The organism is Methanosarcina mangrovi (assembly GCF_052057765.1).
GTDB lineage: Archaea > Halobacteriota > Methanosarcinia > Methanosarcinales > Methanosarcinaceae > Methanosarcina.
The window spans coordinates 2,246,720-2,362,062 of sequence record NZ_CP195120.1 but is presented as its reverse complement, the minus strand read 5'-3'; the positions used below and the strand labels follow the sequence as shown (position 1 = coordinate 2,362,062).

87 protein-coding genes, 1 tRNA gene and 2 pseudogenes are annotated in these 115,343 nt (G+C 43.4%); 52 read left to right on the top strand and 38 right to left on the bottom strand.

All coding sequences use genetic code 11. From position 1 onward, the window contains the following. Nucleotides 1-236: 236 nt before the first annotated feature. Nucleotides 237-515 carry a hypothetical protein gene (locus ACSAZL_RS10580; RefSeq protein ID WP_440948626.1) on the bottom strand — a complete coding sequence of 93 codons (279 nt, stop codon included), beginning with the start codon at nt 513-515 and terminating at the stop codon, nt 237-239. 242 nt (nt 516-757) lie between these two features. On the opposite strand from ACSAZL_RS10580, the gene ACSAZL_RS10575 reads away from it, so the two are divergent. After that, nucleotides 758-3,832 carry a PAS domain S-box protein gene (locus tag ACSAZL_RS10575; RefSeq protein ID WP_440948625.1) on the top strand — a complete coding sequence of 1,025 codons (3,075 nt, stop codon included), beginning with the start codon at nt 758-760 and terminating at the stop codon, nt 3,830-3,832. 1,435 nt (nt 3,833-5,267) lie between these two features. Here the strand turns inward: ACSAZL_RS10575 and ACSAZL_RS10570 are convergent. Together ACSAZL_RS10570 and ACSAZL_RS10565 are read right to left on the bottom strand one after the other, a co-directional pair. Further along, nucleotides 5,268-6,074, bottom strand: a complete 807-nt coding sequence (locus ACSAZL_RS10570; protein WP_440948624.1) for a rolling circle replication-associated protein — start codon at nt 6,072-6,074, stop codon at nt 5,268-5,270. Nucleotides 6,075-6,499: 425 nt separating this feature from the next. Further along, entirely contained in the window at nt 6,500-6,934 is a 435-nt protein-coding gene (locus ACSAZL_RS10565) for a DUF6011 domain-containing protein (RefSeq protein ID WP_440948623.1), read from the bottom strand. An 859-nt stretch (nt 6,935-7,793) separates the two neighbouring features. Here ACSAZL_RS10565 and ACSAZL_RS10560 point away from each other — a divergent pair. Continuing rightward, the gene (locus ACSAZL_RS10560) at nt 7,794-8,537 is read left to right on the top strand and encodes a carbonic anhydrase (RefSeq protein WP_440948622.1); all 744 of its coding nucleotides are present in this window, start codon (nt 7,794-7,796) and stop codon (nt 8,535-8,537) included. Between the two features lie 706 nt (nt 8,538-9,243). Further along, nucleotides 9,244-10,977: a TolB family protein gene (locus ACSAZL_RS10555; protein WP_440948621.1), complete on the top strand. Its 1,734-nt coding sequence runs from the start codon at nt 9,244-9,246 to the stop codon at nt 10,975-10,977. Nucleotides 10,978-11,039: 62 nt separating this feature from the next. Here the strand turns inward: ACSAZL_RS10555 and ACSAZL_RS10550 are convergent, their stop codons facing one another. Both ACSAZL_RS10550 and pncB read right to left on the bottom strand, forming a co-directional pair. Beyond that, nucleotides 11,040-11,207, bottom strand: a complete 168-nt coding sequence (locus ACSAZL_RS10550; protein WP_440948620.1) for a hypothetical protein — start codon at nt 11,205-11,207, stop codon at nt 11,040-11,042. Further along, nucleotides 11,182-12,387, bottom strand: coding sequence for a nicotinate phosphoribosyltransferase (gene pncB, locus ACSAZL_RS10545; RefSeq protein ID WP_440948619.1), 1,206 nt, complete (start codon nt 12,385-12,387; stop codon nt 11,182-11,184). The genes ACSAZL_RS10550 and pncB overlap by 26 nt, the downstream gene beginning before the upstream one ends. A 255-nt stretch (nt 12,388-12,642) precedes the next feature. Here pncB and ACSAZL_RS10540 point away from each other — a divergent pair, with 255 nt between their 5' ends. From ACSAZL_RS10540 to ACSAZL_RS10530, 3 genes are all read left to right on the top strand, one after another. Further along, on the top strand, nt 12,643-13,827 hold the full coding sequence (locus tag ACSAZL_RS10540) for a trans-sulfuration enzyme family protein (RefSeq protein ID WP_440948618.1): 1,185 nt from the start codon (nt 12,643-12,645) through the stop codon (nt 13,825-13,827). A 230-nt stretch (nt 13,828-14,057) separates the two neighbouring features. Further along, the gene (locus ACSAZL_RS10535; protein ID WP_440948617.1) at nt 14,058-14,558 is read left to right on the top strand and encodes a type 1 glutamine amidotransferase domain-containing protein; all 501 of its coding nucleotides are present in this window, start codon (nt 14,058-14,060) and stop codon (nt 14,556-14,558) included. 393 nt (nt 14,559-14,951) lie between these two features. Then, entirely contained in the window at nt 14,952-16,139 is a 1,188-nt protein-coding gene (locus ACSAZL_RS10530) for a CotH kinase family protein (protein ID WP_440948616.1), read from the top strand. A gap of 460 nt (nt 16,140-16,599) precedes the next feature. Here ACSAZL_RS10530 and ACSAZL_RS10525 read toward each other — a convergent pair. Beyond that, nucleotides 16,600-17,147 (bottom strand): annotated as a pseudogene (locus ACSAZL_RS10525) (transposase); the annotation flags it as partial. A 686-nt stretch (nt 17,148-17,833) separates the two neighbouring features. Here ACSAZL_RS10525 and ACSAZL_RS10520 point away from each other — a divergent pair. Beyond that, nucleotides 17,834-18,232 carry a transcriptional regulator protein gene (locus tag ACSAZL_RS10520; protein WP_440948832.1) on the top strand — a complete coding sequence of 133 codons (399 nt, stop codon included), beginning with the start codon at nt 17,834-17,836 and terminating at the stop codon, nt 18,230-18,232. A 230-nt stretch (nt 18,233-18,462) separates the two neighbouring features. Here ACSAZL_RS10520 and ACSAZL_RS10515 read toward each other — a convergent pair whose 3' ends face one another. Beyond that, nucleotides 18,463-18,687, bottom strand: coding sequence for a hypothetical protein (locus ACSAZL_RS10515; protein WP_440948615.1), 225 nt, complete (start codon nt 18,685-18,687; stop codon nt 18,463-18,465). Between the two features lie 839 nt (nt 18,688-19,526). On the opposite strand from ACSAZL_RS10515, the gene ACSAZL_RS10510 reads away from it, so the two are divergent. Then, nucleotides 19,527-20,138, top strand: coding sequence for an orotate phosphoribosyltransferase-like protein (locus ACSAZL_RS10510; RefSeq protein WP_440948614.1), 612 nt, complete (start codon nt 19,527-19,529; stop codon nt 20,136-20,138). 395 nt (nt 20,139-20,533) lie between these two features. On the opposite strand, the gene ACSAZL_RS10505 is transcribed toward ACSAZL_RS10510, so the two are convergent. Together ACSAZL_RS10505 and ACSAZL_RS10500 are read right to left on the bottom strand one after the other, a co-directional pair. Continuing rightward, nucleotides 20,534-21,340, bottom strand: coding sequence for an IS5 family transposase (locus ACSAZL_RS10505; RefSeq protein ID WP_440945022.1), 807 nt, complete (start codon nt 21,338-21,340; stop codon nt 20,534-20,536). Between the two features lie 315 nt (nt 21,341-21,655). Further along, complete coding sequence (locus ACSAZL_RS10500) at nt 21,656-22,849, bottom strand: hypothetical protein (protein ID WP_440948613.1); 1,194 nt, start codon at nt 22,847-22,849, stop codon at nt 21,656-21,658. Nucleotides 22,850-23,314: 465 nt separating this feature from the next. Between ACSAZL_RS10500 and ACSAZL_RS10495 the strand changes: the two genes are divergently transcribed. Next, nucleotides 23,315-24,406 (top strand): serine/threonine-protein kinase RIO2, encoded by a 1,092-nt coding sequence (locus ACSAZL_RS10495; RefSeq protein ID WP_440948612.1) that lies wholly within the window; start codon nt 23,315-23,317, stop codon nt 24,404-24,406. 278 nt (nt 24,407-24,684) lie between these two features. Here ACSAZL_RS10495 and ACSAZL_RS10490 read toward each other — a convergent pair whose 3' ends face one another. Then, nucleotides 24,685-24,807 carry a hypothetical protein gene (locus ACSAZL_RS10490; RefSeq protein WP_440948611.1) on the bottom strand — a complete coding sequence of 41 codons (123 nt, stop codon included), beginning with the start codon at nt 24,805-24,807 and terminating at the stop codon, nt 24,685-24,687. A 228-nt stretch (nt 24,808-25,035) separates the two neighbouring features. Between ACSAZL_RS10490 and ACSAZL_RS10485 the strand changes: the two genes are divergently transcribed. After that, nucleotides 25,036-27,027 carry a DUF460 domain-containing protein gene (locus ACSAZL_RS10485; protein ID WP_440948610.1) on the top strand — a complete coding sequence of 664 codons (1,992 nt, stop codon included), beginning with the start codon at nt 25,036-25,038 and terminating at the stop codon, nt 27,025-27,027. A 93-nt stretch (nt 27,028-27,120) separates the two neighbouring features. Here ACSAZL_RS10485 and ACSAZL_RS10480 read toward each other — a convergent pair whose 3' ends face one another. The 4 genes from ACSAZL_RS10480 to ACSAZL_RS10465 form a co-directional block, all read right to left on the bottom strand. Continuing rightward, a complete protein-coding gene (locus ACSAZL_RS10480) occupies nt 27,121-27,354 on the bottom strand; it encodes a tautomerase family protein (protein WP_440948609.1) in 234 nt (77 codons plus the stop codon). Between the two features lie 370 nt (nt 27,355-27,724). After that, nucleotides 27,725-28,270, bottom strand: a complete 546-nt coding sequence (locus ACSAZL_RS10475; protein ID WP_440948608.1) for a ferredoxin domain-containing protein — start codon at nt 28,268-28,270, stop codon at nt 27,725-27,727. A 180-nt stretch (nt 28,271-28,450) separates the two neighbouring features. Beyond that, nucleotides 28,451-28,828, bottom strand: coding sequence for a hypothetical protein (locus ACSAZL_RS10470; protein ID WP_440948831.1), 378 nt, complete (start codon nt 28,826-28,828; stop codon nt 28,451-28,453). 139 nt (nt 28,829-28,967) lie between these two features. Then, complete coding sequence (locus tag ACSAZL_RS10465; RefSeq protein WP_440948607.1) at nt 28,968-29,396, bottom strand: hypothetical protein; 429 nt, start codon at nt 29,394-29,396, stop codon at nt 28,968-28,970. Between the two features lie 241 nt (nt 29,397-29,637). On the opposite strand from ACSAZL_RS10465, the gene ACSAZL_RS10460 reads away from it, so the two are divergent. After that, nucleotides 29,638-31,032 (top strand): lipocalin-like domain-containing protein, encoded by a 1,395-nt coding sequence (locus ACSAZL_RS10460; RefSeq protein ID WP_440948606.1) that lies wholly within the window; start codon nt 29,638-29,640, stop codon nt 31,030-31,032. Nucleotides 31,033-31,474: 442 nt separating this feature from the next. On the opposite strand, the gene ACSAZL_RS10455 is transcribed toward ACSAZL_RS10460, so the two are convergent. Continuing rightward, nucleotides 31,475-32,725, bottom strand: a complete 1,251-nt coding sequence (locus tag ACSAZL_RS10455; RefSeq protein WP_440948605.1) for an MBL fold metallo-hydrolase — start codon at nt 32,723-32,725, stop codon at nt 31,475-31,477. A gap of 478 nt (nt 32,726-33,203) precedes the next feature. Next, nucleotides 33,204-33,650, bottom strand: a complete 447-nt coding sequence (locus tag ACSAZL_RS10450) for a universal stress protein (protein WP_440948604.1) — start codon at nt 33,648-33,650, stop codon at nt 33,204-33,206. 1,247 nt (nt 33,651-34,897) lie between these two features. Here ACSAZL_RS10450 and ACSAZL_RS10445 point away from each other — a divergent pair. Next, entirely contained in the window at nt 34,898-35,941 is a 1,044-nt protein-coding gene (locus ACSAZL_RS10445; protein WP_440948603.1) for an erythromycin esterase family protein, read from the top strand. Between the two features lie 494 nt (nt 35,942-36,435). On the opposite strand, the gene ACSAZL_RS10440 is transcribed toward ACSAZL_RS10445, so the two are convergent. Together ACSAZL_RS10440 and ACSAZL_RS10435 are read right to left on the bottom strand one after the other, a co-directional pair. Continuing rightward, a complete protein-coding gene (locus ACSAZL_RS10440; protein ID WP_440948602.1) occupies nt 36,436-37,857 on the bottom strand; it encodes a hypothetical protein in 1,422 nt (473 codons plus the stop codon). 907 nt (nt 37,858-38,764) lie between these two features. Continuing rightward, a complete protein-coding gene (locus ACSAZL_RS10435) occupies nt 38,765-41,023 on the bottom strand; it encodes a DNA topoisomerase I (RefSeq protein ID WP_440948601.1) in 2,259 nt (752 codons plus the stop codon). A 735-nt stretch (nt 41,024-41,758) separates the two neighbouring features. On the opposite strand from ACSAZL_RS10435, the gene ACSAZL_RS10430 reads away from it, so the two are divergent. Continuing rightward, nucleotides 41,759-42,031: a hypothetical protein gene (locus ACSAZL_RS10430; RefSeq protein WP_440948600.1), complete on the top strand. Its 273-nt coding sequence runs from the start codon at nt 41,759-41,761 to the stop codon at nt 42,029-42,031. Here ACSAZL_RS10430 and ACSAZL_RS10425 read toward each other — a convergent pair. From ACSAZL_RS10425 to ACSAZL_RS10410, 4 genes are all read right to left on the bottom strand, one after another. Continuing rightward, nucleotides 42,028-42,945 carry a UbiA family prenyltransferase gene (locus tag ACSAZL_RS10425; RefSeq protein WP_440948599.1) on the bottom strand — a complete coding sequence of 306 codons (918 nt, stop codon included), beginning with the start codon at nt 42,943-42,945 and terminating at the stop codon, nt 42,028-42,030. The two genes, ACSAZL_RS10430 and ACSAZL_RS10425, sit on opposite strands and share 4 nt — an antisense overlap. A gap of 200 nt (nt 42,946-43,145) precedes the next feature. Beyond that, nucleotides 43,146-43,622 carry a TIGR00725 family protein gene (locus ACSAZL_RS10420; protein WP_440948598.1) on the bottom strand — a complete coding sequence of 159 codons (477 nt, stop codon included), beginning with the start codon at nt 43,620-43,622 and terminating at the stop codon, nt 43,146-43,148. Nucleotides 43,623-43,676: 54 nt separating this feature from the next. After that, nucleotides 43,677-44,198, bottom strand: a complete 522-nt coding sequence (locus tag ACSAZL_RS10415) for a DUF367 family protein (protein ID WP_440948597.1) — start codon at nt 44,196-44,198, stop codon at nt 43,677-43,679. Between the two features lie 823 nt (nt 44,199-45,021). Next, nucleotides 45,022-45,213 carry a hypothetical protein gene (locus tag ACSAZL_RS10410; RefSeq protein ID WP_440948596.1) on the bottom strand — a complete coding sequence of 64 codons (192 nt, stop codon included), beginning with the start codon at nt 45,211-45,213 and terminating at the stop codon, nt 45,022-45,024. 212 nt (nt 45,214-45,425) lie between these two features. Here ACSAZL_RS10410 and ACSAZL_RS10405 point away from each other — a divergent pair, with 212 nt between their 5' ends. From ACSAZL_RS10405 to ACSAZL_RS10370, 8 genes are all read left to right on the top strand, one after another. Continuing rightward, complete coding sequence (locus ACSAZL_RS10405; protein WP_440948595.1) at nt 45,426-45,986, top strand: HdeD family acid-resistance protein; 561 nt, start codon at nt 45,426-45,428, stop codon at nt 45,984-45,986. A gap of 82 nt (nt 45,987-46,068) precedes the next feature. Beyond that, nucleotides 46,069-46,449, top strand: coding sequence for a hypothetical protein (locus ACSAZL_RS10400; RefSeq protein WP_440948594.1), 381 nt, complete (start codon nt 46,069-46,071; stop codon nt 46,447-46,449). A gap of 205 nt (nt 46,450-46,654) precedes the next feature. Further along, a complete protein-coding gene (locus tag ACSAZL_RS10395; RefSeq protein WP_440948593.1) occupies nt 46,655-47,035 on the top strand; it encodes a hypothetical protein in 381 nt (126 codons plus the stop codon). Nucleotides 47,036-47,168: 133 nt separating this feature from the next. Continuing rightward, nucleotides 47,169-48,827, top strand: coding sequence for an MFS transporter (locus ACSAZL_RS10390; RefSeq protein WP_440948592.1), 1,659 nt, complete (start codon nt 47,169-47,171; stop codon nt 48,825-48,827). 81 nt (nt 48,828-48,908) lie between these two features. Beyond that, a complete protein-coding gene (locus ACSAZL_RS10385; protein ID WP_440948591.1) occupies nt 48,909-49,940 on the top strand; it encodes a polyphosphate kinase 2 family protein in 1,032 nt (343 codons plus the stop codon). A 72-nt stretch (nt 49,941-50,012) separates the two neighbouring features. Beyond that, nucleotides 50,013-52,883 carry a cation-translocating P-type ATPase gene (locus tag ACSAZL_RS10380; RefSeq protein ID WP_440948590.1) on the top strand — a complete coding sequence of 957 codons (2,871 nt, stop codon included), beginning with the start codon at nt 50,013-50,015 and terminating at the stop codon, nt 52,881-52,883. A gap of 89 nt (nt 52,884-52,972) precedes the next feature. Next, complete coding sequence (locus ACSAZL_RS10375) at nt 52,973-53,482, top strand: rhodanese-like domain-containing protein (protein WP_440948589.1); 510 nt, start codon at nt 52,973-52,975, stop codon at nt 53,480-53,482. A gap of 369 nt (nt 53,483-53,851) precedes the next feature. Further along, entirely contained in the window at nt 53,852-54,736 is an 885-nt protein-coding gene (locus ACSAZL_RS10370) for a helix-turn-helix transcriptional regulator (protein ID WP_440948588.1), read from the top strand. A 494-nt stretch (nt 54,737-55,230) separates the two neighbouring features. On the opposite strand, the gene ACSAZL_RS10365 is transcribed toward ACSAZL_RS10370, so the two are convergent. From ACSAZL_RS10365 to ACSAZL_RS10340, 6 genes are all read right to left on the bottom strand, one after another. Next, nucleotides 55,231-55,809, bottom strand: a complete 579-nt coding sequence (locus tag ACSAZL_RS10365) for a FumA C-terminus/TtdB family hydratase beta subunit (RefSeq protein WP_440948587.1) — start codon at nt 55,807-55,809, stop codon at nt 55,231-55,233. Then, entirely contained in the window at nt 55,809-56,651 is an 843-nt protein-coding gene (locus tag ACSAZL_RS10360; protein WP_440948586.1) for a fumarate hydratase, read from the bottom strand. Before ACSAZL_RS10360 ends, ACSAZL_RS10365 begins: the two co-directional genes overlap by 1 nt. A 204-nt stretch (nt 56,652-56,855) precedes the next feature. Beyond that, the gene (locus tag ACSAZL_RS10355; RefSeq protein ID WP_440948585.1) at nt 56,856-57,647 is read right to left on the bottom strand and encodes a DUF169 domain-containing protein; all 792 of its coding nucleotides are present in this window, start codon (nt 57,645-57,647) and stop codon (nt 56,856-56,858) included. 66 nt (nt 57,648-57,713) lie between these two features. Beyond that, on the bottom strand, nt 57,714-58,391 hold the full coding sequence (locus tag ACSAZL_RS10350) for a flavodoxin family protein (protein ID WP_440948584.1): 678 nt from the start codon (nt 58,389-58,391) through the stop codon (nt 57,714-57,716). 202 nt (nt 58,392-58,593) lie between these two features. Beyond that, a complete protein-coding gene (locus ACSAZL_RS10345; protein WP_440948583.1) occupies nt 58,594-59,358 on the bottom strand; it encodes a TrmB family transcriptional regulator in 765 nt (254 codons plus the stop codon). A 641-nt stretch (nt 59,359-59,999) separates the two neighbouring features. Then, nucleotides 60,000-60,671 carry a flavodoxin family protein gene (locus ACSAZL_RS10340; RefSeq protein WP_440948582.1) on the bottom strand — a complete coding sequence of 224 codons (672 nt, stop codon included), beginning with the start codon at nt 60,669-60,671 and terminating at the stop codon, nt 60,000-60,002. Nucleotides 60,672-60,877: 206 nt separating this feature from the next. Between ACSAZL_RS10340 and ACSAZL_RS10335 the strand changes: the two genes are divergently transcribed. The 23 genes and pseudogenes from ACSAZL_RS10335 to ACSAZL_RS10225 all read left to right on the top strand — a co-directional run bounded on the left by ACSAZL_RS10335 (nt 60,878) and on the right by ACSAZL_RS10225 (nt 89,566). Next, a complete protein-coding gene (locus tag ACSAZL_RS10335; RefSeq protein ID WP_440948581.1) occupies nt 60,878-61,399 on the top strand; it encodes an IS1096 element passenger TnpR family protein in 522 nt (173 codons plus the stop codon). A 238-nt stretch (nt 61,400-61,637) separates the two neighbouring features. Beyond that, nucleotides 61,638-62,531: a class I SAM-dependent methyltransferase gene (locus tag ACSAZL_RS10330; RefSeq protein WP_440948580.1), complete on the top strand. Its 894-nt coding sequence runs from the start codon at nt 61,638-61,640 to the stop codon at nt 62,529-62,531. Nucleotides 62,532-62,657: 126 nt separating this feature from the next. After that, nucleotides 62,658-63,356, top strand: a complete 699-nt coding sequence (locus tag ACSAZL_RS10325) for a methyltransferase family protein (RefSeq protein WP_440948579.1) — start codon at nt 62,658-62,660, stop codon at nt 63,354-63,356. 877 nt (nt 63,357-64,233) lie between these two features. After that, nucleotides 64,234-64,818, top strand: coding sequence for a hypothetical protein (locus ACSAZL_RS10320; RefSeq protein WP_440948578.1), 585 nt, complete (start codon nt 64,234-64,236; stop codon nt 64,816-64,818). A 1,391-nt stretch (nt 64,819-66,209) separates the two neighbouring features. Continuing rightward, on the top strand, nt 66,210-68,375 hold the full coding sequence (locus tag ACSAZL_RS10315) for an AAA family ATPase (protein WP_440948577.1): 2,166 nt from the start codon (nt 66,210-66,212) through the stop codon (nt 68,373-68,375). After that, nucleotides 68,372-69,217 (top strand): Pvc16 family protein, encoded by an 846-nt coding sequence (locus tag ACSAZL_RS10310; RefSeq protein ID WP_440948576.1) that lies wholly within the window; start codon nt 68,372-68,374, stop codon nt 69,215-69,217. Before ACSAZL_RS10315 ends, ACSAZL_RS10310 begins: the two co-directional genes overlap by 4 nt. Nucleotides 69,218-69,455: 238 nt before the next feature. Further along, nucleotides 69,456-70,697 carry a phage tail sheath family protein gene (locus ACSAZL_RS10305; RefSeq protein ID WP_440948575.1) on the top strand — a complete coding sequence of 414 codons (1,242 nt, stop codon included), beginning with the start codon at nt 69,456-69,458 and terminating at the stop codon, nt 70,695-70,697. Between the two features lie 37 nt (nt 70,698-70,734). Then, entirely contained in the window at nt 70,735-71,163 is a 429-nt protein-coding gene (locus ACSAZL_RS10300) for a phage tail protein (RefSeq protein ID WP_440948574.1), read from the top strand. A gap of 8 nt (nt 71,164-71,171) precedes the next feature. Beyond that, nucleotides 71,172-71,537, top strand: a complete 366-nt coding sequence (locus tag ACSAZL_RS10295; RefSeq protein ID WP_440948573.1) for a phage tail assembly protein — start codon at nt 71,172-71,174, stop codon at nt 71,535-71,537. Next, the gene (locus tag ACSAZL_RS10290) at nt 71,480-71,719 is read left to right on the top strand and encodes a DUF6760 family protein (RefSeq protein ID WP_440948572.1); all 240 of its coding nucleotides are present in this window, start codon (nt 71,480-71,482) and stop codon (nt 71,717-71,719) included. The genes ACSAZL_RS10295 and ACSAZL_RS10290 overlap by 58 nt, the downstream gene beginning before the upstream one ends. A gap of 186 nt (nt 71,720-71,905) precedes the next feature. Then, entirely contained in the window at nt 71,906-73,108 is a 1,203-nt protein-coding gene (locus tag ACSAZL_RS10285) for an eCIS core domain-containing protein (RefSeq protein WP_440948571.1), read from the top strand. A 4-nt stretch (nt 73,109-73,112) separates the two neighbouring features. Then, nucleotides 73,113-73,733 (top strand): CIS tube protein, encoded by a 621-nt coding sequence (locus ACSAZL_RS10280; protein WP_440948570.1) that lies wholly within the window; start codon nt 73,113-73,115, stop codon nt 73,731-73,733. A 15-nt stretch (nt 73,734-73,748) separates the two neighbouring features. Beyond that, nucleotides 73,749-75,383, top strand: coding sequence for a phage baseplate assembly protein V (locus ACSAZL_RS10275; RefSeq protein WP_440948569.1), 1,635 nt, complete (start codon nt 73,749-73,751; stop codon nt 75,381-75,383). Between the two features lie 334 nt (nt 75,384-75,717). After that, entirely contained in the window at nt 75,718-76,113 is a 396-nt protein-coding gene (locus ACSAZL_RS10270) for a hypothetical protein (protein ID WP_440948568.1), read from the top strand. A gap of 1 nt (nt 76,114) precedes the next feature. Further along, nucleotides 76,115-76,501 carry a GPW/gp25 family protein gene (locus ACSAZL_RS10265; RefSeq protein WP_440948830.1) on the top strand — a complete coding sequence of 129 codons (387 nt, stop codon included), beginning with the start codon at nt 76,115-76,117 and terminating at the stop codon, nt 76,499-76,501. Between the two features lie 310 nt (nt 76,502-76,811). Next, nucleotides 76,812-79,094 carry a baseplate J/gp47 family protein gene (locus ACSAZL_RS10260; protein ID WP_440948567.1) on the top strand — a complete coding sequence of 761 codons (2,283 nt, stop codon included), beginning with the start codon at nt 76,812-76,814 and terminating at the stop codon, nt 79,092-79,094. Continuing rightward, a complete protein-coding gene (locus ACSAZL_RS10255; RefSeq protein WP_440948566.1) occupies nt 79,091-81,577 on the top strand; it encodes a phage tail protein in 2,487 nt (828 codons plus the stop codon). The genes ACSAZL_RS10260 and ACSAZL_RS10255 overlap by 4 nt, the downstream gene beginning before the upstream one ends. Nucleotides 81,578-81,596: 19 nt before the next feature. Beyond that, entirely contained in the window at nt 81,597-84,659 is a 3,063-nt protein-coding gene (locus tag ACSAZL_RS10250; protein ID WP_440948565.1) for a hypothetical protein, read from the top strand. 36 nt (nt 84,660-84,695) lie between these two features. Further along, nucleotides 84,696-84,950 (top strand): hypothetical protein, encoded by a 255-nt coding sequence (locus ACSAZL_RS10245; protein ID WP_440948564.1) that lies wholly within the window; start codon nt 84,696-84,698, stop codon nt 84,948-84,950. Between the two features lie 608 nt (nt 84,951-85,558). Continuing rightward, nucleotides 85,559-86,290 (top strand): hypothetical protein, encoded by a 732-nt coding sequence (locus ACSAZL_RS10240; protein ID WP_440948563.1) that lies wholly within the window; start codon nt 85,559-85,561, stop codon nt 86,288-86,290. Nucleotides 86,291-86,370: 80 nt separating this feature from the next. Beyond that, a complete protein-coding gene (locus tag ACSAZL_RS10235; RefSeq protein ID WP_440948562.1) occupies nt 86,371-87,618 on the top strand; it encodes an eCIS core domain-containing protein in 1,248 nt (415 codons plus the stop codon). A gap of 207 nt (nt 87,619-87,825) precedes the next feature. After that, nucleotides 87,826-88,064 (top strand): annotated as a pseudogene (locus ACSAZL_RS10230) (IS1634 family transposase); the annotation flags it as partial. 341 nt (nt 88,065-88,405) lie between these two features. Continuing rightward, nucleotides 88,406-89,566, top strand: coding sequence for a right-handed parallel beta-helix repeat-containing protein (locus tag ACSAZL_RS10225; RefSeq protein WP_440948561.1), 1,161 nt, complete (start codon nt 88,406-88,408; stop codon nt 89,564-89,566). Between the two features lie 421 nt (nt 89,567-89,987). On the opposite strand, the gene ACSAZL_RS10220 is transcribed toward ACSAZL_RS10225, so the two are convergent. Both ACSAZL_RS10220 and ACSAZL_RS10215 read right to left on the bottom strand, forming a co-directional pair. Next, entirely contained in the window at nt 89,988-91,091 is a 1,104-nt protein-coding gene (locus ACSAZL_RS10220; protein ID WP_440948560.1) for a right-handed parallel beta-helix repeat-containing protein, read from the bottom strand. A gap of 546 nt (nt 91,092-91,637) precedes the next feature. After that, nucleotides 91,638-91,853: a hypothetical protein gene (locus tag ACSAZL_RS10215; RefSeq protein WP_440948559.1), complete on the bottom strand. Its 216-nt coding sequence runs from the start codon at nt 91,851-91,853 to the stop codon at nt 91,638-91,640. Nucleotides 91,854-92,087: 234 nt separating this feature from the next. On the opposite strand from ACSAZL_RS10215, the gene ACSAZL_RS10210 reads away from it, so the two are divergent. From ACSAZL_RS10210 to ACSAZL_RS10200, 3 genes are all read left to right on the top strand, one after another. Then, nucleotides 92,088-94,832 carry a phosphoenolpyruvate synthase gene (locus ACSAZL_RS10210; protein ID WP_440948558.1) on the top strand — a complete coding sequence of 915 codons (2,745 nt, stop codon included), beginning with the start codon at nt 92,088-92,090 and terminating at the stop codon, nt 94,830-94,832. Nucleotides 94,833-95,071: 239 nt separating this feature from the next. Further along, nucleotides 95,072-96,571, top strand: coding sequence for a NosD domain-containing protein (locus tag ACSAZL_RS10205; protein ID WP_440948557.1), 1,500 nt, complete (start codon nt 95,072-95,074; stop codon nt 96,569-96,571). A 448-nt stretch (nt 96,572-97,019) separates the two neighbouring features. After that, complete coding sequence (locus ACSAZL_RS10200; protein ID WP_440948556.1) at nt 97,020-97,280, top strand: hypothetical protein; 261 nt, start codon at nt 97,020-97,022, stop codon at nt 97,278-97,280. A gap of 787 nt (nt 97,281-98,067) precedes the next feature. Here ACSAZL_RS10200 and acsC read toward each other — a convergent pair. The 6 genes from acsC to cdhA all read right to left on the bottom strand — a co-directional run bounded on the left by acsC (nt 98,068) and on the right by cdhA (nt 106,226). Continuing rightward, nucleotides 98,068-99,474, bottom strand: coding sequence for an acetyl-CoA decarbonylase/synthase complex subunit gamma (gene acsC / locus ACSAZL_RS10195; protein ID WP_440947198.1), 1,407 nt, complete (start codon nt 99,472-99,474; stop codon nt 98,068-98,070). Between the two features lie 3 nt (nt 99,475-99,477). Continuing rightward, the gene (gene cdhD, locus ACSAZL_RS10190; protein WP_440947199.1) at nt 99,478-100,791 is read right to left on the bottom strand and encodes a CO dehydrogenase/acetyl-CoA synthase subunit delta; all 1,314 of its coding nucleotides are present in this window, start codon (nt 100,789-100,791) and stop codon (nt 99,478-99,480) included. 248 nt (nt 100,792-101,039) lie between these two features. Further along, nucleotides 101,040-101,801 (bottom strand): carbon monoxide dehydrogenase accessory protein CooC, encoded by a 762-nt coding sequence (locus ACSAZL_RS10185; RefSeq protein WP_440947200.1) that lies wholly within the window; start codon nt 101,799-101,801, stop codon nt 101,040-101,042. Nucleotides 101,802-101,856: 55 nt separating this feature from the next. After that, nucleotides 101,857-103,269 (bottom strand): CO dehydrogenase/CO-methylating acetyl-CoA synthase complex subunit beta, encoded by a 1,413-nt coding sequence (gene cdhC / locus ACSAZL_RS10180; RefSeq protein ID WP_440947201.1) that lies wholly within the window; start codon nt 103,267-103,269, stop codon nt 101,857-101,859. A gap of 24 nt (nt 103,270-103,293) precedes the next feature. Then, the gene (gene cdhB, locus ACSAZL_RS10175; RefSeq protein WP_440947202.1) at nt 103,294-103,806 is read right to left on the bottom strand and encodes a CO dehydrogenase/acetyl-CoA synthase complex subunit epsilon; all 513 of its coding nucleotides are present in this window, start codon (nt 103,804-103,806) and stop codon (nt 103,294-103,296) included. Between the two features lie 2 nt (nt 103,807-103,808). Continuing rightward, nucleotides 103,809-106,226 carry a CO dehydrogenase/acetyl-CoA synthase complex subunit alpha gene (gene cdhA / locus ACSAZL_RS10170; RefSeq protein ID WP_440948555.1) on the bottom strand — a complete coding sequence of 806 codons (2,418 nt, stop codon included), beginning with the start codon at nt 106,224-106,226 and terminating at the stop codon, nt 103,809-103,811. Nucleotides 106,227-108,745: 2,519 nt separating this feature from the next. Between cdhA and ACSAZL_RS10165 the strand changes: the two genes are divergently transcribed. After that, entirely contained in the window at nt 108,746-109,279 is a 534-nt protein-coding gene (locus tag ACSAZL_RS10165; RefSeq protein WP_440948554.1) for a DUF134 domain-containing protein, read from the top strand. 222 nt (nt 109,280-109,501) lie between these two features. Here ACSAZL_RS10165 and ACSAZL_RS10160 read toward each other — a convergent pair. Continuing rightward, nucleotides 109,502-109,584, bottom strand: a tRNA-Leu gene (locus ACSAZL_RS10160). Between the two features lie 172 nt (nt 109,585-109,756). Then, the gene (gene cutA, locus ACSAZL_RS10155; RefSeq protein WP_440948553.1) at nt 109,757-110,062 is read right to left on the bottom strand and encodes a divalent-cation tolerance protein CutA; all 306 of its coding nucleotides are present in this window, start codon (nt 110,060-110,062) and stop codon (nt 109,757-109,759) included. A gap of 131 nt (nt 110,063-110,193) precedes the next feature. Here cutA and ACSAZL_RS10150 point away from each other — a divergent pair, with 131 nt between their 5' ends. The 4 genes from ACSAZL_RS10150 to ACSAZL_RS10135 all read left to right on the top strand — a co-directional run bounded on the left by ACSAZL_RS10150 (nt 110,194) and on the right by ACSAZL_RS10135 (nt 115,248). Next, nucleotides 110,194-110,322 (top strand): hypothetical protein, encoded by a 129-nt coding sequence (locus ACSAZL_RS10150; RefSeq protein ID WP_440948552.1) that lies wholly within the window; start codon nt 110,194-110,196, stop codon nt 110,320-110,322. A 549-nt stretch (nt 110,323-110,871) separates the two neighbouring features. Continuing rightward, nucleotides 110,872-112,695: a site-2 protease family protein gene (locus ACSAZL_RS10145; protein WP_440948551.1), complete on the top strand. Its 1,824-nt coding sequence runs from the start codon at nt 110,872-110,874 to the stop codon at nt 112,693-112,695. Nucleotides 112,696-113,530: 835 nt separating this feature from the next. Beyond that, the gene (locus tag ACSAZL_RS10140; RefSeq protein ID WP_440948550.1) at nt 113,531-114,520 is read left to right on the top strand and encodes a potassium channel family protein; all 990 of its coding nucleotides are present in this window, start codon (nt 113,531-113,533) and stop codon (nt 114,518-114,520) included. Nucleotides 114,521-114,570: 50 nt separating this feature from the next. Further along, nucleotides 114,571-115,248 (top strand): potassium channel family protein, encoded by a 678-nt coding sequence (locus ACSAZL_RS10135; protein WP_440948549.1) that lies wholly within the window; start codon nt 114,571-114,573, stop codon nt 115,246-115,248. Nucleotides 115,249-115,343 lie beyond the last annotated feature (95 nt).

Sequence of the window (115,343 nt, the reverse complement as noted above, 5' to 3'; positions counted from 1 at the left end):
TATATATCTCTTCTTATGATATAAATTATTTCTCAATGTATTCCCCCATATATATATGAGATTTTAAAATGTGGGGGATGGGCTATTCAAATTTACAGGCTTTCAAGGCAGGTTTAAGGGCTACTCAGAAAAAATAAGTATAAAGGACTGTAACAAAAGAATCGAAGGGCTGTAACAAAAGAATCAAAGGGATGAAGAAAAGAATCAAAGGGATTTAAGAAAAGAATCCGAAAAGCTCAATAAAGGGAACCTGTAAACGAAGGAAAGTAATAGTAAGCTCCAAGCAGGACAGATAAACTAACTGCAGGCACTGTGATATTGTCATCCATATTTTCGATTCTTTCCACAAAGGAGCATGCAATTCCTGCAAGAATTCCTGCAACTCCCATTTTTGCGTCCATAATTATGCAAAGCACGAACATACCGGCAGTGCCTTCCCAGGCCTTTGTCCTCTTATTATACTTCAGGTTCCTTATTATTCCGCTAATCACGTCCCCATATGCCATAAAAAGCACCGGGATCACTCCGAGCCAGAAAGTCCTGTCAATATATCAGGTAAAAAATAATATTAGTAATACCAGCAAAATAATTTATAATGGATCAATTGTATATTATTATATACTGAATTAATATAATAGTATTATTATGTAAAATTTTAACTAACAGAAAACTGGCACAAAATATCTAAAGGTCAGGTTCTAGAATTCAAGTAAACCAACAATAGTTGGCTATGAAAAATGGCAAAAACTAGGATATAATGAAAGAGAATCCTAGGTCTTCCAAATGCATTCTGGATGATAAAATGGTAGACTATGCGCAACTATTCAATAACGATCATGCTGTTATGTTGCTTATTGATCCTGAGAGCCTGTATATCATTAACGCTAACAATGCTGCTTCTAATTATTATGGTTGGTCATGTGAAGAACTTAGACAAAAGAAAATAAGTCAAATAGATATATTGTCTGGAAAAAAAATGAAAGCAGAGCTCTCTAAAGCTAAAAAAGGGATTAAAAATCACTTTACTTTTAAACATCAACTGCGGAACCATGAGATCCACGATGTTGAAATTTGTGCTATTCCGATCAACACCGAAGAAAAAACACTGCTTTGCTTCATAGTCCGTGACATAACTGAAACAAAAAAAGTGGAAGAGGAATCCCTTCTTATATATGAATCTACTGAAAAAGATTTAGTATGTAGAGAGAAAAAATATCATGGCCTCTTTGAAAACGCAATCAGTGGGATAGCTGTCCACAGAATGATTCTTGACGAGGTTGGCAATCCGATAGACTATGTCTTTCTAGAAGCAAATGAGGCGTTTGAGAAAAATACTGGACTGAAAGTAACCGATGTCATTGGAAAACGTATTACTGAAATTCTTCCGGGTATTGAAGAAACATGCTTAATAGAAACATATGGAAATGTTGTGCTAACTGGCGTCCCTGTTAATTTTGAAACATTCGTCAAACAATTAAATAAATATTATAGTGTCAGTTCGTATAAGATAGACAACGATTGTTTTGTTGCTATATTTCAAGACATAACTGAACGCAAGCAAGCAGAAAAAACGATTCTTGATAGAGAGGAGCAATATAGGATGCTTTTTACACAAGCACCTATTTCGATAATCATATTTGACAAGGAAAGCGGTGAGATTATCGATGCCAATCCTAAAACCTGCGAAATGTATGGTTATTCTTCGCTCGAGCAGTTAAAAGCAAAAAATCTCTGCCTGAACCCACCTTATTCCTTTAATGATGTACTCAATTTGATTCATAAAGCTGCCATTGAAGGGACACAAGAATTCGAATGGCTTAGTATGAATGCAAAAAATGAATATTTCTGGCAACATGTTAGATTGAGCCATGTGACCATCAACGGTGTAGAAAGGGTTATGGCAACAACAATTGACATAACTGAACGTAAAAATGCAGAAATTGCACTAATGAATAGAGAGGGCCAGCTGCGTACATTGCTGAATACTATTCCTGACATGGTCTGGCTAAAGAATGTCGAGGGAGTATACCTCAGGTGCAATACCAAATTTGAGAGTTTATTTGGTGCAAAAGAGGCGGAGATTATTGGAAGAACCGATTATGATTTTGTTGATAAGGAACTTGCAGATTTTTTCAGACTAAAGGATATCGAGGTATTAGAAGCTGGCAAGCCTTTAATGAATGAGGAATTAATTACCTATGCTGATGATGGGCACAAAGAATATCTGGAAACCATTAAATGTCCTATGTATGATTCCAGTGGAAAACTCATAGGAGTGTTGGGTGTTGGCAGAGACATTTCCGAAAGAAAGAGGGCTGGAGACAGGTTTGCAGAGGAACTTCTCAGAAGGCGCATTCTTGTAGAACAATCCAATGATGGCATAGTTGTTGTTAACGATAAAGGTGAGGTTGTTGAGGCTAACCAGAAATATGCTGATATGCTGGGCTATTCCATGGATGAAGTTCTCCAGTTACACATATGGGATTGGGACAACCAATGGACACCTGAAGAATTAATTGAAATTATAAATAGTACTGATGAGTCTGGCCTTAAATTCGAGACATGCCACCGTCGTCAGGATGGAACTTTACTCGATATCGAAGTTAGCTCAAACGGAGCTATTTTAGATGGTCAGAAACTATCTTTTTGCGTGTGCAGGGACATTACTGAAAGAAAGAGGGCTGAAGAAAATCTGAAAAAAGCGAAACAGAAATACAGGAAGGCATACAAGCTCCTGCAGGGAGTTATTGAAAGTCCCAAGGATGTTGTCATATTCGCTCTTGACAAAGACTACCGGTACATCGCCTTTAATAAAAATCATCAGATGACGATGAAAAATATATGGGGTGCAAAGATAGAGATTGGTGTCAGCATGCTTAATTACATCAATAATCCTGTAGATGTGGAAAAGGCAAAAGCTAATTTTGACAAAGTGCTTGCAGGCGAAGCCTTCACTATTGTTGAAGAATACGGTGATTTCTTACCCGAAAGACGATGGCAGGAGAATGTGTACAGTCTTCTTGAGGATGACGAAGGAAATGTTATTGGGCTTACGCTGTTCTTAACAGACATAACTGAACGTAAACAGGCTGAGTTTGCTCTTCTTGAGGCTAAAGCCTTGGCTGAAGAATCAAATAAAATAAAATCGGAGTTCATTGCAAACATGAGCCATGAGCTTCGCACACCACTCAATTCGGTTATTGGTTTTTCCCAGATCTTGAATGAGAAAATGTTTGGAGATTTAAATGAAAAACAAATGTATTATGTCTCCAATATCCTGAAAAGTGGTAATCATCTGTTGGACTTGATCAATGATATACTCGATCTTTCAAAAATAGAATCAGGCAACATGGAATATGCACCTGAAACAATAGATCTCCAAGAAGTAATAGATGAAATCATAGTATTAATGGGTCCCCTGATCAAAGAGAAAAATCTTAATCTGGAAGTCAACGTGGAATTCGAAAAGCTGGAAATAAAAGCTGATAAATTAAAGATCAAACAGATAATTTATAATCTTCTTAGTAACGCAATCAAATTCACACCTAAAAACGGTAAAGCGTGGTTAGATTCTAAAATAATAAATAGCAATGTTCAGATTTCTGTATCTGATAATGGTATAGGCATTCCTCTGCAATATCAAAAAGCTATATTTGACCCATTTAAACAGGTCAGCTCATTTTCAACCCGTGCTCATGATGGAACTGGATTAGGCCTTGCAATTACCAAACATTACGTAGAAATGCATTTAGGGGAAATACATGTTGAAAGTGAAGTTGGCAAGGGAAGCACATTCACATTTACAATACCGATTGACTTGAGAAATGATTGACTTATCATGAGCACTCTATTCTACAGGTGCCGCCTCTTTTAGGCGAAGCCCAAGCATATTGTGTCCAGAATTAATTGAATTCTTCAAACTAAGGTGCATCAGGAGGTTCAGAGAATTCGCATGCTATCAGAGTTTTCAATTATTTCAAATAATTTACCCCTGCATAAATAGCTCAGAAGCCTGTCTAAAGCTCATAGAGACCTTTTCTTTTTCCTTCGGCTAGGCTTGATCTCTTGCGAGCCTGCAGGAGAGCGAACGAAAAAAATGCTTTTACTATTTTTATTATCGTCACTATCTAAAAACCCTAACGGCTATTACATACCTATATGTAAGAACCTTATGCAATTCGTAAGAAGTATGTCTTTATATGAGCTCCTCAAAATTAGGTGGTCCTGTATTAATCAGTTGATATTATTCCCATATCTGAAACTAAGATCTTTTGTTTTTTGATTCTACTCTTTTCAGGGCTGAACTTTTCTCTTCTGCGACGCAAAAAAATTAACAAGCGAATTTATATCTTGATCTGGGGAACCTCATAAAACTCACAGTTAAATATAAACGCCTCCGCCAGCTTGTCTGGCGGCCCTGCACAAAAGGAAAAAGAAGAAATGAATGAAAAATGAGACTGAAATTGAATATCGTTTTAGCCTTTTGTCCTTCTTTTAAATTCACAAACGCCTTCAGCAGCTTTTAATTGCTAACCTGTTGTTTTCATCCTTCTATATCTTTTTTGTCTTTTTGGGAAAGACCGCTCTCCTGCGTCGAGCGGGACAAGAACGACACAATATAGCAAATATGGTTGTATGGGTCAGAACCCAGGAGTTTGAGTCCAAGTTATTTTTTCAAAAATATCAACCATGTAAAGATGGACGACCCAAAATTAAGGAGCATAGAGTAAGATAATTAAAGGAAATAACACAACTAAAATAAATAAGAGAAGAATTAAATAAAACATTTTTTCAGAATGATCCATTCCTTTACCCCCGGATATGTTCCATAGATAGTTTCATAGTTTACCGCCTTTTGCGTTTTTTAATTTCCTGCTCACCTATGCGGCCACCTCCATGGTAAAAAATACTTGATGATCTCTTTTTGTCACGGTATTTTTCAGGGAGGTAATTATCTATTGATTCTAAATTGTCCTACCCGGCAATTATTAGAGATTTCATCATGTCCTCGAGATTCCCGTTTGTGTACATGTCGGCAGCCATTTGAAACATTTCCGGTTAAAATTCATCGAAGTTTAGTTCAATTTTTCCATGGTTTCACCTATTAAGTTAAGGATTATATATAAGTTCGCAAGCCCGTCTAAAGCCCAGCAAAGACTTTTCTTTTTCACGTGGCTTATCCTTCGACTTAGGGTGCAAAACTTTCTTAGCCTTGAAGAAAGCCCCTGCAAAAAAGGCTATAGTGTCTGACCTGTTGAATGTCGATATCAAGTTACTTTGCTTTTGATGCCTATTAGGAAATGATTTTTAGGGCGGTCCTTTTTAACGTGAGTTTCTTTTTCTGGCAAGAGGGATAAAGAGCAGGTCCAATTCCGGCAACCCATAGCCCAAAACATGAAACCTTCTTCGGGACTCATGCTTTTTTCAAGATATTTTCTGAGATGATCATAAGGCGCAACCCCTGTTGCTTCTTCTGGTCTACTGCGGGACCAGTGCCAGGGTGAACCCTTACGCCTGCTAGTATGAATGTCAAGGATTTCCCCGCCTCCGTAGCCTCTCCATGCATATTGAATGGCAGATTTATACATGAGCCAATTGATACCGAAAAAGGTTATATGAAAGTGAATTCTGCCGTTTTTCTGGAATTCCCGGACGGATATATATTCAATATGGTCCGGGAGATGGTAACGCATGAAATCAAGAAATTTTTCAAGAGCTTCAAGGGTTTTCTGGTTACATTCTACAAGGGACTTATAACCATAGGGACGGGCGGTTAAAGTGAGTTCAGAAGCTACGCAGTGCCGGCTGCTGGCTCTGTTCCAGGCATATCTAAAACCGTTTATATTGTCCTGCTGGCGGTCTTCATCAGTAAAACGAGTCCTGTATTTCATGGTGTAATCTTCACGGAATACAGGACTTCCAGAGGGAGGATAGGACATCTCAAGGCGTTCATACTTTGCGCGGTTACGATATCCCATATATAAGGTTTTGAGTTCATCCTCAACTTTGTTGTGTTTAATCCATTCCTGACCTTCGAAATGTCCAAAACTTTGTATTCTATTGAGTTCAGGCATAGCTTCGAGACGTTCAGGACCAGCATGTTTAAGATTTTTTAAGGGTCAACAATGCCTTTCGCTTTCTATTTTTTAATCCGGTTCGGTTTTTTCGGACTTTTGCTTATCACAGATCAAGTCTAGGGAATTATCAGAAAAAATTAAAGGATTTTGGGGACTTGCCTGAACCCATAATAAACCGTCCTCTTTTTTTGTCAAGAAATTCAAAGAATATTTTAGAGATGTAAATACACGATAGACCTTTAGGTATGCTTTTTTGTTATCATGCCCAATTTATCAGCTATTTGTTTTACTGTCATTGGCTGTTTTTGGATCATGTCCCATATCTCAGATTGTTGCCTTTCAGTGAGCCCTAGCATAATCTTCCCCCCGGTAGAGTAAGGTATGGTTCGGTTTTCGAAAAAATTGAAAAAAAATAAGGGGGTTTATACCCCGAGAGCCTCAGTTATCGAGACCTGGCAGTAATGTTTGTAGAGATCTCCGCATCTGTCCCGCATGAGTTTGTGCAGGGCGATATCTACCCCGCAGCGAGGACAGGACATATATACCCACTGAGGCCGCAGGAACACGCGAAGGTTCAGCCCGTCTTCATGGTCGTAGCTGTGAACCTCCGCAGAATCCGGGAGGGACCCGCAGGAAGGGCAGGAATGAGAAGAGACACGGACCCGGAGAGAATCATAAACCGTGTTGACCGTGAATATGTTTTCAATACTCCGGGTTTCGGTTAATGGTGTTCCCTGTGGGGGTATTGCGTGTTTTACCTTTTGCCAGCACTCCGAACCATATCCCCGGCTTTTGCTCTTGTGATCCCGGAGATCCCGCCCGCACCGAAGGCAGCGAGTATAAAGGGGAGTGTTCACAGGTCCACCCCCTGAGCCCTGAGAGTTTCCGCAGGAATAGAGGATCAGGTAACCGGCCCTTTTAGATTCAGCTTTAGATGGGTTTTTAAGGGCCTGACATTTTCCAGGTGCCAGAAAAACAATCTCCTGATTCAAAAAAAGATGTAGGGGCAAAATGGTATTTTTCGCAATAAGCAAAGACCTGATATGCTGAAATCTTATGACAGCTTTTCAGAACTGCAGTAGCTACCAGAACCCCCCGGATATCCCCGGATACATCAGGCCCCTGATAAAATGCAGCCTCCGGATCAGCCCGCAAGCAGGATAAGATAGAGTTTATACGGTCTATGTTTTCCTGCTTTGGTGTCCGCTTGCTTGCGTAGATCCCGATTTTCTGACCTATATATTTCTCAGGTGCTGGGTAATTGCGGACCTCGAAGCACTTGTATTTCTTTCTGATTGCGTCCGCATATTCAGGCCAGACAATGAGACTTGAGATGATGAAGAGAACAAATAAATTCCAGACTGCAAGCCCTGCAAAGGCCGGCAGATCAGCCTCGATTAACTCTCAGGGAATTTGAAGCACAGACTCCATGACATTTCCTATATATTTCAGATATATGGCTCTTTGGATTTGCTGAAATCAGGTCAATCATCCTCAATTTCTCAAAGGGCTGTGTGCTCGTGGGTTTTTGTAAACTATTTTTAATGAACCGGGTTTGTGGGTAATGGCATTCCTGAACTTATTTGTAATATAATATAAGTTTCCACTTCCGATTTCCGATCAAAATATTTCTACATTTATTTTTTATCTTTTTTCAAATAAAAATGGAAACGCCTATATAACTTATAATGTTGACACTGTTACTGGAGGATTTCTATGAAAATTAACAGGATCTTTTTGGCTCTTCTCTTATCCCTGGCACTTACCCTTGCCGGAAGCGGGTGTGTCTCGCAGGGTGAGGGAGCAGAAGACGATGAAAGTGCGGACACAGAGGTTGAGAGCGAGGTTTCGAACATACGGGCAAACCCCGTGACCCCCTGGAATCCCGAACCGACCGAACCGGTAATCGACTCTACTGCCTACATCCACCCCCAGGCAGCAGTAATAGGTGACGTAACAATAGGCGCAAGTGTAATGGTTTCCCCCATGGCTTCGGTCCGGAGCGACGAGGGTATGCCGATTTTTGTTGGAGACGAGACAAATATCCAGGACGGAGTCGTACTCCATGCCCTTGAAACGGTTAATGAGGAAGGCGAACCTGTGGAAAGTAATCTGGTTGAGGTTGATGGTAAAAAATATGCAGTTTACGTCGGAGAAAGGGTATCTCTTGCCCACCAGTCTCAGATCCACGGCCCGGCCCATGTCGGAAATGATACCTTCATTGGTATGCAGGCCCTCGTTTTCAAGGCTAACGTTGGAGACAACTGTGTACTTGAACCGAAATCAGGAGCAATTGGTGTTACCATTCCTGACGGCAGATACATCCCCGCAGGTACTGTGGTAACCTCTCAGGCAGAAGCGGACAAGCTGCCCGAAGTCACTGATGACTATGGCTACAAGCACACTAATGAAGCAGTAGTCTACGTAAATGTTAACCTGGCTGCGGGATACAACGCATAACAACACTCCCTTTAAAGTAGAAATAAACAGAGTAGTACTATACAGGGTACATGGAATAGGGAGATATACAGGGTACATGGAATAGGAGATATACAGGGTACATGGAATAGGAGATATACAGAGTAGATGGAACAAGGAAATATACGGGAGATAAAACTTCAAAAGATGCAAGGGACTTTTAACTAAAAAAACCTGTACCGAATCTTTTTTCTTTGCCCGAAACTGCCTTCTTTTCCTGCTTTCGGGCAAGCCCTCTATTTCTCTTTTCAGTCTGAGTTTCGCTTCCCGAGTTTCGCTTCCCGAGTTTCGCTTCGGGAGCACGAGGTCTGTTTCGCTTCGCTCAAGCAGACTAATTTGCAGGTAAAAATCGGGAGCTTCGCTCAAGCGGACTAAATTATGATTTCTCTGACCCGTACAAACATATTCGCCATATAGTGTCTTTCTTTTTCCACGCGATGCTGGAGAGGGGCTTTTCCCACAAAAACAGGATCAGGAAAAAGTGCCAGGAGTAAAAGTCACCAGGGAAGCAATACGAACCAATAGAAAAATTTTTGGGCATCAGCTAACATGTGAATTAAAAAAGGCTGCGAGTTTTGTTTCCTTAATTCAGTTAATGAGGTATAATATGGACTAAAGTTTCGACACATTATATAATTAATAGTTTATAATTATGTATCTGATTTTTTTAAGTTAACAGTGAGGACTCATGAGAGAAATACTCAAGGATTTTTGTTCTTTGTTGTTCATTGCAATTCTCGTCTTGCCTGTGGAGGCAGTGCCCAATGAACTGTCCGAATACGATAACTTTACAGGAGAATCTGGATTAAACAAAGCATCAAATGCTTCGAGATACTATTTTAATTCCGATTCCGGTTTGATCTGTGTTGCTGCAGGAAAAACTGTAGACTCTGGAGAAATTGTTTCTGCCGATGAGTTTGTGGAAGAAATCACTTTTCTTACTGACAGCCCCGAATCGGAACAGTTTCCTGTCTGGGCCGCAGATGGAGCGCATATCCTGTACATTGTTGAAAGAAGTGACTCCAGTAATCTAGAATCGTATCAGATGAGAGCAAACGGAAGCGAGGTTGAACGAATCGGAATTGGGGAAGGAAACCTTACCGGTTTCAATGATATAAGTCCTAATGGAACAGAACTGATTTTAACAAAATCAATTGATTCTCAGCCTGATCTGTATCTGGCAAATCTTGAGAACGGCACAGTATTCCCTGTTGCCGATGACCCGCAGGTCTCCGAATACGGGGGTGTGTGGTGCCGCCTCGGGAAAAAAATAACTTATACGCAGAAGGCGGCAGGGACACCTTCTCAGTTATGGATAGTTGACCGGGACGGAAGCAACAAATTCAGGCTCGGAACCTCTGAAAATGTGGGGACTGGGAAGGACTGGTGTCCTCTCGGACTGAGAGTTATATACAGCGCAAAAGACTCAAAAGAGACCTCAGATCTGTGGGTAATAGACTTTTATGGTACAAACCAGATCCGATTAACGAATACCTCCTCTAACGAATGGAATCCCTCTTTCAGTCCAAACGGAAAATGGATAGCGTATGTCTCAGACGAAGGAGGAAGCCCTGATATCTGGCTCAGGGATATCGAAGGAAACTATAGAGCCAGACTTACAAACAACACTGGAAACCCTGATTCTGTTCCAAAGTGGAGCCCTGACGGGTCAAAAATCGTTTTTGCGGGATACAACCCGGAGAATAATTCTGAAATTAATTCGACAAACACTGATATGATAAACAGTCCCAACATTAATGGTTCGGATATTGATGCAATAAATGGTTCGGATATTGATGCAATAAATGGTTCGGATATTGATGCTGTAAATGGTTCGGATATTGATGCAATAAATGCTTCCGATGCAACTATATTTGACGGTTCAGATACAGCTACAGTTAGTGGTTCTGACATTGTTGTTATAAAGCTCGTCTCATCATCTTATATCTCCCCCGATCCAAAAATCACCGGTGTCAAAGCCATTCCTCCCGAAGGAGTTTCTCCGGAGGGAAATGTCACAATTTCCGTAACAGTACTCAATGAAGGAGGAAACGCATCTGAAGGCTATATTTCGGTCTCCTTCCCTGAAAATGAGACGATAGAAGATGCAGAGGGAACAGGCAGCAGCGTCGATGTTTATTCAAAAGGAAATTCTATCCAGGGAAATACCGGAGAGATAACCGCTCAGTATACACTTGTTGAACTTGCGGAGCATGATTGGGGTGCGGGGAAAGAAGAAACGCTCAACGTGACAGTGATACCGAACAATCGAACCGAGGAAATTGTGTTTTTCGTAAGATCCTGGCTGAAAGACGGCAGCAATGGCACTTACATAAGAGATCCTTCACTTTCTGCAGACCGGGACCAGCAGGGATATGCTGTATACAGGTATTCAACAGAAATTCTACAGAGTATTCAATGAATATATCTGAGGGTCTGAGGAGTGAAACATTTCTTCCTGAAGCAGAATATTCGGTCGCTAAGTCAGGATTCTTCTCCTTCTTTTCCTTCCCTTGCTTTTTCCCCTCTTCTTTCCCTTCTTCTTTTCTTTTTTCTCTTACTTTTTTCCCTCTTCTTTTCCTTCTTCTTTTCCTTTTCTTTTTTCTGACTTTCTTTCTTCTTTAAGTCATTCATCCAGCCCTTTTCTTCCAACGATATAGTTTGCAACCCTCAGGGCGTCCCTTTCTCCGGTCTCTTTTTCGGGAGAGTCGCTTAATTTCACTACCGGGATGCCGTTAACACTGTGGAGTTTAATCACCATATTCAGGGGAGGGCTTTCCCGGAAGAATTCCGAATTATTGGTAAGGCTTGTGCCGATCCCGAAACTGCAGTTGATTTTGCCCTGGCAGTATTTTTTGAGTCGGACTGCGGCTTCGGCATTGAGGGCATCACTGAAGACTATTACCTTTTTCATGGGGTCGATACCCATTTTCCTGTAATGATCTATCACCCTGTCCACAAAGATGAAAGGATCTCCGCTGTCGTGCCTGAAACCATCGTAGGTTTTCGACAGCTTCAGGTCCATATCCTTAAAAAAAGCTTCAGAGCCGAAGGTATCCGTAAGGGCAATTCCAAGGTCTCCTTTGTAGACCTCCACCCAGTTTTCAAAAGCGAAGCGGTTAGCATACCTGAGCCCTATAAGCGCCGAAGTACCCATGATCCACTCGTGGCCTACGGTCCCGATAGGCTTTAAGCCGTATTTTTTTGCGAAAAAGACATTGCTAGTCCCTGTGAGGGTTTTTATCTGCAGAAGGGTTTTCATCACCTGGTCATGGAGTTCAAAGCTTCTCCGCCTGCGGGTCCCGAACTCGGCAAAAAGGCAGCCGTTTTCCTCAAGGGCCTTTCCGATTTCCAGAATTTTTTCTCCGTAGGCTGCAAGGACTGATTCGGAGGTTAAGGGTTTTTTTGTGCTCCCGTTCCATTCCTTCTCTATAGTCGTAAAGTAGAGCTCGGAGACCGCAGCCATAAGGACAATTTCCCAGAGAATCGTGCTGTGCCAGGGTCCTTTTATCCGGATGTCCAGTTCTTTTTCCTCGGTGAGGCAGACTTTTACTTCCCCGGGTTTGAAGCGGAAATTTTTGAGATATTCAAGGTACATGGGTTTTAAAAAAGAGCAGTTTTCACCAAGCCACTGGTATTCGTCTTCTGTCAGCATCAGGGCGGAAATCTCTTCGTCTATGACTCTCTGGAGTTCTTCTACAAACTCTTCGGAAAAGAGCTGGGATCCCCGGTTGGTAAAACGGTATTCTGCTTCTGCTTTTGGAAATAATTCCAGTACAGCCATCTGCATGGTGAACTTATAAAGGTCGTTATCAAGTATGGATTTTATCACGGAAGGCCTTCCTTTAACGTTTTAGTTTACTTCTGGCGCAACATCCGTAACTTCTCAGTAATATTGCGGCTTTTTGCTTCACGTATATAGCCTGTTATATTTTTAAAATTTCTGATGTACCTGCTTAAAAATAAGTTTTCTTTATTAAGTTCGGGAAGGCATCAAACTCCTTTCCTCTTTCTCCTTCCAAACAAATAATTACCGGAAAGACAGATAATTATTCTGGACATTAATTTTAACAGGGGTTTTTGGGATATGGAAAGAGAACTTAAGTTCGCGACAAAATGCGTGCATGCAGGAGAACGGCCGGACCCTGTCTTCGGGGCGCATACGACTCCGATATTCCAGACTTCAACTTTTATTTTTGAGAATGTCGAACAGGGGGCTGCCAGGTTTGCAGGAGAGGAAGCCGGGTACGTATACACAAGAATCCCTCCGAACACACCAACACATGCGGTCCTTGCTGAAAAAGTTGCTGTGCTTGAGGGCGGGGAGGCAGGACAGACCTTTGCTTCAGGGATGGCTGCAATAACCGCAGTCGTGCTCACGGTCCTGAAACAGGGAGACCACCTGATCTCAACGGATGTGGTTTACGGCTGCACCTACAGCCTCTTTTCAGAAGTACTGCCAGGGCTTGGGATAGATGTCAGTTTTGTTGACACATCCGATATAGAAAAGGTTAGGAAAGCCTTTAAGCCGCAAACCAGAATGGTCTTTCTGGAAACACCCGCCAATCCCACAATAACGGTCTGTGACATCAGAGAGATTTCCGGGCTTGCAAAGGCACAGGGGGCCATTTGCATCGTGGACAATACCTTTGCAACGCCGTATTTCCAGAAACCCCTTGAACTCGGGGCGGACATATCCCTCAGCAGCTGCACAAAATACATAGGCGGGCATGCTGACCTGCTTGGCGGAATCGTTGTAGGGAGCAGAGATTTTATGAAAAGCCTGGGAAAAGTTGTCGGATACACAGGTGGAATCATGGGCCTGCACGAAGCCTGGCTCTGCATCAGGGGACTTAAGACCCTGCACATCCGGATGGAAAGACATGCCGAAAATGCCATGAAAGTTGCAAGCTTCCTCGAGGCACATCCCGTAGTGGAATGGGTAAGGTATCCGGGGCTTCCAGGTCACCCCCAGTACGAGGTCGCAAAAAAACAGATGAGCGGCTTTGGTGGGATGCTCTCTTTTGAGATCAGGGGAGGAATTGAAGCCGGGCGCAGGCTTATGGACAGCGTCAAGCTCTGCTCCCTTGCAGTAAGCCTGGGGGCAACTGATACCCTTATCCAGCACCCCGCTTCCATGACCCATGCCTGCATTCCCGGGCATATAAGAAACAAGGTCGGAATTAAAGACGGACTTGTCAGGCTGTCTGTTGGAATTGAAGACCCTGAAGATATAATCGCAGACCTCGAACAGGGCCTTTCAAAAGTTTAATGCCGGAGAGGAAACGGATTCGACCCGTGTAAGTGAATTTCACCTGTTTTATTTTCAGAATCAGACAAGGTATATTTGCCGCGGGAATAATCTTTATTTCAACATAAAGAACATAAAACCAGAAATGTAAGACCAGATAATTGCAGGCCCAACGGAAAAACATGAACCAAAGCGAAACAGAAAAGCGTGAAACTTAAGCTAAAATAATGACTTAACAGGGGGAGTCTCATATGAAAGCACTTGTATTCGGAGCCGACGGTTTTGAAGACCTTGAACTTTTCTATCCTTACCATCGTCTGAAAGAAGAAGGTATAACCACACATGTAGCTTCTATGAAAAAAGGACCGATAACAGGAAAGCACGGCTATGAAATCAATGCTGATATCGCCTTTAAGGATATAAACCCTGCAGATTATGACATCCTTGTGATATCCGGAGGAAAAGGACCGGAAAAAATGAGGCTTGACAAAGACGCACTTGAGATTACAAAATACTTCTTCAAAGAAAACAAGCCTGTTGCTGCAATCTGCCACGGCCCGCAGGTTCTTGTCTCGGCAGGTGTGATAAAGGGCAGGAAAGCTACCTGCTGGATAGGAATCAGGGATGACATCATAGCTGCAGGAGCACAATACGAGGACAGCGAAGTTGTCGTGGACGGAAACCTTGTATCATCCAGAAATCCCGGAGATCTGCATGCTTTCGGAAGGGAAATGATCAAATTGCTGAAATAAACTTTTTGTAGGAGTATGGGGTTTTTGGGGTGGTAGACCAGACTGTATAGTCTGTATAAACCGAATAGGAGATTGGTGAATACTCGGTAAACAGTTGATATGATAGAGTACAGACTGTATGATTCTTGTTAATTTCTGTAACAGAGAGGTATACCGCTGATGAATTTTCTAATACCGAATTTTTTATAATTCTAAATATATATTCTCTTATTTTTTAATATCTTGCGTTCATAGGAATCAGTGGAGCTTATGCGATTGAACTAAAAATCAATAGCTGAAAGCCGTTAAATATAAAATTAGAACCTAGAGGTTTACTGCGAAGTGTTTATTGTACTTTTTTCACCTCGAGTAAGCCCTATGATTGTCAAATTCAAAGTGGGAAGGGGAAAAGGGATGAACAAGCAAGAATTATGCAACAGTTTCTATGATATGAACAATATGGTAACTGTCCGAATCACCATGCCACAAAGTGACTGGGAAGAGTTGAGAAACGCGGAGCCATACGGTGGAATATGTAACTATGCTTACACCGACGACCGGTATGATTGGTTTAAAACTACATCGGTAGAGATTGCAGGTTCCGCATTTCCTTCAGGAGGAGTTCACAGTTTTGAATCTGTAGCAATCGGGAAAAAGTCCTATTGCGGATCTTTTAGCACATCAAAGCCAGCTTTGAAACTGAATTTTTCGAAATATGTTTCCTCCAATGAAAAAGCGATTGAGGGTCTGATCGGTACACAGTACGTTACTCTTAACAACTGTGTACAGGATCCTTCGTACATCAGGCAACCGCTTGGATATTTCCTGTTCAAACAGGCCGGTCTTCCGTATTCGCGATGCAATTTTGCCAAAGTTTATGTTAATGGTACGGACTACGGGGTTTACCTGAACATCGAGCCAATCAAAAAACGCCACATACAAAACAACTTCAATGGCAACGACGAAGGAAATCTTTATGAGATTGACGAAGGTGAAGACTTCACCCGGTCTATCATTGACTCCGACCGAATCAGCTGTGAAAGTATGTCTAAGTACTCCAACATGAAAGACCTGGAGCTTGCAACCAGGGAAATCTCCGACAATGGTTTGTCAGGAATGGCGAGGGTCATAGACACCAATCAGTTCCTCCGATTCTTTGCGATGGAAGTTCTTTTGAAACACTGGGACGGATATACGAACAAATTAAACAACACGTATATATATAATGATGTTGTGGCTGTGAAGACTCCCAATGTCAACGATGTAAACTTTAAGTTTATCCCATGGGGGGTGGATCGGATACTGCAAGAAACCAAAAAGTTCCAGTTGTATGACGCCTCCGTTCTCGGGAAGCTTGTCTTTGAAGATGCCGGCAGTCTTGCTAAACTCAAGATGGAAATCAGAAATTACGCCAATACTATTTTTGACCGAGACAACTATAATAACGTGCTGAGTCCCTACATTGACCGGATGCAGAATATTCTCACCAGCTTCGGTCTAACAGAGCTGACCTCGGAAATCGAAGTTGTCAGGGAGCAGTTAAAGCTGGTAAGGTCTGGCGGATTTCAACTTATGGGTGAATTTTCACCAGCGTTGGTCTAACAGAGCCAACCTCGCAAATCGGTGTTGTTAGAGAGCGGTTGAGCTGGTTAAATCCGGTGGATTCCAACTATCGATAATAACCATTGGATTTCGCCTTCTTGCTCGACAGAGAAAGGGCAATTGTATTTATGCCAGCAATATCCAGTTTATCGGCGATACCGGAGGATACCAAGAAGTATATCATTATGTACCTAATACGGCTGCAGCGGACATGTGGTGTATTTCCCTGTCTGATCAATTGGGAATTTGTAAGTTCGAAACAGAGAATATGGTACATATACATATATTCATTGCAGTGCCACAGTGCATATTTCTAGCGGTAATCTGAACATTTATGGCTTTCGTTACTTGGAGTGGTAGGCAAAAGACCATTACAATAAATTTTAATTCCTAATGTCAATAGCCCCTCTTTATTTCTTTATTCAGAAAAGGCTTGTGACTCCTTTCTTTCGTTAATCCCTTAGTTTACGCCATCTGCACTAAAAGTACAGTTAAGGAACAGTAATTTAGGACAGAAATCCTCGTATCTCTATGAAAATTCTTCATAGAGTATACTTTCTTCGCCAATTTGAATACATCTTCGATTTATCTGACAGATCCAAACTCTTTCCATTTGCTTATTAGCTCTTTAAATTTTGCAAATATTTCTTTGTAGATTTTGATTTCGTTTTTAGTATCTGGTCTTAACCAAATACTTTCAGATGATATCTCAGCATATTTGAAATGTTCTTTAAATTACAGTTTTTCCTTGGGGAAATTAAAGATATCACCATGAACTCTCTCACAGATATAACGTAGTTTTCGTAGGAATAGTATCCTCTAGCAGCATAGATGACGTCTTCTGCTATTATTATTCTCCTTCTTTTGAGTTTTTTAAGTATTTCAGGATAAATTTTGGTTCTGGTACATTTGCTTCATTCATCAGAAATGCTAAAGTTTCAATGTTTGATATTCAAGTGCTAAAGTCAGTTTCATGCCAATTAAGAGTTTTCCGCATGTTGAGTGACCTCATTTGTATTTTTGTCATCAAAGGGAATTTTTAAGTTCATTTCAATAAAATTTGAGACCTTTTAAGACTTTAATTTGATTTTGAATTAATAAATAGGAGTTATTTATTTTAGATATAATAATATTCAGTTTAATTGGGATAAAAAAGGAAGAATAATCTCAATTCTATTGTGAAGTTAAGAGAATCCTATTTTTATATAATAAGTATATATTCTAATGTATTTATATAAACAGCAGAATATCTATTTGTTCGTGGGAATTCCGCTTTCTACATACAAAGCAAGAACTGAAAAACTGAGAACGTGCGTATTACGCATGGGGGATACCTGTTGATCCGGGTGAACTTCGGTCCGGTCAACGCGTACGAGTGCTTATGCGGATGAACAAAGGAACGGTCTCTGAACTTGAGATCATCGACTGAAGGAATAAGGGGAGTTCAATAAATCATGCCCGTTACAGATGTTTTTGAAACACTTAAATGTTTCTCCGGGATATTACGTGGTTAACCAGCGAATAAAGAAAAAGCGTTTTTATTATCTTCAAAATGTCAAAACGGCATCTTTTATCAGGCAAATGTATATATTTTGAAAATGTTTATAAGGTATAATCAACTTTATTGAGTAATTAAAAAAGCATTCTTTAAGTTGACACACTATCCATAAAACTAAAAATATCGAGGGGTTATCATAAAGGATTCTGAAGTAAAAATGTTGGACGAAAATGACCATACTTTTATTAAAGCATTAAGCGATCTTGGAATGTCAAGAAATGCCGCTACAACCATGGCATATCTTATGAATGTAGACGAAGCTTCATCCCAGGAAATTGAAATAAGTACCGGATTAAGGCAACCCGAAGTTAGTCTTGCAATGAGGTTAATGCACAATCAATCCTGGATCAGTGTGCGTTCAGAAAAAAAGCCTGGAAAAGGACGGCCGATGAAGATTTATTCTCTTACGGCTCCGGTTGATGAGATCATAAGTTATTATGAGGACAAAATTTACAAAGAATCTCAGGCAACCATCTCAGCAATCAAGAAGCTGAAAGTGATGAGCAAACAGGTGTTTCTCCCTCCCTCAAAGTGAAGGATTTCAAACAGGATTAGCTCCATAATGGCTGACAATCCTTTTTGGGAATTCGCTATTATGGAAAAAACATTTAACATGGACCATTTGCTTTTGGGTAACTTTGTTTAGCTTTTCTATCTGCTCATCCTTAATGTGCAGCTGGTCCTTCAATAGGCAAGGCCTTTATGCCGGATTTCCAACATGCCTATCCTTAACCTGGCGTAATCCTTTCATGTATGGTTTTGAGTTTAATAACGGACAGGATTAGAACCATACCTCGAACCTTTTTGTTCTTCATCCTCTACTTTTATTTTATACGATACAGTTTCACCAGCTGGTTTTTCTTCTTCTACTTTTATTTTATGCCAGCCACACAAACAGCAACGTTCTTTGCAATGCATGATGTGTTTTACAACATGAGCAAAACCTATTATCGCTAAGATATAACCCACTATTTTTATTAATTTATGCACAATTATTCACTCCTAGTTATTATTGTACCTTATCGTTTATGAAGATAAGCAAACAGGCAGAAAGCTGCCATTTAGCAAATATACAGCAAATGAGTTATGCGTGACTACAAAAACGAAACTTATCGACGAGATAGCAGAAAAGATGGTTTCTATAAGAAAGAAACATTTAAAAGTTATCTATTTGCAGCCCATACAGTTCCCCTATAGAGCTATCTGCTCATCCTTAATGTGCAACTTGTCCTCCAGAAGGCAAGGCCTACAAGCCTACAGTCCTGAAACCTATCCTTTCCCAATCGAGATCTCTGGCCTTTTAGACTAGCTTATAAGTATATATGCGTGGTCAGGTATGTCTAGGGTTACAAAAAGAAACTATGTTTGATTCCATCTTAACCTCGTATAAGCTCCGGCTTCAATAATAAGTGTCTTCAGCCATAGTGAACCGGCTGGAATATACCCCTGGTCTCGAGTTTATGCATCTTCTGTCATCGGTTAACGGATTTTATGCACAAGTTCGAATACCGTTTTATCAATTCTCAGATTTATACGTTAGATGTTGGCATAAAATTATCACCTTTAGAAGTTTTGTATCTTAACCGAATCCAAATAAAAAAGATTAGGGACATCATTATCTGGCAAAAGCAATGTATGGACTACGAGAAAACTTTTGATAAAGGGGAAGTCTGCCCCCATATGCAGCTTTCCTCTTAAAAAAAGAGGTAATTATAAAAGAGTCAATCTTAAGCTGAAAAAAAAGATATAACGCTTGATATTATAATTCTGTCTTAATTTAGAGATCCCGGAAATATAGCCGGATAAAAATTTCAGGTGGGAATAGAAGCATGAAGGATATAGAAGATTTAATCGAGAAAGCTGTAGAACTGCAGAGTAACGGGCTTATTACTGCCCAGATTGCCGATGAACTCAACGTTTCAAGAGAAACGGTTACCTGGCTCTTAACCCGTTCAAAAAAAGAAGAAAAAACCCCCGCTCCGAAAGATATTTCCGTAAACTGGAGCAGTATAGGGAAAAGTGCTAAACGTCTCCATAACATCTCTCTTGCGCTCTGCGACATGGTGTTTGAGACCATGGAAAAGGCAAACGCCGAGGTAGACGTGGTTGTTGGCATTGCTGCCAACGGTATTCCCCTGGCAAGCATGATGGCATATGAACTGGATGCAGATTTAGCGATTTACCATCGTAAAGGGCAGGGTGTCGTTCATACAGGTCACAGGGGGACCATAAGCAGAAATTTTGGATCCGTTGCCGGTAAAAACTGCATTATCGTGGATGATGTTATTACCACCGGTTCAACCAGTATGGAAGTTATTGAGCAGCTGAGAGAAATGGACGCAAAACCAAGAGTTATAGCGGTACTGGTCGACAAAAAAGGTGTAGATACAATATATAATGTTCCGATTCAGTCTCTTGTAAAAATTGCACGTTTGGACTGAAAAAGACCTGGGGCTTGTTACGAAACAACTTAGGCAACACATAATCATCTTAGAACAAAATCGATTGAACGCTTGCAAAAATAGTTAAGCAAAGCGTGAAAATGGACCTGAGTTATTTCGCTTTGGACCCTCAGCAGGTCAGCCTGTGCCTGAAGAGTTTGTCATCCTATAGATGAAACTAAGGCAAATTCTTCACGCCGGCTGTCCAAAATCTATCCTTATCCCAAACGATAGCCCTGGCCCTTTAGATTAGCCTCCGTGTATATGTGCATGGAAAGGATCATGCGATATAATGGCTTCTTATTCTCAAAAAAAGGAATGATCTCAATTAGAGTTCTGTTTTTTCAGGTTTGCACATAACATAAGAGCGTGTCTTAAAATTATTCTCCTTCTCTTTAATTCTTGATATTAGCGATTCTTTTAATCATTATTCTGATCATAGCCGCATATATCAATGCTTGACTTGATTCTGTTAATCCTTCGTAGTCTTTACTTAACCTTCGATATCTACCTAGCCATCCAAACGTCCGCTCTACTATCCATCTATGTGGAAGTACTTGAAATTCTTTGATATTATCTCTACGCTTAACTATTTCTAGTACCCATCCACATGTTATCTTGACCCACTCAATCAGTTTACCTGAATAACCAGCGTCAGCCCAAATAAGCTGTAATCGAGGGAATGCTCCATTAACTTGTTCCAGAACAAGTCTAGCACCATCTCGATCCTGGATATCTGCTGTATGAACCACAACCATCAACAGTAACCCTATTGTATCTACCAGAATGTGACGCTTTCTCCCTTTCACTTTCTTGCCAGCATCATACCCACGGACTCCTGGAGTTTCTGTGGTTTTAACAGATTGGCTATCTAAAATTGCAGCACTTGGCTCTGGTTCTCTACCATATGCAATTCTCAGTTCTATTCTCAGAACAGTATTGATATGTTCCCAAATTCCATAAATACGCCAAAGACGAAAGTAATGGTAAACAGTTTTCCAGGGTGGAAATTCGTGAGGTAGCATTCGCCAAGCACAACCAGAACGTAACAAATAGAAGATAGCATTCAATATTTCTCGATAAGAATGAACACGTTTTCTACCTCGATTTGTTTTGAGATCAGGAAAATAAGGATTAATTATTTTCCATTCTCTGTTGGATAAATCACTGGGATAAGGAAGCCTTATAGATCGTTTTGACATCGAAGAAAAACCAAGAGAAAAGGATTATTTAATTTTAAGACAGCCTCTAAGAGTACACTCTGTACTGGAGTAAAAAGCTAGCTCAATTGTCTGTCATTTCAAGCATATCGACATTTCTGTCTTTTCGATTTGAGGCTCTTAACTACTTCTTTTCGTCTCCCTTTTGTCCTGAAATCAAATTGTCGGACAGCTTTTTAGAATGGGGTATTTGTAACTTCCTTGCTCCCTAAATACAAAGCATTTATGCGATTTGTTGTTCCAGGAGATTTTTTATGTCTCTATAATAATTGTTAAATTTGCAACTGGTGTATTTTTTCAACTTTGAACTTTCCATCCCCTGGCAGTTAAATTATTTGCATGTGCTATTCCTGTTCTTGACGGTGCGGCATTTCCGGTTAAATCTACGTACCCGCCAGTAGTATTGTAAGAATCCAGTGTTTGGAATACCCCGTCTACTGCTGTTTGATTCAGCGAATTACGACTGGAATTTAAATAAAATAAACCAGGGTCATTGGAAATATTTAAACTTGTGAGGTCATTATCATAAATATTCAAAGTACATCTTCTACCAGCAGGAAAACACCCCGAAAAATTAGCCTCAGTATAATGATTATCGGATAGTAGAACGTTTTTCAAATTTGTTGAAATTAGGTGCAGAGTACCGCTCTGATTACCGTTCCATACATAAAAGTCTTTAAGGAGTGGAAACTGACTGACCGGGAGTGTGCTGGTCATCTGCGCGTTATCTCGAATGCATATATGCCATAGATGAGCCCCGGTAGTGCCCCAATTTATTGTATATGTATGACTTCTTTGAGATGCTCCGCGAAGATCAGCCAGAGAAGGAGCTTCCGACAGATCAAGATAGGAAATGTTGCAATTTTCGAGGCAAAGCCTGGTCAGAGAAGGAACGTTGCAGAGTCTGATGGTATCCAGTGATGCGCAACGAAAACACTCAACCGTATGCAGTGCCGTGAAGTTACTGAAATCCAGCGAAGTTATTGGATTATAACTCGATGCCCATACCTGGAGGTACGGTGCAACATTTTCTAAACCAGTAACAGCTATTACATTCTGTTGTTTTAAATTTTCTATTGTACCTGGACCTGGAGTTACTCCACCATCTGAACCATCATAACCTATATTGATCTTGGTCACTGCACTCCACGGTATTACTACCAAAGTGTTTTCTCTCGTTCCTTCTGAACCAAAATTTACATTAGGGGACGTAGAATCAGATGTTGAACCGTCACCAAATACCCATTGAATTTCAGGATTACCTGTAACTGTAATAATTGGTGAAAATGATGAACCGGCAGTAACAAACGTAATATTTGCCTCAGGTTCCGGAGGTATCACCTTTTCATCTGGACCGGCACTTGAATTGTTCTTATCCGAGCCCGAACTCGTACATCCCAGAGTAGAAGTAACTAAAATAATAATGGCTAACAATCCTGTAAATTTGATCCCAGAAATTCTATTAGAGAGTAGCATATTAGGGAATCGCATAATTAATCTCCTGATATCATTTACTTTGAAATTGCTTTTTCTGAAAACTTACACTATCAATAAATTGAGCTCAGGAAATTCTTCACTTTTGTTAAATATTTTAAGTATGACACCCCATTTATATTTAGTTGATGTCCTATCCTGGAACTACTATAATTATCTACTGATGGGAAAGAGAAGAGCAAAACCAAAGTTCACCAATGTTAACACATCTTCAAAAAAACGCGGAATTACTAAAAATAAATGGACATTAACAGGTTTGTTAAATTAAGGTTTTTCTCAAAATGACAAATAATTAATGAGGGAGTACCCTGGATCCGGAATATTTAAAAGACAGGATAACGACACCGGTCAACGCCAGAAGAAAAGTTAAGTCCTGGTAAGGATTCAAGACCGCAGTATGCCAGCGTATCGAGATTCGGGCGATCATTTAAATATTGAAGATTATATGTATAACAGGATAGGATGATCGACGAAGTGCTAAAGGTTTTCAAGAAACTCGATGCAAAGGACTTCAGGATACTTACAGGCATCGAGACAGGGATGAAACATTTTGAGTGGGTGCCAGTAGAGGAACTGAATAAATACACCAAGTTGCCTTTCGATAAACTGGAATACAGGCTGAAGAGGCTTGTCCGGGATAAGCTTGTGGTCAGAACCACCCAGCCTTATGAGGGGTTTCAGATTTATTTTGAGGGTTATGATGCCCTTGCTCTCAATGCCTTTGTGAAAAGGAAAAGCATCAGCGCTATCGGGGATGAAATAGGGGTAGGCAAGGAGTCCGTCATTTTTGAAGCGATCCGGCAGCCTGAGCTTGCAATAGGGGAACCCTATCCGGTCATAATCAAATTCCACAGGGAAGGCAGAACCAGCTTCAAGCAGATAAAAAGAGTACGTGAACACCTCGGGGAAAGAGAGCACTTCTCCTGGATTTATGCTTCCCGGCTTGCGGCTCAGAGGGAGTATGAGATTATGACCAGGTTGTACCCGCAGGTGGCTATCCCAAAACCCCTTGACCAGAACAGGCATGCAATTGTTATGGAGCTTGCAAAAGGCAGCCTGCTCTCAAAAACAAAGCTTCTGGACCCTGAATGGTATCTTGATGAGATTCTGAGGCAGGTAAGGATTATCTATTCGCTGGGTGTCATCCATGCCGATTTAAGCGAATATAACATATTTGTATCCGAAGACAGTGTCCAGTTCATTGACTGGCCTCAGTATGTCACTCTGGATCATCCTCACGCTGACGAAATTCTCGAAAGGGATGTCTCAAATATCCTTACTCATTTCTCCCGAAAATATGACATTAAAAGGGAGCTTGATGAAGTCCTTGGAGAGATCAGAAGTGGAGCAGGTATAAGTTCTGAAAATGATGAGATAGATTCAGAAAGATTTGAAGAAGAGAACGCTGAAGCGGAAGTATCTGAAACGAAAGAATTTGAAGCAGAAAAATTTGAAGCAGAAGAATTTGAAGCGGAAGAATTTGAAGCAGAAAACCTTAACTCAGAGGATTTAAAAAAAGTCACTTCTAAAAAAGAGATCCCAGACAAAGATTAATTCTCCTATAACAAATTAAATAGAAGCTAAATAGAAGCGAGCACTAATGTACCATGATCTTCAGTATAATGTTCCGATATTTATTTTCCTTTCTTAATCTATTCTACAATTCTTTTGGAAAATTTACTTTTTTGATCTCTATTTCTTGATTTGACTCATTCCAGTTTTTTATTTTTTGCCTGCCTCGATGGAAAGGTTAATCGTAGGAAAAGACGTTTATTGAAAGGCATATCTTCTTCCGGAAAAATTCAAAATCGGACTAAAATTAAATTTTGCGCTCATCCCAAAACTAATTTTACTTTCACATCAATAAGAGTTTCAGAACCATTTTCATGATCAGGAACTCGATTGATTATTTTTAATACGTAATCAAGAGAATCAATTTTGAGTTTTGGGATCATCTCTTTAAGTTAGCTGAGGTAAACTGAAGTTATCTGAAGTAAACTGAAGTTAGCTGAGGTAAACTGAAGCAAGCTAAGACAAATTGAGTCAGCTAAAGCAAATTGAAGTTAGACGAGGCGAGTCGAAGTAAGTTGAGACAAAAGGGCAGGACCTTATTGATTATGTTGATGTTGTAAAATAAAGGTAGAAATCAGTTAAATATATATTCAACAAGAAATAAAATATAGGTGTTCATGCAAAACAGGATAATTTACGGAATTGATATTGCCCGGGGTTCCCCGAGGGCAAAAGAACTTCCTCGCTATGCTCTGGCTATCCTGATGGACGGGGAAGTCACCCATTACAGCATGCTCCGCCGCCAGAAGGTCCTGAACATGATCCAGAGGGACAGGCCGGATATCATAGCTGTGGACAATATTTTTGAGCTGGCTGCTGACAGAAACGAGCTTCTCTCGATAATGGAGCGCCTGCCTGATGGGGTTAAACTTGTCCAGGTTACCGGAGGGCTTCACCCGGAACCTCTGGTCAGGATTGCGAAAAAACATGGTTTTTCCTTTAACCCTGAAAACCCCAATGATGAAGCTGAAGCCTGTGCCCGGCTTGCAGACCTTGGAGTAGGGCACGAAGTCTCTCTTTTTGAAGACATTACGAAAATAAAGGTCAGCCGAGCCCGTTCACTCGGGCGGGGGGGCTGGAGCCAGAACCGGTACAGAAGAAAAGTACACGGAGCAGTGCTTCAGAGGAGTCGGGAGATTGAAAATGTCCTCAAGGACCTTTCACGGGAAAAAGGCATCAGGTTCGAAGCCGTAAACGTGAAAGGGTTCGGGGGCTATGTGAGGTCAGAATTTACAGTCTATGCAAAGCGCGGAGAGATTCCAATACACCCTATGGCAAGCAACGATGCGCAGGTAAGTGTGAGAAGTGTCGAACGTGATAAAATCCGTTATGTCCCCCTCAGGCCGAAGAACCTCCGGCGTAAATTCACAATCGTAGGACTCGATCCTGGAACAACCGTGGGTATAGCCATCCTTTCTCTAGATGGAGAACTCCTCTATTTGAAAAGCTTCAGGGGAATAGCTCCTGATGAAGTTGTCAAGCTCATTGCCGAATACGGAAAACCTGCAGTGATCGCAAGCGATGTAACCCCAATGCCAGGTTCGGTTGAAAAAATTCGGAGGAGCTTCAATGCAGTCCCTGCAAGTCCCGGGATTGAGGTTTCTGCCGAGGAAAAAATAGCGCTTGGAAAAACCTTCGGCTATTCCAATGACCACGAAAGAGACGCCTTAACTGCTGCTCTTCTCACCTACAGAAGCTACAAGAACATCTTTACTCGAATTGAAAAGAAAGCTCCGGAAAATGCTGACCTTGAGCTGATTAAGCTACATGTAATCCGTGGAGCCTCGATCGAAGCTGCGATCGAAAAAGTCCAGGCTGCATCGAGAGCACACGAAAAGCCGGGGGCAAGGGCCGCTCCTGAAAAGCCGGAAGAAAGGGCAGTTGATGAATCGCTCCTGAAAATGCGAGAGACTGTCCAGAGGCAGGGAGAACAGATTCAGAACCTCCAGGATTACGTGGAAGAATTGAAACAGGCCCTTTTTGCAAAGGATCGGAAAATCTCAAAACTAGAGTCCAGGTTGAAGGGCTTCAAAAGGGAAGTTTATGGCGAAGTCCGGAAATCAAAGGAAATCCAGATCAAGGACAGCACCATAGAGAGCCTGAAAAAAGAACTCAGCAATAAAAACAAAACCGTAAAGGAACTCAGGCGCAGGAGCAACAAACTGCGTAAAATCCAGAAAATGGAAATCCGCGGCGAAGGTACTCCCGTAAAGGTTATCTCCGCCTTTACAAAGGAGTCCATTGCCGAAACTAAAGAAAAGTACGGGCTAAAGGAAGGAGACGTCGTTTTCCTGGAAAAACCGAGCGGCGGCGGGGCAGCAACCGCACAGATCCTTGTAGAATCCAGGGTGCGGGCTGTAATTATCCCTGAGGATATTTCGCATGCAGCAGAGGAGACTTTCTTTAAAGGTGACGTGCCGGTTTTAAGGGATATCCAGCTTGAGAGAGCTGACGACTTTGCAATGGCAGAGCCAGAAGTCCTGAAAACCGCAATTGCCGCCTGGGAAAAAGAAGCCGAAATAAAGCGCCACAAAGCCAAGGAGGATGAACTTCAGAGCCTCTTTGAAGAATACAGGAGTGAGAGGAGGAGGGGCCTGGTTTAAAGCCTCTACACCTACCCCTATCTAAGATTTTTAAGATTTTTTTAAGATTTCTTTAAGATTTCTTTAAGATTTCTTTAAGATTTCTTTTTAATACTACTCTGCTTTTTCCGTAGAAATCGCTTGCATGGCCCTTACTTCTCCTAATCCAATAGCCTGTCCGCCTACTCCCCAGCTTCCGCTCTTTACTTCCTGGACTGTTACCAATGTATAGCTACGGAGATTTTCTCCCATGAACGAGACTACAACATCTGTCATGTCCTTGATAAGCTTCTTGATCTCGTCCTCGGAGAATGTACCTTCAATGATTTTGATATCAACATATGGCATTTCTTTCTTCCCCCAAATCTACTATTACGCCTTTATCCCCCGTTTTTTTGAATTTCCACCAAACCATTAGATTTGAGAGCAGAAAAACTTATCTACTTGAAGTTTTCCCATTTTCCATATAATCCCTTTATTTCCAATAATATTTTCTAGGAATATCTGTTTTTGTAAATAAATTTAGTTAAACCCACTTAAACTTAATTTAATGCAATTTTATGCAAATAGCTCTCATTAGAGAGATGATTAATCTTAATAGTAAAGAAAAAAGCCCGGTTTTGATTTTTAGACAGTTGGTTATTATATCAAAAATTGCAGGAAAATTAAAACAAGAATTAAAAGAAGTAATTAAAAAATTCAAAAAAAGAATAAGGACTTATTTTCTGTCAAAAAAGATATTCTTCCCGGTAACGCTCAGCGGAATTCCAAAAACAACATCTGCATCCAGAAAACCGGAGACCCTTGCCGCTGCACCGATCGAATACATGACCCTGTTGTCAATGCAGAAGTCTTTGGCTTTTGAAGTAGCTGCTCCGACGGCAATTCCCAGGTCCGCATACTTGAGCATGCAGTTTGGACCTTTAAATTCTGCTTCTACCTTCTGCTGGTCCAGCATTTCTGCACAGGTCTTAAACCCGCAGGCACCGCAGTTCAGGCCTGCAGCCCCGCTGGCTTTTACTCCTATAAGGATAGCAGCCCCCGCATTTCTGAGGTTTCCTGCATCTCTTTTCAGGAAGGTAAAGCCTTCGCCTTTTTCATCTGCCAGTCTTTCCATGGCCGAGGCAAGGCCTTCAACATCTTCCTTTTCAACAAGGGCGGTTACTATGTCATCCACTCCTTTGGCTTTCGGGGCAGTCCGTGCAGCCAGAAGGATGCTCTTTGCAAGCGTCTCAAGGACTTCGGATTCAGGATTGAGGATCATGCATGGATTATTAGAATTTTCGGGGCTTAAGGCTTTGCAATTAAATCTTCTTTTCAGCTCGATCTCAGGTGCAGAACAGACTTTAAGTGCAAGGTCCGAAAATGAAACATGGAGTCCATCCCAAAACTCAAAATTTGCTTTTTTAGATCTCTTAATTTAAGTAACCAACCAGGTTCCTGATTACGAAAGCAATCTTGAATTATTCTGATAATTGAGATTAAAACTGGGTTTTGGGATGAGCTCATGAAATATAGAAAATTCTCCGTTGGTTTCTATCATCCGATGTTCCAGAGCTAGCCTGCCGTTTGTGGTTTCAACCTGGTAACCGGTGAGCAGGATTCTTGAATCAGGGTCTCTGTAAAGCCGGCTGAGATAATACATTGCGAGCTCTCCATTCAGCGTTCCGGCTGTAGTGACAATAACTGACGGTTCTTTGAGGACGGACTCCCTCCACCTGTCGTTTACGGAAATAACATGTTCGAAAGCCTTGTCCAGGAGGTCCGGGTTTTTCAGGTACTCAGGATACTTTTTGAGGATTTTGTACACATCTCTGCTCATGCCGTCCACGTAAGCTGCTCATGCCGTCCACGTAAGCTGCTCATGCCGTCCACGTAAGTTCTGATTTCGTGGGCATTGAGCAGCATCAGGATCTCCTGGGTTCTGCCTATTACAAACGCAGGAAGAAGGGCAGTACCCTCTATTTCCAGAGTATCCCGAATGGATTCGATAAACCTCTTTTCAGTTTCTTTTCGAGGTACATGGGCTTCCCCGAAATATGTGCTTTCAAGGATAAGAGTGTCTGCTTCGAGACATCTGGCTGCCTCCGGTACAAGCCTGGTCTCCTCCAGGTTGAATCTCCTGTATAAAAAAAGACTTTCTCCAGATTCGGATTTGAGATAGATTCCCTAAACTCCCGGTATATGGCCTGCGTTGTGGAAGCAAGCCCTGAGCTGTGGATTTTGAAAGTTTTCCCATAATCTTTTATGAAGACTTCAGGATTCAGGTACATAAGGTTAGGGACGGTCTCGCAGTGGTCCAAGTACCCGGTGAGATCATGATTGTTTTCTGCTCCATACAACTGTAGAGGATATTCTGAAACCTCGACTAGATAACGTCGGGTTTTCATTAATATCGATTCATGTTTTCAATATTGATTTCCTTATTTATAATTCTCATTGTATTATATTCTTTAGATAATAATATTGTCATAATTTAGACCCACTTCTTCGGCATATAATATGGGGATAGAATTTATCCAATACTGATCTTCTAAAAAAATGAATCTGGATGATTTATTGATAAAGCAGAATCTGCTTAACGAATTCATAAAGCAGACCAATGGTCTATTCGCATACGGGGAGTAAAGAATGAAAATTGGATTGATAGTTTCTCTACTATTGCTATGCTTAGCTATTCCTCTTAGCGCCGCGCAAGCATCAGAACCTGCAGGAACCTACACAGTCAATGCAGATAATGAAACTTCAATGAACACAACAACTTCGGCCCAAGGATCCGCACCGTGGCTCACGAGCCCAGGGCTGAACACGGAAGAACAGGGACTCTACCACTTTCCCAGGGACCACCAATGGCATAGCGGACCGACCTACCACTTCAACGATTTCGATGAGTGGCACTACTTCACATTCCTGGGCAAGGACCTGACGACAGGCCACAACATATCTTTGTTTGTATGCAATTTACAACAGGGTTGGCGCAATGACATACAAAGGCCCCACACTAGGGCTATCGTGGCCTACCTCGACAAAGATGAAGCCAAGTTTTACGGTCATACCATTGACCCGACGGGCAAGTTTGTGACCACGGGATCCAATGGGGATTTTAATTATACGATCGGTGAGGTAGGTAAGGAGCAGGGTTTGGCCACGAACTACAGCTATTCCCAGGAACGGTGGAATTTCAAAGGGTGGGCGACAAACGAGAGTAATATGACCGCCGGCACTCCGTACAACGTTGATGTCACCGGGGTCGTAAAGGTCCCAGGCTACATTCCAATGGCCTACTGGGGGCTGGAAAACATCGGATTCAATGACCAGTACGACCAGAACCCTTCGACTATGTACGGTCTTTCATACTACTACGTAGCCCCGGAGATGGAAATGAACGGCACGGTAACCCTGGATGACGGCGTTGTCCATGAGATTGAAGGCACAGCCTGGTTCGAACACCAGTGGGGCAACTTCCAGTCACCTGAACAGCTCCGATACTTCTGGGGTTATGCCCGTTTCCCCAATGGGGATTCGTTCACCTGGCGGCAGTATTACGGCAGTCCTGCGGGAGTTGTACCTACTACCATACCTTACAACATAACAGCTGGCATGATGGGTTGGGACTCTCCGCAGATTCAACAAAACCGGTTCGCTTTTGTACCCACGGGCCAGCCACCGCAGTTCGCGTTCGGACCGTCCATCGCGTACACGCCGATCAAGTGGTGGACATCACCTATAACGAATATGTCGTACCCGTGGTGGGGCGAACTAAAGACGCCTAAAGGGACTTTCTACGTATCCCCGTCAGCCACTCCCTCTCAGGAGAGCGCTGGCGCTGCGGGTCCATTTATAGAGGGAGCTTTGGAGCTCCATAGTGGCTCGATTGACGGACCGGTGGTAGCAGAAGGGTTCTGTGAACTGGCGCAGCTACCTCCACTTGGAGCGCCAATCGCCCGCGGGCTTCCCGAAGCTACTGCTCCGGGATACATCCGTTTCGACGGCGGTCTGAACCACAGCGTGAAGAAACAGAACTGAACCTCTCGTGTGGGACCTGGACAGGCAACTGCGTCGCCGATGTGGAATGTCGGCGACGCTAAATCGACTGGGGAGGCTTCGGTCCGTCCGTGGTATGGGAGACTTGAATAACTGGAAATCTCCAGTGGCAGGACTTGATTACCCGACCGAGGGCCTTATTATGACTGGATCAAGGGCTGTCCGGCTCACCACCGGACGGCAACCCTGCTGATAGCACCCGGCGGACATCCAACTTTCTTTAAGGAGTAGTTCTACCTCGCGATGATCCATCAGTGCTCAATTGGTGTTTTCTAAAATGGGCGGTGATCAAGCCCTTGTTGATAACGGATATATCTGGATGATTTAAGTGCCCGAAATTCTGTCCAACGAGTGCAATAAAACCACAAATAGAAAAAGATGTTTAAGAATCTTTTTTAATACTGTTTATTCTCTCCTTTTATCTTTAAAAGGTAAAAGATTCCCCGTTTGCGGGTGCATAAGCTTCCACGCCGATTTCTTCTGAGATCCACTGTGCAAAAGTCTCAGTTTTGTCCCCGTGCATTACAAAAACCCTTTCCGTACCTTTTTTGCAGAAATCTTTCACAAGCTTTTTGAGCTCACTGTCCCCGCTGTGTGCGGAGAAGTCATATTGCTCTATCCCGGGCTTGAGGGCAAGGACATCCCCTCCGGTCTCGATGACGCCGTGTTTCAGCGCCAGCCTGCCATTTGTGCCTTCAACCTGGTAACCCGTGAGCAGGACTTTTGAGTTAGGGTCTTTGTAAAGCCGGCTCAGGTAATAGAGTACAGGCCCCCCGTTCAGCATTCCGGCTGTAGTGACAATAACCGAAGGCTCTTTCAGGACAGACTCCCGCTGCTTATCTTTTACGGAAATAGCCCGGTCGAAAGCCCTGTCCAGAAGTTCCGGATTTCTCAGATACTCGGGATATTTCCGGAGGAGTTTGTACACATCCCTGCCCATACCGTCCACATAAGCCGTGATCCCGTGAGCGTCGAGCAGCATAAGGATTTCCTGGGTCCTGCCTATTGCAAAGGCAGGGATAAGGGCAGTCCCTCCTCTTTCCAGAGTTTCAAGGACAGAGTCGATAAACCTTTCTTCGGTCTCTTTTCGCGGGATATGTTCCTCGCCGAAATATGTACTTTCAAGCACAAGCGTATCTGCCTCGGGAAACTCTTCCGCTCCCGGCACAAGCCTTGTTTCCTTCATGCTGAAGTCTCCCGTATAAAGGAGACTTTTTCCCGTTTCGGATTCAAGGTGAATTCCGGAAGCTCCCGGGATATGGCCTGCGTCGTAGAAGCAGACACTGTACCCGTGCGTTTTGAAAGTTTCCCCGTAGTCTTTTTTTCGAGTCAGCTGGTTAAGCCTTTGAAGGTCATTTGGGTCAAAGGGAGCCACCCCCGAAAGGGTTGTTTCTGCAAGCTTGAGGGTATCTCTCCCAAGAAGGTTGGTAAACTCTGCCGTTGGCGGCGTCATGAAAACTTCGGGATTCATGTACATCAGGTTAGGGACAGCCCCGCAGTGGTCCAGATGCCCGTGGGATACAAGCACGGCTTTCGGTTCCATGCCGTTCCCGGGATATTCGGGAATTTCTCCTGCCTTTATGCCGTAATCGAGCAGAATTTCCCCATTGACAAGCAAACCAGAACGTCCTACTTCCCTGCATCCGCCTTTAAAGCTAAGCTCCAGAACAAACACTCCTTGAATATTTATACACTTTAAATTCTCAAATAAACTTTTCGATAAACCTTTTGAAATAAATCTGGCTTTACAGCCCTTAAAAGTTATGATCCGACATTTTAAAGCTCAAAAATACAGTGACTTCTTGCAGAGACTTAAGATATATTAAATATCCTTAATAATAATCGGGTGGTCCCTGAGCAATCTGTTGATACTTTCCAGCAACCCGAAAATGGTATCTTTTGTTTTTTGCCTCCGTGCCGCGCAAGGTTTTAACCCCCCCTCCGAGAGCTGAGAAACAAACAATAGCTGGACCCCCACCAGACTAAAAAGAAACCGAATACAATTGAAACACCCTCTGACTCTTGAAAGGATTTCCCTTAAATCATAAGCCGCGTGTTTTACAACATAAATTTATAAAACCCACTGGATGTAAATCTGTTTAGAAAATTTCTTAGAGCCATTTCTGACATGAAATTTAAACCTTTGATTTCTCTTAATCCCCATTCCGGACGACCAGGACCGGGACTTTTGAATATCTTACTACTTCTTCCGCAACACTTCCCATCAGAAATCTCTCGAATCCTGTTTTTCCGAGTGTACCCATCACTATCAGGTCCATGTCCTTATTTTCTGCAAAATTGATGATTTCATCACTCGGACGCCCCTCTAAAAGAACCTCTCTTACCTCCACCCCTGCGTCCTCCATGATCTTCTTAACTTTAGACATTACTTTTTTTCCATCGTTCATCATCACTTCCCGGATCATTTCTTTACAAGCAGTCCATTTTTCAGAAATCGTAGAGCATGTATCCACCACATAAAGGACGTGGATGGTAGCTCCGCTGAGCTTTGCAATCTCAATACCGCGAGAGATAGCCCTCCGGGAATTTTCTGATCCGTCAGTTGCAATCACTATATTCCGGTACAAATCACTGGACATGTATTGTTCCCCATTACAGATTTTGCCTTACATTCAACATCCTGAATATGAAGAAATTACTCACGGTTTCCTATACTACTATTACAAAATAAACAAATGGTACTGATCAATCTATCAATATCTTCCAATACATTCTACAATTGTATTTAATTGTTTTTCATTTGTTTTGTGGTCCTGTATTAATCAGTTGATATTATTCCTATATCTGAAACTGGGACCTTTTGTTTTTTGATTCTACTCTTTGCAGGGCTGAACTTTTCTCTTCTGCAGTGCAAAAAAGGAACAGGCGAATTTAAATCTTGACCCGGGGGACCTCATTAAAATTCATAGATAAATATAAGCGCCTCCGCCAGCTTGTCTGGCGGCCCTGCACAAAAAGAAAAAGAAGCAGAAGGCAATCAGTTTCTCCTATCATTTTAATTGTTAGTTCCCAAAAGTGGTACAGGTCGACTTTACCTGCGGGTCTATTTCTCTTTTTTATCTCATTTTTGGAAAGGCCACTCTCCTGCGTCGAGCGTATAAGAACGACCCAGTATGGTGAATTATGTTGTACGGATCAGAATTCAAACTTTTCACCGAATTTTCAAAAATAAAATTTCAGCAAGATCACTTTCTCTTTTTTCCGTAGTATTTTCTGTAGTATAAGTATAAAAAACAGATAGTCAAAATAAAGAGAATTGCAAGGGATAATTCTCCTGGCATTATTTGAGTAGCAGAGCTTGTAGCAGCATCAGTAAAAGTAGGCATACTTCCTTAAAGAATGCAAAAGTTAAATGTTTTCCTGTAGTTTTTCACATGGCATTTTGTTTCTATAAGCTCAGTAAGAGTTTGCCGACAAGCTTACTGCTCCAAAAACGAGCTCACTCCGCATAGGATAGCACCTTTTATCATGTGATATGCTGTTTTGCAGTTACTAAATGGATTAGTCTAAATCATCAGGAGGTCTTGGGGATATGAAAAAAAATTCATTTCTTCAGAGAAGTTCCGACCCGGTGTATACCACCCTCGGCGATTGGATTCTGCACGAAGCGATTCCGTTCTCCCTTGATTCATCCGAAACCTTCAACGCCTCTGTCGACAGGGTAATCGCCTCACTTGGCGACTCGGTGGAGTTGCTCGGCTTTGGAGAAGCACTCCATGGCGGCGAGGACATTCTTATACTCCGCAACCGGCTCTTCCAGCGCCTGGTGGAAAAGCATGGCTACAGCGCCATTGCCATCGAGAGCAGTTTCCCAAGGGCGCACGTAGTGAATGAATACATAGCCGGTTGCGGTCCGGAATCGTATGAGGCTGTGCAGGAGACCGGATTTAGCCACGGATTTGGCAGGCTCGACGCAAATAGAGAACTCGTAGAATGGATACGAGAGTATAATACCGATCCTTCTCATCGCATTAAACTCCGGTTCTACGGCTTCGATAGCCCGACCGAAATGACCGGTACCGATAGTCCACGCCAGTTCCTCCATTTTGTTCTCGATTACCTTGCCTCTATTGATAGTGCCAGTAGCCAGGCTCATCGCGAATGTATAGACCCCCTTCTTGGGAAGGACTCCGATTGGGAGAATCCTGCTGCAATGATGGACCCAGCGAAGTCAGTAGGCCTGTCCCCAGCCGCAACGGCGCTCCGGATTGAGACAGAGGATCTCATTTCGGAACTGGATGTACGCCGTCCCGAACTGGTGGCAAAAAGCAACAAAAGCCGGTACCTGGAAGCCGTGCACTATGCAAAGGCTGCACGGCAGTTGCTGAACTACCATGCCTTGATGGCCCGAACCACAGGCAAACCGGGCGATCGGCTTGTCAGCGGTCTCGGGCTTCGTGATGCGATGATGGCTGATAATCTGGAGTATATCGTATCCCGTGAATGTGACCGGGGAAAAGTGCTGGTCTTTGCTCATAACAGCCACCTGAAGCGAGGAAAGGCAGAATGGCAATTAGGCAATAACCTATTAACATGGTGGCCGGTGGGATCTCACCTAAATGAAATGTTTGGCCCGCGTTATGCTGCCATTGGTTCGGCAGTGGGTGTTTCTGATGCAAATGGAATCAGCCAGCCCGAAGCCGGTACTCTTGAAGAGAGGCTGACTGCCTTGCCGGGGCCGATACTGTTCATTCCAACTCACAAAGGCCGTGGACTCCCAACCTCGGAAATCGAAGCTCTTCAGACTCGCTCGGGAAGCATGAAGAACCCTACCTATTTCCCATTAACTGCTCAAAGTTTCACTGATTTCGACTGGCTGGCAGTCCTTGATTCTACAGAATACACCCGCGATGGGCCTCCGCTGCAATAATGGAATGTTAACCCGAGACAGTAAAACTCTTCACCTTCCTGTCTTCTCTGTCTGAAGAATACTTTCTTTGACCAGCGGAGCCTCATTTAAATTCACAGTAAACATAAACGCCTCCGTCAACCTGTCTGTCGGTCCTTTACAAAAAGAAGAAAGAGGTAGAAGTAGAAAGAAAGTAGAAGAAACAAGCTTGAAAATACAAGTATGAAACAGTAAAAAGCCGATGCAGATTATTATTTGCTTTTACTTTTCTTCTTGTTCTTGTTTATGGGAAAGACCGCTCTCCTGCGTCGAGCGTGGCAAGAACGACCCAATATGGCAAATAAGATTGTACGGGTTAGAATTAAGGATTCAGATGTCTAGTTTTTCAGCGACTCAGTTCCAAAATCCAGTGATGAATGTAAATTTAAAAATTCCTATATTTTGGAACTGAGTCTTCTCTGTTCGACTGCATAAGTTCTATCGAAAGTATTTTGCCAATTCAACGTTTTTTATGTTTAGTTCTCTCCCTCGTTACCGTTACTCTCTGTTTCCTGTCCATTATTTGCTGTGCTTCCTGCCTCATCTTCATTATTTATTGTGTTTTCTTCCTTTTCTTCTTCATTATTTACTGTGTTTTCTTTCTCTTCTTCTTCATTATTTATAGTGCTTCCTGAATCCTGTCCGTTGTTTATAGTGCTTCCTGAATATGGTCCATTATTCACGGTGCTTCCTGAATCCGGTCCATTATTTTCTGTGCTTCCCGAATCCGGTCCACAATTTATGGTACTTCCAGAATCCGGTCCATTGTTAATAGTGCTTCCGGCTCCCGGTCCTGCAATAATAATGCTTCCCGAATCCGGTCCATTGTTAATGGTGCTCCCTGCTCCCGGCCCTTCAGTAATAATGTTTCCCGAATCCGGTCCATTGTTAATGGTGCTCCCTGCTCCCGTTCCAATATAATTCTCGGCGCCCGAACAATCTCCATTGTTAATGGTGCTCCCTGCTTCTGGTCCAATATAATTCTCAGCGCCCGAACAATCTCCATTGTTAATGGTGCTCCCTGCTCCCGTTCCAATATAGTTCTCGTCGCCCGAATCCGGTCCATAATTTACTGTGTTTCCTGAATCTTCTCCACTATTTTCTGTGCTTCCTGAATATTTTCCATTGTTGATTGTGCTTCCCGAATTAGGTCCATAACTTACTGTGCTTCCTGCCTCTTCTTCATCGTTAATGGTACTTCCCGAACCCTGTCCATTATTTATGGTGCTTCCCGAATTTTCTCCATCGTTGATGGTACTTCCCGAAGCTTCTCCATTGTTGATGGTACTTCCCGAAGCTTCTCCATTATTTATGGTACTTCCCGAAGCTTCTCCATTATATATGGAGCTTCCCGCTTCCGACCCAGAATAAATGAAGCTTCCTGCGTTCTGTCCATTGTTGATGACACTCCCTGAGTACTGCCCATTATTTATGATACTTTCTGATTCGTTAAATTCGCCTCCTGCGTATTCTCCCAGGTAAATGTAGCTTCCTGCGTATAGCCCATTATTAATGGTTGCTCCTGCGTACGGCCCATTATTATATGTGGCTCCCCCAGTTTCATTCTCGTTAGTGGTTTCTTTGCTAGATTCTTCTGCACCAGATTCCCCAGCGGCGTTCTCAGTGCGCAAATCATTTTGAACGGTGTCCCCCGGACTCCGGCTATTGTGAACGATGATTCTTGGGGTCTGATCATAGGTAAATGTAACATTGTTAAATACGACGTTGTTAAATGTGTTACATGAATTAGGCCCATTGATAATTGTGACATTGTTAAATGTGACATTGTTAAATACGTTCCCTGAGCCCGTATCCGTATATCCGGGAATTTCTGTGTTCTGCTCCGAGCTACCGCTGTCCCCTGTGCTACTGTTGTTTTCTGCTACTGCAGTTGGCACTAATATCGAGAAAAAGACAATGATGAAAAGACATACCATCTTTTTCACTCTGCCAAATATTTGTTTCCGCATTTATCCCCACTCTCCAGTTTTCTTAAATTGGATCCAATTTTAACGATCTTTTTACTCTCAACATATATTTATTAAGCATTCTTTTCATATAACTGCTACATTTTACAATTAATAATCTAACTTAATTTTAAATCCCTTATCTTTAGATACTATCATGAAGTATGATCATAAATAGCTATGCATGGCTTAAATTAATATTAATATTGTTTAGATTACCAAAGAAAAATCAGTGTGTATAAATATATATATGAATATAATAATCTACATCTCCAGAATTAGTGTGAAATAAAGGATTTCAGCCGCTTATTTTTGATTATTTATACATTTATTGAGCTTTTTACGCCAAAATGAGATGTTAAAATCATATATATGAAAGAATAACTCTTATTCTTCACTGAAAGTAATAATAAAGTTTAATAAAAGCTTAATGTATGAACAAGTTATATTTATTTCTAACTATGGCATTCGGTTTTGTTATTAGTTTTTCTAAATTGAATCTCCAAAATAAGGATCAAAAATCTTTTTGATGTTTAATAAAGAATTTTTCTTTCTTTTAAGAGCAAATAACTTCATTACAAGGTAGTTTTTATTAGGAAATAGCTGATTCAACACTTAATTTCCTGGATACGGTTCAATAACTCTTGAAAAATGAATAATTTTTTGGAATCCGATGTGAATACATATAACTTAATAATTTTTTAACTTATACATTTGAGGATCAAAACCAAAAATTTGCAAGTCTGCCTGAAAGAAGTTTATGAATTCTTAAGATAAACTCTAAAAAAGAAAGAAAAAAGAAAGAAAAAAGTCTGAAAAGTCTGAGTGAGGACTGTTTTCATACGTCCTCAACAGTGCTTCCGTTACATGATGTCTGCCAGGTTTTGACCTTTTTTACGCTGGTCTTTATCGTTTTTGCAAGTTCTATGGGGTCGGCTTCTGCCAGGGCTTCCACGCTTGTGATCCCTGCTTCTTCCAGTTTTCCTGCAGTGGCTTTTCCCACACCTTCGATGTCTTTAATGGATTTGGGCTTTTCTTTTTTGGGCTGCTGGGCCTGCTCTTCCTGCTGGGTTTTCTGCCATTCGATGAAGTTGCACTGGGGGCAGCCGAGGTCCCAGGGGCGTTTTCCGGCATTAATTATGCGGATGTGGTGCAGGCCGTGGATCTCACATTGCTTGTCGGTAACCACGATCTGGCCGCTCTTTGGCAGGGGGAGGGAGAAAGTGCAGTTGGGGTAATTGCTGCAGCCTATGAAACGGCTTCCCCTTTTTGATCGCCGGATCATCAGTTCGTTTCCGCATAGGGAGCAGTCGCCTATGATCTTGTCTTCCCTGAGGCCTGCCTGCAGGGACTCTATGATCTTGTCCCGGTTTTTGTCAAGTTCCGAAAAGACCTGCTTGAGCATTTCCCTGGATTCTTCAAGGACGGCTTCCTCCTTGATTTTGCCCTCTGCAATAAGGTCCATATTTTCTTCAAGCAGCTTTGTCATGTCCGGTTTTGTAATCGTGGGCGAGTATTCCTCAAGAGTTTCCACTACGGCAAAAGAGGTATTTGTGGGCTGCACCGGGTTTCCGTGGATATATGCCCTGGAATAGAGCTTGCTGATAATCTCGTGGCGGGTGGCTTTCGTACCTAAGCCCAGCTCTTCCATTATGTTGATCAGCCTGCCCTGTCCGTAGCGCCCAGGGGGCTGGGTTTCCTTATCCAGCATCTCTTTTTTTATGACTTTAAGGATTTCTCCTTCGCTGAGTTCCGGAAACAGCCTGTCTTCAGGGGCATTGTAAGGGTAATACCAGCGCCAGCCGGGTTCCAGCAGTCTTGCCCCGTTTGCCCTGAACTCTTCGGCATTGATTTCGAGTCTCAGGCGCATGGTCTCCCAGGTGCTCGGGCCCGCAAAGGTTGCAAAAAAGCGCCTGACCACAAGCTCGTAGACCTTCCATTCATCTTCTTTTAACTCGGATTCCTTTGCAAGAGACGCCGGATAGATAGGGGGGTGATCTGTTGTTTCTTTCTTCCCGCGGGTGGGGACAAGTTCGGCTTTCTCAAGCAGGGTTTCTGCATACTTCTTAAAAGGTCCTTCCTTAAAAATCTCAATTTGAGCCCTGAGGTCAAGGGTTTCGGGGTAGACCGTATTGTCGGTCCTGGGATAGGAAATGTACCCGTTAGTGTAGAGGGATTCGGCTATGCGCATGGCATTTGCAGGGCTGAGCCCTATTGAGTTTGCCGCGCTGATAAAGCTTGTAGTATTAAAAGGGGTGGGGGGCTGGTCACTCTTTGTGCCCTTTTCGATCTCTTTTAATTCGGCTTTTTTCCCCAGTTTCTTAAAGACCGCTGAAGCTTCCTGCTTGTCAAGAAAACGGCGGGTTGAGTGCTGGGCTGAAAAAGTCTCGCCTGCTTTTGTTTCAAGTTCAACATGGATCTCCCAGTAGGGAGTCGGGACAAAGATATTCCTCTCTTTTTCCCTGTCAACTATAAGCGATAATGTTGGGGACTGCACCCTTCCCACGGAAAGGAACATTTTCCCGAGCCTTCCTGCTGCAAGGGAAATGTATCGGGTAAGAGCAGCTCCCCAGACCAGGTCAATAACCTGCCTGGAGTGGCCCGCATCGGCAAGGTTAAAATCAACACTTGTAGGATTTGCAAATGCTGCATCAATTGCTTTTGGGGTGATTGCACTGTAGCGGACCCTGTCAAAAGGGATATTCGGGTTAACCTTCTTTATTATGTTCAGAGCTTCGACTCCTATCAGTTCTCCTTCCCGGTCGTAGTCAGTTGCAATCGTGACCCTGTCTGCTTCTTTTCCAAGGCTCTTTAAAGCAGTTACTATCTTCCGGTTGATAGGAGTTGTTGTAATTTCAGCCTCGATCAGGGCTCTGGCATCAACCTTCTGCCAGTTGTTGTACTCTTTTGGAAAATCTATCCCGACAATGTGCCCGGAAAGCCCTACTACTGCAGTCTCCTGTCTGCCTTCGCCTTTTCCAAGCTCGTACCGGTATACGTCTACTCCGCTGACTCTTTCCTTCTTGGGACTTTTTGGAGCCAGAATCGCAGCTATCCTCCTTGCTGCTATATTTTTTTCCGTTACGATAAGGTGCATTTAAAACTCCGGTATAACTTTTCTTACATTTTATGGAGGAATACTGGCGTACCCCTTAACTCCTGCCAGTCTGAGTCGAAGCCTGCCTCCTAATTCTTGAAGTTTCCTTTTGAAACAATTACACAATCTATTATCACTAACTCATCACTAACTCTCTTTTTCTCCTTCATGGTAGCTCGAAGACATTCACGGAACTACAGACAACCTTAAGCGCGCACATGCCCGCCTTGATGAATCTGAAATCTCAGTTGATAAACAGCTTCTCAAGAGGTTTATTATTTTCATGCGCCGGGAGAATCCGCGGAGGGCTACCATTTTGAACAATCTCAGTCTTGGAAATCGCCTTTGTCAGAGACTTTCAGAGTTAGGGATCGATAAGCTACTCACTGAACTCACTCTGGATGATTTTGATATATTTCGCATTCACATGGAATATGCACGAAGCATAAAAAAGGGAGGTATCAAACTATATATAGTTTTCTTGAAACAGTTCACAAAATGGGCTTTAGAAGACCCTCAAAAATGGATTAGAGAGCTTAAAGTACCTAAAGTAAGCACTCATATCTAGGCTGCAGACATCCCGGATAGAAAGAAATTTGATAACATTTTAGAATCCGTTACGCATCCACATGGTAAGGCAGCTATGCGCTCACGGCTGATGGAGGATTTCGGGTAGGGGGCCTATCCTGCAAAATAAAAAGTGATGTCATCAACATAATAGGTATAGATCCCATCATGCCCGCATTTATTGACAGCGACCCCATCAATCAAAAAGCTCTTGCTCTTAAAACGCTCTTGCTCTTGTTCAATAATATGGCATCGTTGCAACCATTCTGGAAAGTGCGGTTCTTAATTGTGAGGCCAGCAACCCCGATCAGAGTTGCCATTGTTATGGCAAGAAGTCCCGAGCCTTACAGAAGAGTAATAGTCGCTCTGACTGCCATCTACGGGTACGTCCTCAAAAGAGAAGTCTGTAGAAGTTGTGCCCCATATGAATGGGGCAGTTAAACAAGAAACGAGCCGGTCACAGCTCGTAATATGAGTATTACTGTTGATTCTCCATCCTTAAAAAAGGCTAGTCCAAGTTTTCTGGATAGCGACCTATCTTCATTTGTATAATTTAATATGCAGATTAGCCCGTAAACAAAACTACAAAGGACAATCACAGGTTCGAACGCAAGGACTCCGTCAATAAGGGCTGCTATTACTATCATGTGGGAGAATATGTGCATAGCAGTGAGGAGATTGCGAGTTTTCCTTGCCTCCAGGATTATGGGAAGTGTTTTGATACCTGCAAGAGTATCACCTTTCACGTCTTTGAAATCATCAATAGCAGAGTTAATAAAGACTTTGACACCAAACAATAGAAAAACCAGAACAATAGGACCAATGTTTTCATAACCGCTGCTTGCAAGTCCTGTGATGAAAATTCCCCATGAAAGACCAACGACAACGTTTTTTACTCCAAGTCCTCCTTTGAGTTTCAAAGAGAAATTGCCGATTTGAATGCCTTTACTGTAAAGATATCCTGTTATGATGGGTATAAAAGCAAGTACAAGCATCCCGTCCTTTGCCAGTATGAGGGTTCCTATTACAAAAGTCACAAATGAAACATCAAGTCCAATTTTTTTGTTAGAACTGTTCAGTTCCTTTCTGTTTATGGAATCCTCCTCTGAATCAAGTGCTCTGTCAAGGGTGTATACACTGTAAATAATAAGACCCCCGGCAATGCAGGTAACCACATTAGGAGTGGTTTTGAGTAATAAAGAGGCGATATAAATTCGCACTGCTCCTGACAGAGATACCAAAAAAGAACATATTAAAAGTTTTAATGTCGCTTCGTTTATATGAAATTTAGAAAAATTCTTTGTTCGATACTTAATAAACTGTTCATGGCTTCCTGAAAAAAGGTTATAGCTCATGAACTCGAATTCGCATGACTGATAAAAATAATTAATTTAGTATAAACTTATGTTCTATGTATTAAAAATATATGAGAGAACTAATATTATGCTATCAAAACAGACTGTGTTTATAATGTAAATGTGATAATATTCCTTTTTTACCGGCTCCGCTTCACTCATATCCTCTCATAATTCCTTGTAATGTTTTCAATTCTCTCTCAATTTTTTCCTTCCTTCAATAGCCTGAAAGCGAGTTCCACAGCCTCCAGCGGGCCTTTTGCACTCTCTGCACCTTTGATTTTCCATTTTGACTCCAGCAATACCACAGGTTTTCCCATCTTCAGGCCGAGAGCTATTTCCGAAAGGGTCCCATATTCCCCATCGACCGCAATCAGAGCATCCGAGGACTGGGCTATAAGGGCATTTCTGGCATGCCCCATCCCGCTGAGCACGGCTACATCTATCCAGGGGTTTGCCTCCTCTCGCAGGGTTCCGGGCAGGATTCCTGTGGTCATTCCTCCCTCAAGTTTTGCTCCCCGCGCTGCCGCTTCCATTACTCCCCCCAGACCTCCGCAGAGCAGGACAGCTCCTTTTTTTGCAATCTCTCTTCCCACAGCTTCTGCAAGAGCTTCGGTTTCCCTGCTGCAGATGCTGGCTCCTATAACCCCTATTTGAGTCCTTATTGCCTGTTTCACTGTGTTCCCTCTTGTTTTTACTGAACTTTCTCTTTTCTCCAAACGAAACTGCTTTCAGATATAGTGGCTCTGGATTTCCACAATCTCAGCGCTGTTTTTTGCTGTTGCGTATTCGTCAAGGGGCTCCTTATTTAACTCAAGGAAACTGTGCCCCCAGTTAAACTTTGACATAACTTTTTCGGCCTGCTCTTTGTAACCTAAGATGTACAGGGCTGCTGCAAAAGCCTCTGCAGAGTTGAGTTTGAAGGGCCTTCCGAAGTTCACCGGATTGCCTGCAAGCATGTAAGGAAGGGCCCTGTGTTCCAGGTTCAGCTTTTCCAGTTCCGGAAAAACCCTTTCCACTTCTTCCCAGGAGCAGTCAAGCACTATAATTCCTTTTTTAGGGTCATCGGCTGGTGAGAGAGCCTTTTCTGCCATAGGGTCAAGTAAAATCGCTGATCTGGGCAGCCTTGAGATCTTATCGTAAAGGCGGGCAAGCTCAAAGCGCGCCATTTTTCTTCCTGTGCACTTCTTCGGGTCGCACTGCCCGGCGTGATAGATATATAGGGGAACTTCCCGGCTCTTTGTCGGATTCATCATTGATCCTCTGGGATGTGGGACTTATATGTTTTACGTCTTTTTGCACGTTTTTACCTGCAAACCTGCAGGGCCAATTCCAGGCCGTTTCATGAGCTCCGCCATCTCCCCAGTTTTCCCGTTTTCCTCATTCTAATATTGCCCTATATTCCCTTATTTTTGACTTTTCCCTCAGCCGGGACTTTCCTGAACTGGAATTCCTTTGAAACGACGATGACAGAGGAAGATGAGAAATACTACTTCTTCGAGGCTGAAACTCGGAATTCTCCCGGCATGCAGTTACGGGAACGAAAATGACCCTGAAAGCTATGGAAAAAAAGAATTCCGATACGGAGTTCACGAGTAGAGGTTAAGGTTGAAGAAAACCTTAAACCTCAAACTCTTTTATTTTCAATTTGATTCTATTCCCTTTTTATCGAATTCTCTCAATAAGAACTTCTTTTCCTTCCTTCTCTTCAATCTTTTTCCTTTTTTTAAAGGAACTCCCCGCAAGCTGACGGAGTTTCGTATAAAAGAATCTTTTTTGAGAATTAATAATAAGTTATTTTATATCTAATGATTTGTATATATTTAGTTATATCACTGCTTCGTCGTCAGGCGAATGTGGAGTGGGAATTAACCTTGGTACTGAAATCGGTCTTGAAATTAACCCTTAAATTGAAATTCCAAAAGAATCCTACCTTCATATGCTGCAGTGATGATGAATAGTTTATTCAGCCTGCGTCATTTCGGGGCTTTCAATGATGGAAAAGCTGCATTTGATCAAGATGCACCTGATCAAGATGAACTTGATCAGAACTTTTCACAATGAGGTTACCCTGGATCATTCAAGGGCTAACTTTACAGATGTGAGTTCCAGATGTGAATTCCAGATGTGAATTCCAGATGTGAGTTCCAGATGTGAGTTCCAGATGTGAGTTCCAGATGTGAATTCCAGATGTGAATTCCAGATGTGAATTCCAGATGTGAATTCCAGATGTGAATTCCAGATGTGAATTCCAGATGTGAATTCCATCAATGAACTTCCTGGAAAGAAGGGATGCTCTTCTTTGTGGAGGGGGAAGACTATCTTCTCTTTGATTCTGGCTGATTCCTGAGTGTGCCGGAAATTTTCCGGAAACGGGATACTTCTGCTCAGGGTTATGATGTCTCTTTAGCTGTGCTCATGCCTGTATTCCAATAGTGGAAAACTAGCTGGGGCGCTAAAAAATTGGGGAGATGGATTATATGGAACAACCAGTTGAAGTTAAAGAACAACCAGGCAGTGAGGTAGGGTCTGAATTACTGGGAACACCATGGTGGGTGGTTCTTCTGGAAGGGATTATTGCAATTATTGTTGGTTTATTCCTTATATATAGCCCTGCAGTAACCACTATCTTTCTCATACAGGTCCTGGGCATTTTCTGGCTGGCAAGTGGGATCCTTTCCGTTTTAGGGGCATTCGTATTCTCGGGGAACCGATTATGGAAACTGCTTGCAGGTATACTGGGCATTATTGCAGGAATTCTTGTATTGATGTACCCTATTTACAGCCCTTTCGTAGTACTCACACTCTTCATTATTTTCATAGGGGTATGGGCAATAATCACCGGGGCTGTAAAACTTTTTCTGGGACTTAAGGGAGGAGGATGGGGGACCGGAATCCTTGGTGTCCTTACCATAATCCTCGGGCTGCTCCTTCTAAACAACTCTCTGGTAGGAGCCCTGGTTCTACCGTGGGTATTCGGGTTTTTCCTCATTATCGGGGGGATCGGAGGAGTTATCGGAGGACTGAAAATGCGAACCTGAAGAAGGGGTTTTTTCGAGACAACAATAAGGAAACAAAAATAAGGAGACAAAAATAAGGAGACAAAAATAAGGAGATAAGACTATGGAAAGACCTATTGGCGTTACCATTCTGGCTCTTCTGGCTATATTGCTGGCAATTTTAAACGGTATTGCAACGCTTCGTTTTCTTGGCTTTTTTCCCTTTATCGGGCCTCTGGACATCCGTATTTTCAACCTCTGGTATGCCCTCCTGTACGGCCTGCTGACATATATCTGGGCGTGGGTGGCCAAGATGCTCTGGGAGGTAAATCCGCAGGGTTGGATGTTTATGGCTGTTATCGCGGTATTTAGTCTGTGCGTGGATTTTGTGGTGCTGATTACAGGCGGTTCATGGTATGACGTTAGCCTTTCAGTAATTGTTAGCGCCCTTATCCTCATCTATGTTATGCTGCCCGGGGTGAGAGAGGCATTCGGGACAGATTAAACACCTTTGACCAGTAAGTGGGTTGGGAATCCCTGGGGCCCCCATACCCTGTTTACTCCTGCCAGGCAACTCTCCGGCAGGAACCTTTTTCTTCCGCTGGTATCGGTGCTGTTACTTATTCTCGGGAATCGGGGTAGCCATCGGAGGGCTAAATATGCGAACCTGATGAAGGAGTTTTTCGAGAAAAAAATAAGGAGACAAAAATATGGAAAGACCTGTTGGTGTTACTATTCTGACCTTTCTGGCTGTACTACTTGCATTTTTAAACGGTATTGCAATGCTTCGTTTTCTTGGATTTCTTCCCTTTCTCGGGCCTGTGAACATTCGTATTTTTAACCTCTGGTATGCCCTTCTGTACGGCCTGCTCGCCTACATATGGGCCTGGGTGGCTCAGATGCTCTGGCAGGTAGACCCGCAAGCATGGCTCTTCCTGGCCGTCATTTCAGTCTTTAATCTGTGCCTGGCTTTTGTAGTGCTGGTTACCGGAGGCTCATGGTATGACATTAACCTTTCAGTTATCGTTAACGCCCTTGTTCTTATCTACATAATGCTACCCGGGGTGAGGGAAGCATTCGGAAGAGATTAAGGGGTGAGATGCTGGCAGAAGATAATTCTTTTTGTGGAGATCAAAAAGGATTCCTGGCCTTCTGTTCTGGCCTCCTGTTCCTGCTTAATTGCTGTGAGGAGCTCCGGCTGAAAAGGGTTATTTTCCAGCTTTTGTGGAGCTTATTTGCCGCAACTGTGCCCTTTTATTCCCATTTATCAGAGGTGATAACATCGAGAGGAAGACCGTACTTGTTGCACTCGTGCTTGCAATGTTCGTGCTTGTTATTGATACCACAATCATGAACGTTTCGATTTCAGCACTTATCAGTGACTTCAATACGGACGTAACTACCGTCCAGGGCGCTATTACTCTGTATGCACTTGTTATGGCATCCTTTATGATAACAGGGGGAAAGATCGGAGATATCATTGGGAGAAAACGAGCATTCAGGCTCGGACTGGTGATATACGGGGTGGGGTCACTCCTGACGGCGATCAGCCCGACAATAGGTGTACTGTTTGTGGGCTGGTCGATCCTTGAAGGACTTGGGGCAACCCTTGTCATGCCTGCCATCCAGACTCTAGTGACCTCAAACTACGAAGGGGAAGATCGTGCCATTGCTTATGGGATAATTGGGGGAATCGTTGCAAGCGGAATTGCTCTTGGCCCTATCATAGGAGGCTGGCTTACGACTGTATACACCTGGAGGCTCGCCTTTGCCGGGGAGGTGGTGATAGTGATCATTGTTATGGCGTTAAGCCGCGCTATCCTGGATGCGCCTCTTAAAGCCGGAGAAGAACCGAAACTGGATGTAATCGGGTCTATTCTCTCCGCGCTGGGAATGGGGCTTATCGTTTTTGGTATATTGATGGCAGGGACCTACGGCTGGTGGAAGGCACGCCAGACTTTTTCAATAGCAGGGGTTGAAATTTCCCCGTTCGGCCTTTCCCCGACTCCCGTATTCATTGCAGCAGGAGTCATTATCCTTCTTAGCTTTGCCGCTTGGGAACGCCATATCATTGGCAGCGGGGGAATGCCGCTCGTACGGCTCGATGTGCTCAGGGACCGCAGGATCACAGCTGGAATTCTCACCCAGATGGTCCAGACCCTCCTTTTCGGAGGTTTCCTGTTCAGCATGGCCCTCTTCCTTCAGATCGTCCTGGGCTTAAACGCGATGCAAACCGGCTTTGTCTACCTGCCTCTTTCCATACCGCTTTTGATCGCCTCGCTAACGGCATCCCGGCTCTCCATCTTCATCGCCCCGAAGCGCATCATCCAGGCCGGACTGGTCATACTTCTCGCAGGTCTTTTCCTGGCTATTGCAACCATTGACGTAGAGGTAAGGGGGCTTGGCTTAATGATGGGCTTCGCCCTGATAGGTATAGGTGGGGGGCTTATAGCATCCCAGGTGATGAACCTCGTGCTTTCCCAGGTAACTCCCGAAAGGACGAGCGAGACGGCTGCCCTGATGGGTACTTCCCAGAACCTTGGCATGGCCATCGGGACTGCGCTTATGGGCTCTCTCCTGGTTGCAGGCCTGGCAGTAGGAGCCATTACCTTAATCGATGACAGTACTGCCATTCCTGAGGATCTCAAACCCGACCTGGTATCTGCGGTAGAAGAGAATGTGCAATTTTTGAGCAACGAGGAACTACAGGCCGCCCTGGGGGGTGTCCCCCCTGACCTTGCAGAGGAAATCCTGAGGATCAACGAAATCGCCCGCATTAAGGGGATAAGAACTTCCTTGCTGGGGCTGGTGATCATTACAATAGGCGGTATAATCGTTTCGCTCTTCCTGCCGCCTGAAATCCTGGTCTCTAAAAATGAATGAAGCTTCAAACACATCCGGATGACCCCGGAAGTTCGACAGGTCCTGAACATCCGATTAAGGAATAATACAGGGAATCAAACTATGGCAAACAGAACTGAAGATGCAGAAACCAGAATTGAAGCATTGATGGACTTCATGAGAGTCCCGCCAGGCAAGAAGATCAACCTGAGGAAAGACTACGACCCCGGCTTCACCGGGGACTGGATGAAGAAGGCAGAGGCAAAAGAGATCCTGGCCAGAGGTATCCAGATGCTGGCCGAGATGCAGGACAAGCTCTGGGCCCAGAACCAGTATGCTCTGCTCATGATCCTTCAGGCACTCGATGCAGCCGGTAAGGACGGAACAATCAAGCACGTCATGTCGGGAGTCAACCCGCAGGGGGTCGATGTCTACAGTTTCAAGGCGCCTTCCGGCGAAGAACGGGACCACGATTATATTTGGCGGAACTTCAAGTCCCTGCCTGCTCGCGGTAACATAGGAATTTTCAACCGTTCCTACTATGAAGAAGTCCTGGTCGTGCGCGTGCATCCTGAGATCCTCGCCGGACAGCAGCTCCCTCCCGCACTGAAGGACAAGGGTATCTGGAAGAGGCGCTTCGAAGAGATCAACAACTTCGAGAAGTACCTGGTCGACAACGGCATCATTGTCGTCAAGTTTTTCCTTTATGTGTCCAAGGAGGCCCAGAAAGAGCGTTTCCTGAAGCGGACCATGATGCCTGAGAAGAACTGGAAGTTCTCTGCATCTGACATAAAAGAGCGAGCCCATTGGGATGACTATATCGATGCCTACGAAGACATGTTCAACCATACAAGCACCGAATGGGCACCCTGGTACATCGTACCTGCCGATCATAAGTGGTTCACGCGGCTGGCCGTTGCAGCCGTACTCTATCATACGATGGAGAAACTCAACCTGGCCTATCCAACAGTCAGCGAGCAGCAGAAACAGGCTTTGCTTGTGGCTAAGGAAGAGCTCGAGAACGAGGACGGTGGTCGGAAGGATAAAGCTGTCCTAAAGGCCGAAGCAAAGGCTGCCGCAAATCAAAAAGCTCCGGCTTCAAGCAGTGAGGTAACCAGGAACGAATCCAAAAAGAAAGGCAAGAAGAATAGGTAAGACCACGCCAGAAAGCAGGGCAACTCAAAACCGGGGAGTATCAAAACCTCCACACTTTTCAGGAGAAGAAGCATGTCATCCAATCAAGCCACATCGTCTGATCCGACCCATATGGCGTCAGATGTTAAATGGTACGCACTTACGCCCGCAGAAATCGCCAGCCGGCTTCAGGTCGATCCGGACAGGGGCCTGAGTGCGGCTGAGGTGCAGCAGCGCTTGCAGAAGTATGGCCCGAATCACCTGGTGGAGATGAATAAAGAGCCGGGATGGCAGGCGTTCCTGCGGCAGTACAAAGACCTGATGCAGATCGTCCTGCTGGCGGCGGCGCTTATCAACCAGATATTCACAGGTAAGTGGGGGACCACGCTGGTTCTGGTGAGTCTGACCGTCTTCAACGCGATGCTGGGCCTTCGCGGCGAATCCAAGGCCGCAGCCAGCCTGGCGGCGCTAGCCGGGACGATGAAAAGCATCACTCATGTGCGCCGGGATGGCGTGACGCAGGAAGTAGATATTGCGCAGGTGGTGCCAGGCGATGTCGTGTTGATGGAGGCCGGTGATGTCGTCCCTGCCGACGGACGCCTGTTTGTGACAGCAACGCTGGAAATCGAGGAAGCGGCTCTGACTGGCGAAAGCGTTGCTTCGTCCAAGAACCGCGAGGTCATCGACAAGTCCGAGGTACCCCTGGGTGACCGCCACAACATGGCCTACATGAATACTTCAGTCACCCGTGGTCGCGGAGAGATGATCGTCACCACCACCGGCATGGGCACCGAGATGGGCCACATAGCCGACCTGCTCAACAAGACCAAGGCGGATAAGACGCCTTTGCAGAAGCAGCTCGACCGGCTGACGATGATCATTGCAGCGCTTGCAGGTCTCGCCTTCGTCCTGATGGTCATAATGGGGATCAACAACGGGCAGCCCCTGGACTCTATCTTCATCGCCGGCGTGGCTCTGGCTGTCGCAGCCATCCCCACCGGCCTTCCGGCTGTGGTCATTACCATGTATTCCATGGGCACACGGGAGCTGGCGGCCCAGAACGCCATCGTCAAACGGCTGCCATCGGTGGAGACGCTTGGCTCGGTCTCAGCCATATGCACAGACAAGACCGGCACGCTGACGCTTAACAAGATGACGGCGGTCGAGTTCACTGTCCCCGGCCAGAACCGCTACCATGTGACGGGCGAAGGCTACGGTATCACGGGAGAGTTGAAACTGACCAGGGGAATCCTGCCCGGCCAGCCGTGGCAGAAAAATACGACGCCTTACAACACTGAGGGAAAAATACAAAGCGCAGGCGGGACGAGAATCGACCTCGATCAGGTCTTGCTGCCCATGGCCCTGTGCGCCGACGCCAGATTGGACGGAGAAACACTGATTGGCGACCCCACAGAGGGCGCTCTGATCGTGCTGGCTGAGAAGGGGGGGATCCATGTGGACAGTGCGAGAGAGATGTTCCCGCGTGTGGCCGAGGTGCCTTTCGATGCCGAATATAAGTTCATGGCGACCTTCCATAACATGACCGACGAGCAGGGAAAGCCGGTTGTGCGTTGCTGCGTCAAAGGAGCGCCTGACGTGTTGATCTCTCGTGGTGGATACTACTGGATTCCGGGTGGAGAGCCATTGGCAGTAACCGATGAAAATCGTAAGCTGGCACTGGCCGAAAACGACCGTATGGCGGCTGCTGGCAAGCGGGTCATGGTCGTGGCGCGTCGCGATTTCGATCCGGCAGCCTTCGATCCTAAAGGCAAGCTGCTCGACCTGGTGCAGGATCTGACCCTCCTGGCGATGGTGGGCATAGTCGATCCACCGCGAGCCGAGGCAAAGGACGCAATTACCAGCTGCCACAGTGCCGGCATCCAGGTGCGTATGATTACCGGCGACCATGCGGTGACTGCCGCCTCCATAGGCCACGAACTGGGCATCGAAGGCCAGACTTTGACAGGGGCGGAATTTGCCGCCTTTCCTGACGAACAGTTGAAGCCACAGCTGGATCAGATCGGTGTGGTGGCCCGCGTGACCCCGGAGGACAAAATCCGGCTGGTGACCCTGCTCCAGCAGAAGGACAACATCGTGGCAATGACCGGCGATGGCGTTAACGATGCCCCTGCGCTGAAGAAAGCCGACATCGGCGTGGCAATGGGCGTTACCGGCACCGAAGTCTCTAAGGACGCAGCGGTGATGATCCTGACCGACGACAACTTCGCCACAATCGTCAAGGCGGTGGAGTATGGCCGACATATCTATAACAACCTGTTCAACTTTGTCCGCTTCCAGATGGGACAGCTTGTGGCGTACATCACATGCTACCTGCTGGCTGCGTTCTTCTTTGTACTCGGAGGAACCCCGTTTGCAGCGCTTGTCGTCCTGTTTCTGAACTTCCTGATCTCGGTCCCGGTGGCTATGGCGCTTGGGTTCGACAAGCCAACCACAGGCCTGATGGAGAGGAAACCACGGCCGCTGAAACAACCCCTCCTGTCAACTTCACAATGGGTGCGTATCGCCTTCCTCGGTATCCTGATGGCTATCGTCACAGTCTATCTGGAGGCTATCTACGAGGCGGCAGGCACAGCCACGGCGGCTACTATGGGTTTTGTGGCCTTCGCCTTACTCAGCATTTCCAGGGGACTCAGCGTTCGCAGTGAGACCGGCACTGCCTTTGACAGGGACGTTATTCATGATCGGAACCAGCTGCGCCTCTATGGCCTGGCGTTGTTGATAACCATCCTGGCGACCGAGCTCGGCTTCCTGCAGCGCCTCCTTGGCTTGACCTCGCTGAGCGGAGACCAGTGGAGGATATGCATCGCTGCTGCCGTTGGCTTGCTGCTCGTTGATGAGGTCATTAAGGTCTTCCTGCGTAGCCGTCGCAGGCATGATACGGCAACTCCTGCCACTGCAGCACCAGCCCGGACACAAGCGGAAACACCCGGCGGAAACATCTGAAACCATCATGATACGTCCGTAATTACCGGGGTGAATCTCCGGGATGTAGTTGGAGTGTGAGAACGAATCAATTCAAGTGGGGGAATTAGTTGAATAAACAATACTTGTCAGGTTTTACAATTCTTATTGCACTTCTCATAATTGCCCAGGGTATTGCAGGAGCAGTACCTGAGACCGATTGTACTATTTCAGTTGGGTACCAAAATGTTACACCCTGTGTTGCCAGTGAGATACTCGAACAAAAATGTGTGTTCATTCTGGACGTTCGTACCCCTGCTGAATACAAATACGGGCATATTGGAGGAGCAAAACTGATCCCGTTAAAAAATGTGCCAGCATACGATCCTGTTAATTTATCCGATAGCCAGCTATTGCCGAATAGAATGGATGAATTACCAAAAAATAAAGATATGAAAGTACTCGTTTATTGTAAAGCAGGAAACAGAGGCGCTGCTGCAAGCCAGTTGATAGCAGATGCGGGTTACAAAAATGTGTATAACATTCAGGGTGGTATCAATTCATGGGTAAATGCAGGGTGTCCAATTGTATTTGACCCTACAGAATGGACAGCCAGTTATCCTTCAAATCCTATGACGTAAAGCAGGGCATGTAAGTTGAATAAATAATCAGATCGTTAACAGTTGCCCTTTCCAATAAGGCACTCTTTTAGCGCCCGAATACTAAGAACCTGTACTAACACACCTCATTATCACGCTAAAAGCTTGCTACAGCTGCTATGCATGGCTTCTAACATTGTCTATCGATAGCTCCTGCTATGGCGAAGCTGTAAGTTTATGAGAGTTTTGGCGTAACTGTTATCGAATGTTCAGCATTTTCGTCTCGATATTTCTGCCGCTTGAAATCCTTGTCCGTCTGCAATGAGTCGATTACTCAATAAACCAATTTATACCGGAGCTATAATATTACTGAAGAAAAGATATATATCCGTAGCTTTTGCAGTAAAATTGATGAGTTTTTCTCTGGTCACAGTCTTTCTGTCTTCCAAGAGGACAGATCTGTTCTTGTTTTTAAAGGAAAGGCCCGGGACAGTCGAAGAAATAAACTCCGAACTTGGAATCAGTCCGGATGCAATCCTTTCCCGGCTCAAAAGGCTGGAAGAAAACGGGCTTATTGTTCAGGACGGCAGCGTATACAGCCTTTCCCTTCCAGGAAAAATCCTTGCCCGAAGAATGGACTCGCTTGTTAAAGCTTTCAGGCTGCTTGAGGACGACTTCGATTACTGTCCGGGCGTTAAACCCGGAGGAATCCCTCCTGTCTTTTTCAGGCTGATGGAAGAACTTATGGCATATTTCCCGGCTCGTTATCACGGTGATGATGCTTCTTCAATGTACAGGGAAGTGACCGAAGCTTTTTGCAGTTCGAAACAGCTTCTCCTTATTATCTCATACCCTGACCTGAGTTACCCGGGCATCTGTGCCGAACACGCAAGAAAAGGGCTGAAGGTCTCAGTCATAATAACTCAGGTGATCTTTGACAAACTCGCAGAAGAGTTTAAAGAGGAACTTGATACCCTTCTCCTGTTAGAAAACTCCGAGATGTATATGCTGGGTGATGATTTTACTCCTCCGACCGTTGCCATAACCGATACAATGGTCCTTGCATACTTTTCATCCGGAAGAGCTGATGACTGTGAGGATAACAGTATGGTCATTTTCGGGGAAAAAGCCGTGCAGTGGGGAAAAGAACTTTTTGAGCATTTCAGGGTACTGGCCGAACCTCTGGCACCGGTGCCGTCAAAGCAGTTATATCTTGAAGCCAGCAGGGGCGAAAGTTCGGAAGACAATGGTCTTCCTAACCGCACCTACCTCAGTAGAGTCAAAAGAAAATTCTGACCCGGCAGAGTTGCGGCTCTGCAATGCGCTGTCCTTTTCGCTTCGCTCCCCGAATTGCGCCTCGGGAGTACGCGGTCTGTTTCGCTTCGCTCAAGCAGACTACTTGATGATTTCTAGCAGTGATGTTTCGCTTAAGCGGACTAAATTAAGATTTTCTTCCCCATATAATGTTATTCGCTATACCGTGTCGTTCTTGTCCCGCTCGACGCAGGAGAGCGGTTTTGTCCAAAAAAACTGAAAAGAAGAAAAGAAAGTGACAAAGGAAAATTAAAAGCTTCTAAGGATGCTTCTGAGTGGAAATGGAAATGACAGATCAGAATGGCATAAATTTCAGTTGATTTCTCTTTCAAATCCGTTTTTCTGCTTTTTTTGCAGGGCCGCCAGACAAGCTGGCGGATACGTCCGATATTACCTGTGGTTAAAAAAATGGTTTAAGGGGACAGAGAAAGTATTTCTTAGAGCCTAGCTGGGAACGCACAACCTTAACGTTGATTTTATTTCTGCGTCCTTTCAAGCACTTTCTCAGCTTTTTCCCTTACCTCTGCAAAGATATCTTTTCCTTTTGCATCTATTCCTACAATGAGCGGCCCGAAATCCTGCACTCTCAGGACCCAGACAGCTTCAGGCATACCAAGATCAAGCCAGTGTACGGTTTTTACCTCTTTTATCAGTTCGGCGGCAAGGGCTGCACAACCTCCTGTGTACGCAAGGTATACGCATCTGCCTTTCAGTGCATTTGCAACGCCTTTCATCCCACCTTTTCCGATAATTGCCCGGATTTCATGGGCTTTCAGGAGAAGAGGAGTCATTTTTGACATCCTGCCGCTGGTTGTGGGGCCTGCGGAGACGACTTTCCAGCCGGATTCTGTCTGCTGCATAAGGGGACCGCAGTGGTAGATAACTGCTCCTTCAAGGGAGAACGGAAGTCCTTCTCCTTTTTCTTTCATCTCAAGAATTCTGGCGTGGGCTTCGTCCCGGGCTGTCAGGATCTCTCCTGAGATATAAACTATGTCTCCTGCATTGAGTTTCTCTATGTCCTTGATCTTCAGTGGGGTCTGTAAGTGATATTCCATTATTCTTCACCTCCGAACACGACTGAAGCATGCCTGTTTGCCCAGCACTGGATGTTTACGGCAACAGGCAGGGAAGCCGTATGGCAGTGTGCGGTTTTCACATTCACGGCAAGGGCTGTTGTGCTGCCCCCGAGCCCCATACAGCCGATCCCAAGGGCATTTACTGCATCAAGGATTTCCTTTTCAAACTCGTTCATGGGGGTGTCAAGGGGTTCCAGCAGGGCTTCTTTTGCAAGCCTGGCGGCTTTGTCAAAGGAACCCCCGATCCCCACGCCAAGCGTCAGGGGAGGACAGGGCATTCCTCCTGCATTAATCACCGTTTCGAGCACGAAGTTTTTAATGCTGCCCACTTCGGTCGGGTTCAGCATCCGGAGAGCGCTCATGTTTTCCGAGCCTGCGCCTTTCGGGGCAACCGTGATCCTGAGCTCTTTTCCGGGCACGAGTTTCCAGTGAATATCAGGGATTCCTGCGCCGGTATTATCCCCACTGTTTTTTCGGGTCAGGGGGTCCACGGCATTGGGGCGGAGCGGGATTTCCCGTGTTGCAAGGACGGCAGCATCCCGGATTGCGGCTTCAAGGTCAAAGTCCAGCTGAAACGCCGTCCCGAGCTCGACAAAAAAGATCATTATGCCCGTATCCTGGCACATGGGAACCCCATGATTTTTTGCAAGCTCGATATTCTTCAGGATTGCCTGGAGCTGGGACTTTGCAACCGGGCTCTCTTCCCGGGCTTCGGCTTGCCTGAGGGCGTCAACCACATCGGCGGGAAGCTCTATTTCCGCTTTTCTGAGAAGGTCTGCAATAGACCGGATGAAGGTTTCACGGTTTAGTTTTGAAGACAAAAGACCACCATAATGGCTAAAATGGATTGATGATAGTTAGAAGATGGATGTAAGATAAACGGAAAATAATTGCAGGAGAAGGAATTTTAATTCCAAACGCCTGACGAATAGATCCCTGGCTTTCTGAGAATTGGGTTCTTTAATTAAATAATTTCTTCTCCTCCGCATATGCTAGGATACTTTATTTCGAGACAGGCTTTATTCTCATTTTGGCAGATCCGTAACAGGAAGCTTTATGCTGATACGCTTCTCAGGATACGCTATCCTGCTCCTTTTGCAGATAAAAGACTCCTCCAGGCAAGCAGCCATCTGCCGTGCAAGCCCCGAAGGGATGCCCATAATCATCAGATCGGGTGGAAGCCAGGGATTCCCTGTCGGGTCAACAGGGCCTACATAAGCCGAGTCCTTTGGTGCATTTTCTGCCATGCCCGCCGGGTAAGCAATCATCATAGAACAGGTAGGTCCTCCGGGTATCATTGTCCTGAAGAAAGGGTCGGAGTTGTTGAATTGAGCCAGCCCGCAGAGGTTCCTGACCTGCTCACAGCCTGCAAACAGGATAAAAGCCCTGGCAGCTTCGGGTTCAACCTCATCGGTACAGGGTGCAATGACTATATATTTGCCGTGAGGATTGATTTTCCCTGCACGTTCTTTCTGTTCCTCAAAAAGCTCAGGGGTTGCCTTTAAATGTTCGGCAGCTCCGCCATGGAAGTCCGGAGTGCCCACAGTCACGAAGTACTTCAGCTTGGGGTGCGGCTCAGCAAGCCCCATCCATACCATCCCGCCGGCACAGCATTTTTCGTGGCCTGCCTCAACATAAAGAGGAGGAGTCTCCTTAAAGAGAGCGGAAGTATAAACCGCTTTTGCAATACAGCGATCTACGGTATGTGATGGTACTGCTCCCTGCGGAACTTCATTAGTGGCATAGACACAGAGAGGACGCAGTTGCAGCCTGCCGGCTTCGGTAAGCTTTTTTCCCAGCTCTTCAACGCTCAACATAATAAATCCACCGGTAAATCTACATGTAAACTCACAAACAATCCCTCTGAATAATTGTAATAATTATTACTCTTTCAGCCAGCCTTTTTCCATCCAGTAATCGCAGTTATGCGTCCAATGATCTCTATTTGCAAGGACAACATACTTGAACCTTGATCTCCAGGCTTCCTGTCTTGCTTCTTGTTCAGGATAATGTCTCTTTTCTTTTATCGCTTCAATAAGTTCTTTGCCCATCTCTTGTGATTTTACGATAGCTGCGTCTATTGCTGAAGGACCCTGTGCCATTGCATAGCCCACTCCACCGATAGCATTGCCTCCGCAGCTGATCATAAATGTGTTCATAATATTAAGAACAAAATCTACCTCATCAATGCCCGAACCTGCAGTTGTTAAGGAAAGACCATATTTCCCGTCAAATAGCTGTTCATGAACAATAAGCGGGCTTCTATCAAACAGCGTCTTGAGCTGAGCTGTCACATTCGTCATATAATTAGGACTGCTCCAGATTATGCCATCTGCGCCCAATAACTTTTCAAGTACTAATTGATAGTCGTCTTTTATTGAGCATACACCTTTATCATGACAGGAATCGCATGCAGTACAGTACTTAATTTTCAATTTTGCAATATCAATTAATTCAATGTCGGCCCCCGATTCTTTGGCTCCAGCCAGAGCAGAATCTAATAATTTTAATGTATTACTATTTTTACGCCTTGGACTTGAGTGTATCCCGACTACTTTCATATTTATACTCCTCTATTTTTACGAACTGACAATGAATTACTTAATTAAGACTTTATATTCATTTTGTAACTTTTTGAGGGGTATTAGTGACTAAAATCAATTTACTGTACAATATTAGCACTTATCAATAATTAATACAGTGAAAAGAAGAGCCATTAAAAATAAGGAATAAGAAAGAGGTTCGTGTCAGACCCCTACTGGTTCACTCATTCCATATGCCATTAAATATGCTTGCCTGGTAAGAAGCAATCGACACATTTGGAATCCATATGGCTATTGTATTGTCTATATCCAGAACCTCATCTTCCACCTTTGAAAACATGATCAATAATTCTTTGTCATCTATTATTACAAATTTTGAAAACGCAGGCCCGGATATTTTAATCTCGAATATAATCGAAGACAATTTTTTAATAATATCCAGTTCACCGTCTTTTAATTTTATACTCTGTCTGGATATAGCACGAATGTTTAGCCCTTTTTTCTTAGCATATAATAATTCTGTTTTGAGCTGTTCAATTTCATTTGCAGAGTAAAGGGCTCCCAGCAGCATTATATCTTTTTTAGCTCTCCTGATCATATCGAGCGTTTTTGCCGTTATATTATCCATTCCTCTTAAAAGCCATACCTTAGGAATTTCCTTATCCATTAGTTTGTCGTACAACATTGACAACTGATTTGATACGTCATCAATTTCCGAATTAAAAACGGCTTTTCGTTCTTCGAGTATATCTTTAGGATATTTAGCAGTATATGTGATGGGTCTTGTGCGTTCGACAGTTATCCATTTCTCGGTTTCGAGCTTTCTCAGGACATCATATATCTTCGTCCGTGGAACTTCCGATTCAGCAGCAAGTTCGGTTGCATCGCTAGGACCTAGCGAAACAAGCGTTGCATAAACCCTTGCCCCGTAATATGTCAACCCTAACTTTTGTAATGTCACTAACATTTTTTCATCGAGTAGCATATTCTATAATCACCATTCTATAAGTAAAATCATAGGAAAGTCGCTGGAACCAGGAAGTCAAATAGAACTTACTTTGTTAATTTAGGAAGCAGTTTTTATAGCTGTGGTCGGTGATTTTATGCAGTACTGTGAACAACGCGACTATAATGATAAACTTTTACGACTAATGATGTGAAGATAAAATTGGTTTTAGGATGAGCTCTAAAATAATTAAATTAGCCAGGCCTTAGATCATCTTTTGAAACTACTCTTAGCCTAACTGTTCTTAGCTGAGGACGCTCAGATGAGGCTGTTTTTAGTTGAGAATGCTTTCAGTGCCCTTTCATTGCTGTACTTCTTTTTTCTACGGTTTTATGACTGTACGCTTCTCAGGATACGCTATCCTGCTCCTTTTGCATATAAAAGACTCCTTGAGGTCGGCTGCCATCTGCCGTGCGAGCGCTACAGGTAGACGCACGGAGGGCGCAGCTTCAGCCTGCCGGCTTCGGTAAGTTTTTCTCCCAACTCTTTAACGCTTAACATTGCAGTTTTCCCCATGGAATCACCTTAAAAATCTTAGCTTGAAGCCCTGCTTGAAAGCCTTAGTTTATTCTTATCTTCATTTCTTGCTTGGGAGCCTGATCTTATTCTTGTTTTTATTCTTATCCTTTAATCCAGCCCTTTTCCATCCAGTAATCGCAATTGTGTGTCCATTGTTCTTTGTTGGCAAGGATAACATACTTGAAGTGTTCTCTCCATGCCTGATGCCTGGTTTCCTGCTCAGGGTATTGCCTTTTCTCTTTTATCGCTTCAACAAGGTCTTTTCCCATTTCACGCGATTTCTCAATTGATACTTCTATTACTTCAGGGCCCCGTGCCATTGAACAGCCTACTCCTCCGATAGAGTTGCCTCCGCAGTGTAGCATAAAATTATCCATAATGCCAAGGACAAAATCGAGTTCATCACTGCCTGCTGTTGTTAGGGAAAGGCTATATTTTCCGTCAAAGAGCTGTTCGTGAATAACAAGAGGGCTTCTGTCAAAGACTGTCTTGAGCTGGGATGTTACGTTTGTTATGTAGTTAGGGCTGCTCCAGATTATACCATCAGCATCCAGCAGCTTTTCCAGCACACCGTTATAGTCATCTTTTATTGAGCAGACGCCTGTTTCCTGGCACTTATTACATGCTGTGCAGTATTTGATCTTCAGTTTCGCAACGTCTATCGACTCAACTTCGGCTCCTGTTTCTGCGGCTCCTCCCAGGGCTGCATCCAGTAGTTTTAAGGTATTGCTGTTCTTGCCTCTTGGGCTTGATGATATCCCGACTATTTTCATGGTTTCCCTCTCTGAATTTTACAATTCTTTTGCAAAAATAACAGTATTGTATTTAATTAAAACTTTATTGTACTCTCTGGTTTGGGAAATTACAAATTGCAGCAATTTCAAGATAGAGCTTCTTTCTGGAAACGATTTGAGAATTTACCATTAAAAATTGGTCTTTTAGTAAAAACATATCTAGCGCGCCGCCAATATCAATGAATATGCCTTCAGGAAAGAAAAAAAATCAGGTCCTGGACGAAAGTGCCAGAGGCAAGCCGTCTCCCAAATTATATACTCTGGTCGTTTACCTGATTGGAGGGCCAATAGGTGACGAGTTTGATGGTCAGACCATTTCCCGCACCATCCAGATTCGGGGGGAGCAGACTTTAGAAGACCTCCACGAAGCCATTTTCAGGGCATTCAACCGCTTCGACGAACATCTCTATGAGTTTTTACTTGGCGTGGGTCCGAATGATAGGTCTGCTGTCTACTCCCTGCCAGCAGACGTGGAGTTCCCGGGCCTGGAAGAGGAAATGGCAGGAGATGTCCGAGCCACAACTATCGATTCATTGGGTCTTGAAGTGGGCATTGCTTTCGGCTACCGATTTGATTTCGGGGATGACTGGCTGCACCAGATAGACGTCACAGGCATTGATGATTATTCGGGAAAAGGAAAGTATCCCAAGATTACAAAGAAAGTGGGAAAAAGCCCCCCTCAGTACCCTGATTTTGAAGATGAATAAAGGGAGTCTCTTCTCATTCATCTTTTTGCTGCAGAATCGCTTCTGGATGGCTTGAGCAGGGAAAAGCTCACGGCGTCTCAACACCATTGAAACAACGTAAAATTGTCACTGGTTCTTACAAATTCCATCTCCCTTAGAGCCAGAAAATACTGATCGAGAACAGATGATTGGCTATCGGTTTTAGGAAATCTATTCATTACCTGAACGAGAAAACTTACTCCAACGAAGGAGCTTTCGTATGAGAGGTAAACAGCAACCCATCAAAACAGCCGAGGGCATGGCCCTTGTGCGTGCGATCGAGGCGCAGAGACCGGAAGGCGTGCGGATTTGCTACGATCCTATTGCCCGTTCGCTGGTAAACCGTATCAGGTTTACCCTAAGCAAACTGGTGATTGATTCCGGTATTTACGGCCTGATGTTCAGGGGGGTGATAGAATTTATCACAGCCAGGGAGCGGTACATCGACGATTTTCTCAAGGCTTGCCTGAGCGAAGGTCTTGATCAGGTAGTCATCCTGGGTGCCGGGTTTGATACGCGCGCATACCGCATAGAGGGAATCGAGAAGACGCGGGTATTCGAAGTCGATCACCCGGCAACGCAGGAAGTCAAGCTGAAGCGGTTGAGGAAGGTAATCGACCCCCTGCCCGATCATGTCACCTTCGTCCCGATGGATTTCAATACGCAGACGCTCGGTGAGCGCCTGCCCGCCAGCGGCTATGACGAACAGGGCAAAACGCTGTTTATCTGGCAGGGCGTGACCATGTACCTTACTTCGGAAGGCGTTGACAGCACGCTGGTTTTTATCACCAACCATTCCAGACTGGGCAGCGCGGTGATCTTTGACTATTTCTACAGTGAAACTCTTCGCGATATGAAGGCTGTGCGGTGGATAACGCGGGCGATCGGCGAGAGGTTGATTTTCGGGATTGATGAAGGTCAGATTGAGCCATTCCTTACCCGGCGTGGCTTTCGTGATATCCACAACGCAACGACCGGGGAGCTAAAAAGGCTCTATTTTATCGGCCCGAATGCCCGGCGGCCTATTTCCACGGGCATTGCCATTGCATCGGCAAGGGTTGGCAAAACCGGAGATCAATCCATGCCCTCCTACAATCCCGCTCCTGCCACATAAATACGGATTACATTAAAAATTCTATTTGGTTTAGTGCGGCTGTTGTTATGTCAGAGACATGCCTTTTCTGATATATTTTATTCACATCATGGTAAATAGAGGAGTAATTTCATAAGGAGCAATTTCATGAATACTGCTAACAAAAGCACTTCCTCTCTGAAAATGAAAACTCTTTTTGGCTTCGTGCGGATTATTGTCATATCAGGACTATGCCTTTTTGGCCCCGCCCGGACATTAAATTTCTGGCAGGCATGGGTTTATTTGATTGTTTTCTATGGGTCAGTAGCGATAATAACTATTTATTTGTGGAAAAAAGACCCGAAACTTCTGGAACGCCGGGTTGAAACGGGACCGGGCGCAGAGAAAGAAATGACTCAGAAGATTATACAACTATTTCTTTTAATTTTGTTTTGTGTTATTCTCATTATTCCCTCATTTGACCACCGTTTCGGGTGGTCGGATGTTCCGGTTTATATTGTTATTGCAGGAGATGTGCTTGTAGCCCTGGGATATTTTCTCATTTTTCTGGTTTTCAGAGAAAACCCCTTTGCCGCTGCGACCATTCAAATATCAGCAGACCAGAAAGTAATAACCACAGGGCCTTATAGCATAGTCCGCCATCCTATGTATGCAGCTAGTCTCATTATGTTTTCAGGTATTCCTCTTGCGCTTGGTTCCTGGTGGGGACTGCTTATACTCGTACCCATTACGCTGGTTATCATCTGGAGACTCCTTGACGAAGAAAAGTTTCTATCCGAAAATCTGCCGGGTTATAAAGAATACTGTCAAAAAGTCCGTTACAGACTGATTCCGTTATTGTGGTAGGGATATTTAGCTAATTAATGATGTATTTATTTTTTGGAAGTGCAACGATATGAAAGCATCCGAATTAAAGGAAGACGAAATTATCGGGCGTGTCCGTGTATTTTTGACTTATTTTTACATACATGTGAATTCTATTATTGATATGAGGGACTGAAATCACTTCAGAAATAGATTTTTCACAGTTTTGTTGCTTGAATAAAGATTGTCCTGATTATGGAACGAAAAATCAAGGAAATATTGTCCTCGAAAAAATTTTGCCCAATTGTAGAATTGAGTTTAGTTTTGAGACAGTCTGCTCAGGTAGATTTCCAAATAAATGTCTTCTTCAGTCTAGATTTTTCGGATTTGTAGAATTACGGCAAGGAATTAACATTTCTCTCAATGAATGGTGTGAAATGTTCTTTAACTCTGCTACGTAACGTTTATTCTTTAACGAATATATAATTTCAATACATATATCTGGCCGCTAATAAGATAGTTTATGATCTGAGAAATATCAGGAAGCGAGCAATGGGGCGATGAAAACTTCCTTGACAGTTTAATCTATCCGATTTGAACTGAAAATTCAAAGTTCTGGTTTCGGATTGAAGTTCGGACTTCTTGTGTTTTTTAGGCTCTGTAGAATAACTCTAATTTGAATTTTTCTTCCATTAATTCGAACCGAACAGCCTGACATATTTTTACTTCTCTAATTTTGGCCTCCTGCAGTTGATTTGAATAGATTCTCTTCAGAACTTTTTCGAGTTCGTATTAATTCTATGCATATCCTTTCGCACATATAGGGATAATTTATACTATTCTTCTTATCTCCACGGAGAGTTAACTCATGCCCGACCGTCGGCAAAAGAAATCAAAAACCAATAATGAGGAAAAATAAATGAGTAAATATCCAATTTTCCTAATCTTGTTTCTTATCATTGTTTCGGGAGCAGGGTGCATAACACCGGAAAATGATAACAACACAACTCCTTCTACACCTCCTGTTCAAAACGTAACTGTTTTCACTGCAGAAGAAGTAACACAAGAGCAATTCAATAATACCAATTTTTCTGAAGAGGGAAAATTCGTCTACTATAAGGGTGAAGAAGAAGGATTTGTAAAGAACACTACAATTGAGACAAGATACCTGAAAGGAAAAGTACCGATTGAAAGTTTACCAATAATCATACGCACCTCAGATGGATATGAGGAAGTCGAAATCAACCCTGTCAGAGATAATCCTGATTATCCAGGCTCTTCTCAATTAAATAAAATCGTAGAAGGAGCCGTCCATACAAATGGGGAACAACCGACACATGAAGAGGTTAGTATCACTTTTGAAAACAATAATTATGATGTAACGGGCGCTGCAGGGCCTTTTAACGTACCGGGAGATGAAAAATTCCGAAAAGAAATTCTTTCAAAAGGAGACGTAAGTTATTTGAGCGTAAACATGACATTTTATTATAAAGAATTTGCTTAACATCATTTTTTGACAATTTGCTTAACATCATTTTTTGATAACGGGCTTCTCCTAAAAATAATATAACATTGAAAGTAAATTTGACAATATGTCATTCCACGAAATCGAAGACATTCTATGAAAATCATAGAACCTTCTCCGCTTCCACAGAAACCACATACAGAAAGACTTCGTGAAGAATAAGAAAGTTGTATATTTTAAGGCTAACTGGAGCTTTACTGGCTTGATTCTGAATTCTTGCAAGATTTTATTGAAAACAATTTACCTAATATGAAATGTTCGTATACTGTAAAAGAGTTATACTTCTTTATTTTTTTTGAATCTTTAACTGTTGGTGTTAACCCTCAAAGGAATGTTATCCGCACCCGAACACTCGCAAATTCAACATCCAAAAATCCAGGGCTTTCTCCTCAAAGAAGATCGATACTCACAAACCAGATGCACATATCAAGCTCAGAAGCCATCATCCAGCGTGCCAGAATAGATCCAAAATCTCTGACTCCAGCAGATGTTTTGCAATTTCTCAATTATTCATATCGCTTATGGGATACGAGTTTAAGGAAATAAAACATAGATTCTGCAAAATTCATCAAAAAACTTGAAGAATTTGACACTTCCAGTCAATTTCTTGAAAAATAGGATCAAAAAGAATATTTTTGTTAATTTTTATGAGACCAGCAGCTTGATTGTAACAGGAATGAGTGAAGTTTCATAAAAATTACAATATTTTTTGGATGTTAATAAGACTTGTCAAATTCATTTTGACCCAAAATTAAGGGAATTATTCTCTGAGAATTGGTGGATACAAACGAAATTGAGAACGAAACTCAAGATGCGATAAAGATTTTCACATCAATTATTCCTTCACTTTTTTATGAATATATTGCGTCTAAAGAAAGCGTTTTTTGTAACTTTTTGCGGTATAGTTTATTGGAATTTGTCAAAGTTAGTTAAATAGGTTTTCTATAGAGCTATTTTTCTAATGCTATTAACCTGGGGGTGGTCAAATAATAATATGCGAATGTGGTGAACTTCTTAGAGGGGATGTATTCAAAGACTATATTAAAACAACTGCAAATCCCTCGACAAGGACTATAGGTCATAGAAGCTGCGGATTGCTCTTCAACTTCATAGACGAAAAGAATCCGAAGAAGTATTCTTCCAGAAAAGAACTGAAAATTCTGGCCGGGAAGTTTGCGGAAAAAAATTTGCCTTCTGAATATGCCTCACTGTTTATGCTTGCAGTGGACCGGTTAAAATCGAAAGGTAGACTTCAGGATTATGAAATTCTGGTTCGTGCCTACCGAGAAGTTCTGGGACTAAATTCTGAAAGTCCAGTTCGGAAGAAAGCCTGAGGTCTTAATGTGAGACAAAGATAAAGCCTAACTTCCATGACACCTTACGCCGATAACCTCGAATATCTTCTGGACGAACTTTCCAGAATTAACCGGCTGATCCACATTTACCTTGAAAGAGTTCGGGCAGATTTGCCGGAATATACGAATGAATTCATGGGGCTTTATGTCTCGGAAGACGAAATACAAAAGCTTCAAAAATCCTCAGGTTTTGGGAAAGGACCAAAAGTTCTTCCGGATACCGGGCTTGAAGAAATTGAAGTGATGCGCAGACAAATCAATAACAAAAAACTTGAAAGCTTAAAAAACTGCAGAAAACTGAGGCTTCATATTCTCTCCGAACTTTTCAGTCTGGATGAATTTGAGATCGATGTTCTTCTAATCGGACTCGCTCCGGAAATCGATCTGAAATACGAAAAAATCTATGCTTATCTCCAAAACGATGTAACCAAAAAACGGCCGGGAATTGATCTGGTTCTCAACCTGCTCTGTCCGACAATTGAAGCGAAAATCAAGGCAAGAGCGTATTTCTCACCTGCTGCCACTCTATTAAATAACCACCTGGTTCATTTAGTGGAAGGGCAGGTAGAATCGGGTCTGCCTATCATATCCAGTTTCATCAAAATCGATGAAAGAATAATCAATTTTTTGCTTGGGTTTGACGAGATAGATCTGAAAATTCGGAATTTTTCTCACGTACTAAAACCCAAAAGGTCTTTTGAAGGCCTTATTCTACCTGCAGATTTCAAAAACAGTTTAATGACTATCGCAGGCTGGTACAGAGAAAATAAGTTCCCACTGAAATTTATATTCAGCGGCCCTCCCGGGACCGGGAGGAAAATCGCCGCCGAAGCTATTTGCAGGGAGGCAGGAATAAAACTTCTTTTAGTGGATTCGGAGGTTCTTCTTGAGGACCGGTCCCTTGATACTGCATATCTCATAATGCGAGAAGCGCTCCTGCAAAATTCTGCATTATATCTTCAAGCCTTTGATTTATTTCTCGCAAACAGAGAACCAAAGAATGTTCAGGAATTCCTGACCCCGGCCTTAAAGTCCTTTCCGGGATGGATATTTCTGGCAGGAAAGGAGCTCATTGAATGTTGTGGAGGTTTAATAAATAACGGTTTTATTCCATTTTCTTTTCCTTTGCCTTCGTACGTAATCCGCAAACAGTTATGGGAATCCTGCCTGAAAGGTTACGAGCTGGGTGGGGAAGCAGACCTGGAATCTCTTGCGAGCAAATTCAGGTTCAGTGGAGGTCAAATAAGGGATGCTGTCCGTGCAGCGTGTAGTTACTCAGGGGGAGAAAATCCCGCAAGTCCGGTATTATCTACGGAAAGTCTCTACAAAGGCTGTAAGGCTCAGTCTAACAGGAATCTCTCTGCCTTCGCCAGAAAAATCGAACCCAATTATGCCTGGGATGACATCGTCCTGCCTAAAGATATAAAGGAACATCTGAAAGAAGTGTCTGGATTCATTAAACATAAGGAAATTGTTTACTCGGATTGGGGATTTGATAAAAAATTATCACTGGGAAAAGGACTGAACGTGCTTTTCTCCGGCCCGTCTGGCACAGGAAAAACTATGGCGGCAGAGATTATTGCCAGGCATACGGAATTAGACCTTTACAAAATTGATTTATCCTGTGTGATCAGCAAGTACATCGGGGAAACTGAAAAAAATCTAAGCAATATCTTTAAAGAAGCCGAATCGAGTAACGCTATCCTATTCTTCGACGAGGCAGATGCGCTTTTCGGGAAGAGGTCCGAAGTCCGGGATTCCCATGATCGCTATGCGAATATCGAAATAAACTATCTGCTGCAAAAGATGGAGGAGTATGAAGGGGTTTCTATACTTGCCACCAACCTGCGTCAGAATATGGATGAAGCTTTCGTAAGACGATTGCATATTATTGTAGATTTTCCTTTTCCGGATGAGGAATCCAGGCTAAACATATGGAAAACGGTCTTCCCGAAAGAAGCTCCGATTGGAAGTGATGTGGATTTTAGTGTCATTGCACGTGAGGTAAAACTTTCAGGAGGTCACATCAAAAACATAGCTCTTACAGCAGCATTGTACGCAGCCGAAGAAGGAGGTGCTATTCGAATGATTCATATCGTACAGGCAGTGAAGCGGGAGTATGAGAAATTAGGGCGAACATGGAATGTATTTCAATATGACAGGGAGGTTTCTCCTGCATGATCGAGGACTTGAGCAAGACCCTAAGAACAATTCTTGAGGATCCTACACTGGCCGATCCTTTGAAATCGGTAGAAATAGTGTTCGATCGGCCGGACGATAAGTTTGGTCCTCAGAAGAATACGGTAGATTTGTTCCTGTATGATATTCGTGAAAATGTCGAACTGCGCAACAATGAGCCTTGGTTTGAACGCAAAAATGGACAGGCGATAATACATCATCCATCACTGCGCGTTGCGTGTTCGTATCTTATCACTGCGTGGCCTGCTGGTGGAACGGATTTGCCTTTAACAGAGCATCAGTTGCTCGGCCAAATACTAAATGTCCTTTCAAAGTACCCGACGATCCCGGAGAAGTTTCTACAGGGAAGCCTCAAAGGGCAAGAGCCTCCTCTGCCAATGATAACAGCGCAGACAGAATGCTTCAAGAACCCGGCAGAATTCTGGACAGCGGTTGGTAATAAAATGCGCCCGTCGCTTACCGTGACGGTAACAGTTTCCCTGGAGATATTACCACCTGAGGAGGCACCACCCCTAGTCATAACTGATATGATTGCGCTGGGACAGCGGATCTCGCCTGAAGAAACAAAAATATCTCCTGCAACCAGAGAAGAATCATTCAGTATAGGTGGACGTGTTACTTCAAATAATGCACCAGTAGAGAACGTAACTGTGACGCTCGTCGAACTTGACATCAAAACGAAGACCGGAGCTGATGGGCGTTACACTCTGGGCCCTATGAACTCAGGCACCTATAATTTGCGCGTGTCGGCGGACGATAAAGTGCTAAATAAGTCTATTACTGTTCCGGCAGCGGCTAACAGAAATCATGACATCGATTATTAACCCATTTTTCTGAAAATGTCTTCAAAAAATATCTTACTTCCATCCTGAAAATTCACGTAACTATTCGGTTAGCCAAACAAGATCGGTACTCATTTTTGTTGAGACTCGATCAGCAAATTTCAGTAAACCAATTTTTCTCAAATTGTTGGCCATTGACCATGTTTTGAAGTCTGCTATACATTTTTTGTTATATATAAAACAAAAATAGGCATGTAAAATACGAAACAAGAGGAAAAGTATGACACAGTATCTATATCCTGGAGTATATGTCGAAGAAGTAACGCCACTTGCGCGCCCGATTGCTGGAGTTGGAACAAGCACAGCCGGGTTTATAGGTGTTGCCATGGATAATGTGGAAATGCCACCCAAACCTGATGGCACAGGCAAGTTCGAGGTATGTAAAGCTGGCGAACCTCAACTCATTACTGGTTGGGAACAGTTCAAAAATAACTTCGGCGACTTTCAGCCCAAGAAAACACAAGGATCGCCGGAGGTAGTAAAAGAACCAGAAAAGGGACAGGTAAAGGAAGAACCAGCAGGATGGAGTGATGACGATTACAAAGCCTATCTGCAACTGCAACACACAGTCTACGGCTTCTTCAATAATGGCGGCACACGCTGCTGGGTTATCCGGATTGGAAAAGTAGATGATTTAACAAAGCTGGCAGATTCGCTGAAGAAGTTCGAGCCGATTGATGATATCGCAATCGTTGCTGTGCCCGGTGCAATAAAAAAAGAACAGCAAAACGCGATTATTGTTCACTGCGAGAATATGAAGGATCGGGTGGCAATTCTTGATGGTATACAAAGCCCAAGCGCCTTCACTGCAGATCTAATCACAGGTGGTACTCCTAACAGTAAATATGCTGCTCTTTATTTTCCCTGGATTAAAGTACTCGATCCGATTAGTCAGACAAATATATCACAGCCCCCGAGTGGACATCTGGCTGGTGTTTATGCAAGGGTGGATGCAGAGAGGGGAGTGTTCAAAGCCCCTGCCAATGAGATTGTCCGTGGTGCGGTAGATCTGGATTACAAGCTAAGTCCCAATGATCAGGCAGGTTTAAACCCAAAAGGCATCAACGTTATCAGGGCTTTTGATGGCAATTTAAATATTTGGGGAGCACGTACCCTGGGAGGTGATGCTAATGGTGAGTTCAGGTACATCAGTACGCGCCGTTATTTCAATTTCTTACGTAAGTCTATAGAGCAAGGAACTCAATTTGTGGTCTTTGAGCCAAACAGCCCTGCGCTGTGGCAGCGCATAACCCGTACCGTCAGCGACTTCCTTTTGCGGCAGTGGAGAGATGGCGCATTATTTGGTGACACACCTAAGCAGGCGTTCTTTGTAAAATGTGATACGGACACTAATCCGCCTGAAGTACGCGAGGCCGGGCAGGTCGTGACCGAGATTGGTGTAGCAATCGTCAAGCCAGCCGAGTTTGTCATATTCCGCATCCAGCAAACGACCGGCGAATGATTAATTTTTACAAGGGGAATGTAAAGGAGGATTTATAGTGGGAGTTGATCCGTACAAGAATTTTAGGTTCTTAGTTGAGTTTGATGGGATAGTACAGGCAAGTTTTTCCGAAGCCAGCGGGTATGGCTCCGATATCGAGGTTGTTGAGTTCCGTGAAGGAGGCGATTCTGCTGCTATGCGTAAACTACCTGGAAAAGTGAGTTACCCTGATATAACGCTTAAACGGGGTATAACTGATTCTCATGAACTTTATGACTGGCACCTGGCTGCAGTTTCGGGGCAAATTCAACGCAAAAATGGTTCCATTATCATACTGGATGATACCGGGACGGAAAAAATACGATGGAATTTCTTTAACGCCTGGCCCAGTAAGTGGCATGGACCTGACTTGAACTCCACCGGCAAAGATGTAGCAATAGAATCTCTTACTATAAGCTGTGAAAGATTGGAAAGAGCGCTTTCTTGAGGGGTCTCATGTTCCAAACGGAATTTGAATTTACTTTGCCTCTGGGTTATGTAGACTCTGAAGGAGACCTGCATCGCAAAGGCATGATGCGACTATCAACTGCAGCAGATGAAATACTGCCTCTTAAAGACCCGAGGGTACAGTCAAATTCAGCGTACCTGGTTGTCATTCTTCTATCGCGGGTGGTTACCAGGCTGGGAAATCTTCCGCAGATTAATCCGAAGGTTATTGAAGGCCTGTATTCGGCCGACTTTACATATCTGCAGGATTTTTACAACCGCATCAACGGGAACGGTACATCAGCCCTGAAGGTCGTATGCCCTCACTGCCAGAAAGGTTTCGAGGTGGAACCCGGGCCGCAGGGGGAATGTTAGGCTACCCCCCGGACCAGCTCCATCGGGAGGTAGCCCTGATCGCATTTCACTTTCACTGGTCTTATGAAGAAATTATGTATATGGAGCATCGGGAGCGGTATGAGTGGGTACAGGAAATAGTAAGATTAACACGCGGAGAGAATAAGTTAAGCCTTCCCGGAAATCAAGCCTCTACATACTGAGCAAGACGGATTTATTCATATTTCAGTCGGGCCGGTTCGGACCTTTCGCAACGCACAAAAAGTAATCTGTCGTTGTATTGGAAGTCCAGTCATGAAAAAGTCAACTCTGTAATTATTACAGTATACAACTGGAACCTTATTTTGTTGGCTCAAAAATTCCAGGTTATATAAATGGGGGATTATAACATGGAACCAATAAATAAAGCAAAAAAAGAACAAGAGATTGGGGGATTTGTCTTCCCGGATTTAGAGAGACAAACTACTTCTTTAATTGTTCCGGGGATAAGAATAATTCCGAAATATATTCAGTTTTCGGAGAAACTCCTGGGAAAATATGCATATCTAAATAAGATTTTTAGAATGTCCTTATCCCCGTTATCTGGTAAGCAGCTTACAGGGAAGTCAACAGAAAAGCGGTTTAATCAGGACCTTTTTAAATCCGGGTTATGGGAACCAGTAACTGACTCCCACAAAAAGAAAGGTAATTCTCAAATTCGGGCAAATGAAGTAAATATCAAAACATTTTCAGGTATGATCAATAACTTAAAAGCACGATCCGAATTTGACCTCATTAAAAACCGCATACAAGCTCAAAAGCTAAAAAAAAGCTGCTTAACGGAGAGTAAAGTTATTCATCATTCAAAGTCGGACTCTGAAATTAGCAGGAAAAAGGATAGCTTTGAGAATTTTGAGAAAAAAGCTGAAAAAAGCAGCTATTTTTACCTGGATTCCAGTTTGAAGGATTTTCTGGCTGGTATCCTGAACATTCAGATTCCAGCTGTAAAGATATATGCAAACAGGCTGTCTGATGGGCTAACGAAGCAATTTAATGCTGATGCATTAACATTCAAAAACAGGGTCTTTTTCAAAACAGGAAAATATAACTCTCGGGACAGAAAGGGCATTGCTCTTCTCGGCCATGAATTAACCCACGTTGCACAAATTGAAATTGAAGATCATAATTTCCCTGGGCCCGGGCCGATAGGTTACGGGTATGAAGAGCAAGAAGCAATAGATAACGAAAAAAAAGTGCTTCGATATCTTCCATCCGCAGAACCGTACAGTATGAATAAAATAGTACCGGGTCAGGGTTTTTTTGGCAACTCTTTTAATGGGTATAGGTTCGGTTCTGAAACATACGGGAGTCATGAGAACTCGATAAGTCCGGACCCTTTTTCAGCTAGCTCCCCCAGCTCCGATAAATATCATACTCAGGTCCGGACTCCGAGAACTGCACTGGCTTCTCGAGACTTAAATTTACCCTCCGAACCGGATGCGGACTTGAATTTAGCCTTTCAGTTCTCAGATCAGCAATTCAAATTAATTAAAGAAGATGTATATCGAGATATTATGAACAGAATTCGAATCGAGTTTGAAAGAGGGGGGTGATAGTATGGGACTTGAAAAAGCGGCCATAACGAATTTGCAAACAGGAGAGAGAGTTTCTGTGATGTTCAATCCTGAAGAATATTCACTTGACCTGGGCAATAACTTTGCTGAAATCTCAATACCCGGTCTCAAAACCCCTCCTATTCAATATGTACGAGGTAACATTAGGAATCTGAAAATGGAGCTTTTTTTTGATACATTTGAAAAGAAAAGCGATGTAAGAGGCGAAATACGCAAGATTACGGCCCTGCTTGATAAAGATGTAAAAACTCAAGCTCCCCCAATCCTCCTCTTTTCCTGGGGGAAATTCAATTTTAAATGCGTGTTGGAGAGTGCAGGACAGCGTTTTATCATGTTCCTGCAAGACGGAACGCCTGTCAGGGCAAAATTATCTGTTAGTTTTAAAGAGTATGAAACGGTTGATCTCGAAATCAAACGCGGGCTTTTTATAGGCCCTCCAACCGTACACAATATCATAGAAGGTGAAAAATTGAGTGATATTGCCGGTGAGGTTCTGGGTGACCCGGGTGCATGGAGGGAAATCGCAGAATTAAATAACATTGATAATCCGCGCAAGCTCAAGCCGGGAATGACGTTAATTATACAGCCAAAAAAAAGCGGTTAAGATAGAGAGGTTCCGATGGATCAATATTATGCACCTGACTTTGAGGTAAAAATCGCAGGTTTGACGATGGCTGCTGATGTCACAAGCGCTATTATGGAACTGACGTACGATAATAACCTCGATACCGCGGATATGTTTACATTGCGGCTCAATAACGCTGATCTGCGTTTTACCGACTCGGGCTTGTTCAATGCGGGCAAGGATGTTGAGATTTACATGGGTTATGCCGGAGACCTGCAACCAATGATGCTGGGTGAGATCACGGCAATAAATCCTTCTTTCCCTCAAGGCGGGGCTCCGACAATTACGATCACAGGGTACGATAAATCTCATCGTATGCGGCATAATAGTCCGTCGAGGTTCACCTTCAAGTGCGTGAACGACAGCCTTATTGCTGCCCAGATCGCAGCTGAAAACCTGCTTATGCCGGTAGTTGACCCGGCGCTGACTCCTCCCCGGGGTTCTGTTCAGCAAACCGGGAGTGATTGGGCACTTTTGAAAGAGCTTGCTGAGAGGAATGCTTTTCATGTGTATGTTCGCTGGGATAAGCTCTATTTCAGACTTCCACGCCCCCAAACGGAAATGGTAGTGCTGGAATGGGGTAAAAACCTGAGCAGCTTTAGCCCCCGCCTATCCACTTCCGGACAGTTCGGAATTCAGGAAATTCGCGGGTATGATTATAAACTTGCCCAAAACATTGTTGCCATATTGCCGGCAATTTCTCTAGGGTCTGACCTGGACGATCTTATTGAACGGCTCGGCAGTGATTTTGTCGATCAACTGGTAAAACTGGGAAGAAATGTTGTTCGTGATAAACCAGTGGATAATTACCTTGATGCAAAAGTGCTCGCCAGGTCAGTCCTCATGCAGCTCCTTCGAGGGTTGTTTGAAGGTTCCGGGAGTACTATCGGTAACCCCGGGCTCAGAGCAGGGAATATGGTTGAAATAAGGGGAATTGGCAAACGTTTCAGTGGAAAATATACACTCAGCAGAGTAACACACACAATCAACGAGAGCGGCTATATAACACAGTTTGAGGTATCCCAGAAATACACCAGCACACTGCTCCAGAGCCTGAGAAACAAGATTTCCGAAATGCCTCCTCCAAACGGGCAGAAAAAAATTCAGGGTGTTGTCATAGGTAAAGTAGAAAATAATATCGACCCTGAAGGATTGGGAAGAGTTCAATTATCATTCCCGCACCTTTCAGACGTCAATTTGAGCAATTGGGCTCGTATTGCTGCCTCTATGGCAGGGGGTAATAAGAAAACTACTTCATGGGGAACCTATTTCTTGCCGGATATCGGTGACGAAGTACTGGTAGCATTTGAACAGGGAGATGTCAACAAACCTGTCGTTCTTGGTAGCCTCTGGAATGGGGAGAAAAGGCCACCGGAAGTGAATAAGGGCTTAAACGAAAAGAAAATTATCAAAATGAAATCAGGAATGCAAATAGTGTTTGACGAGACACCGGGAAGCGAAAATCTTCTTTTACAGGATAAAGCAGGGTCAATAATAAAAATGGACTCAAAGGAGGGAAGCGAAAATCTTCTTTTACAGGACAAAGCAGGGTCAATGATAAAAATGGATTCTGCAACGGGAGATATAATTATTGAGGCAAAAGGTAACATTATAGTAAAGGGGGTCTAGATAGATCTCAGTAAAAGGGGTCTAGATAGATCTCAGTAAAAGGGGTCTAGATAGATCTCAGTAAAAGGGGGTCCAGATAGATCTCAGTAAAAGGGGGTCCAGATAGATCTCAGTAAAAGGGGGTCCAGATAGATCTAAATCCAAAAAATGACGGTTAATTCAATACGGTATTTGAATATTATTTAAAAAATAGTTATAATTTCATATTGTAACTATTCAATTCAGGTAAAACAATGTTGATTGCTCTTCTTCTTTTTTGAATAGGTTGAATAGTTACTCCAATTAAAACTTTACCTTATTGTAACTTAAGAAGATTTTAAGGACTTTGATTTATATGGCAGAACAAGAAGTGAAATCAGGAATGCAAGTTATGTTTGATGAGACAACAGGAAGCAAAAATCTTCTCTTACAGGATAAGATCGGTTCGAAAATAATTATGGACTCTTCAAAAGGTGACATAACTATTGAGGCAAAAAATAACTTAATAATAAATAAAGGAGTGAATGGAGCCGCAAGAAATGGAGATAATATAAAATCAACATCTGCCGAAGATGAAATATTTTGGAATTGGTTGGAAGGATTTATCAAGGCAATTAATACATGGACACCGGTACCCAATGATGGCGGTGCTGCTCTCAAACTTGCACTAACTCCGTTTTTGGCAAATGCTCCATCAGAATTATCAGGGAAAATTATACAGGGAAGTAACAAAGTGAAAATCGGTGACTAAGATGAGCACCGATTTTCTTGGCAAAGGTTTCGCATTCCCGCTGCAAACCAATCAAATAGGCGGGATTAATGTATCGAAACAGAAACAGAAAATCCGGGAGTCCATACTGACTATTTTAGGGACTCAGTATAATGAGCGTGTAATGAGGCCAGACTTCGGCTGTAATTTAAAAAGCCTGGTTTTTGCGCCGAACAATGCTGCGACTGCTAATCTGGCACGGCATTATGTTGAAGAAGGCCTGACAAGATGGGAACCCCGCATCGCTCTGGATGAAGTGATTGTAGAAAACGATAACTCCGAAGAGAGGCTAATAATCCAGATTTATTATCGAATAAAGTCCACCAACGAGCCGGGAAATCTTGTCTACCCTTTTTATTTGGAGCGATAGATTTAGGGTAATAATCAGAGTTGTGCTTCTCAACGCAGACTTTAATTATCCAGAGGGTTGTTCCGTCGCCTTCGTTCAAATGCAGTTCCCGTTACTCCAGAATCCACAGCTTTAAGGTTATTTTCATAAGAAGAATCTTGTAGCGTCTTATTTTACAGACATGACGGTTTGCATGCCTCAGTTCCGTTTACAGTATAGGGGCAGCTAAAAATGCCGATCATTTAGTTAACAACGGTTTTTGAAGAAATTTTCATCCAGATAGCTTGCTATTCTGGCTATTCCGGATGTTCTACTGAGAAGGGAGGAAAATATGTCAAATGGTAAGCTGGAATCGCCAAATTTAGACGACCGAACATGGCAGGATATTGTCAATGAAGCCCGGGCTCTCATCCCCAAATACGCACCTGAGTGGACGGACCACAACCCCAGCGATCTCGGTATTACTCTGATTGAGCTATTTGCCTGGATTGTTGAAGGGATGATTTACCGGCTGAATAGAGTACCTGAAAAAAACTATATCGAGTTTTTGAATCTGCTGGGTATAACCAGGGACCCGGCAATCCCGGCATCAACATTTTTAACTTACGGTTTGGCTCCCGGAACAGATCCGGAAACAGCATCAATAATAGTACCTGAGGGAAGTCTGGCTGCTACGCAGCAGACCGAAACAGAAGAAGGCATTGTTTTTGAAACGGATAGAGAGTTAAAAGCTTTACCAATTAATCTTAAAGTTGCTCTTTTTATCCGGGAGGCAGCCGGGGATACAGAATATAAATATCTGTATCAAAATGTAACTGCCAATCTTGTAAGCTCTCCTCTTTCCAAAATGAGTGCAAAAATTTCTGGATCCGAATCGATCATAATTGTTCTTGGTTTTGATTCAAAAACCACTCAGGACATCTCGCTGCTCTTTGGTTTTGATACACCGGTGAAAAAGGGTACAGAGGGAGCTCCCATTGAAATTACCTGGCTGTATTCAAAAGATGATGCCGAACCAGGGGATGAGGCCAAACTGGGAGATGAGGCAAAACTGGGAAATGAGGCAAAACCGGAGGAGGATGTCGAACCAGAACTCACAGAAACATCCTGGCCCAAAATTGAAGCAGTTAGCAACGGAACAAACATGTTTCAGAAAAACGGAAGCGTTTCTCTCAATGTTCCGGCGGATTGGACTAGCCAGAACCCAGGCTCCTGGAAATCCATTGGTTACTATAATAAAGTTGATGAAATAAACCAATCCTTATTCTGGATAGGTATCAGGGTCAGGAACCGTCAACAAGAAGACGCTACAGAAGATTTTACAAAAGACCTTACTTTAAATCTTCAGCACATTCTCTTTAACAGTGTATCTGCAACCAATGCGATCACCATAACCCAGCCGGAGCTTTTAGGTGTCAGCAGCGGTAAACGTTTTCAATCTTTCGAACTTAAAAATCGTCCTCTTTTTAAAAGGCCTGAAGCAAAGAATCCATACGACCATTTAGTAATTCAGGTTCGAAAACCTCAGGTAGGCGGTGGGTTCGGGGAGTGGGAGACCTGGACGCTCTGCGATGATTTCAATAAAGGGTCGGGTAATTATTTCCGATTGGACCCGGTGACTGGCGCGATTGACTTTGGCGATTACGACCTTACTGCCTCCCCGGAGGGTTACGGAACAATTCCTCCCGTAGATAGTGAAATCCGTGCTCAGACATATCGTTATGTGGTAGGAGGCGTTAAAGGCAATGTCCCTTCAAATGCAGTAAATTCCATGCGGACATACGTTGCAGGCGTCATTTCGGTGATGAATCCGGGGGCTGCAGAGGGTGGTTTTGATGAAGAAGATATCGAAGAGACTAAACGGCGCGGACCTGAGATATTACGTAACCGCTATCGTGCTATCACGGTAGAAGACTATGAGTATCTGGCAAAAGAAGCTGCACCGGCTGTCAAAAAGGTTAGATGTCTTCCACCAAGGCTATTTTCAAATTATGACACTCTTCCATCAGGAGTAACAGTAGACGAACCATGGACCTTCGGCGGTCTTTATAGAGGTACGGGTAATATAAATGTGATTATTATACCGGATTCTCTTGACCCAACGCCCATGCCTTCTGAAGAATTGATTCAGCAAGTTTCCGATTATCTTGATGAACGGCGTGTTTTGACTTGCAGGTTGCTTGTCACTTATCCTCGATATTTGCCGATCCGTGTAAAAGTTACAATCAATGTTTGGCAAAAAGCAGTAGACACCGGATTAACTCCAGATCCACGTAAATCAGATCAGCTTAAGGATGAAATCAAAGAAAAAATAAAGAAATTTCTTCACCCTGTCCTGGGAGGGCCTGAGGGGAACGGATGGGAAGTTGGACAGGATATCACAATATCTACTTTATTCGACTACATCGAACCAGATTCGGATATCGGTTTCATTTCTGATTTATCTATTAATGCTCAAACCCCTCTCTATATACCTTCAACTCGACCAACTTTTGGTCCAGATACAACATCGAATGTTTGGGTGAAGTCAGCAGATTATGAGATAATTTGCAGTGACCAGGATCACGATGTCGAAGTAAAACTGTTTTCAATGACGGAGCTAAAATTGCCATGACAAATATCAGCAGTTACGTTGATTACCTTCCCTCTGTCTTATGGTCGGAGGAGAAAGACCCATCACAGTTTCTGGGCCGTATGCTGTGCATTTTTGAGAGAATCCTTACAGGGATTGCTATAAATGTTCAGGTCGTAAGAGCCAGTGCTGCTATTGATAGCGCTGTCAACAATAAGATTCAGCTAACCGATATCAGTGACAAAGACAAATTTCGGGTCGGAGACATCATTGGCATTGAAAGGACGGCGGAAAGAGTAACAATAGATCATATTAAGGGAGCAGAAATCTTCTTAAATACAAGTCTTAAGGGCTCATATACTAATGGGAATATACGCATTAACGACCTTATACCCGGTCAAACTACTTTTCGTGTTAATGACACAACCGGACTGGAACAGGGGAGTATCATAAAAATAAGCCAGGGAATAAAAAGCGAAGAGAGGACGATACAAAGGCTCGCTGACAATTTTATCATATTGAACGCCGGACTGGTAAATACGTACTCAACGGAAATTACAGACATCTCTATTAGAATTCAAGGTACTGCTACTGCTACTGACGCTCAGGCTATAAGACCCAGAGGTACTTTTGTCGAAGCTGAGAACGATAAGATTCGGGTAACCGATAGCACTGATGCAGCCAAATTTCGAGCCGGAGATATCATTGGTATTGAAGGGACAGCAGAAAGGGCAACAATAGATCGAATTGAGGGAGCAGAAATCTTCTTAAATGCAGACCTCAAGGATCAGTATATTAATGGGAATATACGTATTAATGACCTTATACCTGGTCAAACTACTTTTCGTGTTAATAACACAAACGGATTGGAACAGGGGGATCTCATAAAAATAAGCCAGGGGACAAAAAGCGAAGAAAATACAATACAAAAGCTCGCTGACAATTTTATTACATTGAACGCCGGCCTGGTAAGCACGTATTCGATGAAAATCACGGCAGACCATGTGAGAATTCAAAGTGGAAGTTCAACCATCCGGGAAGCTAACGAACTTAATGACTTTGAAAAAACCATCGATGAAATCCACCTGATATTTAATCCCTGGCACACGAATTTTCTACCTTGGTTGGCATCATGGGTTGCGCTCCCACTGCAGAAGCACTGGAGTGAATACCAGCAGAGAAAACTCATCTCCGAAATTGTTTCCATATATCAGGAAAGTGGATTAAAAAGGGGTATGCAGGCCTATCTCGACTTTTACGCGACAGACTCAAAACCACGGATAGCCATAGATGATGGTACTGCCATACTTCGCGCTGCATTTTTAGAGAACGGTACTGCTGTACTTCATACAGTTGCCTACAGCAATTCAATTTCACTCCAAAACGGAACTAATACGCATGAAGAAAATTCAAATGAAGACAAATTAATGACTTTTTTACTTCATCCATCCGCTATCGCAGCAGACAATGAAAACAACTATATCGTTGTCGATAAAGGTGATAGCTCTTTGTCTATGAAACAGCCAGCTTCGCTGTGGAAATTGTCCAGCACAGGAGATCTTGAATGGGAAGTTAACGATCAGATCTCTTCAATACCAAAGCCGAAACCTATCTATGCAGGTGGTCGCCTGAAGAATCCCACTGCAGTAGTCGTTGATGACCAGAACAGGTACAGTGTTGTGGACACAGGTCTTATCGGCAACTACAAACCTGCCATCTATCGTTTTGATCCGTCGGACTCGTCACCTGAAGTCATTACTGATGAGTCTTTTCCAGCCGTTTATCCCGTGGATATGATTCTAGGTCGTGATAAAGAGTTTGTTGTTTTAGATCGCGGTACTCTCCCGGGGAGAGAAGATGCAAAACCACAGATTATAGTTGTCAGTGAAAAAACTTCGACTGTCACTTCGCATCCTTTGGAAAAAGTCATAGAACCTACCTGTATTGTGATGGATTCTAATGGACGTTTTATCGTTTCTGACGCAAAGGATCAATTCACTTCAGTTCCAGCAGACCTTATAAGAGTTGACCCTGAAAACTGGTCGGTATCCCCGCTTTTGGAGAAAGTCCCGCCTGAACAGAATCCACTGATTTGTCCTGCAGGCCTCGCCTTTGACTTTGAAAACCCTGAGTTGCTTTATGTATGTGATGCAGGGATCCGATTGGGAGGAGATGATAATGATCAGGCCTACGTAAAAATGGCTAATCCTGCAGCAATATATCGAGTTGACCTATCACAAACTCCACCGAGCATAACCCGGGTAACATATGAGAGTAAGTTAGTAAATCCAACTAAAATGATGATTGACCGTAAAGGGAAGCTCATTATTACCGACCGGGGAGAATCTCTTCAAACCATTCATCCAGGGAATTGGAGGGCAAAAGCGAACGAATTTGGTGTCGTGGTTATCTTTTCTCAGCAGCGTCCCGTGTCATTCGAAGATAGAAACCAAATTCGTCGTTGGATTGAGAATGCCGTTGACGAACAAAAACCGGCAAATACCACGTGGTGGAAGAAATTTTGAAAGGATTGGAGGTACAGAAATGGCATACGAAACAGTTTTAAGAACCGAGTATCCTAACCCTGAATCATCACAAGTATACACTCACAACGCAAAAGACCATTATATCGACTTTCAAAATTTTGTTAGTCCCATGGAACGCATGCATAACTCTAACCTGCATGATTGGGGAGTAGCTCGCGGTCTGGAGGTAAGAGGTAGCATAGGCGAGACTCAGGTAGTAATTAACCCCGGGGTTGCAATCGATATTAGTGGTCAGCTTGTCTCACTCTCAAGTAGTGGCCATGGTGCTAATGATCCGGAAAATCCGACTGACCCAATAAAAGCAGTACCGGTGCCAGTTTCCCTTAACACAGAGAGCTATGCAGGAAAGACAGCATACGTCACAATACAATTCTCAGAGATTTGCCAGGCTGGCTTTCGTAATCTAAGCCGGATGGAGCAGGTACAAAACACCATAAATAATTCTGATATGAGTGCGGAGACTGGCTATCCTAATCTCAGCCTTAACCCCAGCCGGATGGAGCAGGTACCCTGGGTGCGATTACAATGCGTGGATGATTATGAGGAAGATCCGGTGGCTGCTGTACGTTATCAAGCAGCATTGTCTGACGCGTCTGGAAATAAAGCAACTGTAACTCCAGCTGACTATGCCGCGAAGTTCAAGCCCGGCGACATAATCTCTCTTGTACAGGATTCAATGAGAGAAAGGGCAGTAATTTCCAGTATTTCAGAAAAAGAAATCACATTTACAAAAAACCTGACAAACGAGTACACAGGAGGCACCATACGAATTGCAGACCTCATTCCTCAACAGAGAGATATTCGTCTGGCAAATACAACCTCCATAGAACCTGGCACATATATCAATATCATACAGAACAATATTGCAGAGTTGAGGATCGTACAGTCTGTAGACCATGAGAACAACTTCATCACATTGATTCAAGGACTTGTCAATACCTACGCAATGGAAAATACAGATGTTCCCGTGAATATTGAGATTGTTGAAAAATCAATTGTTTTAGCGATTGCTGTAATCGACAACGAAGGAAAATTAGCTGAATTAGCAGGAAATCCAGCTGACTTGAAAACTGGGGCTAAACTTCCTAAATATCACAGACGTTTAATTGGTGAGTCCGTAGAAGAACTTCGAATCCAACGATCCGTTAGTGTTGGAGGTACTGTTCAGGATATTCTCTCAGGCAAAGCAGGCCCAAGCGAGAGAGGCGGACTCAAGATTACCGTACCTGATGCCCAGGATAGCATTTTATTTGCCAGAGAGGACGGGGGAGATTTTAAAAGTTTAGGAATTAATGCCAATGTCGGTATAGGGACTGCAGATCCACGACGGGACCTGGATGTCAGTGCAAAATCGATCAAATTGGGATTGGAAAAGAATGGGGGAGGGCAATTAATCCTTAAAAATAACCCAAATGATAATATGATTTATCTTGAGGCTTTTGGCTCAAATGGGAAGGGTAGTGCCTCCGCGCTGGTGCTTTCAGGAGATAATAGCAATAATGTTCCAGTATTGAATCTAAATGCAGAAAGTACACTTATTAATGGCAAAGTTATCATCGGGACGACAAATTCATCAGCCAGCTTAGAAGTGAATGGCGATATTAAGGTCAAAGCTAACTTGGTAATAGACGGCAATATCGGCATTGGTGGAGCAGACCCAGTAGGTATCCTCAGTATACCAAATTTTAGAATGGATAAAAGTGAAGCTTCACCTAATGCAGGATATATTCGCTTTGGAGACGGTACCGGGTGGAAGTTCCATATTGGTCGCTCAAGAGAAAAGGCGGGTGGAGACTTTAATACAGGAACAACTGGAGTTCTGATGACAGTCCAGGATTCGGGCAAAGTTGGCATCGGAACTACAGATCCAAAAGATACGCTTGATGTATGCGGTAACGCATATTTTGGAACCGGCGAAGATAGTCAAAACCATAAAGTAGTCATTAGAGGACCGAATTCACCACCATTTACAAGTTTCCAAGACCTGTCTTACGAATTCTCAGGTGCAGGTAGTGCAAAGGTCCGGGCGTTCAGGGGCGGGAGCTGGGATACTTATCTGCAGTTTTTGACAAACCCTTCCACAGCTGAAGAAGATGCTCCTCAAGTGCGGATGCATATTAATGATAACGGTAACGTCGGCATCGGGACGACGGACCCGAAAGATACGCTTGATGTATACGGACAGATCAGGCTCTTTGGACAAAATGCATTTAGAGGAAGTGACCCATTCCTACGGATTAACCCGGATAACAATTTCCCAAGCGGTACTCATTTTGCGTATCGCGCAAATTTTTACGGGGGAATAACGACGGGCGAATGGTGGGATGAAGAACCGGGGGTGGGGAACCTACTTGTAGAGGGCAACATCGGCATCGGAACAACAAATCCATCAGCCAGGTTAGATATTCAAGGGGACATAAGAATTAACGACAAAGACATCTGGATGAGAGGAGGTACAGATTGTTATCATGGAATCGGATGGTATGGAGGAAGCAAGCTTTTTGCAGAAAATAAGAGTATTGATGGTCCTGTAGTATTCGGTTATAACGGAGGCGCTTTAGGAACAACCATAGATAAACAAAAAATAGCCCTTCAGTGGAATTCTGAAGGCAATGTCGGCATCGGGACCGCAAATCCATCAGTCAAGTTAGAAGTGAACGGGGATATTAAAGCAACAAACAAGAAATTTTCAATAAACCATCCCCTGTACCCCGATACTCATAATTTAGTTCATTCCACGCTGGAAGGGCCTGAAACTGCAGTATTCTACCGCGGGGAAGCACAGCTTTCGGACGGTGAGAAGACGATTTTACTTCCTGACTATTTTGAAGCTTTAACACGAAAGGAAAATCGAACTGTTCTACTCACTCCTAAATTTGAAGAGGATTTTGAAATCTCTATGCTGGCTGCCTCAGAGGTTAAGAATGGCAAGTTCACTGTTAAAATGATAGATAACAATAATTCCTCTCAAAAATTTTATTGGGAAGTTAAAGCGATAAGATCTGATGTGGAGATACTGGAAGTAGAACCGGCAAAAATCCAAGTTAACTCAAATGTTTAATGAAAAGCCTGTCAGTTTTTAAAAAGAGGGCTTATTATGAAACAGCAATTGGAACAACGTTTACAGGAACTCAGAGCCGAATTCGAATCCGGCCAGAAAATGCTTGCAGATCTTGAAAGTAAGCAGGCAAACCTTAGAGATACTATGCTGCGAATTAGCGGCGCTATCCAAGTGCTTGAGGAATTGAGTACAACTGCGGATAGTATAGGGGAATCACAAGGAGAAGCAGGCCAAACTACAGAAAAACCTGATGACCAAAAAACAGAGATGGAAATGGTTACTGTGGAATAAGAACGGTTAAGGTCGGATCAGTTCTTAAGCAAATTGCAGTCAACGCACGAGTTAAGCATATCTTTGAATTCATGTCTTTATAGCCAGATTTATTAGGTGTAAGTCTTGTTTGTACAAGTATCGTGTGTGACAACTCCTATATTTCAGAATTCTTTCTCTAATTTAACTCCGTGATCATGATAAATATCTACATGTCAGAAAAAACTCTGTTTAATAGATATAAACACGGAGATAACGGAAAAAAACGATGGCTTTAATCTTTTCTTCCCTGTTTATCACGCTTTCAGTTGTTTGCTTTTTTGTCTGAAACCGTAATCTGCCGGCGAATTAAGGGAATTTCAGGCATTTTAAAATATTTTTTTAATTTAATTCAGTCTGTCGAATATAATGGGTTCTTAATATCTTAATTCCGGGCCATTCTCAAAATTCTCAAAATTCCTTTTAAGAAATTGGGATATGAAACAAGAATAAAGTTATAGTGGCTAGCTAATCGGATTCGGTCGCAGTTCACAACCGGGAAAATTCCTTAAATGACTGATAAAAGGATGATTTAAAATATGAAACTAGGTGTGAAATCTTTATCAGATCTTCTGAAATTAGAGAGTTTCATGATGTTTTTAGCTGGAATATCTCTTTTTGGTCTGGTGATCATTTTCGTGTACGCACTTGTCCTGCCTCATCGCTGGTACGATAAGGCTTCAATATTCGGGGTATCCATCTTTATTGCCATAGCTACTTTCCTGTCCGGATTGTTTCTCGGCTTCATTTTTGGAATCCCGCGTACCACTGAAACGCAAAATGTAGAACCCGGAAAACCACCTGAGAAACCGAATGAAGTACCGATGTATCTCGAAAACAAGAATAGACTGTATATGGAGAATTCCAATCTTGAGCGAATTTCCGATTGGCTGACCACAGGCATAGTTACGATTGCACTGGTAAATTTGAAACAGGTGCCAGAAGCACTGCAGCAATTCTCCGGATACATCGGACCAGCATTAAATGCTACTACTGCCGGAGGGGGTACTTCTACTTCCGGAGGTATATATGGAACTTTTATACTCATATGTTATTCAATAGATGGCTTTCTAATTGGCTATCTGGGAACAAGGCGCCGTGCTGCTGTGGATTTTGGAAAGGGGATATTTGAAGAAGAGGAAATTATAGAGTCCATAAAAACCCTTCTAAATCCTGCAGCCTCCAAAGAAGAAAAAGAAGATGTTAAACGTGATATAAAGAGACTTTTACGGATTCCACCAGTTTCTCCAAAGCAGCAAGAGAATAATTCGGACTCCGAATCTCCTGATAGCCCATCTACAAAGCAGAAAGATGAAACATAAATGAAGTTCGGTCTTTTTCATGAATGTTCTCAACTTTTTTAAATTCTTGTACAGTCAGCTACTTGATGGGGAGTTTGATCATGCCAGAACACCAGAATATTAAACAATCCGGAGGAACACAGTCTTCTTCTCAAAAACAAATTATCCCTGCAAGGCAGATCCATGTATCTAGTCCTGCAGCTATCATCCAGCGTGCCAGAATAGATCCTAAATCTCTAACATCTACTGACATTTTGCAGCTCCAGCGAACCATCGGAAACAGGGCTGTTGGCAGGCTGCTATCAGATATCAGAAGCTCTTCAAAGGTTCAACATGAATCAGTTCAGCGGCAAAAGCTGGACGAAGAAAAAACATGTCCTTCATGCGGGCAGAGACAGGAAATCCCAGAGGAAGAAGAGTCGCTTCAGATGGAGTGGGAGAATAATACTGGAATGCCGGATAACCTCAAGAATGGCATGGAATACTTGTCTGGGATTGATATGAGCGATGTGAAGGTACATTATAATTCGTCGAAACCTGCTCATTTGGGAGCACTGGCGTATACTCAGGGGACAGATATTCATGTGGCTCCGGGGCAGGAAAGACATTTGCCTCATGAAGCATGGCATGTTGTACAGCAGAAGCAGGGAAGGGTAAGGCCGACAGTGCAGTTAAAGGGTATGATGGTGAATGATGAAGTTGAATTAGAGAGGGAAGCGGATGTGATGGGGGAGGTGGGTAGTGCAAAATATTTCGGACAAATATTCTCAGGATATAGGCCAACTTATGTCGCAAAAAAAAATGAAAGCGATATTATTCTCGCTTCTCAGGTAATTGGAAAGACTGGTTGTAATGAGGTAGTACAATGTACTAGAGCTGAAATTGATGCTTTAAAATCACAAGAAAATTTAAATGAGTTTTACATTTTAAACGGAGGTACTTCTCAAAATACTCTTGCCTTAATAAGAACTACAGGCGATACCCATTATGCAATTGAGCAACAAACTACTACTAGAGTAAGAGAAGAATGTGAAAGAATTGGTATTACATATATATGTCAAGAGCGTTTTGGTGGTTTTCATGCAGAAATGAGATTTTTAAGCTATGCTGTCGCTAATGATATTGATGTAACTAATGCGGAAATATGGGTATCAAAAGATATTTGCGGTGATTGTGTTGATGAATTAGAAGAAAGAAATTTCTTATTAAGAACCCCCTTTCGTAGAGATGTTAAATATTACGGCTGGAGATCTCCAACCACACTGGCCGCTGTACCCAGACCACGTGGGGTTTTTCGGGGTCATAGAACTGAAGAGGAGAGATTAAGAGACTGGAAGGCAAACACATAAGATTAGCACTTCTGGCATTTAACAGAACTTTCGCTACACTGCTGATTTAATCTTAGATATGTAGTCAATTCTCAATAGTCTTAAAATTCAACTACAAATAGAGCCCGGATTCGGCAGGTAAACTTATAGATTAATACACATCATCTTCTATTTGCTTATTTTTATATTTTCTCATCAATGGAATTTGGTTTCCCCAAAGAAAAGGTGATATACATCACTTTTGGGGTACCTAAAAACGGTAAATGGGATCTCAAGCAACTCGTGTTGAGTTTAATTGTGATTCAGCAAGGATATCCTTCTTCATGAATACTCATTCTAGGGACGCTTCGGACAAAATCACTATCTTGGAAACAATCAAATCCCTTAAATCAAGTTTAACTAATGGGAATAAAGTATACTATGTTGCTGACAACTCCTTCTACACAGGAGATAATATCAAAGACGTACCTATTTTATTAAAATCGATATCAATTAGCTGTTTTTCTGAAATAAAAATTCTACTCGAATTTATATTTCATCAAGATATCCGTTTTTGGGGGTGAGTTCACAAATAGAGATAACATTGAACTTAATATGAAATACATGAAGATAAATGGCTATAAATTACGTTTTTTTGCGATAAAGTTATGCTTTTGAAATGTTTAAAGTAAATAAATATAAAAATTTTGTTATAAAAATCGGGTTGCTCTGAATCTTACTTTGCCAGTACCAAACTTTCCTGGTAAAGAAATGATCGAAGACAATTCTAATGCTATCTACAACTGGTAAAGATCAACTGGTGATGACTATGGAGCTGACAATAGGTCAAGATGAAAGTAAAAAAGGTACAGGCGGATATTTTTATTATAATCCTGAAAATTATGATGCAAATGCTGTGCTTCAACAAGCATATGCTAAGGCAGCTGAAACAGCAACGGTAAGTAATCCGGTAACCATAAATGTTGAGTCAGGTAGATACTGGATCAAGGATCATGTCTCTCCGAAATCATACGTTTACCTGCAGGGGGAGGCTAATGTTGTATTTAAGCTTGCACCCGACCTGAAATGTGCATGCATGTATGGCAAAGATCATATGTGTAATCCGAAAGAACCATACGCCCACTGGGGTTATCACAGGGCAACCGGACATGAACAATCGGCAATGTTCAATATTTGGGAAGTAGAGGATGTTACAATTAGTAATTGTACTATTGACGGGAGTTATGATGACCTTTATGACGGGAAGATGTGCAATGGAGATGGAAAGATTGTTTCAGGTGGTGAAGCACGCGGGAAATCGGAATTTACACAATTGAACATATATAAATCATCTAACATTAAAATTGATCATGTCGTATTTACACGCGGAGCTAATGATGGTATAGGTTGCTACGAGTGTGACGGCGTTGAAGTTTCCTGTTGTACATTTAATATGGTCGGACATGACGGAATGCAAAACTACAAATCACCAAACATTAGGTTCCACCATAATTACGTAGCAATGAGAACTAATTGTGGGATCAGGTTCGATACGGGATCTCACTGTGGTGAAGTTTATTGCAATGAATTTACTACAGGCAGTGGTGGTGCATCTGCTATCGAATTACAGAACGACGCTGAAAACATATTAATTCATCACAATTATTTCCACGATATTAAAGGTTTATACGGTGCGATTGGCTACCCCGGGCAGGAACCTAATGGAAAGGGACACAAATATTATAATAATTTAATAATAAACTGTAATTTTGGTGTTAAATGTACTCCACCTACTTCCGTTTCGTCCAACAATATAATTTTGGATTGTATAACTGCCGTTAATTCGGGTTCATCTATTAACAATCTTACAACAAGCCCGGCAACTGATAAATATGGTGTTAAAGGAAAAGTCAATACTTATTGGGTTGTTAAAGATGGAGTACTTAAGGACCAGATAATCGGAATTGGCCCCAAAATGACAGTAGCGTAAAGCATCAGACCTTCTAAAGCATAATATTCCTGGCAAGCTCTCATGTGCTTGGTTTTCGCTGACAAGCATAAAGAAAGTCTGTGCTGGAAATCGTTTCTTCTATTGCTTATTTTCCCATGGAGTTTGGCAAGTCTTTTTCGCGTTTTCCCTGTTTTTAGAGCCTCTTTGCTCCTGGATACTCTTTTCTGCAGTACTTTAAGCCTTTAGGGAATTTTTTCAGATATTTTGGATTCTCGACCTTTTCTCCTGTAGAGTACTGCAAAATTTTTGATTTCTACATCTACACCAGCGGTGGTCGATTTCAAAAACTTTTACTCTTCTGGAATTTCTTTTCCATCATCTACCTGGATACTAATGTGGTATTTATTGTAAGTTCAATATTGTGATTGAGTAGGAAGTTTTACAGTACTTTTTTCAAGGTCTACCGAATATCATCGAGGCACTTTGAATCGTCTACTCCATTATATCTTCCAAGCTGATATCCATTAAATCTGCACGGGCTTGAACTTTGCAGACGATAGTCACCGGAACCCACGAAAAGAGGATCTACAGACAGACATTTGGAATGAGGTACATTGTAAAAATCGGATGTATTGCCGCATGTAGCATTTTCCAGACATGCAACCATGTATCTTGAACCAAGCAGATTTGCTATAGCTGCACCTGAGCCAGTCTCGGGATACTTAGCTTTCTTGGTCCCGACGACAATATTCCGTTTAATGGTTGCTGTTGCCGGATATGTGGATGCTACGTCGTAATCTCCTGCGGCAAAACCGAAACCATAGCATCCTGCAGCAGTATTGTATTCAATGTCAACCGAGGACCCGTCATAAACAATAGCTCCCACGTTGGGAAGCTTGTTCACTGCAGGCATAGCACCGCAGCCCACAAATAAATTGTTGTGAATCGAGACAAGCCCGTTATCCGGCACGTTGCCTACCACCTGGATTCCCGGACCCCATGTATCATGGATATAGTTGTTGTATATTTCAATCCCGGATGACACCCAGTTAGCGGCAGTCGATTGGATCTGCATACCCGGAGAATATGCTATTCCTGTACCGCCATTCAAAACACAGTCGTGAATTTTGATGTTTTTCGCGGACCTTGTCCTGACTCCAGCATTGACGGCCAGGTCGGCCTTGAGGTTGCACACCTCACCACCAAGAACTGCATTGTAGCAAATGATGTCGTGTCCCCCATGTTTTCCCGTAATGTCGTGGACCGATATGTTAGTTCCGCCTTCGACTCTTATTCCATCTCCCAGATTGTCCTCAAAAGACAGGTTGTAAAACTCACAGTTAAGGGAGTTTGAATATGACACTTTGTGCAGGTCACCCAATGTGAAAAAATTATGGTATCCATGTCCCCAGGGTTTGGGATATAGGGCTTCAACTTCTTTCTGAGAATCCTTATTCCCCTCAAAAGCAATGTCATGGAAAATGAGATTTTCCGCAGCTGTAGGATATTTAGGAGCTATTAACGGCACCTGCTCTCCGAATATCTCAACTGGTGCATTTTCCATCAAAGTAAATTTGCAACCATTCCCGCTCCATTCAGTGTTATTATAAATACGTAAGAGTGAACTGATCACTATATTATGATCTTTTGAAAAAATGTATTTAGCGGGTGTATTTCCCGTCGAATCAATCAACTCTTGCAAATAATTCGAAGTGTTTATGGAATCTGGTACCGCTACTGTTTTGATTATATCTACCTCCTTAAGCCTCCATCAATTATTGTCTGCTTTGAGAAAACCTATTTTAATCAACTGCAAAAGCCTGAAATCAGATAAGCAAAAATATATCAGGCTGTTCAGTTCAAATTAACGGGAAAAATTCAGGTTAGAGTTTTTCTACAGAGCCGAAGAAACACTAAAAATCAGAATTTCAATCCGAAATTAGAACTTTGAATTTTCAGTTCAAAAAAGATAGATTAGACTATTAAGGAAGTTTTCATCGCCCTATTGCTCGCTTCCTGATATTTCTCAGATTATAAACTCTCATATTCGCGGCCAGATATATGTGTTGAAATTATATATTCTTTGAAGAATAAATATTACGTAACAGAGTTAAGGGAACTTTTCGTGATCGTTTAAGGGCTTCTGTACGGGGACGCCCATATTCATTATCTGCCCAACTTCGATAACGCTTATCTCAGGATCTGCATGAAATAACTCTTTCTCCGCTGTTTGACCGGCTGGCATGGTGCCTGACTTTGAGAATCTTGAAGTTAAGATCACATCTGCATCCGTAAGCTTTCTTCGGTTTCCAGCCCTGCCCCCCATAGCAGGAAAGAAACTTCACGCAGCTTATTTTAAGAACTGCAGAGTTTTCATTCAGTTCCTCAGGGATTCGGGCTCCGGGTCCAGAACCTTCAGATCGGTCCGGAACCTCCAAATCAATAGCAGAGTCAAATTCGATGTTTCCTCTGATAAACCGGTCAAACATTATATCATATATAAAATATAATTATATAATACATAAATTGAGATTCCATATTTTTCAAAGGTGTATTTAACATGAACGTTTATGTGATGCACTTTAATGAAGTCGATAGAACTAATTTGCCTGAAGTAGGGGGAAAAGGCGCTAATCTGGGAGAAATGACCAGGGCGGGTTTTCCTGTTCCTCCGGGATTTTGCGTTACAACATCGGGCTACCGTGACTTTATCGCAGAAAGCGGTGAGATGGACGAATTGCTGGACTTGCTTGACCGGTTAAAACCGGACCAACCGGATGAAATTAGCAGACTGGGAAAGCGAATCAGGGACCACTTACTAACCGTACCCATACCCCGGACAATTAAATCGTCTATCATTGATGCATGGAAAATGGTGGGAGAAGAACAGGCGTATGCCGTTCGGTCAAGCGCCACAGCCGAAGATTTGCCGACCGTCTCTTTTGCCGGCCAGCAGGAAACCTATTTGAACGTAAGGGGAGCGGATCAACTGCTGCAGGCTGTGCGGAAGTGCTGGATTTCGTTGTTTACCGACAGGGCAATCATCTATCGCATCAAAAACGGGTTTGATCACCGTTCGGTGTATTTGTCCGTAGTAGTGCAGCAAATGGTATTTCCGGATGTTTCCGGGCTTATGTTTACCGCGGACCCTGTCACAGGGCACAGGAATATTATTTCCATTGATGCCAGCTTCGGGTTGGGTGAAGCGCTGGTTTCAGGGATTGTTTCCGCCGACTCTTACCAGGTCCTCAAGGGTCGGATTGTTAAAAAGCAAATTGCGGAAAAGAAGAAAGCTATTTATCCGGCAGTAGAAGGGGGGACGGTGATCAAGGAACTTGCTCCCGAACTGCAAAATAAACAGGCCCTCTCTGATGACAGAATTCTGGAGCTGGCTCGACTCGGCCAAAGGATAGAAAAACACTACTGTCCTGAACGTGGTATTGAACAGCTTCCTGAACGTGGTATTGAAAGGTGTCCGGGATGGGGCACCGAACAGTGTCTGGAACAGGATATCGAATGGTGTCTGGCAGGCGACACGTTCTATATTTTGCAAAGCCGCCCTATTACTTCCCTTTATCCCGTTCCCGGGGTCTACGACGATAAACTTCACATCTTTTTTTCTTTTGCCCACCTGCAGATGATGATGGATGCCATGAAACCCATGGGGATTTCTGTTTTTCAGGGAGTATTTCCCTTCGGGAAGGATACCACAGCCTTTCCCGATTCAGTGATAGTGGAAGCCGGAGACAGGCTTTTTTTCGATGTCACCCTTCTTTTATACAGTAAGTTTCTTCGGCGGTATTTTACCTGGAAAATTACCATTCTGGACGAATTAATGGGAAATGCCCTGGCAAAAATAGTGGCAAGTGAGACATTTCAACAGGAAGCCAAAGCAAAAAAAGGCACAACAAAGCAGCTGTTTAAATTATTCAAACCAATGCTTCCGCTTTATCTGAAGGGTATCCCGATCATTATTAACAATTTATTTTTTCTGGATCCCTCAGGCATTATTGAGCGGGCCCAAGCTCCTCCGGAACAGACTATTAATAAGTACAGGAAAGGCATTATGCAGGCGTCAGGGGCGGAACGGATTAAAAGGGTCCGGGAAAGTATGGGAAACTTACTGCAAGAACTGAATGACAGCATGATGTACGTACCCATGCCATTTATTGTCCTGCCTATAGCCAGCCACCTGACCAGTAAGTGGTTGGGGGAGGATCTGGACGTTGATACGCTGAGTAAATCTCAGCCTGGCAACGTAACCGGTGAGATGGGGTTAATGATCGGGGATCTGGCCGATATGGCACGGAGATATCCTGAAGTGGCAGATTATCTGGAAAGAGCGGAGGACAGCACTTTCTATCAGGGACTAAGTAAAGTAGAAGGAGGAGATGCATTCGGGACCGAACTGAACAGGTTCATGGAACTGTACGGCATGCGCTGCCCGGGCGAAATCGATATCTCAAACACTAGATGGCGAGAAGCCCCTGCCCTGCTTGTTCCCTCCATTATAAACCATATGAAAAGCAATGCTCCAAGTGAACACCGGGAACGGTTCATCCAGGGCCAGAAAGAAGCTCAGGAATATGTGCACAGACTTCTGGAACGCATTCGCAATACCCCCGCCGGGAAGCTCAAAACAGGGCTTATGTCAAGACTCCTTTCCATTTACCGAAATTCCATAGGCTTACGCGAGTTTCCCAAGTATGTCATTGTTCGATTTTTTGACATTTATCGGCAGGCTATCCTGGCAGAGGCGCGGCCTTTGCATGAAAGAGGGATTCTGGAGAGAGATGAAGATGTGTTTTATCTGTATCTGGATGAGCTGATTGACTTGCTGGAAAACCGTTTTGGTGAAGATGTGAGCCGCCTTATAGATTTTCGTAAAAGAGCCCACGAACAATATCAGAAGATGGCTCCTCCCCGGGTTATGACCAGTGAGGGGGAAGTTATTACGGGAATGAGGAGTGATGTTGAAGCCCCGAAAGGTGCTTTAATCGGTACTCCGGTCTCCGCCGGCGTTGCGGAAGGATACGTAAAGGTTGTCCTCAAGCCAGAAGAAGCGAAGTTGAACAAAGGCGATATTTTAGTGGCGCCGTTTACCGATCCGGGCTGGACTCCCCTGTTTTATTCCGCTCAAGCCCTGGTGGTGGAGATCGGCGGTATGATGACACACGGCTCGGTCATCGCGCGGGAGTATGGTATTCCTGCCGTTGTAGGCATAGAAAACGTAACCAAAATATTAAAAGACGGCCAGTATGTCCGTGTTGATGGGATAAGGGGCTTTGTACAGGTTCTGGAGTGAGATATTTATCGAAGGACCGGATGGGATTAACAATCGAGTTTAGGATTATGAAAGCAATCTGAAAACTCAATAAAAAACTCCGTGGTTAAGAATAAAAACATTAAAGAGAGACAGAAGTTCAGATTTATTTTCAGAACATTTATTTCAAAATCATTTTATTGTCTCGAATTATTATTCTTATGAATTATAATAACAGGCTTCTTTTTTACTGACATATTAATTAGGGGGAGCATTGGTTCATGAAAGGAAATTCGATTCAAATTATTTCCATGTTTTTCGTTTTTATACTTGGGGCAGCCGTTACCCAAGCAGGCGCTACAGTTATTATCGTAGACGATAGTGGAGGAGGAAATTATAGTTCGATTCAAAAAGCTGTCGATAACGCACAAAATGGGGATACGATACTTGTAAGCCCCGGAGTATATCAAGAAAATATAAAAGTGGATAAAGAGCTAACAATTATTTCACATTCCATTCTCTCGGGAGATCAGGCAAACTGTATCCGTGTCATAGGTGCTATCCCGAATAATGACGTTTTTTATATTAACTCTAACAATGTGACAATAGACGGTTTCTATATTTTAGGGTGCCAGTCGGGAACGGATCGGCCCGAAGCCGGGATCTACCTTGAAGGAGTGCAGGGCTGTTCGTTAAGTAACAATATACTGATACTCAACGGTCCAGGTATTGTACTCAACAATTCTCAAGGCAATCATCTTGACAGCAATTTTATAAGCCTTGGGGAGGAAGGAATAGCTCTTGACAGCTCTGAAGAAAATGTGCTGTCTAATAACATGGTGGTGACAAATAGGCAGGGAATTTTGCTGGATAATTCCGTTAATAACATCCTTGTTAATAACACCGCAGACTCAAACACAATAGGAGTTTTCCTGGGAATGTCCCACGGGAATAAGCTTGCCTATAACCACATTTTGAAAAACGAATATGGGATTTTTGGCCAGGCGGCAGAACACAATACTCTGATTGATAACGGCATGTATCTGAACGGTGTCGGAGTATATCTTAACGAATCATCCGACAACGCAATCTACAGGAATGAATTTATTAACCTTTTCAATGCAGTTGACAGGGGAAATAACACCTGGAACAGCAGTTCGGAGGGTAATTTCTGGAATGATCATACCGGAAGAGACGTTGACGGAAATGGCGTAGCAGATACTCCGTATCCGATCAATCAGACAGCCGGAAGCATGGATTACATGCCTCAGGTAAACGAGACTTTATCAAGCAACAATTCTGAAAACGCTGCCGAGAAAATGAGTGCCTTAATAGCTCTCTTAAATAAAGGTTACTCCATGAGCTCGGGGAATGCCCGGGAAAAAGGTACTGTCATAGAAACAACTCGGCTGGAACAGATAAACTCATCCCTTCAGGAAGGTCCGGTTTTTTTGAGAATAGGAGCTGAATGGTGTCCGCTGTGCAAAGCTATGAACCCAACCATTCAGGACCTGGCAGAAGAATACGGGGGAAAAGCAGCAATCATGTTAGTAGATGCGGACCGGAGCCCTGAATTCAGAACCTATTTCGGAGTGCTCCATATTCCTGATTTCTCCGTAATTGTGGACATAGAAAACGGAGAATATGTTTATATGAAAGCGGACGGGAACGTCAGCAAGGACATAGATCAGGCCAGGTTAGTCGGAATAATGGATAAGGGAGTACTTGAAAAAGTTCTGGATCTCTCCCTTCTCCGCGAAAGGCAGGAAAAATCTGGATAAGGAGCATGTAAATGATTAGATCTGATCTTTGATCAGGTCTTTTTTGATTAGATCTGATCTTTGATCAGGTCTTTTTTGATTAGATCTGATCTTTGATCAGGTCTTTTTTGATTAGATCTGATCTTTGATCAGGTCTTTTTTGATTAGATCTAATCTTTGATCAGGTCCTTTTTGATTAGATCTGGCCTTGCTTGCAAACAATCCGGGAGTGTTTGTTTACTCTTTCTCCTGGCTAAAGGTCGTCAAACGTCTCTATTTACCCGGATCAGAAACTATTATATATTTTATACATAGAATAATTTATTATCTATGGGAGAAATAACACGGTGAAAATATAGGTAAAGGTAAATGAGCTTGGGACCCCCGGGAGCAGCGACAGAAAAGAGGATAGAACTGTCAGGCTCTGAGCCCTTTTTTCGAGGAGTTGTTTTAGGAAGGGATGAGTTATATGAGTGTTATAGATGAGCATATTATTGACCAGAGTAAGTACATTGTAGATGTCGCTTTGAAACTACGCAATCTCGATCTTGAAATTGCAAAAAACCCTAACTGCTACGAGCTTAAGGCGAGGCGGTTTAAAGTACTGGAAGACCTTCACGACAAAACTCGGGCAGAAATGGTCCAGGCTGCAGCTGAGCTCCGCAGAAACAGGAGTTTAGAACATTGTGCTGATTGTATGAGATGTGATTATTACAAGGAATTTGTTTGAGTTACAGTTTTGTCACTGACTTCCCGTGTGCGTTCGCGTGTGCGAGGCCACAATAAAAGTGGTTCGACAGTGACACCATGTGTGTCCATAACATCTTCCTTAATCTATTCACTAAATTTTTTCACGGATTTTACACGAATAGAGATCCTTATTCGGCTTTTTTTGAAAAAAACAGGTAATAATACCTGACAAAAACCTGAAATATGCTCAGGTAATCTATGCTCAGGTAATCAAAAACAAGAAAGGAAGCTCCAGAAAGTTGAAAAGAGTCATCTTTGGTCAAAATACAGATCTTCAAAATATAGATCTTCAAAATATAGATAAGTGATATATTAACAGTTTACTTGAAAGACAGAATCTAACTTTTAGACAGGATAACAATAGAGTCTCAAGGAAGACAACAGGGTTTTCAAAAAAATTAATTGATTGTATAATCAAATAAGGCTTTACTGCACTCATTTTGACTTTTGCAGGGACCATAGGATTAACAAAAGAAAAAGAAAACGGTATTTGGGAAAGAAAACACTTGTAGAAAAATGTAGAATTTTTAATAACAAATGGACTTTAACAGATTTGTTAAATTACGGTCTTCCTAAACTATCAACTAATTAATGAGGGAGCACCAAACTATTACAAAGCGGGCTTATGCCACTTTTTTATTCAATTCAGAATTTTATTCAATTCGGAATCTATCCGGAAAGTCGACAACTGCGTTTTGTAAAAGTTGCAATAAACTTTATTCCGTGTCTAAAAGACACGGAATATTAATATTCAAATTGTTTTCTCTTTATTTTGGGGGCCAGTTCTTTTCCATCCAGCCTGGGAGTCTTCCTGAGTCCATTGGGCCTACTTTGACATTTGCACCGAGCTTGTCCTCGAGGTCACCCTGCAGACGAGCTGCAAGACCCGGAGTGACAACGGTATTGTGGTTTACGGCCGTCTTGAGGTCGAACCCTGCCTTGTCAAATGCATCCTTTACCTTGTCAGCGGTCAGCTGTCCGCCTGCCACTGCAGCTTCCACACCGATCCCGTCGGTGTTAACTGCAAGCAGCCAGCAGTCTATTCCGTTTGAGGCCAGGTCGCTCTCTACTGTGTAGTATGTGAGGGCGAAGTTTGTGGTAAAGAGTACCGGGGAGTCCGCAGTTGGGTTTCCTACCTTGTACATCTTTGAGTCCACAGCAACAGGAGACCTTGGGTCAGTGTAGATTGTCTCTGCCAGGTGCACTTCAGGCATTGTGGCATATGGCTCCATGCTGTGGAGGATCATAATGTCTCCGTACCTGATGGTAAAGACCGAAGCCATAACGGTTTCCCAGTATGAGGCACTGACAGGGTCTGCAATACCTGCCATCCAGGCAGTGAACGGGAGTGCCATGATCGGGTATGCGATCTCGGTGTCGCCCATAATGCCTGCTCTCCTGATCTTCAGGAAGTTGGTGAAAGTGTCCTTCAGGCCCTTGCCTGTCGGGTATGTTCCTGGGTCAAGGACAATGTCCTTAATTCCTGCCTCTGCAAAGGTCTTTGCGAGGGTCTTGAGGGCATCGAGGTCGTTGAAGGCTGAAACAACCACAGGCACCTTGTACTCGAGGGCGAGTTCTCCTACCTCTTTCCAGTTGTCCTTGTTTGCGGCATAGAGCAGTGGGTTCTTGTCCTTTGCTGCTTCCAGGCCTGCCTTCAGGACTGCCGGGTTGAAGGAACAGAAGATCATGGGCATACCGACTTCTGCAACCTTCTTGACAGCTGCTGCAAACTTTGCCGGGTCATTGGACACGGCTCTGATTGCTACACCATCGAGGAGCAGGTTTCGTCCGACATAGAACTTCTTGTAGTCAGCTATCTGCTTAACTCTTGCAACAAGGGCAGCTTCTTCCATATTGTCTGCCACATCGAAGAACATCTTTGTCTTGTTGAAGAAAGTGAGCTTGTGGCGGTACAGGACATCGTCTCCACCAATGTTGACTGCTTTCTCGCCTGCTCCTATGGTTACCTGGCGGATTTCAGGGGCAAGTAGCCTGTCAAGTTCTGCCAGTTTCTTTGCGAACTTCTTTTCCTTAATCAGGGGTGGACAGTCTGATGTCTTTCCTGATCTGTCAATCAGCTTGGAGGCAAATGCCATACAGGTAGCTTCACCACATTCTCCACAGTTTGTCTGGGGCAGGTACTTGTAAGCTTCTAATGGGCTGTTTATTTTCATGTTTTACACCTCCGCTCCGATCCAGCTGGCAATGTCAACCTGTTCGGTGTCTATCATTCCGAAGAGGGTCTGGGTGATCTGCTTCAGGACAGCAACCGATGTTGGGTGCATCATCATGAAGAGGTCGTTACCTGCAATTGCAAGGGACAGACCTGTAACGATTTCCCAGATAGGACCTCTGTACTCTCTCGGGCCCCAGTCAGAGTCTTCCTTGAGTGGTGAGCTGACCATCCAGGACTCACGGGCACCCCATGCGTTTGTGGTACCAGAAGACATCGGGAAGGTAAGTTCATCGTCACCCATGAGGGCTGCAAGTCTGATACGCTCCATGTTGGTGTAAGCGTAGTCTAGACCGTATCCGAGGGCAGCAGTGGTCGGGTCCATGATGATTCTGTCTCTTGGGACGTTGCACTGCTTCATGAGTTTCCTGTTGAGTTCCTTCTGGGCGTTCATGTCCAGCTGAGTCCAGGAAAGCACGTCGTGGTCGTACTTTATTGCGGCTTCCGCAATTGCTGCATAGTCCAGGTTCAGGCTGGCAGATGCAAGCAGACAGCGCTCGCCTTCTGCAACTTCTGCAGCTCTTGCGAGGACTTCGGGGTCCTTCTGTGGGTTCCCGGAACCGCCGATCGCAATTGGCACGTCAACAGCCTGGAGGACTTCTTCTACCGTCTTTGCTGCTTCCTTTGCGGGAGTGTCTTTGATGAGCGGGTCAGTTGAGATCAGGTGGATGGTAATCATGTCAGCGTTGAATTTCTCAACGTTCTTCTTTGCCCATTCTCCCGGGCTGTCCATGACCTCATCGTAGTTCTCCTTTACAGCTTTTGCAAGCCCGATCCTCATGTCGAACACATCAATTGTGACCTGGTTCCTGTTCGGCATCGGGGCGTCGAAGTAGAACGGCAGGGCTTTCTCTCCACCCACTACTACTCTCTTGCCACGGCTTCCGCCGTCTGCAGAGGTGTTTCCTATGGGTACTTCCTGGATCTGAGTTGCCCATTCTGCAATGTTAGCAACATCGAACTTTGCAGGGATAAGGTCCTTGAGTTTCGGGGCTGCCAGAGCCGGGGAAATTGCCGGAGCAGCTGCCGGGGCGCCAATGCCAACAGGGTATCCAAACATGCCTGCAAGTCTTGCAAAGTGCTGGGCAAGTACTGCGCTCTCCTGCCCAAGAGCTGCGGCAAGCATGGGGTCAAAGCCGCCTCCGAGTCCACCGAGATCAATCTCAATGTCCCCTTCAATAGTCACACCTTCGAGGGCTTCTACATCCATCCCCGCGAACATGTTTGTTATATCAGATAACTTCATTTTCTTTGCCATGTAAACCTCACCGTTTCCGTAATTTATCCGTTTTTACGAGTGACTGTATAATAAAGGATGTAATACAGAATTTGTTTCCAATTTTTCCCTTGTATATTAACAGGGATCGGGGCAGGAATTAATTAATCCTGCTCCGTTACTCTGATGACTTTAAATTCCGTTTCAAGCTCTTAAACGGGCTACGGATTCCTGTTCTTTGATTCCGGCACGGTTTTTCTGCATAATCCACAGGTTCAAATGAAAGGGGATCAGTACCCCAATTTTTGTACGATTTTTTCTATCTCTATTGCAGCAACCGAGTCGTCCGGGATTTCATAGAGAGGTATTCCTTTTATGTCCATTTCCTCTATCTTTGGATCTAATGGTATCATACCTATCAGGCTGAGTTGCAAATCCCCTGCCAGTTTAGCGAGCTCTTCACGGTTAGCATCTGTAACTTTGTTTGCAATAACGTGAATTCTCCCGACATTTGAATCAAGTTCACTCACAAGTTCCCTAATCCTTTCGGCAGTCCGAAATCCCCTTCGTGAAGCGTCAGTCACTACAATAAGGTCATCTATGTCCCGGATAATCTTCCGGCTGAAATGCTCAAGCCCTGCTTCCGCGTCAATTACAACCACATCATAGTTCATGATCAGTTTGTCCATTATCCCGCGGAGAAGGTTGTTTACATAACAGTAACATCCTGAACCTTCGGGTCTGCCCATTACAAGCAGGTCGTATCCCGGCATCTCTTCAATGATCTCATAGACCTTGCTTTTAAGCACTGACTCTTTGTTCATATCGGGGTTATCAGGCCTTGGTTTGGTGATCTCCGCCTGTAGAAACTCTTTTGCGTCCCCGATTGTTTTTACGTTCTCACAGCCAAGGGTTTCAGGAAGGTTAGTATCTGCGTCCGCATCAACTGCCAGTAGAAACTTCCCTTTTTTGGAAAGGTAGCGGATCAGAAGAGCCGCTACCGCCGTTTTACCAGTCCCGCCTTTTCCCGTTATTGCAATTACTTTAGTCACAGCATACCCCTTTGTCTTGTTTTTCGGTTTTAGGCAATCGCCTGTCGTCACTCAGTTATTTCTTTTCCTTCTTCTCGCTGATGATCATCCTGTCAATGGTGATCTTTGCGTTCTTGAAGGTCAGCTTTATTCCGCCGCCAGAACCGCCGGACATCATGGGCATTGCAGGCATCTGGAAGCCGGCTGCAGGCATCATCATTGGAGCTGCTGCAACAGCTACTTCCTCTTCTTCCTCTTCTTCTTCCTCTTCTTCTTCCTCAGCTGCTGCCCAGGTAGCAACTACGGGGTGTCCTTTCTCCTGGAGGAAGGCTTTCAGGGATTCGATGTCAGTGGCGTCGTTTTCGGTTGCGATCTTGTCTTTGAGGTCCGCAGGAATGGTTTCGGCAATCTTGTCCTTCAGCATTGAGGGGAGCCAGACAACTCTGTTCCATCCGCCGTCAGCCTGGATGAACTTGGGGGAGTAGAAATAGTTGATACCGATACCGAGGAACCCTACGATCTGCTTACCGCCACCGGTCTGACCTGCCATTGTTGAGAAGCCGATACCGTTCGGTGCCATTCCCTGGTATTCCCTGTTAACCCAGCCGATACCGTCGACTTCAGGGATATAGAACCCGACTACTTCGAAGCAGCCACAGGAGGTGTGGGGAGCATCGAAGAAGGAGTGGAGTTTAATCTTGTCGAATTCACCGGCAGAGAGTTTCTTGGCAATATCATTGACTCCGGTGTATTCACCCTTCTCGGCATCGAGGAGGTCACCCTTCTCAATTGCGAACTGCGGGCCTTCGGGGTCTACTTTAGCTGCTGCACGGCCGTCGAACCAGTTGATTGCACCACAGAGTGAAACCCTGTCAGGGGAGACAACACAGACGTTGGTCGGAGCAAAGGACTGACAGAGGGTACATCCGTAGAAGACATCTACATCTTCGTCGTGAAGGTCCTTTGTCCTGGCGTCTCTTGCCTTGAAGATTTCCTTTGCGGCTTCGAGCTGCTTCTCTACTTCAGCCTGGTCGGTGTAGAAGGTCACCTGCATCTTCTCAATAAAGGGAAGTTCTGTCTTGAAGAGCATCATGACGGCCTGTCCGAATGGCTCGAAAGAGTCCATCTTTGCAGCGGTGTCCTTGGAAACTCTCATCCAGACATCGTACCTCTGGTTCAGGTGCATAATGCCCTGGCAGTAGTTGATGAAGTCGTGGACACGCCTTTCTACGACTGATTCGAGGTCAGGCTCTACAAGTTCTCCACCAATGTTGAAGATCATTGCCCAGGGGTAGGTCTTGCCTTCTTCCATTTCTTTGAGATCGGGACCGACAATTGTTACTTTGTCGTCCACAATGTCATCCATGGCTGCTGCACGGACAAGTTCAAGACCAAGAGACTTCGGGCCTCCAAGCTCTACGAACATTCCTTCTTTTCTTACTCTTTCTCCTTCAAACATTGGGGAAATCTCAAATGGGAATTCTGCCATTATATTTCGCCTCCTAAATCAAAATTATAATGCATTGATAAGTTCATCCAGAGCAGCATAGTGGTCTGCTTTGCTCAGGTTTCCGAATGACATTGTTGCATTCTGGATGTAGTTTCTGTCAATTGCGATTGCTTTTACGCTGCTGAAGTTCTTTGTTCCGGACAGTACCTGGTTGATGTAGTATTTTATGTGTCCAAGGACGATGAGGGTGTCATATGTCCCATTCCCATCAAGGCCGGGCCAGTTCGGGTCTGTTACATAAAAGCCAAGCTGGTGAAGGTTGATGTACTTTGCATCCACATCCTTTCCCACAAAGCCGGGCATAGAACTTCCTGTAGCTGCAATCGGAATGTTTGTCTTCTGTGCAATCTTTATCACTCTGTCCAGAAGTTCCGGATCAAGGATTTTGGTTCCTACCACAAGAAGCGGCCTTTTTGCCTTTGAAATCAGCTTAGCTGCTACTTCGGGAGTAGTTGCCTTGGAAGTTGTTACTCCGTAGCTGGTAAAGAGTTTGGTGTTCTTGGTAGTGTCTACCATTTTCAGGCCTCCTTGCAAAGTCTCTTGAGGTTAGTTGGCTGTGCGGAGACATCGAACTTAATCTTCGGACCGGAAATGATCTTCTTCCTCTTCCAGTCAATTTCCCAGCCGTGTTCTGCCTCGAGCCTCTTGAGGAGCTCTTCACGCTTTGCAAGCGGGAGGTCAGCCTCATTCCTGACGAACTTCCACCAGTCTTCTGGCTCTACACCAAGGTATTTCTTTGAAAGCTCCATCCAGTGGGTCAGCTTTATGGACCTGCCCATGTTGTTGTCAGACGGGCGGATGCAGGCTTTTGCCATCATCGGGATTGCTTCCTGCCAGGTCTCTGCTGTTGTCAGGAGGAATTCCGGTGCTGGTGGGATGTTCATCTCCGAGCCGTCCCTGGCGTCAAAGACTTTCCACTTGGACTCGTCATAGTTCTTGGCAATCAGGGCTCTCCTGTACTTTGAACTGTGCGGGCCGAGCACTGCGGGGATACCGTAGATGTTACATCCGGTACCGATTGAAGAAGCCTTCTGGGAGAAGGCACCCCATGCAAGTCCGCATGCACCTACACGGTTGAGAGTGTAGTCTGCAACTTCTGCCAGGTTTCCTGCAAGGGTCCTCTGGGCAAAGATTCCGGCAACTTTCTCAGCAGCTCCAGTGATGTTTGCATTGGATACACAGGAACCGCTGTTAAGCAGTCCGCCGCCTGAGAATGTACCCGGGTACTTTTCATAAAGGGTCTTGTCGTCCTCATCCTTGAACATACCGATGTCCATTGCGGAACATCCGGTCACGGCCACGAGATAGTTTCTCCTCAGGAACTCTTCGGCAATGAGGTAGACATCTTTGGTACCGGCCGGATAGTTCGGACATCCTATGATTGCAATGATACCCGGGGTAGTTCCCATAACGAGATTCAGGCCTTCTTTCCTGATTTCCGCATCACTTACCTGTCCTCTGCCAGCTCTGACCCATCCTTTCTCCTCACCAATAGCCTTCTGTGCAGCCTTCTCAATTACGTTCAGGATTGGGATTTCCTTCTTACAGACCTGCTCACAGCGGCGGCAGCCGATACAGACATCGTGGAGGGCTTCAAGGTATTCGTAGCTTCCCTTGGCTGCATATTCCAATGCTTCCGGGATATCGAGTTCTTCCGGACATGCCAGCAGGCATTCTCCGCACTTGGCACACTTGTCTATGTATGCCTTGAATTCCTCGTCAGTCGGAATTGCCGTTATGCCCTCTGCATCGCGGATCGGAGCCATTACTTCGGCAATCTTCGGGACAAGTTCTCCAAGTTTGTCATAGTCCAGCATCACACAACCCGGAATTGCGCCGGTCTTGAGTTCCTCGACTATTGAATCAACGTCAGCATAGGTGCGGTCAGGCAGACCCATCATGATCTTTTCGTTTGATGCGATCACAGGGATCTTGAGTTTCATAGACTCTGACAGGACATCACCACGGACGCACTGTTCGTCGGTAACAATGACATCAGGCATTCCGGAGCGGATAACTTTCAATTCCTTTGCCAGGGATCCTACGATCTTTGCGTATGGAGCTCTCCTGTCAGCTTCCTTGTACCTGGTCATGTCGAATGCAGTACAGCAAAGCCCGGCAATCTCCATCTTATCGGTCAGGTTGTTGTCTTCCATGTAGTCCATGATGTAGGTTACACCGGCTACATTATGCCCGATTACAACAATGAGTGGCTTGGACTTGTCAAGGGTTCCCATCCCGATTTCAATGAGCGGGGCTTCAGGGTCAGCTTTCGGGAAGTCATATGCTGAGATCTGGGCAATATCAGAAATTTCCATACCGACGTGGTCCAGGCTGCCGCTGAAGAGGGACTTTGAGTCATAGTCAATTTCAGCGCTTTCCTGCCCTGCGTGGATGGTTGCAAGGAGCTGTGTTAGCTGTTCTTCAACATATTCCATCGGGGCTCTGCATTCTCCGAGGGTCTTTGGGCTCATCCCTGTGCAGATTGTAACGTTGGGGGTCAGGACGTTTGATTCTCCAAGGTTGAGGGGGAGATCTTCGCCAAAGACTTCTATTACATGGTCAAGCAGGTGGCGTCCGTGTGCAGCGTGGCAGGCGGTACCTGTAATTACACGGAGGAAGAATTCCCTTCCTGTATGTCCGGCCATGTCAATTCCGCAGGCACCCCTCTTGTTTCCGGAAAGGTCACAGGGTCCATAAGTACAGTAACAGCACTGGTCACACATGGGGGTCAGGACAGGCTCGTAACGGTCAAGAAGTTGCAAGTTCCAGCTTCTGTAGGATGCTATGCTTGCCAGAGCAGTGGGACCCATCGGGCCTAACTCCTTTGCTTTTTCTTCAGCAGCCTCCTTTGCTGCCCCTACAATATTATTGATAGTGATCTGAACGGATTCAAGATCTTCTATAGAAAAACTCCCAGTAGTTAATTTACTCATTTTAGCTTTACCTCCTAAATACGCTTAAAGTCGCTTTATCAGACGATTCTTGAAAGTTCCAGCTATTTAAATGACATTTTTAGAGATCGTTTTTAACTTCTTATAGAATTTACACACTTACAATACAAAATTAAGTACAGTAAATTAAGCAGTTAAAACTTGAATTTTTAGAGAGTTGGGAGTTCACTGCTTTTATTTTAGACTTCAAGTGGGTAAGTCCTATATTAGTAAACTTAGTGATCTCAAAAAAATAAAAGAGATCTCAGAGCTATCCGAAAAGTTCCATGCATGTTGTAAAATTTACAATTGGACAATTAGTGTTTATTATCCGGAATCCGTTCATTTATGATCGATGATTGTAGAAGTTACAGTAGGTCACAGCACTTTTCGAATAGACTCTCAAATTACACATAAGCGACTTGTTATAAATAATTTACATTTTTGTTCGGTTTAAATATAAAAATAAAAAAATCCGTTGTATAAATCCTATCCAAACCCTTACGAGTTTTGACTCGTGATGAAGCACGAAAGCCGGCATCATATACTTATTTTTCATAAAAAAGAACCTGGAATTATTCGAATAAGAGGCAAAATGAAAGTACCAGTGATTGACAGAACTTTTGCGATAAATCAGATGTATAAGCCAGAAAATATCCGCAGGACTAAAAGATATTTGATACAAAACTGTTAAGTAAACGTTAGTTACAATTGTATTTTATATAGTGGTGAGTTTATTGCTGTTGGTTTTGCACTTAAAGTACAAAGCCCTAAAAATAGTTATAGAGCTTATTAATTTTTATCAATTGTTAAATTGTCGTAGCATTAGTTATTTATACTTAATCTCTTTTGTGTATTTTGACTGTCAGTTGAGAAAGCCGAGTATAAAGGGTCCCAAAAGCTACTTATTACAAACTCAGTGAAATTCCGCTAGGTGTTCTCGTAATTATATAATGTGTCCTAAGAAAAGCTTGAGGCATTCGTCTTTGTGACCTTCTCCAGGTAGAGCAGAATGAGGCTGCTGAAAGGATAGGGAGTATTCCGGAAAACTTTCTGGAACTACCTACAAAAGTCCTGGGAAAAGTGTGGGGTCTGCTTTGACGAACTACTTTACTTTTTCTTCAGCCGCTTCCTTTGCCGCTCCTACAATATTAGTGATAGTGATCCGAATGGATTCAAGGTCTTCTATAGAAAAACTCCCGGTAGTTAATTTGCTTATTTTAGCTTTACCTCCCAAATACGCTTAAAGTCACTTTATCAGAAGATTGTATCTACGATTTTTAGCATACCGATACTCACTGTGCAATTTATATTGACGTCTGCTTGAAAGTTCCAGCCATTAAAATAACATTTTTAGAGATCGGTTTCAACTTCTTATGGACTTTACACACTTACAATACAAAACCAAGTACAGTAAATTAAGCAGTTAAAACTTGAATTTTTAGGGATTTGGGAGTTTACTCCTTTCTTTTAGACTTCAAGTGGGTAAGTCCCATATTAGTAAACTTTGTGATCTCAAAAAAATAAAAAAGATCCCGGAGCTATCCGAAAAGTTCCATGCATGTTGTAAAATTTACAATTGGACAATTAGTGTTTATTATCCGGAATCCGTTCATTTATGATCGATGATTGTAGAAGTTACAGTAGGTCACAGCACTTTTCGAATAGACTCTCAAATTACACATAAGCGACTTGTTATAAATAATTTACATTTTTGTTCGGTTTAATTATAAAAATAAAAGAAATCCGTTATATAAATCCTATCCAAACCCTTACGAGTTTTGACTCGTACCGAAACATAAAAAACGACATCTTACGATCATTTTTGATAAGAAAAGAACCTGGAATTATTCGAATAAGATGCAAAATGAAAGTACCAGTGATTAGCAGAAATTTTACGATAAATCAGGTGTATAAGGCAGAAAATATCCACAGGACTAAAGAATATTTGATACAAACCTGTTAAGTAAACGTCATAGTTATAATTGTATTTTATGCAGTTGTGAGTTTATTGCTATTGGTTTTGCACTTAAAATACAAAATCCTAAAAATAGGTTCAGAGCTTATTAATTTTACCAATAGTTAAATTGTTGTAGCGTTATTTATTTATAGTATATCTCATTTGAGTATTTTGACTGTCGATTAGTTAAACGGAGTATCAAAAATTCCAGAAACTACATTTATTACAAAATCGGTGAAATTCCGCTAAGTGTTCTCGTAATTATTAACGTGTTCTCGTAATTATTAACGTGTCCTTAGAAAAGCTTGAGGCTATTCGTCTTTGCGACCTTCCCCGGTAGAGCAGAATGAGGTTGCTGACAGAATTGGAGATATTCCGGAAAACTTTCTGGAATGCCTTCCAAAAGGTACGACAGAAGTAGCTCATGTGTGAGAACCAAAGTGCAACCAGTGTCTTCCCGCAAGCTATCTGATATATACTGATATCCGGAAGGTATTTACTGATATTCGGAAGATATATAGATCGATAGAGATATTTATTACGTGTCGTATAGTGTAATCTGATGGTCAATAGAGTTAAGCGCAGGGTATCTTGCTTTCCAAAGGCCACCTATTACAAGCCCAGAGAAATCCCTCTTTGCTGTCTGGAAATCGCCAATCTGTCCATAGAAGAGCTTGAGGCTATTCGTCTTTGCGACCTTCTCCAGATGGAGCAGAACGAGGCTGCTGACAGAATGGGAGTATCCCGGAAAACTTTATGGAGCGACCTCCAAAGGGCACGGCAGAAGGTGGCTGATGCTCTTGTCAACGGAAAAGCGATAGAGATCTCTGGAGGAGAATACGTTAATACTGGTGAATGCAAGGTCAACTTTCTCTGCAAGGAATGCGATCATGTGTGGGAACCAAAGTTCAACCAGTCTCGTCCCACAAGCTGTCCGAATTGTGGTTCCAGTCTAATTTTCCGACTCGGTGGCGATGGAAGAGGAAAGAGGTTTATCGAGAACAATTACTGTTGCCCTAAAGAAAGGGAAAGCAGCAGGAATACTGGTGAAGGAAGCAAAAAAAGCGACAATGATGTCTATACCATCGAGGAGTGATACTTGACTTGAGTCTGATGTATTTGCCCATTTTGGCTCATGCGAACATTTTACCATTGTAGATGTATGTGATACTAAATACCAGTCAAACTGATCTCAATCGGTAAATTCTCCCTTATGACCTGCCTCTTCAAGTGCCACGACTCCGATAGAAAAACAATTAGTCTGAGAAAATATTAACAGAAATCCGGATTAAAAGAATAAGAAATAATTAACAGTTAGTGCGGGAGAAGGGATTCGAACCCCTGAACGCCTGCGCGATACGATCTTGAGTCGCACACCGTTGACCGCTTGGTTACTCCCGCGCTTTTTGAAATCCAATTAGGTAAAGTTATAACTAACATATAAAGCTAATCCTGAGAATAAGCTCATCCTGCTAATTTTTGAGTCAGGGGATAGGCGCCGGGATTTTTATCTCCTTTTTCCGGTTTCAGACTCTCCGGTTCCGGGCTCAGGCCGGGGGCTCTTCAGTTTTCTTTACGAGCTGTTTACATGGACCCAATCCAAGTACTCCTGTTCTCCTTCGATTTTCCAGAATTCGATTGCAGGCAGGTCGTAAGTATGAATCGATTTTACGACTTTGATTATTTCGTCAAGGCGGAAAGAGTCGGTTTTAACAAGCAGGGCTATCTCATTCTGCTCCTCGATCTGGTCGTTCCATCGGAAGATTGAAGAAATCGGAAACATGTTCACGCAGGCTGCAAGCCTTCTTGAAACAAGCTCTCTTGCGATCTCGGATGCGTTTTTCATATCTCCGGCTGTAATGTAGACGATTCCAAGCATGAAACAGGCACCTCACACAAAGTTATTATAACCGCAATATACCACAATATACTGAATATTATTATTCGCATGATTATTATCTATTGCCTTTGATTCTTAAAAATATCTTTAAACCGGGCTTTCCATGTTAAATGAAAGCCGGAATTCCATATGGATTTTTATATAATTATGATGTATTATATAGTGCCTTTTCCGGAACAGACGTTTTCGAAAAAGAAGTAATTCAAAACCTGATCTCATGTTATTTAAAGAAGAACTAAAATGTTTTTATAATAAGATCGACTACCGGGTTTAACAGCATTAATTAATTGAATGTACGCTTGCTTTCCCCAGCTGCTGCTTAAAAAGACAGTTTGAAGCTTGTAAACGGCGTTCAAAGGCCGCTGGCGCTAAATTCTTTATGGAAGGTATGTTCTATATACAGTTGTGATTGTTCGACAGTTTAATCGACCAATTGATCAACAGTTAATTTGCCGACGTAAAAATCCCCGCATTTATCTACATTTAATATCTCAGATTCAATTTCTTTGCATTACCTCTTACATTTAATCTCATTGCAGCCAATCTCACTGCAGTCAAAAGTCAATATACATTCAATAGTTACAATTAATTGCGAATAAACATTCAATAGTCAACAAACAGTTGATCGTGAATAACATTCAATGGTCATAGACAGTTAATGACAATAAACAGTTAATTATCAATAAACAGTTTTGTCAATACTAACTTCAATCATCAATCGTCAAAAGATTATCATTTGCAATCCAAACCCTATAATTGGTTCAGCTTAATTGTTTCGGAGAATTTCCTTGAGTGGCACAAGCATTGTACTGGGTATTTTTTTAATGTACTGGTTCCTTATTTCTGCTCTTGACAGAAAAGGAATTCTGGAAAAGTATAACATAAGCACTTTCGGGCCTCTTCCTATTCTAATGATCAGGACAACAAAGGGTCTTAAGCTACTGGACGTGCTTGCCAGCCCGAAACGTTACTGGAGGGTTTTTGCAAACATCGGGATCCTGATGATGTTTGTCGGCATGATTGCCATGTTCCTGGTTATTGCTATTTCGGACCTTGCACTCTATACCTCATTTCTTAATGACAGCGTGCCAGAGCCGGGAAAATACAATGCCCCCAGGAATATCCTTTTGATCCCCGGGGTAAACGAGTTTATTCCCTTTACCTGGGGAGTTATCGCCCTCATAGTTACGCTAGTAGTGCATGAGTTTTCTCATGCAATCCTCTGCCGGGTTGAAAACATCAGGGTCAAATCCATGGGAATCCTGTTTGCCCTTGTCCCTATAGGGGGTTTTGCCGAGCCTGATGATGAACAGCTCTTTGGAAAAAAAGAGGAAGTAAAAAAAGAGCTGTCGCTAACGGCAACAATTGAGGAAATCGAAGAGTGGGAACAGCAGCAAAAAGAAGAAAAAGAAAAACAACTAAAAGAAATGAAAAATGGGAATACCAATGCTTCCCCTATAACAGTAAAGTCTGAGCCAGCAGTAACTGCCACAAGGACCCAGAGAGCCCGTATCCTTGCTGCCGGAGTTATGGCTAATTTCTGCGTTGCTTTCATAGCTCTTCTGCTCTTTTTCGGACCTGTGCTGGGGGCAATTGCTCCTCTCAGTGATGCCATGGTCGTGGGTATAAACGAAAGTTCTCCAGCTCAGCTTGCAGGACTTCAGGAAGGTATGGTAATTACGCAGGTCGATGACACGTCCGTTTCTACAGGCATGGATTTTCTCTCCTATCTCGAGACCGTCGAACCCGGCGACTCCCTGCGCATCCATGCCTCAAAAGACGGGGACGCTTCAGTTTATGACCTGAAGGTGCCTTCCTCATCGGAGGAATGTTTCAGTGGAGTGCCTGTAGGAGGGGTTGTGGAAGGAAGCCCTGCAAAAGCTGCAGGAATAGAGCCCGGAATGACAATGCTCCGGATTAACGATACAAGAATGCGAAGCATTGCAAGTTTCATTGACTTCATGGAAGGGACAGAGGCAAACCAGACCATAGAGGTAGAGGTGCTCCCCTCTGCAAATTATACAGGTGAACTTACCGAAAACGGCACTGCTGTCTTTGAGATCCAGCTGATTGCTAATCCCTCGGGAGGTGAAAAAGGTTTCCTTGGAGTGATTTACGGAAGCAGTGGAGTACTTGAGTGCCAGATGCTTGGGATTTCCATCTGGATGCCCCAATCCGGGTACTATCTCGAAGCACTGAAGCAGATCCCTTCTCTCCTTGACCAGCCTGTAGGCTGGATTATTCTTTTCGGGCTCCCAATCTACGGATTTGCAGGAGAAGGATTCCGCGGCTTTTCAGGCACTATCGCTCAGTTCTATCAACCTGTAGGCTGGGCTGAACCTCTCGGAGTTGGGATTTTCTGGATTGCAAACTCCCTGCTCTGGATTGGCTGGCTGAACTTTTACGTGGGCCTGTTCAACTGCCTGCCTGCGGTGCCTCTTGATGGTGGTCATGTGTTCAGAGACTATACTTACTCCCTGATCTACAGGTTTACACGGAATGAAGCAGTTTCGGAAAGGGTCTCAAATTCCATCACAGCAAGCTTCTCCATGCTGATCCTGTTCTCGTTCCTCTTCATGATATTCGGACCATTCGTTGGGCAGTGGATCTGAACAGCAAGAACTGAGACAAACCAAACGGGACAGCTCGAGAAATGGAAAAAACTTAAACGAGAATCGCAACAGGTTAATCCGACTGATTCAGAAATCTGCTGGAAAACCGGGAAGTTAGAAATTCTTTTCCGGTTGTTCTGATTCTTTTTTAACTCCGGTGGTCTCCGATTAATCAGTTGCTATTATTCAGAATACCCGGAGATTGAATTTTTTGTTTTTCTTTCCCTGTGCCATACGGGGTCCGGGTCGACCTGCCCGCAGGATAAAAAGCGATTGATAAAAACGACACCGCAATCAAGAGAGGCAATACATTTGGAGAAACTCCCCACGGGCCGAAAGAATTTATTCCTTAACCCTGAAAAGGGTTTTTGAATCCAGGGTAGATATAAGCGCTACCGTCAGCCTTTCTGGCGCCCCTTCCCCAAAAAAAAGAAAAAAATAGAAGGAAAAAAGAGAAAACTTGAAAATGCACTAAAAACAGACGTAGATTATATTTGCCTTTTCTCTTCTTCTTTCCTGTTTTTGGGACAGGTCGCTCTCCTGTATTGAGCGTGGCAGGAACGAAATGATAAGAAGAATAAGTTTTACGGATCAGAATATCTGTAGAAACCCGGGTGGCACAATTCGGGCGGAAATTCTCAGGCAATTTTAAAGCATAATTCTATGAATACATAAGATATTAATAAAGAGTATAGAGATATTAATAAAGAGTATAGAGATCAATAAAGAGTATAAGGTATTTTGGCCTGTTCGCAACAAAACCAAAGCAGGGCGCGAAAAAATGTTTCCTTTTGAGCGAAAAAATCCGAGTCGCAGATCAAAGTTTAGAAAAATTATGCGCAAAAGGCCCAATCTGGCATACAAGCTTGCAGCTTTGCTCCTGCTCCTCGTCTATGTCCTGCTTTTTAAATATATTATGATTTTTGAAAACCAGCCGGAAAATGCAAACGCTGTCACAGCTATTTACTGGGCTACAACTACCATTGCAACGGTAGGGTACGGTGATGTGGTCTTTACCTCGCTGCTGGGAAGAGTCTTTTCCATAGCCGTCCAGGTCACGGGAATTATTCTGATTTCAGGTTTTCTTGCAACTTATGTTATCACTCCCTGGATGGACAGAATTATCAAATTCAGACTACCCAGAAAAGTCCCTTCCAGCATGAAAGATCATATCATTATCTGCGGGTACAACCAGCTTGTAGAGACCCTGATTGATGAACTGGCAGAGCAGGAGATAACTTTCATAATAATCGAGGACGAGGAAGACGTAATTAAAGAGCTTGTTTATAGGGATATCCCCTGCATTTTCGGGACTCCGAGTGATAAGCAGACCCTTCTGAACGGGGGTATCGAAAAATCCAGGATCCTTATTGCTAACAAGTCCGATGAAAGAAACGCAAACATCGTACTGACTGCCAGGGAGTTCCAGCACCTCAATATTGTTGCCATCGTTGAGGACAGGTCAAACTCAAAATACCTGAAATACGCAGGTGCGGACACGGTTGTATCCCCCAAATCGATGTTCGGGCAGTTTATAGGCAGAAAGGCTATGGATAGGCTTGTAAGCCGGGTGACAGGGACTACTGAGATCTTCAAAGGGGTTCACGTAACGGAATTTCCGGTTTACATAAAAAGCCCGCTGATAGGCAAGACCCTTAAGGAAGTATCCAGCCAGCGGCTGACGGGCGCAAGAATTGTTGGAATCTGGAAAAGCGGGTCTCTCTCTTTTAACCCTGAAGACGATGACGTCATCCGGGGTAATTCTGTCCTGCTGGCTGTAGGAACGCCGGAAGAGCTTGCAAAACTGAAGAAACTTACACATTGAGTATTACGCTACATTCTTCAAAAACTTATTAAAAATCTAAGGGATTAATAATGGAGTCAAAAGGGCATCTGGTTGTACTTGGATACGGAGATGTTGGAAAGAGCATTGTGAACGAACTCTCCGAGGGACCTTTCCGGTTCGTAGTTGTGGACTCCAATGAAAAAGTTTTTGAGAATGTGGAATTTGAACATCTTGTTGGTAATGGGGCGGACGAGGATGTCATAGTTGCAGCCGGAGTAAAGACCGCATCCTTTGTGTTTGTGGCTCTGAATGATGATACCAATGTTATATTTTCAACTCTCATTTGCAGGGGGCTGAACCCTGAAGCGACTATTGTGGCAAGGGCAAACTCCGTAAAATCCATTGATAAAATTTATAAGGCTGGAGCGGACTATGTCGGGTCTCTTTCCATAGTTGCAGGACAGATGCTGGCCAAAATGAGTGCAAACTGTATTGGGAAAGTCTGCAGGATCGATGAAGATATAATGCTGTACGAAGGCATAGAAATCGAAAAGCTCCATATCGAGAAAGGCTCATACCTTGACAAAAAATCAATAGAAGAACTGGACTTAGAAAGAAAGATCGGGTGCACCGTAATAGGTATTGAGCGCGGAGGGCTTGTTAGCACGGCTGTTCACAAACAGACCGTACTCAGAGCGGGAGACATAGTTGCAGTCATTGGGAGCAGTAAGCAGATAACGGAGTTTAAGGAGAAGTATCTTGATTAAGTGCCGGTAAATTTTCGGCTACTTTTTTTCAGCCCTTTGTTTTGATTTTCTGTACTTTCAGTTCCTGTAGTTTGAACTGGTTCCTATTATTCATT

What these genes read in the sequence shown, in the direction of transcription:
- ACSAZL_RS10275 (WP_440948569.1), top strand. Translation starts at nt 73,749, where the DNA reads ATGGATCAATATTATGCACCTGACTTTGAGGTAAAAATCGCAGGTTTG.
- ACSAZL_RS10240 (WP_440948563.1), top strand. Translation starts at nt 85,559, where the DNA reads ATGATGTTTTTAGCTGGAATATCTCTTTTTGGTCTGGTGATCATTTTC.
- ACSAZL_RS10500 (WP_440948613.1), bottom strand. Translation starts at nt 22,849, where the DNA reads ATGCGATTCCCTAATATGCTACTCTCTAATAGAATTTCTGGGATCAAA.
- ACSAZL_RS10510 (WP_440948614.1), top strand. Translation starts at nt 19,527, where the DNA reads ATGAAGGATATAGAAGATTTAATCGAGAAAGCTGTAGAACTGCAGAGT.
- ACSAZL_RS10255 (WP_440948566.1), top strand. Translation starts at nt 79,091, where the DNA reads ATGACAAATATCAGCAGTTACGTTGATTACCTTCCCTCTGTCTTATGG.
- ACSAZL_RS10410 (WP_440948596.1), bottom strand. Translation starts at nt 45,213, where the DNA reads ATGGAATTCACATCTGGAATTCACATCTGGAATTCACATCTGGAATTC.
- ACSAZL_RS10460 (WP_440948606.1), top strand. Translation starts at nt 29,638, where the DNA reads ATGAAAATTGGATTGATAGTTTCTCTACTATTGCTATGCTTAGCTATT.
- ACSAZL_RS10265 (WP_440948830.1), top strand. Translation starts at nt 76,115, where the DNA reads ATGAGCACCGATTTTCTTGGCAAAGGTTTCGCATTCCCGCTGCAAACC.
- ACSAZL_RS10395 (WP_440948593.1), top strand. Translation starts at nt 46,655, where the DNA reads ATGGAAAGACCTGTTGGTGTTACTATTCTGACCTTTCTGGCTGTACTA.
- ACSAZL_RS10415 (WP_440948597.1), bottom strand. Translation starts at nt 44,198, where the DNA reads ATGAATCCGACAAAGAGCCGGGAAGTTCCCCTATATATCTATCACGCC.
- ACSAZL_RS10260 (WP_440948567.1), top strand. Translation starts at nt 76,812, where the DNA reads ATGTCAAATGGTAAGCTGGAATCGCCAAATTTAGACGACCGAACATGG.
- cdhB (WP_440947202.1), bottom strand. Translation starts at nt 103,806, where the DNA reads ATGGTAGACACTACCAAGAACACCAAACTCTTTACCAGCTACGGAGTA.
- ACSAZL_RS10335 (WP_440948581.1), top strand. Translation starts at nt 60,878, where the DNA reads ATGCCTTCAGGAAAGAAAAAAAATCAGGTCCTGGACGAAAGTGCCAGA.
- ACSAZL_RS10270 (WP_440948568.1), top strand. Translation starts at nt 75,718, where the DNA reads ATGGCAGAACAAGAAGTGAAATCAGGAATGCAAGTTATGTTTGATGAG.
- ACSAZL_RS10490 (WP_440948611.1), bottom strand. Translation starts at nt 24,807, where the DNA reads ATGATCCCAAAACTCAAAATTGATTCTCTTGATTACGTATTAAAAATA.
- ACSAZL_RS10150 (WP_440948552.1), top strand. Translation starts at nt 110,194, where the DNA reads ATGAAAGCCGGAATTCCATATGGATTTTTATATAATTATGATGTATTA.
- ACSAZL_RS10535 (WP_440948617.1), top strand. Translation starts at nt 14,058, where the DNA reads ATGAAAGCACTTGTATTCGGAGCCGACGGTTTTGAAGACCTTGAACTT.
- ACSAZL_RS10405 (WP_440948595.1), top strand. Translation starts at nt 45,426, where the DNA reads ATGGAACAACCAGTTGAAGTTAAAGAACAACCAGGCAGTGAGGTAGGG.
- ACSAZL_RS10385 (WP_440948591.1), top strand. Translation starts at nt 48,909, where the DNA reads ATGGCAAACAGAACTGAAGATGCAGAAACCAGAATTGAAGCATTGATG.
- ACSAZL_RS10430 (WP_440948600.1), top strand. Translation starts at nt 41,759, where the DNA reads ATGCCCGCATTTATTGACAGCGACCCCATCAATCAAAAAGCTCTTGCT.
- ACSAZL_RS10365 (WP_440948587.1), bottom strand. Translation starts at nt 55,809, where the DNA reads ATGGAATATCACTTACAGACCCCACTGAAGATCAAGGACATAGAGAAA.
- cutA (WP_440948553.1), bottom strand. Translation starts at nt 110,062, where the DNA reads ATGCTTGGAATCGTCTACATTACAGCCGGAGATATGAAAAACGCATCC.
- ACSAZL_RS10325 (WP_440948579.1), top strand. Translation starts at nt 62,658, where the DNA reads ATGAATACTGCTAACAAAAGCACTTCCTCTCTGAAAATGAAAACTCTT.
- ACSAZL_RS10280 (WP_440948570.1), top strand. Translation starts at nt 73,113, where the DNA reads ATGGGACTTGAAAAAGCGGCCATAACGAATTTGCAAACAGGAGAGAGA.
- ACSAZL_RS10480 (WP_440948609.1), bottom strand. Translation starts at nt 27,354, where the DNA reads ATGCCATATGTTGATATCAAAATCATTGAAGGTACATTCTCCGAGGAC.
- ACSAZL_RS10285 (WP_440948571.1), top strand. Translation starts at nt 71,906, where the DNA reads ATGGAACCAATAAATAAAGCAAAAAAAGAACAAGAGATTGGGGGATTT.
- cdhA (WP_440948555.1), bottom strand. Translation starts at nt 106,226, where the DNA reads ATGAGTAAATTAACTACTGGGAGTTTTTCTATAGAAGATCTTGAATCC.
- ACSAZL_RS10435 (WP_440948601.1), bottom strand. Translation starts at nt 41,023, where the DNA reads ATGCACCTTATCGTAACGGAAAAAAATATAGCAGCAAGGAGGATAGCT.
- ACSAZL_RS10295 (WP_440948573.1), top strand. Translation starts at nt 71,172, where the DNA reads ATGTTCCAAACGGAATTTGAATTTACTTTGCCTCTGGGTTATGTAGAC.
- ACSAZL_RS10575 (WP_440948625.1), top strand. Translation starts at nt 758, where the DNA reads ATGAAAGAGAATCCTAGGTCTTCCAAATGCATTCTGGATGATAAAATG.
- ACSAZL_RS10225 (WP_440948561.1), top strand. Translation starts at nt 88,406, where the DNA reads ATGGAGCTGACAATAGGTCAAGATGAAAGTAAAAAAGGTACAGGCGGA.
- ACSAZL_RS10245 (WP_440948564.1), top strand. Translation starts at nt 84,696, where the DNA reads ATGAAACAGCAATTGGAACAACGTTTACAGGAACTCAGAGCCGAATTC.
- ACSAZL_RS10495 (WP_440948612.1), top strand. Translation starts at nt 23,315, where the DNA reads ATGATCGACGAAGTGCTAAAGGTTTTCAAGAAACTCGATGCAAAGGAC.
- ACSAZL_RS10370 (WP_440948588.1), top strand. Translation starts at nt 53,852, where the DNA reads ATGAGTTTTTCTCTGGTCACAGTCTTTCTGTCTTCCAAGAGGACAGAT.
- ACSAZL_RS10305 (WP_440948575.1), top strand. Translation starts at nt 69,456, where the DNA reads ATGACACAGTATCTATATCCTGGAGTATATGTCGAAGAAGTAACGCCA.
- ACSAZL_RS10540 (WP_440948618.1), top strand. Translation starts at nt 12,643, where the DNA reads ATGGAAAGAGAACTTAAGTTCGCGACAAAATGCGTGCATGCAGGAGAA.
- ACSAZL_RS10250 (WP_440948565.1), top strand. Translation starts at nt 81,597, where the DNA reads ATGGCATACGAAACAGTTTTAAGAACCGAGTATCCTAACCCTGAATCA.
- cdhC (WP_440947201.1), bottom strand. Translation starts at nt 103,269, where the DNA reads ATGGCAGAATTCCCATTTGAGATTTCCCCAATGTTTGAAGGAGAAAGA.
- ACSAZL_RS10380 (WP_440948590.1), top strand. Translation starts at nt 50,013, where the DNA reads ATGTCATCCAATCAAGCCACATCGTCTGATCCGACCCATATGGCGTCA.
- ACSAZL_RS10135 (WP_440948549.1), top strand. Translation starts at nt 114,571, where the DNA reads ATGGAGTCAAAAGGGCATCTGGTTGTACTTGGATACGGAGATGTTGGA.
- ACSAZL_RS10555 (WP_440948621.1), top strand. Translation starts at nt 9,244, where the DNA reads ATGAGAGAAATACTCAAGGATTTTTGTTCTTTGTTGTTCATTGCAATT.
- ACSAZL_RS10315 (WP_440948577.1), top strand. Translation starts at nt 66,210, where the DNA reads ATGACACCTTACGCCGATAACCTCGAATATCTTCTGGACGAACTTTCC.
- acsC (WP_440947198.1), bottom strand. Translation starts at nt 99,474, where the DNA reads ATGAAAATAAACAGCCCATTAGAAGCTTACAAGTACCTGCCCCAGACA.
- ACSAZL_RS10205 (WP_440948557.1), top strand. Translation starts at nt 95,072, where the DNA reads ATGAAAGGAAATTCGATTCAAATTATTTCCATGTTTTTCGTTTTTATA.
- ACSAZL_RS10400 (WP_440948594.1), top strand. Translation starts at nt 46,069, where the DNA reads ATGGAAAGACCTATTGGCGTTACCATTCTGGCTCTTCTGGCTATATTG.
- ACSAZL_RS10470 (WP_440948831.1), bottom strand. Translation starts at nt 28,828, where the DNA reads ATGAGCAGAGATGTGTACAAAATCCTCAAAAAGTATCCTGAGTACCTG.
- ACSAZL_RS10330 (WP_440948580.1), top strand. Translation starts at nt 61,638, where the DNA reads ATGAGAGGTAAACAGCAACCCATCAAAACAGCCGAGGGCATGGCCCTT.
- ACSAZL_RS10140 (WP_440948550.1), top strand. Translation starts at nt 113,531, where the DNA reads ATGCGCAAAAGGCCCAATCTGGCATACAAGCTTGCAGCTTTGCTCCTG.
- ACSAZL_RS10320 (WP_440948578.1), top strand. Translation starts at nt 64,234, where the DNA reads ATGAGTAAATATCCAATTTTCCTAATCTTGTTTCTTATCATTGTTTCG.
- ACSAZL_RS10465 (WP_440948607.1), bottom strand. Translation starts at nt 29,396, where the DNA reads ATGAAAACCCGACGTTATCTAGTCGAGGTTTCAGAATATCCTCTACAG.
- ACSAZL_RS10165 (WP_440948554.1), top strand. Translation starts at nt 108,746, where the DNA reads ATGGTCAATAGAGTTAAGCGCAGGGTATCTTGCTTTCCAAAGGCCACC.
- ACSAZL_RS10215 (WP_440948559.1), bottom strand. Translation starts at nt 91,853, where the DNA reads ATGGGGGGCAGGGCTGGAAACCGAAGAAAGCTTACGGATGCAGATGTG.
- ACSAZL_RS10290 (WP_440948572.1), top strand. Translation starts at nt 71,480, where the DNA reads ATGCCCTCACTGCCAGAAAGGTTTCGAGGTGGAACCCGGGCCGCAGGG.
- ACSAZL_RS10425 (WP_440948599.1), bottom strand. Translation starts at nt 42,945, where the DNA reads ATGAGCTATAACCTTTTTTCAGGAAGCCATGAACAGTTTATTAAGTAT.
- ACSAZL_RS10235 (WP_440948562.1), top strand. Translation starts at nt 86,371, where the DNA reads ATGCCAGAACACCAGAATATTAAACAATCCGGAGGAACACAGTCTTCT.
- ACSAZL_RS10450 (WP_440948604.1), bottom strand. Translation starts at nt 33,650, where the DNA reads ATGTCCAGTGATTTGTACCGGAATATAGTGATTGCAACTGACGGATCA.
- ACSAZL_RS10340 (WP_440948582.1), bottom strand. Translation starts at nt 60,671, where the DNA reads ATGAAAATAGTCGGGATATCATCAAGCCCAAGAGGCAAGAACAGCAAT.
- ACSAZL_RS10345 (WP_440948583.1), bottom strand. Translation starts at nt 59,358, where the DNA reads ATGCTACTCGATGAAAAAATGTTAGTGACATTACAAAAGTTAGGGTTG.
- ACSAZL_RS10220 (WP_440948560.1), bottom strand. Translation starts at nt 91,091, where the DNA reads ATGGAAAATGCACCAGTTGAGATATTCGGAGAGCAGGTGCCGTTAATA.
- ACSAZL_RS10475 (WP_440948608.1), bottom strand. Translation starts at nt 28,270, where the DNA reads ATGATCCTCAATCCTGAATCCGAAGTCCTTGAGACGCTTGCAAAGAGC.
- ACSAZL_RS10200 (WP_440948556.1), top strand. Translation starts at nt 97,020, where the DNA reads ATGAGTGTTATAGATGAGCATATTATTGACCAGAGTAAGTACATTGTA.
- ACSAZL_RS10570 (WP_440948624.1), bottom strand. Translation starts at nt 6,074, where the DNA reads ATGCCTGAACTCAATAGAATACAAAGTTTTGGACATTTCGAAGGTCAG.
- ACSAZL_RS10210 (WP_440948558.1), top strand. Translation starts at nt 92,088, where the DNA reads ATGAACGTTTATGTGATGCACTTTAATGAAGTCGATAGAACTAATTTG.
- cdhD (WP_440947199.1), bottom strand. Translation starts at nt 100,791, where the DNA reads ATGGCAAAGAAAATGAAGTTATCTGATATAACAAACATGTTCGCGGGG.
- ACSAZL_RS10350 (WP_440948584.1), bottom strand. Translation starts at nt 58,391, where the DNA reads ATGAAAGTAGTCGGGATACACTCAAGTCCAAGGCGTAAAAATAGTAAT.
- ACSAZL_RS10530 (WP_440948616.1), top strand. Translation starts at nt 14,952, where the DNA reads ATGAACAAGCAAGAATTATGCAACAGTTTCTATGATATGAACAATATG.
- ACSAZL_RS10560 (WP_440948622.1), top strand. Translation starts at nt 7,794, where the DNA reads ATGAAAATTAACAGGATCTTTTTGGCTCTTCTCTTATCCCTGGCACTT.
- ACSAZL_RS10310 (WP_440948576.1), top strand. Translation starts at nt 68,372, where the DNA reads ATGATCGAGGACTTGAGCAAGACCCTAAGAACAATTCTTGAGGATCCT.
- ACSAZL_RS10505 (WP_440945022.1), bottom strand. Translation starts at nt 21,340, where the DNA reads ATGTCAAAACGATCTATAAGGCTTCCTTATCCCAGTGATTTATCCAAC.
- ACSAZL_RS10355 (WP_440948585.1), bottom strand. Translation starts at nt 57,647, where the DNA reads ATGTTGAGCGTTGAAGAGCTGGGAAAAAAGCTTACCGAAGCCGGCAGG.